Source organism: Acinetobacter sp. ANC_7634 (assembly GCF_056779875.1).
Genome location: NZ_JBWYIT010000011.1, coordinates 1 through 115343 on the forward strand (window position 1 = coordinate 1; position 115343 = coordinate 115343).

Consider the following 115343-nt stretch of genomic DNA (forward strand, 5'->3'; position numbering starts at 1 on the left):
ATTTTAATGAGGACTAAGGTTTGAGTTTGCATCGTTGCGACCGCCATCTTGTGTGGGCGGATCGTCGGGATTTCAACGAGCAAGGTTTCAATATTTTTGTACATGCAGCAATATATTCCATTAATATATGCTAAATACCTTATTTGAAATAAAGTATTGAAAATAGAGGTTAAGTAGTATATTAAAATACTAAAAAAGTATGGATTGAGGAAATTTCAATGGAATTAAGAACATTAAAGTATTTTGCTACTGTGGTCGAAGAAAAAAGTATTACAAAAGCTGCTGAAAAATTATGTATCGCACAACCACCACTTACACGACAAATCAAAAACTTAGAGTCAGAGTTAGGTGTCGTATTATTTGAAAGAGGCATGAGACCGATCAAAACAACTGAAGTTGGAGAATTTTTTTACCAATATGCTGTACAGATACTGACCTTAACAGCACATGCTAAATCGATGGTAAATCGATATAAAGTGACAGATACTACGGTACGAATTGGGTATGTTGGTTCGCTTTTTTATTGGAAATTACCTGAGATCATTGATTATTTAAGAAAGCATATTGCAAATATAAAAGTTGAATTAGTGGAATGCGGAACCAGAGACCAGGTAGAAGCTTTGAAATTGGGAAAAATTGATATTGGGTTTGGTCGATTAGGAATTAGTGATCCTTCAATAAAAAGAATAGTGATCGAAAGAGAGCAACTTTTTTTAGCAGTGCACAAAGATCATACATTAGTGACCCAAAATGTTAAGGAAGTACATTTATCACAATTGGTCAACGAACATATTTATATATATCCAAATACTCCTAAACCAAACTTCTCAACTTTTGTTCAAGGAATATTCTCTGAACTTGACTTAATTCCCCAAAATCTGATCGAGACGAGAGAAATCCATATGGCATTGGGAATGGTGTCATCTGGTGAGGGGGGGTGTATTATTCCAAAGAGTGCATGCTCTATAGGTATGAAAAATTTGAAATTTATACCAATTCTAGATAATGAGGCTGAAAGTCCAATTACAGTTGCCTATAGAAGTATCGATAATAATGAATACATCAAACAAATATTAGATTATCTAGACGAATTGAAGAGCATGAACTAATTTTTATGATTAGATTAATATAAAATATCTATTTATATGCAATATTTAATGGAAAAATAAATAGAATAATAATGTTAAAAATGATATTAATTTTATAAATCAGCATAAATTGGCATGGATTTGTCATAGGGATAGCGCTGATCTATAAAATATTTAGGATGATTTCGATGGAAAAAATTTCCGAGTTAAAGAGTAATGATGCAAAAAAAAAGGATATTTATGCTTGGTATGTTGTAATACTTTGCATGATTGCATATATATTTTCTTTTATCGATCGTCAAATTTTGGCTTTGATGATTGAACCGATAAAAGCAGATTTGAATTTAACAGACACGCAATTCAGTTTACTTCACGGACTAGCTTTTTCTTTATTTTACGCATTCATGGGTCTTCCATTGGCTTATATCGCAGATCGATTCTCAAGACCAAAATTAATTGCTGCCGGGATTGTATTTTGGAGCATTGCAACAGCTTTATGTGGTTTAAGTAAGAACTTTATCCAGTTGTTTTTGAGCAGAATGGGCGTAGGAATTGGTGAAGCTGCTTTGTCACCTGCAGCCTATTCAATGTTTAGTGATATGTTTGCAAAAGATAAATTGGGTCGAGCTGTCGCTATATATTCGATTGGATCTTTTGTTGGTGGGGGAATCGCATTCTTAGTAGGTGGTTTTGTCATTGGATTACTCAAGGACATGTCTCTTATTGCTGTACCCTTATTTGGAATGTTAAAGGCATGGCAAGTGGCGTTTATTTTAGTAGGTTTACCAGGAGTCATTATTGGCATATTGGTACTTTTAACTGTTAAAGATCCTAAGCGTAAAGGGCAAATGGTCGATGCGCAGGGGAACGTGGTAAAAGTAAAGCTTAGTGATACTTTTAAATTTTTGAAAAAGCATAAAAAAACATTTACATGTCATTATTTGGGATTTACTTTTTATGCCATGGCATTGTTTTGCTTAATTAGCTGGACACCTGCATTTTACATACGACATTACAATATGACAGCTACTGAAGTGGGTTATATGTTGGGTGCCGTGTTGCTTATTTCAAATACTTTGGGTGTATTTTCGGCTGGTTGGATGAATGATTATTTTATTCAAAAAGGCAGAAAAGATTCGCCTATGTTTGTGGGGGTGATTGGAATTGTAGGTCTGATTATTCCAATGATTTTGTTTTCACAAGTTAATGAATTATGGCTATCAGTTACATTGTTGGTTGTTGCAATGTTTTTTGCTTCTTTCCCAATGCCGATCTCAACAACAGCAATGCAAATGCTTTCGCCAAATCAATTACGTGCCCAAATCTCATCTATCTTTTTACTCATCAGTAATTTGATTGCTTTAGGTATTGGTACCACATTAGTGGCTTTAATTACGGATCGTTTTTTTGAAAATCCTTTAATGGTCGGTTCATCGATATCTATTGTTGGTGCAATATCATGCATATTTTGCTTTGTATTATTGAAAGTGGGTTGTAAAGCCTTCGAAAATAGTTTGCAAGTTGAGTCTAAATAAATCATGTCTGAATAAAATAATGAGGGTACACCTATCATGTATTTATCGAATCTGAAACTTTTAAAGAAATTCAACTTATTGTCTTCAAAAGATTATTTTCAGATTAGAGATGTGATAGGACAATACTTGTGCCCTCATCAATTTGAAGTATTGAATGATGAATCTTTAGAAGTAAAATTAAGTGGGTTTTCATTTGGTCAAGTTGCACTATTTGAATTAAGTTACAACGCTCCAGTTCAAATTAGTTTTGGTGCTGAGTGTCAAAGTTATCTGTTTAGATTTAATTTGGAAGGGGAATGTAAAGTCAAATATGATCATTCAACTTATCAACAACGTCCTGGATTACTTACAGTTTCTCATCCTCATTTTGAAAATAGAATTGAACTCAAAGCCAAATGTAGAAATATTATATTAAAAATTGATCATGAGTTGATTAACACTGTTTTATATCGCTTGTTGGGATATATCCCTCAAAAAAATCTTATTTTCGATAGTGGCATTTCCTATACGTCTGAAGAAAGAATTTCAATTTTAGAAACACTGAACTACTTATGCTTTGCATATTCAAATATTGAAAACTGGTGGCAAATTTCTGATAGCTTTAGTTCATATTTGACTGAGTTATTATTGATCAAAATTCCACATAATTTCAGTGAACGAATCGCAGATAAAAAAAATCAACTCATCCCAAGTTATATTAAAAATGCAGCTCATTTGATTGAGCAACATTATATGGAAGCAATCTCGATTGAGGAAGTTGCGAGGCTTGTAAAAGTCTCGGTAAGAACGCTTCAAAAGGGATTTAATACTTATTTGAACCAAACGCCTCTCAGTTTCATGACATCAATCAAATTGGACCGAGTTCATCAAGAACTTAAACACACTCAGGTTGATCAGCCTATAATTGATATCTTCAATGCTCATGGTGTAAGAAGTTTTGGACACTTTACTCGGCTTTATAAAAAACGTTATGGATGCACGCCTTCAGAAACCGTGAAACAAAACAAATTAATAGAAATAAATTCGTAATTCGAATAGCAGCACCGCTTTTTGACGCGAGTAAAAGGAAGAATCTTTCCTACTATCACAATACACAATAAATATGTAAGGGAAGAAAATGAAAATCACGGTTCTTGGCGGTGGACATGGATGTTATGCATCAGCAGTGGAGATGGCGGAAAAAAATCACGAAGTTAAATTATGGCGAAGAGATCGAGATTCACTAAAAGAATTAGCGAAATATGGTGAGCTTACTGTAAAAGACTTTCGTGGCACTAGAACAGTATCTGTTGGGGATGAACATCAAAAAATCCAACTTGAAACTGATTTATCCAAAGCTATTGAAAACGCTGAATTGATTATTATTCCTTTACCCGCAACAAGCCATGAAGATTTATCGATTGAAATAGCACCCTACTTAACATCTGGTCAAGTCGTATTTTTACCCCCAGGTACTTTTGGAACATACCTATTTGCTCAAGCAATGCTTAAAGTTGGAAATAAGTCTGACGTGGCTTTTGCTGAAACGGGTACTTTGCCATATTTAGTAAGAAAACATAGTCTGAATTCTATCGTGATTAGTGTATATGCGACGCGATTGCCTACTGGGGTCTATCCAGCAAAATTAAAAGATCATGCTATTAGAGTATTAAAGCAAGCTTATGACAGCATCGAGCCTATAGAGGATGCTTTGAGTGGAGCTTTAATGAATGCAGGACCCATTATTCATCCTCCATTAATTATGCTCAATGCTGCACCTTTAGAACATTTTGATGTATGGGATATTCATAATGAAGGTACTCAACCTTCAGTGAGGAGAGTAACGAGCTTATTAGATCAAGAGCGAATGAATATTCGTGAAGCATTGGGATACTCGAAACAGCATTTCCCACTCGCAGATCATTACAATAAAGAGGGTGAAGGAGATGAGTGGATGTATGGTAGGGGGGCACATGGTAAGTTGACTGACAGTGGCGATTGGCGCGAGAAAATAGATTTACATTTACATCGGTATATGCTCGAAGACACACGATTAGGCCTGTCATTTATTGTATCGGTTGGTAAGTATGTTGGAGTCAAAACGCCGATTGCTGAAGGGCTTCTGAATATCGCATCATCAATTACTGGTAGGGATTTGTATAGTGAGGGTCGCACTCTTGAAAATTTAGGGTTATTTGATTTAACACAGCAACAATTAAAACACCTGTTGAACTCCGGAGAGCAATCTGCATGATTAAAAATATTATTATTGTAGGTGCAGGTAGAATGGGTAATGCGATTGCGATCGCATTCGCATATGCAGGAATTGAGATTGCACTTGTAGACGTAAAAGATCGAAACCCAGCAGAAAAAAATGAATTTCTGCAAAAATGGAATGACAGCCTCGACCAAGAGTTGCATCTCTTAGAACATATCGGGATGTTAGTGAATGATCAATGTAAAGTATTAAAAGAAAGAATTCATTTCTATTTCAAAGATAATCAAACTATTGATTGGAAAAATTGTGAATTAATTATTGAAGGTGTACCTGAAATAATGACTCATAAACAACACTGTTTTCGGTGGTTGGAACCCTTAATTTCTAAAAACTGTATTGTGGCATCAACGACTTCGACCTTTTTGGTCACTGATATAGCAAAATTAATTTCTCATCCAGAACGTATTGTTAATGCGCATTGGCTTAATCCTGGATATTTAATGCCTTTAGTTGAGCTAAGCCGATCTGAGCATACTGCTGATATAGTAGTAGAAAAACTAAAAACATTACTTGAGGTAATTGGTAAAGTCCCTGTGATTTGTAATGCAGTTGCTGGATACATTGTTCCAAGAATTCAAGCATTGGCAATGAATGAAGCAGCGAGAATGGTTGAAGAAAACGTAGCAAGTGCTGAGGATATTGATAAAGCGATTCGTACAGGTTTTGGTTTGCGTTTTTCAGTGTTAGGTATGCTAGAGTTTATCGATTGGGGTGGAGGAGATATTTTGTATCATGCTTCTGAGTATTTGAGAGAAGAACTTGGTGAGCGTTACAAAGCCCCTGATATTATCAAAAAAAATATGAGGGAAAATAGAAATGGTATTAGAGAACTATCAGGTTTTTACAAATATGAAAGCATGGATATTTATCAATATAAACTAAATATCATATCAAAATTCGCTGAAAATTTGCGATTTAATAAGCTTATTCCACAATATGAAATTATGAAATAAGCGTTAGTAGGTAAAAAGATTTTAGTCTTTTTACCTATTTGGCATTAAATTGAATATTTTCTTTAATTGTAAATTTAGTGACTCAAGTTCTTGTTCATCAAAAGAATTTAATATACCAGCTAAAGTAACACGATTGATCTGATTAATTTCATCCACAAGACCATATCCTTTTTCAGTGAGCTTCACCATAGAAATCCTTTCATCATGAGGGGATGAGAAAACTTCAACTATCCCTTCTTCGACTAATCTATAGATTGCCTTAGTTGCAGTTGTTAATTTGATTGTTGCTAAATTTGCTATTTCAGTGATATTGGCTTCACCGAGAGCATTTGTACTCAAAATGATTTTTCTTTTTGTATTATCGAGACCTATTTTTTTTAAAGATTTATCAATCAATTGGGAATACTTACCATTAACTTGAGATATCCAAAAAAATGGAAAATTTTCCAAACTTTTGGGATCGTTATTTGGCAAATAATTTTCAAAATTTTTTAACATGAGCAGCAATTAAACTTAAAAAAATATAATTGATTATACAAGAAAAAAGACAAAGATTATTTTATTTCAAAATAACTTGACAAATACATTAATTTTTCAGATATTGATGTTGAGTATAAAAATACATGGAAAAGTGAATTGAATATTATATCTAGAAGTCTCTCTTTAGGAGATGGAAAAATTAGAGTCATGGTTAAAGACTCAATTGATATACAAAATGAAGTGACGACACTTGGAACTCAGGCTCGCGTTGAAGCATGCCCTGCAAACTCACACGCTGAAATTATAAAAAATATACTCAACAGTGATTGCAAAATTATTGGAAAAACTCATCTTCATGAACTTGCATTCGGTATAACTGGAGTAAACAAAAACTTCGGAACACCTTTAAATGTTAAGTATCCGAAGCTTATTCCTGGAGGTTCTTCCAGTGGTTCGGCTGCAGCTGTTGCGGCGGGTCTAGCAGACTTTAGTATTGGTACAGATACAGGTGGCTCAATTCGTATGCCAGCCGCTTGCTGTGGAGTGTATGGTTTAAAACCTTCATTTGGGCGTGTTAGCCGTGTTGGGGTTTGGCCAAAAGATACCACTTTAGACTGTGTTGGGCCATTCGCATCAGATATCAATAATCTGATTCTTGCTATACAAATCATTGATCCTACTTTTAAACAAATCCAAATTGATCAACAGCAGATTCAATTAGGAATATTGCGTGTCGAAGCGGAATCTGAAATTTGGCATGTCTTAGATGCTGAGTTAACAAAAATTGATTTACCTCAAAAAAATCTAGTCATAAACAATATTGATGAAGCATATCAAGCAGGTATGTCGATCATTAATTATGAAACTTGGGGTGCATATCATGATCTTACTCAAACTGGACTTCTAGCCAATGATGTTCAGCAGCGTTTATTAAAAGCATCTGAAACCACTCAAAAAGATGTTGAAAATGCTGAATTAATCAGAACTGAATTCACAAAGCAGATCAATGATTTACTCAACAACGTTGATGTCTTGATACTGCCGACACTACCTCAATTTCCACCTAAATTAGACGAAGCTGAAAATACTGTTGCTTTCCTCAATTTAACTAAGCTCGTGCGACCATTTAATTTATCGGGCCATCCAGCGCTCACGATTCCATATGAAACATCAAATGGCTTACCTGTCGGTATGCAATTAATCGCTAAGCATGGTGAAGATGAAAAATTGTGTGCTATTGCACAACACATTGTCGATATTACGAAGCATTCACAAGGAGGTGGCAAATGAGCAATTTAGCCAAAGATCAAACTGAGAGCTTGATTGATCTTGAAGAATTATGTCAAGAGATTAGACAGCGAGCGTGTTCAGGTGAATTCGACGAACAAGCATACGTGAGTCAAGACATTATTCAAAAACTGAAATCAATTGGGGTATATCGTGCTTTAGTTCCTAAACGTTTCGGTGGTGATGAGGTTTCACCGCGTACGTTTTGTGAACTTATTGAAAGGCTTTCTAAAGCAGATGGATCAGTAGGTTGGGTTGCAAGTTTTGGTATGAGCCCAGCTTATCTTGGGAGTTTACCTGAAGAGACACTTTCTGAACTTTATAAAAATGGCCCAGATATCGTTTTTGCTGGTGGAATTTTTCCACCGCAAGCTGCTCAAGTGACCGATGATGGTTTAGTTGTAAAAGGCCGTTGGAAATTCTCAAGTGGTTGTAAAGGTGCAGATATCGTTGGTGTAGGCATTGCCCCGATCAAAGATAATGAATCTCATGGCTTACCACGTATGGCTGTTTTACCAGCGCATAAAGCACAAATTGAAATGACGTGGGATACAGTAGGTTTAAAAGGCACAGGTAGTCACGATCTCATTGTCGATAATGTACTTGTACCTGAGCATTGGACTTTTGTTCGGGGTGAGCCATCTAAACTCAGCGAACCATTTTTCAAATATCCATCCCTCTCTTTGGCGACTCAAGTCCTCACCGTAGTCGGAATTGGCGTAGCCTCGGCGTCATTGGAAGAATTTAGAAAATTAGCTCCAGGTAAGTCGTCGATTACTGGAGGTGCAGAAATTGCTAATCGACCTATCACTCAGTACGAATTTGCGAAAGCTGAAGCTGAGTTCCTAGCTGCAAGAACATGGTTCTACAACACCATGGATATTGTATGGGAAGAAGTACTCAACGGGCGAAAACCTGCGCCACATTTAATTAGTGATATGCGTCTATCTTGTACACATGCTGCAAGAGTCTGTGCAAAGGTCACACGCAAAATGCAAATGTTAGCTGGCATGACTGCCATTTATACCAACCATCCATTTAGTCGCTTTGTGAATGACACGAATGTCGTGACACAGCATGCATTTATGGGTGATGCAACTTTACAAAATGCTGGTGCGATGAGCTTTGGGCTTAATCCGACACCTGGATATTTATAAATGACCGAAAAGAAGGAAATCGAAATGGAAGCTAAAAAATCATTACGCGTATTGTTCTGTATGGGGATTAACCAAAACTTCTTTGATGCAGAGCCAGCAGAAGCAAAGGCAGTATGGGCAGCATTTGGTGAAATGTGGAATGGTATCCATGATTTACCTGGCGTTCATGTATACGGCAACTTAGATGATGATCAAAGCATGGTAGGTGCAAGTACGGGTTGGCCTTGGACAACCTATTTATTGGCTGATGTACCTGATATTGAAACAGTTCATGCTGCATGTAATTTATTCCGTACGACTGTGGTCGGAGAAGGTCCATATAAACTTTGGAAGTATTGCAAAGTTGAAGCAAGAGTTGGTCGTGAATTAATTATTCAACGATAAGGATATCGATATGGTCGACTCTAATGAACTCAAAAGCATTCTTCAACGTCTTCAACAGTTGGAAGCGCAGAATCAAATTCGTAATTGCCTAAATCGCTATATGGAAATTTGTGATGAACTTAATCAAAACACAAATTTAGAAGCGCTGATGGATTTATTTGATCGTGAGTGTATTTGGGAGGGGGTAGGGAAAAAATACGCCCAGTCATTTGGTCGGCTTGAGTCTTGGCAGGCAGTATATGACATGTTTAAAACATACACGCTGAAGGACTCGCATTTTGTTATGAATGCACATTTTGTGAATTCTGAACAAATTTATATTGAGGGTGATGTGGCTGTTGGTCACTGGTTGATGTTGCAAACATCAACTTTCAAAACGGGTGCAAGCCACTTGAATGCAGCCAAACTGACAATCCGTTTTAAGCAACAAAATAATGGCATTTGGAAAATCAAACACTTCCAAACAGAAAATATTTTCAGTCGACCAGTAACGCATTGGACTAGTGATGATGAGTTACCAGTACCGCAATCAAATTAAGTCGGTTGAGTTGCATAAACAGTTATAAGGGAATACATGATGAATAGTGCAATACCAGTTCAAAATATTGAAATTGATTACAATGAATTAGTTCAAAGTGACCGAGTGCATACCTCTTTATATAAAGATGCACAAATCTTTGAAGATGAAATGGAAAAAATTTTCTACAGCACTTGGGTTTGGGTTGCTCATGCAAGTGAAATTCCAGATGCTGGTAGTTATAAAACGATTAATATTGGTAAACAACCTGTAGTTGCTGTACGAGATCGCAAGAAAAAAGTCCACGTTTTACTCAACCGCTGTCGCCATCGTGCTGCTACAGTTTGTGAGCATAAAAAAGGCAAAACAAATAGCTTTGTATGTCCATATCATGGTTGGAGTTACGCTTTGGATGGTACATTGCGTGGCGTTCCTTCACCTGAAAGTTATGGCGAATGTTTAGATAAATCTGAATTTCCACTGATCAGCTTACGTGTAGAAGAATATAACGGCATGATCTTTGCGACTTTCAAAGACGATATTGAGCCATTAGAAGACTTTTTAGGTGCTGCGAAAAAGTGGATTGATCTATTCATGAAGCAAGGCGCAGGTTATCCAGTCAAAGTATTAGGTGAACATCGTTTTACATTCCCAGGTAACTGGAAGATTCAGTTGGAAAATACAACTGACGCGTATCATTTCCCATTAGTTCATAAATCATTCTTAAGTTCTGTAGACGAAAAAACAGAAGAGCTTTTCAACTTTGAAAATCAACCAGGCTATGTTGAAGATCTAGGAAATGGTCACAGCGTGATGGTGATGATTCCAGAACTGGTAGATCTTGATGAAGAGTTGATGGAGCGACCAATCCAAGAGCGTTTTGAAGAACTTGCCCAAGCGCTGCGTGAAGAAGGTCATGAGGAACTTGAAGTTCGTCGAATTTGCCGTGCTGTCGGTGGTTCGGGCTTTAACTTAAATATTTTCCCTAACATTGCATGTTCTATGGCGTTCTTCCGTGTAATGCAACCATTAGCGGTAGATAAAACTGAAATTCACCACTCAGTGATTACGATGGATGGTGGACCACAAATTGCCAACCAATATCGCCTACGTCTACATGAACATTTCCAAGGTCCTTTCGGTTTTGGTACGCCAGATGATGCGGAAGCTTGGGAGCGTGTACAGCATGGTGCAAATGCGGGCAATGATCTTTGGATCATGTTGAACCGTGGTTTACCAGGAGAAGTCAAAACTGAAGATGGTCTGAAGAGTGACGTGAGTGCTGAAACAGGCATGCGTGGCGCTTACCAACAATGGAAAAAGTTGATGACGGCTTAAGGGGAAGAGCATGAAAATTAATTTAAATCTTTTGAACGAAGTAACAGCATTCATTTGGGCTGAAGCTGACATGTTAGATCATTCAGAGTATCAAGCATGGTTAAATTTATGGAATGAAAATGGCAAATACATCATTCCAATTGATCCATCATTGACAGATTACGAAAACCATTTGAACTATGCATATGACAATCACCACATGCGTCAATTACGTGTAGAGCGTTTACAAAATGGTGAAGCAATCTCGACAGCTCCCAAGGCCAATACTGTTCGTAGCCTGTCACGTGTGCGAATTATTGAAGAAACTGATCACAAGATAATTTTACGCTGTGCACAAAATTTAAGAGAGTTCCGCAAAGAAAATTTACGTCATTACACTGCTGATGTGATTTATGAGCTAATACGTCAAGAGAATGGCGAACTCAAAATAGACCGTAAAATTATCAATCTAGTCAATTCGACAGATACCTTGGCTGGTATCAGTTACATTCTATAGGAGGTGACCATGTCACAAGTTGTTTTGGTTACTGGTGCTGCCTCAGGTTTAGGTAATGTGATTGCTGAATATTTTGCTGAACAAGGGCATCAAGTTATTTTAACTGCAAGTACCTTAGAAAAAGCGGAAAGTGCTAAAGCTGCGAGTCAGTATCCATCGCAAATGTATCCCTTAAAACTGGATATATCAGTAGAGCAGGACTTTAGAGAAGCAGTGAGTTGGATTGAAACTCATTTCAACAAGTTGGATGTTTTAATCAATAACGCCACAGTAACTAAAGCAACTCCTGTCCTTGAAATCACTGCGAGTGATTTTGATTGGGTGACACAAGTCAACCAACGAGGAACATTTCAGTCATGCCAAATTATTGGTCAATATATGGCATCTAAAGGATTTGGTCGAATTATCAATATGGCTTCATTGGCTGGTCAGAATGGTGGTACTGCAACGGGAGCGCATTATGCAGCTTCAAAAGGGGCAATCGTAACTTTGACTAAAATTTTTGCAAAAGAATTTGCCGCTAAAGGTGTGACGGTAAATGCCGTAGCACCAGGACCAATGGAGTCTCCAATAGTACACAGCGTTGTTTCAGATGAAAAAATGGAAGCGTTTATCAATAACATTCCTGTTAAGGCTTTAGGCAGTATGAGTTTTATCGCTGAAACTTGTGCTTTGTTAGCATCCCCACAAGCAGCTTTTGTGACAGGAGCAACATGGGATATTAACGGAGGACTATTTATGCGCTAAGCATTGGCTTAGTCATAAAGGGGAAAACTATGAACGAAAAATACTCCGTAATAGTAAATAAAAGATCAGTAGAAGCGGAAAATGTTGTTGTATTAGATTTAATTTCAGCAACTGAGTCTCCATTACCTGAAATTGAAGCTGGATCACATATCGATCTATTCCTGCCTAATGGGTTAATCCGTCAGTATTCTCTATGTCAAGATCCTAGTTTAAAAGGTGTTTTTCGACTAGGGATCTTAAAAGACGAAGCATCAAGAGGGGGATCACTGTCGGCGTTTAATGACATCTCTGAAGGGATGCAACTACAAGTCAGCCATCCTAAAAATTTGTTCCCATTGTTAGATGCATCTCACAGCGTTTTAGTTGGTGGTGGTATTGGGATTACACCGTTAATTACCATGGCTTATGATTTATTGAATAAGAATAAGTCATTTGAATTGCATTATTGTGCAGCCTCTAAACAAACCGCTGCATTTGTAGATGAAATCAAGCAAGGTCCCTTAGCGAGTTATACAACTTTCCATTTTAAAGATGATGGTGCAAATCATCGTGAATTTTTTGATCACGCAATGAAAGATATTGCCAAAGATTCACATTTATATACCTGTGGTCCTAATGGATTTATGGATTGGATTATTAATCTTGCTGAGTCTAAGGGTTTTAGTTCCGATCAATTACATAAAGAATATTTTCAGGTAGATATTGATTTAGGTGGTGCTAGTTTTGAAGTTGTTGCACAACAAAGTGGTAAAACGATTCAAGTAGCTCCAGAGGAAACTATTCTGCAAGCTTTAGCGCGAGAAGGGATAAAAGTCGAGTTATCGTGCGAACAAGGCGTTTGTGGAACGTGTATGTGTGATGTGCTTGAAGGCGAACCCGATCATCGAGACGTCTACTTTACTGACGAAGAAAAAGAAAGTAATGAGCAGATTTTAGTGTGTTGTTCTCGATCAAAAACACCGAGATTAGTTTTAGATATTTAATAGTTGAATTGCCATCATGGAAGGTCATTTTGGGATTCAGGAGAAGGGAATGAATAGTTATCAAAAATCGGAAGAACAAGCTATTGATCCGATGAAATTCCGCAGAGCACTCGGTAATTTTGCAACTGGGGTTACCATTATTACAGCGCAAAATGCGCAAGGTGAAAAAGTGGGTGTAACTGCCAATAGTTTTAACTCAGTTTCATTAGACCCACCTTTAATCTTGTGGAGTATTGATAAAAAATCGACCAGTTTTGAAGTTTTTAAAAACTCTAGTCATTTTGCAGTCAATATTTTATCTGGATCTCAAATCGAGGTATCGAATAAATTTGCTAAACGCAATATTGATAAATTCGAAGGAGCAAACTACCGTTTGGGTGTAGGTAATGCTCCAGTTCTGGAAAATTGCTCTGCTGTTTTTGAATGTGAATTATTTCAAATTGTAGAAGGCGGGGATCACTGGATTATTATTGGAAAGGTCGTTAATTTTCAAGATGAAGGTCGTAGTCCATTAGTATATCACCAGGGTGCGTACTCAGCAGTAACACCACACCCAATGTTAAGAATTAAAGATTCAAATCCAGTCCAAACTGATGATTTGGGTCAACTATATCAAGGTAACTTATATAATAATGTTGCCTATCTCATGAGTCGAGCATTCAAGTTTTATCAAAATGATTACATCCCAAAGCAATTAGTCACAGGTTTTAGAACGAGTGAAGCTCGAATGCTTTTAGTGCTAGGCAGTGGTGCAAGTTCATGCAAAGATGATTTACCACGTGATATAGCAATGCCTATGCGAGAAATAGAAAGAGCAGCGGAAATCCTTAAGAAGGATGAGCTACTAGTCGAAACAGAAGAATTCTACCAATTAACGGATAAAGGTAAAAAAACCGCACATTATTTATTTGATATAGCTGATGAGCATCAAAATGAAGTATTTGCAAAATACAGTGACCAAGAAAAGAATACCTTTATCACCATTCTAAAAGATATTGCGGGTATTCATTAAATCAAATTGGGCTAAATGTTAGATCATTTGGCCTTTTTTTCAATCTATGAAGATTTAAAAGGGATTTAATTATTAATTAAGGTATATAAATATACTTAAAAGAAAATTGAATTTTCTATGGAATTGGAAAAGAATTGGGTTGAATATATGAAATTTCATATAGCTGAATAGAAAAAATTAAACAGGGTTGAGTGAGAAAATCAGTAAAAAACTAAGGGGAAGTTGAGTGAAAAAGTTACCTACATTTGCAATACTAGCAATTTGCTGTAATACAGCAGTTTATGCGGACTTGGTAAAAGATAGTCAAACGACAATAAATTTAAGAAATTTCTTTATTGATCGAAATAACACAACACAGCCTGATGTTGGTAGTTGGTCACAAGCATTAGGTCTAAAGTTTAGTTCAGGTTATACCAATACACCCATTCAGGTGGGTTTTGACGTGACTTCAAGTTACGCACTAAGATTATCAAATCATAATGCTGAAAGGTCTGATTCGATCTTACCATTTGATCCCATAAAAAATGAGCAAGAACGTAGTTATAATAAATTTGGTGCAACCTTAAAGCTGAAATATAAAGATTCTGAGCTATTAGTTGGGGAACTTTCGCCAAAAACACCTGTTGCATTTATTGATGATTCACGTCAGTTGGTGACAACATATGCTGGTGCGGCATTTGAAACCAAAGCCATTCAAGATTTAAAACTGTCTGCTGGACGAATCACGCATATTAATGCGCGTAATGATGATGAGTTTGAAAAACTAAGCTTGTTTGCACCAGGTAAAGCAAGAATAGAAAGTAATGGTTTAAGTTATGTTGGTTTAGACTATAATTTTAGCCCTAAAATTTCAGGCTCTTACTGGTTTGGTCAGCTGGAAGATATTTATAACCAACATTATTTAAATGCAGCATATAACACTCAAATTGGCGACTCTAAAATCAAATTAGATGCACGTTATTTCCATAACAGTGAAGCTGGTGACAAATACTATGGAAACATAGATAGCAAAACATTTGGCGTTCAGGCCAACATTCAAAATGGCTCACATAGTTTTGCTGCAGGTGTTCAAAAAAATTCCGGGGATACCAATTTTCCAACATTTGATGGATTCGCTCCTCAACCTTTCCTACATACTTGGTCAACTTTAGGTTTCATCAAACCTGAAGAACTTACTTATCATGCACTTTATTCTTATGACTTTAAAAATGTTGGTTTGCCGGGTTTAAGAACGACTTTGCGTTATTTATATGGTACGAACATAGAGCGTAATGGCCTACCAGATAATAAAGAAACTGAAGCTAATTTCATTGTCGGCTACACCGTTCCAGAAGGGTCTTTTAAAGGGTTGGGTATAGAATGGAGGTATATCGACACGACTACTAAATATGGTGCAGGAACAACCAATGGTAATGATTTTGTTGAAAATCGAATCATTACTACATATAGCTATAAATTCTAATTACATAAACAGTTAATGGACAAACTGGAGATTATATGATGTTTAAAAAATTATTATTATCAACAAGCTTAATCGCAATTGCCACTTATGCTCAAGCTGATATCACGATTGGAGTTGTGACATCATCATCCGGACCTGTAGCAATGGTAGGTATACCACAAAAAAATACAGTTGCTTTATTACCTAAAAAAATTGGTAATGAGAACGTTCGATATATTTCTCTTGATGATGCGAGTGATCCTACAGCATCTGTCAAAGCTGTCGAGAAACTAATTAAAGAAAACAAAGTTGATGCAATCATTGGTCCTTCTGGTTCACCAAATGCTTCTGCTGTGATTGGGACGATTGCTAAAGCGAAAGTACCTCTTCTTGCACCGGTTGGAACTTCTACGATAGTCATGCCAATGACGGATCAAAAAAAATGGGTGTTTAAGACCACTCAGAATGATGAAATCATCGCAGAAGCGCTTGTGCAAGATATGGTGAAGCGAAAAATTACAACTCTAGGATTTATCGGTACTGCTGATCCGTACGGAGAAAACTGGGGAAAAGTCTTAGCGAATTTAGCAAAGAAAAATGGGATTAAAATCGTTGCTCAAGAATCATTTCAACGTCAAGACACCTCTCTAACTGGTCAAGCGTTAAAACTCATAAGTAAAAAACCACAGGCAATTCTAGTTGCAGCACCAGGCAGTTCAGCAGTGCCTCCACAAACTGCTTTATATGATCGAGGCTATCGAGGGCAAATTTATCAAACGCATGGTGCGGCTTTAGATCAATATTTAAAAATGGGTGGCAAGAAAGTAGAAAATACGATTTTAGCTGCCAGTTTAATGCTTGTTTTAAATGAAGTATCTAATACACATCCTTCTAAGAAAATTGCTACTAAATATATCAATGATTATAAAGCAAAATATAAACAAACACCTGCAACTTTCGGGGCAAATGTGTATGACGCAGGTATTTTGCTTGAAAAAGCTGTACCGACTGCTTTGAAAAAAGCAAAGCCTGGCACCGTGCAATTCCGTGAAGCTCTACGTGATGCATTGGAATCTACAAAAGAAGTCGCAGGAACTCAAGGCGTGTATAACATGAGCCCATCTGATCATAGTGGATTTGACAAGCGTGGGCGTGAAATGATCATTGTTAAAAATGGTCAGTGGAAACTACTGAAGTAAATTTAGCTTTTCATCATAAATAAACTCAGAGCGATATGCATATATCGCTCTAGGTAAATTCATCCTCAAAAAAGGGTAGGAAGATGTTATGGATTTAAATATCGCGTTAATTTTGGGGCAGGATGGTATTACCAGTGGTGCTATTTATGCATTATTAGCGCTATGTATCATTTTAGTTTTTACTGTCACTCGGATATTACTTATTCCATTGGGTGAATTTGCTGTATTTGGTGCATTGACTTTGGCATCCATTCAAGCAGGTATTCCAAGCTTAATAGTTTGGCTGGTAGTTGCGTTTTTTATTGTCAATACAAGTCTGGATTTATACGCTAAATTTTTTAAAAATCAAATATTTAATATCAAAATTTTTATTGCGTCATTGATTTATATTTCTTTGATCGTTATCGCGATGTACACACTACCTTTAGCGACGCTTCCAATGCCAATTCAAGTTTTATTGACTTTGGCTGTGATTACACCGCTTGGTCCTCAAATGTATCGCACTTTTTTTCAACCTTTAGTCGCAGCCAAACCTTTAGTTTTATTGATCGTGTCGATAGCGGTTCATGTGGCATTAGTCGGTTTAGGACTCGTGATATTCGGTCCAAATGGTGCTCAAACACAACCATTTAGTGATAAAAGCTTTGAAATTGGGACTCTTGTTTTAAGCAGTCAAACTTTGATCATTATCGTTTCATTCTTTGTGATGATTTTAGTGCTTTGGTATTTCTTTGAAAAAACACTCTATGGTAAGGCATTGCATGCAACCGCTGTCAATCGAGTCGGTGCACAGCTCATGGGTATTTCTCCAATTTTTGCGGGCAAACTGACTTTTGTTTTAGCTACATTTATCGGAACCTTATCAGGCATTTTAATTGCACCGATCACAACCCTGTATTACGACTCAGGATTTATTTTAAGTCTGAAGGGATTTGTAGGGGCAATCATTGGAGGACTAATCAGCTTCCCAGTCGCAGCAATTGGTGCCGTGATTGTTGGTGTTATTGAGTCTTTCTCCATGTTTTGGGCAAGTGATTACAAAGAAATCATCGTCTTTACATTAATTATTCCTTTCTTACTTTGGAAATCACTCACAACTCGTCATGTTGAGGAGGATGAAGAATGAAATCAAAAACTTATTTCTTTATATTTGCGCTAATTGTATTCATCAGCCCATTTTTTTTACCGACCTATCAAGTCACTTTATTGAACTATATTGGTCTAAATGCATTAGTCGTGTTAGGTCTTGTATTGGTGACAGGCGTTGGAGGCATGACTACATTTGGTCAAGCAGCCTTAGTAGGAATTGGCGCATACGCAACTGCTTACTTAACTGTGACTGAACAATTACCAAGTTTCCTCGCATGGACAGGTGGCAATCCTTGGTTTGGACTTCTGCTCGGAATAGTCATTACAGTCGCATCTGCGATTTTGGTGGGTGGCTTAACACTAAAACTTTCAGGGCATTATCTGCCTTTAGGTACGATCGCTTGGGGCATTTCACTTTATTATTTCTTTTCGACCATTGAAACTTTAGGTGGGCATTCTGGAATTTCGAATATTCCCTCTATCTCTATCGCAGGATTTGCCTTTGATAATGGCAATAAAATGTTCTACCTCATATGGCTCATTGTATTTATTGCCATTATTTTGACAAAAAATCTTTTAAATTCTCGAGAGGGTCGAGCAATCCGCGCTTTGAAAGGCGGACAAGTAATGGCTGAGTCTATGGGAGTAAATACGTTTAGAGCAAAAATGATTATCTTTGTGATTGCTGCAATTTTTGCATCAATTTCAGGGTGGCTTTATGCACACACGCAAACTTTTATTAACCCGACACCTTTTGGACTCCAAATGGGTATCGACTACTTGTTTATGGCGTTGTTAGGCGGTGTCGGTAGTATTTGGGGTGCAATATTAGGTGCAGGCATATTCACCATGGTACGCCAATGGTTGCAAGATGCTTTGCCTATTATTTTTGGCGGACAAGGTCATTATGAAACAATCGTATTTGGATTAATCATTGTTGTATTGATGCAAAAAGCACCATCAGGGATTTGGTCATTTATTACTAAGTTGATCCCAAATAAATATAAGCCTGTAGATTTATATCCTTCAATCCACCCCATTCCTCAAATGGACAAAGTAGAAAATCAAATCAACAAGGGTGAATTGATATTAGATGCGAAGAACATCACGAAAAAATTTGGGGGCTTAGTTGCGAACAATGAAATGAATCTGAAAATTCACGCTGGAGAGGTTCTCGCTTTAATTGGTCCGAATGGTGCTGGTAAAAGTACCATGTTCAATCAAATATCAGGTGTAGATGTTCCAACAAGTGGTGAAGTTTTATTTAAAGGTAAAAAAATAAATGGCATACCATCCAGAGAAATTGCCAAATTAGGATTAAGTCGCACATTCCAACACGTAAAAATCTTGCCTGAAATGACTGTATTAGAAAATACAGCCATAGGTGCACATTTGCGCGGAGAAAAAAGTGTCATCTCATCCATGTTACTTCTTGATCGAGTTGAAGAAAATGAACTTCTCAATGAGGCTAAATATCAACTAGAACGTGTAGGGCTTGGAGAATATTTGTATGTCGAAGCTGGCAGTTTAGCACTCGGTCAGCAACGTATTTTAGAAATTGCACGTGCTTTATGTGCGAACCCAAGCTTATTACTACTTGATGAGCCCGCAGCAGGATTAAGATTTAAAGAGAAACAAGCCTTAGCTGAACTTCTATCTAAATTACGTGCTGAAGGTATGGCAATTCTCTTGGTCGAGCATGATATGGACTTTGTCATGAATCTCGCAGACCGAATTGTGGTCATGGAGTTCGGTCAAAAAATTGCTGAAGGATTACCAGAAGAAATTCAAAAAAATGAAGCTGTATTGGAAGCTTATTTAGGAGGTGCTGCATGATCACAATGCTTGGAAATCAAGAGGGCACGCCTCTGCTAGAAGTAAATAATTTGAGTGTTGCTTACGGAAAAGTCGAAGCGCTTTCAAATTTTAATATGCGTGTTAATCAAGGCCAAATTGTTTCTGTTGTTGGTCCAAATGGTGCGGGTAAAACAACTTTATTGTCTGCAATAATGGGGGTGCTGGGTTCTAAAGGAAACGTCGATTTCGATGGGCATGTGGAGCAATGTCCACAGGTTGAGCAAATGGTCATTCGTGGGCTCGGATTAGTGCCTGAAAAACGAGAGTTATTTGGAACAATGTCTATTGAAGACAATCTTATGCTTGGCGCTTTTCAACGCTATCGCCAAAGAGACAAAGAAATTTTCAGCACTTTAGATGAAGTGTATGACATTTTTCCTCGTTTGAAAGAAAGACGATCTCAGCAAGCAGGAACACTTTCTGGTGGTGAACGACAAATGCTTGCAGTGGGTCGTGCACTCATGGCTAAACCTAAATTGTTGATGCTTGATGAGCCGAGTTTGGGATTAGCGCCACTCATCACCCGAGAAATTTTTAAGGTCATTGACCAATTAAGAGGACATGGCGTGTCTATCTTGTTAGTTGAGCAGAATGCCAGAGCTGCTTTAAAACTTGCAGATTATGCTTATGTCCTTGAAATGGGAGAACTATCAATGGAAGGAAGGGGCTCTGATTTAGTTGAAGATCCAAGAATCATCGAAAGTTACTTAGGAATTAATAGTAAGCATCAAGACGTATTAGCTATATAGAACATAACTACTCATACGCTTTTCAGGGATTTGAATGCATGTCAAAAAAAATTTTGGTATATGGTGCTGGAGCCATAGGCTGTGTAGTTGCTGCTAGATTAACGCTAGCAGGACACCAAGTCACTGTTCTAGCGCGAGGGGAAAAAGTCGAAACGCTAAAGCAAAAAGGGATTCATTTAAAAGATGTACTGGGTGAATTTCAAGTACATCCATCTCGAATTGTGGATACTGAAGAATGCATTGAAAAACAGGATTTTATATTTATAGCAACCAAGTTTAACGCTTTATATGAAATTTCAACTCAGCTGAAGCGTTATATGCATAACGCGACAATCATCGTGCCGTTAATGAATGGAATACCCTTTTGGTATTTTTACGGTTTAGAGAATAACTCTGAACATTCAAGCATAAATTGTTTAGATCAACAGGGCGTTTTAAATGACCATTTTCCATTAGAACATTTAATTGGCGCTGTCGTATTTATTACAGCGCAAAGTGTCAATGGAAATGAGGTCAAATCAGACAATCCATATTTGTTGATCTTTGGTGAGCCGAGTCATCAAATGACTGAACGATTACATGCGCTTGTTGAATTGTTTGAAAATACAAGTATCGAAGCACGACCCGTAGAGAACATCCGAGATCAAATTTGGACCAAGGTTATGGCTAACTTGAGCTCCAATCCATTATCGGTTGTGGCTGATGCTCCGCTAAGTAAAATTTATTCTGATCACAATTTAACTCGAATTACGCAACAAATTTTATATGAAGTTCGAGCTGTTGCGGCTTGCTATGGCGCTCGTATCAATATCGACCCAAACACATTTTTAAAATTGGGTTCAGAGATGGGGGAAACATATACATCAATGTGGCATGACTACAAAAATCATCGCCCTTTAGAGTTAGCACCCATTGCAGAAGCTGTATTTGAATTGGCAGATGCTTATGAATGTCCGATGCCGACATCCAAACTTATATATGAATTAACGGTCTATTTAAGCGAACAAGCCAGAACAAGGAATAATGAAGATGAAAAATAATGTATTGAATGTGTCTGAAGCTGAATGGGCGCTCAGAGTTAAATTAGCGAATTGTTATCACCTTATTGATTATTTTGGTTGGACGGAAACAATTTTTAATCATGTCTCAGCGCGCTTACCAGGAGCTGAACACTATTATTTAGTAAATCCTTTCGGCTTGAACTATACGGAAATCACACCCGAAAATTTATTAAAAGTTGATTTAAACGGTAATAAAGTGATTCATTCTGAATATGATGCCAATCCTGCAGGATTTGCTTTACATAGTGCTGTTCATGGTGCTCGTGATGATATTCGATGTTTAATACATACACATACCACACCAATCAGTGCCATTGCACAAAAGAAAGATGGCTTTAAAAATGACAATTTTTATGGTGCGCAGTTATATGGTCGGGTAGGCTATCATGCCTTTGAAGGCATTACCCTATTCGAAGAAGAAAAACAAAGAATGATCAAAAGTTTAGGTGATCATCACATTCTGGTACTTAGAAATCATGGTGTAGCTGTGGGAGAGAGTACGATTGAAAAAGCTTTTTTCCTACTCTGGACAGTTCAACGAGCGGCAGAAATACAATGCCAAGCGGATTCAATGCGTGGTGACGATGTTGAATTAGATCATATCGTAAAACAGAAGTGTGCAGACTTAACTCAAATGTTAATTCAAGAAAGTGCTTTCGCAGATAAGTTTTTTAATGCGATGGTTCGAAAAATGCAGGAAAACAAACACTAGTTCAGGGATAAATTGCGATGAATACGATATTAAAAGAGAAAATCAGTCATAAGTCGGCATGGGTGGGCAAAGACCTAAAAAATCAGACAGATTGGATTTATTATTTAAGCGCAGAAATGCTTCATGAATTAAGCCAAAATTTGCAATTGATAGAACAACAAGATCTAGAAATTGATCAATTGAATAACACGCATTTAACGATTAATAATTCACAAGTTTTATCTGAATTTAAAAAATATGCCGATGAGCTTGAGAATGGATATGGTTTCTTTCTATTAAAAGGTTTGGATGTCTCTAAATTTAGTGAACGCCAATTGGCGATTATTTACTATTTAATAGGCATGTATATGGGTCAACCCGTTACCCAAAATCCTAAAGGCGATTTATTGGGTAAAGTAGAAAACGTTGGTGATCTTAACAACAAATCAACGCGAGTTTATGAAACAAACGCATATCTCCCTTACCACACTGACTTATCTGACGTAGTTGGATTGCTATCAATTAGAAAAGCAATGAGTGGAGGATTGAGTAGTCTCGTCAGTGCTGCCACAGTCTACAATAGAATTTTAGAAAATTATCCTGAATATCTAGGTTATTATTATCATCCGACTTATTGTGATCATCTTGGTGACTCAGAACCAACACTCACGCCTATATTTAGCTTTTATGACAATAAATTAAGTTGCCGATACTTAAGAGCATATATTGAACTAGGACATGAGCGAAAAGGAATACCTTTATCCAGAGTTCAAGTCGATGCGCTTGATATTTTCGATCAGTACATACAAGATCCTGATCTCAGACTAGATATGATGCTTGAACCGGGTGATATGCAGTTCTGTAATAACTATTGTGTAATGCATTCACGATCGTCATTTATAGATGATGAAGACATCTCAAAGCGAAGAAAATTATTAAGATTATGGTTAAAAATGCCTAATGCCCGATCTTTAGCCAAGGATTTCCCAGGTAGAAATGGTATTCAAAAAGTAAATCTTTCTTAAAAAATGCTCAATATTTGACTACAACCTGACTCGGACTTTTAAGTCCGAGTCTTTTTTTTGCGATTACTCAAAAGTTGTAACACTGAATCTGATTTAGAGATGAGTATAAATAATAATTACGCACTCATCTGATTGATCACCTAAATAATATTCTTTTTTTGTTAACGCGCTATATGGTTCGGCATTATATCGTCTAACAATATTCACACTTTGAATGAGTTAAGTTAAATCAGCTTCTGGAAGTGAGTTTTCCTCATTCAGCAGTCCTGAACGCATTTTAGTAAATTTGAGAGTGATTTCTATTCAAGTAGGGAGAATAATCTGCTCTTCAAACGAAAAATGTTGAAAGCCTAGACCTGACAGGGAATACTTCGTTTATCTTTATTTAATCGGGCATCGGACATGGGTATTCATCATAATGCGGCTTTGGCTTGCAACAAGTAGACTTTGATTATTTTTTTCTACCTTTGATTAGTTTAATCATTATTGATTCTCAGTTGAGAAAAAAGAACTCGAACAGATGTTCGAGTTCTTTTTCTAAAATAAACTAAATATGAGCTTAGATTTTAGAAAATGCTTTATGTAATTTTGCACAAATCACTTCTTATCTGACCATTTCATCTTTTTCTACATCTAGACTTTTCACAAAATGTTTACATCCTGTTTTAAGTAAAATAATAGTCAATAACGCTGAGAATCCACCTACGATTGAAATTGAATAACCCACCATGTTGGTATCCCCGAATACTTTATCGGTAATTAATGCGACTAAAGTTGTTCCAATACCTAAACCAATTAAGCTACTGATTAACAAGAAAATTGCAGAAATTTGAGCTCGTAATTGATTTGGAGCTAAAATTTGCATAGCTGCTGTTGAGGTTGGCATTGGGAAAGATGCAAAGAACATAGCCACTGTAAAAATAGCAACAGATAACCACAGTGAGTCTACTAATGTATAGCTAATAATCGGTAAGATAATTCCTAAACCACCTAAATAACCAGCATACATTGCAGCATCACGTCGACCTTTACTTGTCAGATAGTCAGTTAACCAGCCTGCAAAGAAAACGCCAGATGTGTTTGCGATAAGTAGAATCGTTCCTAACATATAACCTGTTTCAACAGGACTTAGACCAAAGTTACGCATATAAAATGCAGGTGACCAGCTCATGACACAAAACAATGCCATTGCATAGAATGTGAAGCCCATGTAGTGACAAGTAAATGTCTTACTATGCTTTTTTAAGAATTTAAACGAATCCGTAAATTTAACTTTTACGACATTACCTGAGGCATCGAGTTTTTGTCCTGTTCGTTGCGGATTTCTTACTGTTAAAATAAATAAAAGACCAATAAAAACGCCTGGCAATCCAACAAGAATAAAGGCAACTTGCCAAGCCTTTATCATGCCGAGTAGAGGAACATCAATAAACGTTGCATCTTTTAATAAGCTGATCACATAGCCTCCAACGAGAAAAGCCATCCCTCCACCGATAAAAGAACCAATGGAGTAAATACCAACGGCTTTACCTAATTTGTCTTTACTGAACATATCACTAAACATGGAATATGCTGCGGGTGATAATGCTGCTTCACCAATGCCAATCCCCATTCTTGAAAGAAAAAGTTGAATGAAGTTTTTACTTAGACCACAAGCCGCTGTTGCTAAGCTCCAAAAAATAATGCCAATTGCAATAATTTTTGGTCGGGAAAATCGGTCTGCTAAATAAGCGATAGGCAATCCCATAAATGCGTAAAATAGGGAAAAAGCTAAACCGTGCAATAGACTAAACTGAGTATCAGTTAAATTTAAATCTGCTTTGATCGGTTCAATCATCAAGACTAAAATTTGTCGATCAATATAAGAAAATATATAAGCCAACATACATAGTGTGACTACGTACCAAGCGTATCTCGTATTTTTTTTGACCGAAGCGGGTTCTTCAGCATTTAGAGTATTCTGCATTTTCGTATCCTATATCCTTAAGGGTTTGATTTTTATTCCATTATTTTTTTAGCTAAACTGTGACTAGGTATTCAAACTTAAGCAGCATTAGTCATATATAATGCAAAGTTAAACTCAAATACTTTTTTATCAGCATACTGATAATATTTATGATTTTATAAAAGGGCAATAGGTATGTTTAAAAAAAATACGAATTCACCTGAAATATTTGATAATGAATCGGGTTACCTTGGATTTTTATTAAGAAAGACATCCCATGTATATCGTTTAAAAATGGAGCGTGTACTTGCTGAATATTCAATCACTCCACCACAGTTCACAATTTTGAAAATTATTTTGACTTACCCAGGTTTCACAAATGCGGAAATAGCACGTTTTGCTTCATTAACACCGCAAACAGTAAATTTGATGATCTCAAAATTAGAAAAACAAAATATTCTCTATAAAACTTCTCATTCTACGAATAAGAAAATTCAATTAATTGAGATATCAGATTTAGGGAAAAAACTTATGGAAGATTGTGGTGATGCTATTGATCGTTTAGAAGATTCTCTAGTCGATGGTTTTAGTGAAAGTGAAATAAGAATCGTCAGGAATTGGATGAAAAAAATTAATGAAGAATAATTTTCTAAATTATTTGGTTTTTGAACTTGCATAATTATCAGTACGCTGATAATTTTTAAGTGCATTAAAAAAACTGAATGGATTTAGAGGAAAATAAAATGATCAAACCTTATGGTGTAGTAGGATTAGTTCCAACAATATGGGGCACAAGTTGTAGAGCAGATATTATGAAAAATATCTCTCATTTAGAGGAACTTACATCCGGTGCATTATGGTTGAGTTCTTTAGATATTCCAGTAAGACTGTTGGTTCTCCCAGAGGGGGCATTACAGGGCTTCAACGATGAAGCACTCGATGTTGATATTCAAGAATTCTTGGATGATGGTGCGATCGATATACCAGGCCCTGAAACAGATCGTTTAGGTGAGTTAGCTAAAAAACATAATGTTTTTATCATGGCGCAAGCCAAAGCTAAAAATGAGGATTGGCCAGGCATTATGTTTAATGTCGGATTTATTATAAATCCTCAAGGCGAAATTATTTTAAAACACCACAAAATGTCTGCTTTATTGCCATGCGAGCGTTCAGCATCACCTCATGATTTGTATGATGAGTGGGTAAAAAAATATGGTGAAGAGCTTCAATCATTTTGGCCAGTAGTTGATACGGAAATTGGTCGATTGGGCATCATGATGGCAATGGAAGGTAATTTTCCAGAAAATGGTCGAGGCCTAGCGATGAATGGTGCTGAAGTCGTCTATCGTGCATCTTTACCAGCTTCATTTACTGAAAATGATGTATTTGAAATCTCCAATCGTGCTCGTGCTTTAGAAAATAATATGTACGTAGTAGCACCTAATATTGGGGGGATGTATCTTGATGAAAATACATTAGCACCGATCGATTGTGGTGGTGGTCTTTCTATGATTGTGGACCATAAAGGTAAAATAGTGGGTAAACAGCATGATACCAATGGATCTACCTATGTGACTGGTGTAGTTGATATAGAGGCACTTCGTTATCATCGTACACACGCTCAGGTGACCAATTGGATGAAAGATATACGTGCAGAATGCGCACAATTAATTTATAAAAATAATATATATCCTAAAAATTTGTATTTGCAGCAAAAACAGGGACATCACGACGAATATAAAGTGGAAGTGATTGATAAGCAAATTCAGAAGCTTATTGATATGGGTGTCTGGAAAAAAAGCGCATATGATGAGTCTTAATCAATGCACTAGCTTAAAAACCCAATAATGTATTGGGTTTTTTGGGGTTTATATATTTTTTAAATGATCTTTTTTTACATAAATCAAAGCGCCAGAACCACCTGCTTTGATTTCAATACGATGTTGAATCGGAAACCTCATCCACGAACCGGCTGAATAATTTCGTTCATTCATCACCAATTTACCTTTGATAATGAAAATTTCAATACCGTTATGATGTTTTTATTCTAAAACCTGTTGGCTTTCGAGTTTTTCGAGAAAGGTGTCTTCATACTCAGATTGAAATAGTTGGCAAATCTTTCTGTTGTTAAAATAGGTCCAGTTTCGCTCGTCACGAGTATCAATTCGTGTAGCTAATTTTTCTTCTTCAGACATTTGCATGAGTTTCACCAGGATCAGACATCCAGCTAAGCTCGAGACAATATGTTTAGAAAGGTGAGGATTTCGCATATACCATCCAGATGGATAGTGCTGATGATCATCTTCAGTAAAAGTCCCTTTTAACACTAGAACTTCTTCACCGAAGGGGTGTTGATGCTCTGGGAACTGAGAATTTGAAGGGAACTCAACTAGGCTAGTTGCTCTTGCTTGTTCTAAGCCAACACGATCAAACATCATTCGTTTAACTTCGCCTCTTGGGGATTGAATCCATTGATAATCCTCTGGAGTAATCATTACAGGTTGAGAGAAGTCAGCATTTAATCTCATGCTTTTAGCCTAAAAATGCATTAAAGTGATTAATTTTATCAAAAAAAGCGTGAATTTAAGATGAAAACCTGTTCAAGTTCGAGAGTGATTGGGTGTGAGCAACTTTGACTTTGGTCGGCTAGCGTCTCTTTTCTCTTTCGAATAATTTAATCTAGGTCGACTTTATTTGAGAATCTAAGTCAATAAAAAAAGCCTCAATCTTTTGACTGAGGCTTTTAAAATTTTGGAGCGGGAAACGAGACTCGAACTCGCGACCCCAACCTTGGCAAGGTTGTGCTCTACCAACTGAGCTATTCCCGCAATATGGTGTGAATTATAGTGATTTTGCACACCCTGTCAACACTTCCAAAACTTAATTGATGAATTAATCAGCACGTCGCCATAAAGTTCCTTGACGCGTATCTTCAAGTACAATGCCTTGATCAAGAAGATTTTGGCGAATCTCATCTGCACGTGCAAAGTTTTTCTCTTTCTTGGCATCTTTGCGTTGTTGAATGAGATTTTCAATTTCATAATTACTCAAAGATAAGCTTTCTTGACCAATATCTGATTTTAGGAATTCATCAACATTATGTTGAACAAGACCTAAGATATTGGTCAGATGGCGCAAGGTGGCATAATATATGGCCGCCTGTTCAGCAAGTTCGTCTTTTACGGCACGATTTAATTCTTTATTGATTTCAAACAGTACGGCAATCGCTTCTGATGTGTTGAAATCATCCCGCATTGCTGCATTAAACTTTTCAACGAGTGCTTCATCGTATTGCGAATTAATTTCGGCACCATATATCTGTTGATATGCTTTAAATGAATGATAAAAACGACTTAATGTATTTTTAGCTTCTTTAAGTGCAGTATCAGAAAAATTCACAGGGCTACGATAGTGTGATGAAACGATAAAGTAACGAATAACTTCAGGATGGAATTTTTCCATGACATCGCGAATCGTGAAAAAATTGCCTAAAGATTTAGACATTTTTTCACCATCGACATTGATAAAGCCTACGTGCATCCAATAGTTTACATATTGTTCGCCAGTTGCAGCTTCACTTTGCGCGATTTCATTTTCGTGATGGGGGAAGGTCAAGTCAGACCCACCACCATGAATATCAAAATGATTACCAAGGCAACATGTAGACATTGCTGAACATTCAATATGCCAACCTGGACGACCATTCCCCCAAGGAGATTTCCAAGAAGGTTCATTTTCTTTTGCATGCTTCCATAGCACAAAATCGAAAGGATGTTTCTTTTCAACTTCAACATCGACTCGTTCGGAAGCACCTGCTTGCATGTCTTCGAGTTTACGACCAGATAGACGCCCGTATTTTTTAAATTTTTCAACTTCGAAGTACACATCACCGTTTGACGCAGGATATGCAGTGCCATTATTGACCAAAGTACCAATCATATTTTGCATTTGATCGATGTACTCTGTCGCACGAGGTGCTTCATCAGGTGCCAAGCATCCTAAATTAGCAGCATCTTCATTCATTGCCTGAATAAAGCGATCAGTGAGTGCTGTAATGCTTTCACCATTTTCATTTGCACGTGCAATGATTTTGTCATCAATGTCAGTAATATTGCGAATATATTTAACTTTCCAACCTTGGCTACGAAGAAAACGAATAATATAGTCAAATGCAACCATAACCCGAGCATGACCGATATGACAGTAGTCGTAAACTGTCATCCCACAGACATACATATCAATATGCCCTTCTTTGCGTGGTACAAACTCAACTTTTTTTCGTTGCTCTGAGTTATATAGAACAAATGGTTGCATAGGTCTTCAAAAAGCTAAAAAAATGGTGGTTCATCTTAACCTAAGGCTTATCTTTCACAAAGTTTTATGCGTAAAAAATCTATGCAAATGAAATTTATACATTTAAGAAAAAGATACTTGCATGCTTATGTTAATATATGAAGAATAATTTAATGATTGAAATTGTGGCTGAATCCAGCCTCAAGGTGCCCAGATTTGAATTCTGAAAATACTACATATCCAATTGATTTTCAAAAGGTTGCAAAAGAAACCTTAGAGATTGAGCGTCAAGCTTTATCGGTACTATCCAGTCAGATTGATGATCGTTTTTCCCAAGCATGTCAAATTATCCTACAGTGTCAAGGTCGTTTAGTGGTCACTGGTATGGGGAAATCTGGTCATATCGGTAGAAAAATGGCCGCAACATTTGCATCAACAGGAACGCCGTCTTTCTTCATGCATCCAGGTGAAGCTGGCCATGGTGATCTCGGGATGTTAGTGCGTGGAGATGTGCTGATCGCGATTTCGAACTCTGGTAAAAGTGATGAAATCATGATGTTAATGCCACTCATCAAACATTTGGGTGTGCCATTGATAACAATTTCAGGTGATGACCGTGGACCAATGCCACAGAACGCTGATGTTGCGCTTACACTTGGTCATATTCAAGAGGCATGCCCATTAGGTTTGGCACCAACTTCAAGCACGACAGCGACTTTAGCTTTAGGTGATGCTTTGGCTGTTGCTTTACTTGAAGCGCGTGGATTTACTGCAAATGATTTTGCCATGTCGCATCCAGCTGGTGCACTCGGTAAGCGATTACTGTTGCATGTTAAACATCTGATGCACGTGGGTGACTCTCTACCAAAAGTTTCACCAGATACACCAATGAATAAAGTTTTATACGAAATATCAAACAAACGTCTCGGATTAACCACAATTGTGGATGAAAATGATGTTCTGTTAGGTATATTTACGGATGGTGACTTGCGACGTCTCATTGATAAGCAACAAGGTTTTGATGTTAATCTTGCTGTATCAAAGGTTATGATTGAAAATCCTCTAACCATTTCACAAGAAGCAAGAGCGGTTGAAGCGCTAGAGCAAATGAATGCAAAAAAAATCAATCAATTTGTAGTAGTCAATGATGCCAAACAAGTGATTGGTGTGATTAGCATGCACGATTTAATTCAAGCTGGGGTAAATTAATTCATGGCATCTTATGTATTGTTAGAACAAGCACGACATATCGAAGCGTTGGTTTTGGATGTGGATGGTATTCTAAGTGATGGTTTTGTAACGTTGACGAACTCAGGTGATGAAATTAAGTCATTTGATATTCGTGATGGACTTGGGATGAAACTTGTTCAGCAAGCTGGAATTAAAGTTGTCATTATTACCGGTCGCCAAAGCAATATTGTGGCAAAGCGTATGAATGATCTAGGTGTAGACTTAGTTTATCAGGGGCGTGAAGACAAAGGGACTGCCTTACAGCAAGCTTGTACGCAACTGGGTTTAAAACCAGAAGATTGCTTGTATATGGGGGATGATTGGCCAGATTTATCAGCTTTTGCGATTGCGGGAATGAAAGTAACAGTGCCAAATGGTCATGTTGAAGTTCGTCGTCGTGCAGACCTTGTAACCCAAGCTTATGGTGGTCGTGGCGCTGTGCGTGAAATTTGTGACATGTTATTGTTGTCAAAAGGGGTTTACCATGAACTTCTTGAAAAATATTTGGCTGTAACGCATTAATATGCAGTTGATATGAACGCTGAATATAGTTGATGATTTATGGATACTAAAGTTTTATACATTACTGCTGTTATTGTCGCTGCTATAAGTGGTGGCTATTATTATTACAGCGGTAAAGGGAAAAAATTAGAGGGTTCATCCGCTCAATCGATGACATATTCGGCAAAGAATATTAATCTTTTGCAAACTGATGAAAAAGGCATGCTTTATGTTAAGGCTACAGTGGATGAGCTGAACCAAGATATGAAACAGAAAACATCAAGCTTGCAGAATTTAAATGCCAGCATGTTTACTGATAATGTAGAAGACGCTACGTTTTATGCTAAACAAGCGCATGGTTACAATGACAATGAGAAGATTGTGTTATCTGGAGATGTTGTTGCAACCAAGCAAGGAGAAATGGGCAAAATGGTTTTTCGAACCGATGCGCTTACAGGATATCCAAAAACAAGAAAGCTTGAAACATCTGAGCAAGTTACTGTACAAACACCAAAAGCAGATTTTGTCAGCCAAGGCTTAGAAGCAGATTTGAATGAAGGTCAGTACGATTTTAAAAATATTCGAGGAAAGTATGCACCAAACTAAACCTTCTTATTTATCAGGTTCGAAAATGCTTAAAGCAATAGCAATGGTGGCACTCAGTTCTATTTCTGTTATGGCATTTGCATTGCCCAGTGATCGTAATCAACCTATCATGCTTTTAGCTGATCGTGCGACCTATAATGACAAAACAGGTATAACGACCTATATTGGGAATGTTTCTGTTGAACAAGGTACTTTCAAGTTAAATGCAGCCTCTATAGTTGCTAATCTCAATGCCAATCGCCAAATTAGCTCAGTAAATGCGTCAGGTTCTCCTGCAAAGTTCCAACAGCAATTAGAGTCTAAACGTGGCATTGCACGTGGTGAAGCCTCTAAAATTGTATATAACGCTGATACAGGCATTATTACTTTGTCGGGTAATGCATATTTGTATCAAGATGGCGCAAGTATTCGTGGGAATACTTTGCGTTATAGTATGAATAAGGGTGATATCGAAGTTGTAGGCGGTGGCAGTAGTGAAACGGGTAGTTCAAAAGGTCGCGTACAAATTATAATTCCTCCTTCTGCCTCAAAATCATTCTCTGGAGTACGTGATTAATGAGTGTCGATGAATCACCAATCCAAACATTAAAAATTAAACATCTTGCCAAAGTTTATAGTAAACGCTGGGTGGTGAAAGATGTTTCATTTAGCATGCAGAGTGGTCAAATTGTTGGTTTGCTTGGACCGAACGGGGCCGGAAAAACGACAAGCTTTTACATGGTAGTCGGACTGGTTCGAATGGATAAAGGTGAAATTCACTTAGATAATCTTGATCTTTCGGACCTTGCAATGCATGAGCGTGCTCGTCATGGAATTGGTTATTTGCCACAAGAGGCTTCAATTTTTCGTAAATTGAGTATTTCAGATAATATTATGGCGATTCTTGAAACGCGGAAGGATCTTAATAAGCAACAACGTAAAGAGAGACTTCAAGAGTTATTAGAAGACTTTAAAATTACACATATTAAAGATTCTTTGGGGATGAGTGTGTCAGGGGGGGAACGTCGCCGTGCTGAAATCGCTCGAGCATTAGCCGCCGATCCTAAGTTTATGCTCCTTGATGAGCCTTTTGCTGGGGTAGATCCAATTTCTGTAGGTGATATCAAAGATATCATTCGCAATTTAAAAGAACGAGGAATAGGTGTGCTTATTACAGATCATAACGTTCGCGAAACGCTCGCGATTTGTGAGCATGCTTATATAGTTAGTGAAGGATCCGTCATTGCAGAAGGGACCCCAGATCAAGTACTTATGGATGAAACTGTCCGTAAAGTTTATTTAGGTGATGATTTCACAGTTTAAAAAAATAGTGTGATATCTATAAAATAATGTTGTTTTATAGATATTTAGACTGTAAATTAACTCAAACAAATCGTAAGTTTACAATTGACGCAGAAATAATATAAAAATCATTGTAGAATACGATTGATTTTATGTGACGTAGTTCACACTTTTTAATAGAGATTACAAGTGGCTAAACATCAATTAAGTCAGAAGGATATGGGGTATATCACGCTGTTTGCGATCAGTTTATGTGCGACACAAGTACATGCTGAAGATGCAATCGCTCCTCTAGCAATTGACGATACCCAACGTGCACTATCAGCAGAATTACAAAAACCCAAAATCAATTTTAGTTTGGAAAAAAAGACTGTTGAAGATATACCTGAACAGCTTGAAAAGCCACGTTTTAAATTATTCCAATCGAAATCCAAAATCTCGAAAGAGCAAGTGAAAGAACAGGTTCTTGTTCCTAAAGTTATTGAACAAGTTCCTGATTTAGACGACATAGTCGAAAATGAAATTGCTCAAGTTAACACTATACCTTTATCTAATTCGCAGTCTCAGAATGAGTCGAAGGAAAAGACTCAAAAGAAATCTTTCTTTGCATTTGTTAAGCGTGAAAAAGCGGCATCTGAACCAAAAGTATTGCTGCCAAAGGTAAAGCAGGATATTGAAGAGGCTTCAGCTCCAAATGTTCTAAAACCTACTATTTCATCTACTGTACAACCCGCTACTAAAGACACTCGTCAGGTTTTAAAACCGCTTAAACCAAAGATCCAAAATCAACTAACAGAATCTTTAATTGACGCGCAACACGCAAAATTACTAGAAAATGAAACATCGGTTTCAGAAGACAAAACAGAAAAACCAAAAAGTAAACTCTTTACATTTATTGGGAATATAGGCAAAGATAAAACTAAGTTGGATAAGGGTCATCACCAAGCTACTGGCAATGTTTCAAATACAAAAGTTTTGACACCTACTTTACAAAAATCGGTGAGTGAATCTTCATTGAAAGTGTCTAGTACACCAAAACCGAAGATTGTTAATGATCAACAAATCAACAGCCAAAACAACTTGCTACAAGCTCCACCTTCAACTGTAGCGAAAGTTGAACATCGTCAAAGTCTTGTATCTAAAGCCAAAGCTTTTTGGCCTTTTAAATCAGGTTCTCATAATAAGTTAGAAACACAGAATGTAATTGAGCGTCCAAACTTGATCGTTCAGCAACCGACTAGTGCTTTGGCTGTAAATAAACCTACAATTGTTTATTCAAAACCAATAGAGCAGAAAGCGAAAATATCTGAACAATCGCAGTCGATTAAGCCAGTTGTAAATATTAAGCCTAAAGCTGATCAAGTCGTCTCTGAACAAAAATACAATACGGTGAATGCTGAACCTCAAGCAAAGAAAAAATTCAGTTTAACTGCATTAAAATCAAATATGGATCAGTTTTTTAAACCTAAAGCTGATGATGACTTTAGACAAGTTAAGTTAAATGAACTGAGTGATTTTAGCTTTGATCCTAAACAGGTCGAACAATTGCCTGTGATAACGACACAAGCTTCGCCTAGTGCTCCAGTATCTTTGATGCCACTTGTGAATGGTACGGCTGATAAACAAACGTTAAGCTTATACGATGCGATTAAGATTGCAGTAGCTAGACATCCTGAAGTGACACAAAGTGTTTCTTCACTCGCATCACAAAATGCATTTATTGATGTTGCTAAAGCCGGTTATTACCCACAGTTGAGTGCAGGTGTTTCAACTGGAGATATGACTTCAGGAGAAAGAGGGCGTCAATTATTTAATGTCAATGCGACACAACTACTTTTTGACTTTGGTAAACAAAAATCACTAGTTAGTACAGAAGAAGCCAAGTTGCAGTTTAGCCAAGCTCAAGTTCTTGTCACAATTGACCAAATTGCTCTTGAAGTGGCTTCTGCCATCGTGAATATTAAGCGATATGAAGAAATTACACGTATTGCACGTGAGCAAATTGCTGGTATATCACGAATCCGAGAAATTGCTAATTTACGTGCAGAGGCAGGTATCAGCAGTCAGGCCGATCCAATCCAAGCGCAATCATATTATGAATCTGCACAATCAAATTTAATTCTGCAAGAAACACAGCTCAATGTATTTAAACAACGTCTTAGAACTTTGATGGGAACAGATATATCAAAATATAACTGGGAGATACCTGAGAGTTTAATTAAGGCTTCAGATATTTATTCAGAGCCAAAGTTTAACGAAATTCCGAAAATGATGGCTGCCAAAGCTGAAGTTGATGTTGCAGAATTGGAAAAAAAACAAACTCAATTGAGTCGTTATCCTACGTTAAATGTTAAAGGTACATTGAGTCAAGCAGTCAACGGACGTAATCCGAATAACAATCAAGACGATGGAACAGATAGTTCTATTATGCTTGAAGCAAATAGTACTTTCTTCCAAGGTGGTGCAATTAGTTCACGCAGTCGTGCGGCATCGTTTGCAGAAGAAGCTGCTAAAGCAAAAGTAAATGCAGTTTATTTAGAAACAATTGATGAAATTCGTCGTGCTCAAGAACAAGTTGAAAATAAACAGCGACAAATGAAAGTATTAATTGATCAACAAGCGACATCAGTCAGAACAAAAGAGTTATATCAAGAACAATATAAACTTGGCACTCGTACAGCTGTTGATCTTTTAAATGCTGAACAAGCGATTCACCGTTCAAATTCAGATATTGAAACGGCACGTTATGATATTTATGAAAACTTAGTTCAATATATTGCCGCTTCTGGTAAGAGCCGCGATGTATATCAACTTAATAATTTGACCATTCAAGGGGTAGAATTGAAACCATGAATACAAGAATAAATTATCAACCATGGTTACAAGGTGTCCTGACGGTTGCACGTCATTATCGAATTGAAACCTCTGCTGAACGTATTCGCTTAGAACTAAACTGGAATCAGAACCAGTCAGTCGATGACATCTTGGCAATTATGACACGCCAAGTAGGTTTGCATGTCCGTAAAGTGGATTTTAGCCCCGATATTTTAAATCCGTGGCGTTTACCGGTATTGGTCGGATTTAAAGATGGGCAAGTTGGGGTCATTGATCGTGCAGATGCACAAGGTAACGCAAGTGTTCAACTGAGCGGTGATGAAGGGTTAGCACAGACATTTTCAGTAGATACATTGTTAGATGTCATCGACTCAGTCTATATTTTAAGACCAGAAACCTCAGTACCTGATGCGCGTATTGACGAATACATTAAACCGTACGAAAAAAATTGGTTTTGGGAAATTGTATTACGCGATTGGAAACGCTATATCGATATTATGTTTGCATCATTGCTTGCAAACGTATTAGCACTCGCGACAATCGTATTCTCGATGAATGTGTATGACCGCGTTATTCCAGCACAATCTATTCCAACCTTGTGGGTACTGGCAGGTGGTGTATTACTTGCTGCAATCTTTGAATTCGCATTGAAATACTCACGATTAATTCTTTCAGATATGATTGGTAAGCGTGCGGATTTAAGAGTCTCAGATCGGGTCTTTGGTCATGCTTTACGTATTAAAAATAGTGAACGATCTAAATCCACGGGAACGTTTATTTCACAAATTCGTGAATTAGAAGGTGTGCGTGAGCTTGTAACATCTACAACAATTACCGCCTTTGCTGATTTACCATTCTTTTTCCTGTTTCTTGGTATTTTTTGGCTTATTGGTGGCAATCTTTTCTGGGTAATTTTGGTGGTTGTACCGCTGATGATTATTCCAGGGCTTTTGGCGCAAAAAAAATTAGCGCAATTGGCTAAAGAGGGTATGCGTGAGTCATCAATACGAAATGCGATTCTCGTTGAAGCTGTTCAAGGTATTGAAGATATTAAACTGCTACGTGCAGAGTCTCGCTTTCAAAATCAGTGGAATCACATGAATGATGTTTCAGCTTCTATCAGCATGAAACAACGTAAAATTGTAGGCGTATTGAATCTTTGGACACAAAAATTACAGGGATTGACCTTTGCAATTGTAGTATTGGTGGGTTGTTTTGCGGTAATGGATGGAGAAATGACCACCGGTGCGTTGGTGGCATGTTCGATTCTATCATCACGTATGTTAGCGCCAATTGCACAGGTTACAGGTGTTCTTGGTCGTTATCAGCAAGCTAAAACAGCGAAAGAAAGTCTTGATGAATTAATGAGTAAACAGGTTGACCATCCTGAGCGTTCACAATTGATTCAGCGATCAGTACTTGATGGTCATTATGAATTAAATGGTGTGGTCTTTAAATACGGCGAAGAAGATCCTAAACCAAGTGTCGTTATTCCTAAACTTGAAATTAAACCAGGTGAAAAAATTGCGATTCTTGGGCGTAACGGTGCAGGTAAATCGACCATTCTTCAATTACTTTCAGGTATGCAAACTGCAGTTCAAGGTAAGGTTCAATTAGATAATATTGATATTACCTTGTTAGATCCATCGGACGTTCGTCGTGACGTAGGTTTGTTGAATCAAAATGCGCACCTATTCTTTGGTACAGTCAGAGAAAATTTAACGTTAGGTGCACCCTTAGCTACCGATGATGATTTATTAAAAGCACTTGCTGTAACCGGTGCACTTAACTTCATTCAAGAAAAGAAAGAAGGATTGGATCATATTATTTTAGAAGGTGGTGTAGGCTTCTCAGGTGGACAACGTCAGGCACTTTTATTGTCAAGACTCCTCATTTGTCAGCCAAATATTCTGTTGTTAGATGAACCTACAGCTGCGATTGATGATGTATCTGAAAAACAATTAATTGATCATATGAAGAACTGGCTTGGACATCGCACATTGGTTGTGGCAACCCACCGCCGTGCAGTATTAGAGTTAGTGGATCGTATTATTGTGGTGAATGATGGTCGTATCGTTATGGATGGCCCACGTGATCAAATTTTAAATAATTCTGGCCAGCAACAAGCAAATTCAGGGGCTAAATCATGAGCGAAGAATTAAAACAACAACGTTCATTAAAAGTGTCTCAGTTAGAGCCACCATTACCGAAGGTCAGTATTACGATTTGGATTATTGGTCTGGGTTTGCTTGCACTCATTATTTGGGCAGCTATTTTCAAACTTGAAGAAGTTTCTAATGGTACAGGTAAAGTGGTTCCAACTTCTAAGGAACAAGTGATTCAATCTTTAGAGGGCGGGATTCTAACCAAACTTGAAGTTAAAGAAGGTGATATTGTTGAAAAAGGGCAAACCCTTGCTCAACTTGATCCGACACGATTTGCTTCAAATGTCGGTGAATCAGAATCGTTACTACTGTCATCGCAAGCAACAGCTGCGCGTTTACGTGCGGAAGTGAATGGTGGTCCACTGGTATTTCCAGAATCAGTTCAAAAGATTCCAAAATTGGTTGCTGAGGAAACTCAGCTTTATCGTTCTAGACGTGCCAATATGGAAGAATCCATTGCTGGCTTAACGCAAGCACTTACGTTAGTTCAGCAAGAATTGAGAATGACAGAACCGCTTGTTGCCAAAGGTGCTGCGAGTGAAGTTGAAGTTTTACGTTTAAAACGTCAAGCAAATGAATTGACCAACCAAATTAACGATATTCGTAACCAGTACTATGTTCAGGCACGTGAAGAATTATCTAAGGCGAGCACGGATGTCGAAACTCAACAACAAGTGATCAAAGGTAAATCGGATAGTCTGAATCGTACAATCTTTAAAGCACCAGTCCGCGGTGTAGTGAAAGAAATTGATGTGATGACTTTGGGTGGAGTTATTCCTCAGAATGGTAAGTTGATGACCATTGTTCCATTGGATGAACAACTTTTAATTGAGGCGCGAATTTCACCGCGTGATATTGCATTTATTCATCCTGGACAGGAAGCTTTAGTTAAAATCACTGCGTACGATTATTCAATTTACGGTGGCTTAAAAGGAGAGGTAACAGTCATTTCTCCTGATACGCTACGTGATGAAGTTAAACAAGATCAGTTTTATTATCGTGTGTATATTCGTACTGATTCAGACAAGCTTTATAACAAAGCTGGGCAAGCTTTCCCAATCACGCCGGGTATGGTATCAACGGTTGATATTAAGACAGGTCAAAAAACGATTCTTGAATACCTGTTGAAACCATTCAATAAGGCGAAGGAAGCGTTACGCGAACGATAATCTTTATTTTTCAGTCTGTTTAAAACCCAATCAATGATCTTTTGATTGGGTTTTTTAATATGATTGAATCACGCATAATGTATTTGAGTTCAATTGTTGTAATTTACCATGCCATTTACTCTTGCTCAGACTTATATCTATGAAGAAGATATTAAGAAAAGCCGTTTTCAGGCGATCACCGCACCTGTGGAAAATGAACAGGATGTAAAAGAGTTTTTAAACCAGTATTTTGATGCCTCGACGACCCATCAATGCTGGGCATGGAAAATTGGGCAGCAAGTCCGTTTTAATGATGATGGAGAACCTTCAGGAACAGCTGGAAGACCCATACTTGCAACGATTGAAGGGAATGAGCTCACTAATATTATTGTATTGGTAAACCGCTGGTATGGTGGTATCAAACTCGGAACTGGAGGCTTGGTACGAGCATACGGAGGTGTAGCAGGGCAATGCTTATTACAGGTCGAAAAAATTGAACTCATCGAAAAGAAAACTGTAAATTTTAAATGCCAATTTAATGAGTGGTCGATTTTTCAATATGAGTTAAATCAACAAAAAATTGAATATATTGAGGAATATGTTGACTCTGGGGTGTTGATTACTGCACGTATGCAAATTCATGAAATTGAGCCGTTTAAACTGAAAATCCAAGATGTGACTCGTGGACGTGAGCAATTGAATATAGAGGATGTCGAACGTGACGGAACATGATCCTTTACTCAAGTACCGAGAACAGCATAAACATCGTTTGAATTACATGCCTTGGTTATATTGGTCACTCAAGGCAAAGCATCGTGAATGGGCTGAAGCTTGGCAAAAAGATTATCAAGCCTATTTAATGGACATGGAGACTGTTGAAATTGGAGAAAATTGTTTCATTTCCCCTTTAGCCCATATTTTTGCTGAGCGTGGTCGGAAGATCATTATTGGAGATAATACTTTTATTGCCGCGGATTGTACCTTGCATGGTCCTTTAGAAATTGGGTCTGAAGTCGCCGTTAATCATCATTGTATTTTAGATGGTGGACGCGTTGGGATTAAGATTCATGACCAAGTACGGATCGCAGCTTATTGTCATCTTTATGCATTTGACCATGGCATGAGTTTAGATCAACCTATTTACCAGCAAGCAGTACGCTCAAAAGGCATTGAGATTCATCGTGATGTTTGGTTAGGGGCGCATGTGGGCATTAAAGATGGCGTGACCATACATGAACAGGTGATTGTAGGTATGAATAGTATGGTTACTAAGGATATTCAGGCAAGAGAAGTTGTTGCAGGGAATCCAGCTCAATTTATACGAATGCGTGAATAATTCGTAACGCGAAAGATTGAATTAAATTACATAAACCATGTTCATTTGCCCGAAAGCTATGATAGTTTAAAGAAAAGAACAATCAGACATCATGTCAAAGTGAGGCAATCATGAACCGTGTAATTGCGTGTATTGATTCATCCCCATGTATTCATGCCTTAGCTGAAGCAGCAGCCTGGATTGCGGATCGAACTAAACGTGAGTTAGTCCTTTTACAGGTTTTAGATTACTATCCTGCAAGTTATCATCTGGGTGAAATTAGTGGTGTGATTGGATTTGAAAGTAATGCGATGCTCTTAAAAGAACTCGCGGAATTAGAACAAAAACAAAGTGAATTAGCTTTAGATTATAGTAATAATCTTCTTTCACATATTTCAGAAGTGATCGAAGAAAAATATGGTATTACGCCGATAAAAATTCAAGAAAAAGGCGATTTCCTCGAACAGAGTTTCAATGTTTTAAATGAAAATGATATTGCGATTATTGGTCGAGTGGGTGAGCGCTCCGCAGAAAAACACAAAAGTTTAGGGAGTAATGTAGAGAATTTTATTCGTGGTGCCCGTTGTACGGTTCTAACTGTTGGTGAAACCTTTAAGCCACCAACACGTTTTATTTTTGCCTATGAAGATTCTCAGACTTGTAAAGAAATGATGCATCGTGTTGCTAAAAGTGATTTATTAAGAACACTTCAGTGTCATTTGCTTTATGTGGGTGATCATCCTGAAATTCTTGATATCCCAGCTCAGTATTTACGTGAAGCTGGATTGGATGTGGTTGTTGAATATCGTTTTGGAGATGTCGCTGAGAATATTTTAGATTATCAGCAACAACATCAAATTCAATTAATTGTGCTAGGCGCTTATAGTCGCAGTAAAGTAAAACAATTTTTCTTGGGCAGTATTACGACCAATATATTTAGAAATTCAGTCGTTCCATTGTTGGTTGCTAAATGATCAATAAATTTTGATTAATTTTACTTGATAAATATTCGGTCAACTTAACTGGTAGAAGGTGGATAAATTTTTAGAATAATAGGGTTTTATGGTTTGATTATTTTATAATCTTTTTATTAAAACGTATGAAAATCAGGTGTTTGCCATAATATTTTATTTTTATCCACAGGAATACAAACAGGAATCGGGGATAACTTTTTCAGGGCTTTAGTGCAAGAAAAAGGAGTATTCAAATTGATGAATACTCCTTTAGGTGATACTAATGACTAGTATTAAGATTTATTTGACAATCGCCAGTGCAAAACCATCATGTCCTTTACTGCCGACGGTTTGTAAGGCTGTACTCGACAGTAGTCGAGGATGATTCTGCATAAGGCGGTACATTTCACGAATACCTTCGATGCTTGGTTTGACATTTTTTTCATCCAAAATATCACCAGCGCGAATCACATTATCTAAAAAAATAATGGTACCTGAGCGTGAAAATTTAAGTGATAGTTCTAAATACTCTGGGTAACTTTGTTTATCAGCATCAATAAATATAAAGTCAAATGGCTCAAAATTTTCAGGTAAAGATTTGAGAATATCCGCAGCGCGACCGACTTTTAATTCAACCGTTTGCTTTAATTTCGCATTGTCGATATTTTCTTGACCGAGTGCTGCATGTGTATCACGACCCTCGATCGTAAGAATATATCCATCCTGAGGAAGAGCTCTTGCTAGCCACATGGTGCTATAAGCCGCAAAGGTTCCAAGCTCTAACACACGCTTACACTGATTCATTTGAATCAACATTTGTAATAACATGCCTTGGTTAGCAGCAACTGCTAGATGGTCAGGAAAACCCTTATCAGCTGTATTTTGTAGAGTCTGAGTTAAAATTGGATCTTCTGGCATCAGATGAGATTCAATATAAGCATCAATATCTGACCATTGTTGTTGCATAACTGAGTACCTGTAGGGAGTTCAGTGCATTGTAATCGTTTCGAGTGAATGTGCAAATTTCTGATGCTTTGATGCTGAAAAATCAGTCAAAAAAAAAGAGGTCAAAGACCTCTTAATTAAATGTGATCATCTAAAATTAGTAATGGCATAAAGATGTATTTCGAGTCAGATCGGGTCCCCAAGTTCGGTAACCTTGAGTATCAATATGTATTTGACCAGTCGCATACAAACCTAAGCCCATATTTAAGCTTTGACCATAATTTTGCCAAAATTGGCACAATTTAAATTTAGAATTTTCGATGAATGCATAATCTTCAGCCTGAGGAAATTCAGGACCGATTCTGAAATCAATGGCTGAGTTATACAAGTGTCGAGACGAACCTGCGCCACCAGCACACTGATTTAATGGAAGGTCACGATATACAGATGTAACCTCAAAATCAGTTAGAATCCTTGCTGCAACGAGATATTTAAATACTTTCAGTGTTGGTAACTGATTCGACCATAGCTCACGGTTTGGAACCATATATTCAGATCTACCACATTTCTGCCAAGCACGTGCTGATTTAAATAATTCAAAACTTGGGATAATATTGCCAACATTATTACGTTCTAAGTATTGTTCATATTCTCGTGCTTGAGCTTGGTTATTACCTTGCATCAGCCAAACACGATAAGAATTCGGCATGACTTTTGGTCGCGCTGGACGTTCATAGGTTATTTTTTCTTGTGGAATATATATGCGTTGACCATCATTGGTGACGATTGTTCGTCCTTTTTGAGGGGAGGACGTACATCCAATCAATATCAACGATATTGCACTGATTGAGCACAAGCCCTTCAAAATTAATTTCATTATAAATAAATTTTACTAAAGCAAATAAGTTTCTATTTTATGCTAATTGATTATCAAGAATGCGTATAAATTGCAAATAAATGTACCAATTGGGTATAAAAAAGATCAGCCGAAGCTGATCTCTCATTGGATTATTTTTCTAAATATTGCAATTTGTTTGGTTTGCCATTCCATTCTTCACGGTCAGCTGGCTGATCACCAATCTGAGTAATATTTGGCCATTTTTCTGCAAGTTCAGCATTGAGTTCGATAAAGACTTCTTGACCTTCAGGCAGTTCATCTTCCGAGAAAATGGCATTTGCAGGGCATTCAGGCTCACATAACGCGCAGTCAATACATTCATCTGGATTAATGACTAGAAAGTTTGGACCTTCATAGAAACAGTCAACTGGGCAAACTTCTACGCAGTCTTGATACTTACATTTAATACAATTTTCAGTGACAACAAAGGTCATGGCGTCAGCTACCTAAAAAATATGGTTCTAATAACGAATGCTGTATTTTAGGCAAATTGAACGAAACTAACAATTCCTTTTCTTGATATTTAATATAGGGGATGCTACTAAATCAGTAATATTTATGATGAGATCGTACTAATTTGCAAATTCTCAGGCATTCTGCCTCTGATTTCAAAAATCGTGATTAAAAAAAGCCAGCAGATCGCTGGCTTATTGATTGAGTGTGCTTGAACTAAGATTTTTGGAGTAATTGTTTGAGTTGGTAGAGTTGGTCTAAAGCCTGTCTTGGACTTAAGTCATCTACAATAATTTCTGAAAGAAGTTGTTCAACTTGAGAAGGTTGATGAATTTCAACCACATTTTCAACTTCAATAATTTTTTCTACAGGTTCACTATTTGAAAATAAATCTTGAGAGAACAGATCTTTTTGCACAGGTTGAGTTTGCAGTTGGAGTTTCTCCAGTTTTTTAAGTTTAGCTTGAGCCTCTTTAATCACGTTTTGAGGAATACCTGCTAGTTTAGCGACCTGTAAACCATGACTCTGACTTGCAGGACCTTTTTGAACCTTATGCAATAAGATGAGATGACCATTCACTTCTTGCGCAGTGACATGATAATTATCAATACACGGATCCATGCCTAATTCTGTTAATTCAAAATAGTGCGTTGCAAAAAGACATAAACATTTAATGCGATGCGTCAAATCAAGAACACACGCCCAAGCTAATGACAAACCATCATAAGTGCTTGTGCCACGACCTACTTCGTCCATCAATACCAAAGATTGTTGAGTGGCATGATGTAAAATTTGAGAAGTTTCCGTCATTTCCACCATAAATGTAGATTTGCCAGAAGAAAGATCGTCTGCTGAACCGATACGCGTAAAGATCCGATCAATAGGTCCCAATTTTGCAGATTTCGCTGGAACGAAACTACCGCAATATGCCAATAGCGTAATTAACGCCGTCTGACGCATGAATGTAGATTTACCACCCATATTTGGGCCTGTGATAATCGACATACGATGCTGCACATCTAGATAAGTATCATTTGGGGTGTAAGGCGTTTTAATCAGTGATTCAACAACGGGATGGCGTCCTGCTTGAATGTGTATTCCAATTTCAGGGCTAAATTCCGGACGATTCCAATTATATAATCTTGATAGATGTGCGAAGTTTGTAAGAACATCCAGTTGAGCAATAGCGCTCGCCATCATTTGAAGATTGGCGATATCTTGACGTAATTCATCCAATAACATTTCAAACAAAAGTTTTTCACGAGCCAATGCACGTGATTCGCTTGAAAGCACTTTATCTTCGAAAGACTTCAATTCAGGGGTGATATAACGTTCAGCATTTTTTAATGTTTGACGACGAATATAATGGGCAGGAGCTTGTTCTGCTTGCACTCTGGTTAATTCAATATAGTAGCCACTCACTCGGTTATAACCGATTTTTAGTGTGTTTATACCTGTTGTTTCTCTTTCTTTGATTTCTAAATCAATTAAAAATTGTCCTGCATGATCGCGTATTTGACGAAGTTCATCCAATTCATGATCAAAACCATTTGCAATGACATTACCATCTCTGAGTAGAACAGGTGGGTTTTCCACAATGGCTGACATGAGGCGATGATGTAAACCATTAAAGTCACCCAATTCCTCATTCAGTTGATTGATTAAAGCGGATTGCGGTGTTGAGGTCATTGGTGCTAATGCATGGCGTAAATACGGGATCTGAGCACATGCTTGACGTAGTTGCACTAAATCACGTGGTCGCGCACTTCCTAATGCCACACGGCTGAGTACGCGTTCGATATCACTGATTTCTTTTAATACCAGACGAATTGGAGCTTCATGATAGCCAGATAATATGGTTTGTATCGCATCTAGACGCTGATCCAACAACGCAGTATCACGAATCGGTTGCATTAACGTTCGACTAAGCAGTCGGCTACCCATAGCCGTTTGGCATTGGTTGGTTAAATCAAATAATGAAGTGCCATGCTCAAACAAAGGATCAATAATCTCTAGATTTCGTCGCGTCACAGGATCAAGTGCAATAAAGTCGGAGCTTTGTTCAAGTCGAATTGAACGAATATGTGGCAATGCCGTCTTTTGGGTATCTTTGGCATAATGAATTAAAGCTGCCGCAGCTGCTTTCGCCAACTCAAGATGTTCAATTCCGAAACCAGATAAAGTACTTACGGCGAATTGATCACATAAAGTTTTTTGCGCATTATTCAGATTGAAGTCTACGTTTGGGCGTTTTGTAACGGGACAATCAAGAATTTGCTTAATCTGTTCAACCACTTCTGGATGCTTGAAATCCTCATCAATCAAAAGTTCACTTGGCATAAGACGCGCAAGTTCCAGAGGAAGTTGTTCAGCTTGAAAACTTTGTTGTTGGACTTTAAAAATACCTGCACTGAGATCTAATAGGGCGATACCAATTTCATCAGATTTAATACAGATGGATACTAAATTTGAACTCTGATGGGCATTCAGCAATGCGTCGTCTGTCAATGTACCCGGTGTAATAATTCTGACTACACCACGTTCAACAGGTCCTTTACCAGTGACTTCCCCAAGTTGTTCACAAATAACAACGGTTTCACCTTTTTTAACTAAACGCGCTAAGTATCCTTCTGCTGCATGATACGGAACTCCAGCCATTGGTATCGGTTGTCCATTCGCTTTACCACGGTGGGTTAACGTAATCCCTAAAATTTTGGCGGCTTTATGCGCATCGTCAAAAAATAACTCGTAGAAATCACCCATACGATAGAACATTAACGAATGCGGGTGCTGTAATTTCACCGTCATATATTGCTGCATCATTGGCGTCAATGTTGAAAGATCGATATTGGATTGATCTAAAGTCATCTTTGAAAAAAACCTGTAGTTAAATTTTGAAACGAAGAAGTACTGCTCAAGCTTAGCATGAGAAAAAATGCGTAAATCGATTATAAGATCTATTTTTAGCAAAAGATAAATGAGTCGAACCAATATTATAACCAACGACTCAATTTCGTTCATTGAATAATTAAATTCGATATCCATTTATGCAAATTCTTTGTGTAAAGAATCAGCAGTCTCTGGATAGTCTCCGCATCTTTTGGACAGTTTGTTATCGCATTTCATTTCATGATCAGATCATATTCGATGTCTTAGGGAAGAAAAAATGACAGGTCAAACGATTGAGATCACTACCAAATCGGGGAATCGCTATTCAGGGTATTTGGCAGTCCCAGAAGCAAAGAAAGGTCCTGGGATTGTATTGTGTCATGAAATATTTGGTATCAATGCAGCGATGCGAGCAAAAGCTGACTTTCTCGCAGAGGAAGGCTATACCGTTTTAGTCCCTGATCTATTTTGGCGTACTGCACCAAACATTGATTTAGGTTATACACCTGAGGATTTTGAAAAAGCTTTTCAACTTTATCAGCAATATGATGAAGATCAGGGTGTAAATGATATTCGTGAAAGTTTAGATTTTTTAACGACTTTAGATGCGTGTGACACGACTACGGGTCAGTCAGTGGTTGGATATTGTCTTGGTGGAAAACTTGCATATTTGGCTGCATGCCGTATTGATAACTTAGCGTGTTCGGTTGCTTACTACGGTGTAGGCATTGAAAAAGCGCTCGATGAACTCTCGAATGTGAAGGGTAAGCTTGTGCTACACATGGCTGAACTTGATCAATTCTGTCCAGCTGAAGCGCGAAATCAAATTACTGAAGCATGCGCACAATTTAAACATATTCATGCTTATGTTTATGAAGGTGTTGATCACGCATTTGCACGACCGAACAGCGATCATTATCACAAACCATCGGCGCGATTTGCCCATGAACGTACCGTAACAGCATTACATGAAACGGTTGGCCCTCACTATGACTTAGTTGCATTGTGGGAAGAGCATATCAGACATGAGTTCGACACGCGCGATGTACCAGCAACCATGGCAACGATGGTCGCTCAACCATATGTGAATCACATTCCAACATTGACAGGTGGTGTGGGATATAGCCAGTTAGCGCGATTCTATCGATATCATTTTGTACATCAAAACCCTCAAGATATGAAAATCACCTCAATTTCTAGAACTGTGGGATCTACTCAGGTTGTGGATGAATTCATCATGAGTTTCACTCACGACACTGAAATTGATTGGTTATTACCAGGTGTAAAACCGACTGGAAAATATGTCGAAATTCCAATGTTGGGGGTCATTCAGTTTAGAGGTCCAAAACTTTGTCACGAACATATTTATTGGGATCAAGCTTCTGTACTTGTCCAAATCGGATTACTTAATCCAGAAGGATTGCCTGTTGCAGGTGTAGAAACAGCGAAAAAACTTTTAGATGAAGATATTCCTTCAAATGGCTTGATGCCAAGTTGGGAGTCGAGTGTTGGTAAGCCAATCGAATAATCAAAATATATGGGGCAAAAAATGGAATTAAATATTAAAGATAAAGTTGCCATTGTCAGTGGTGGATCAACGTTGATTGGACAGGCTGTGGTTCAAAGTCTCGTGAATTTAGGGGCTAAAGTTGCCATTTTAGACATTGATGACTACGGAAAAACCATAGCTGCGCAACATCCTTATGAAGTGATGTTTATACAAACTGATCTAACGTCAGACATCGCAATTAAGGAAGCGGTGAACAGCATTAGAAATCATCTAGGTGAAGTCAGTTATTTGGTGAACTTGGCATGTACCTATCTTGATGATGGTTTCAAATCACCACGATCAGATTGGTTAAAAGCATTAGATATCAATTTGGTGTCTATTGTTGAGCTAACGCGTGCCGTATATGAAGATTTGCAAAAAAATAAAGGGTCAGTGGTGAATTTCACCTCGATTTCAGCGCAATGTGCTCAAACGGGGCGTTGGTTATATCCAGTGTCTAAAGCAGCAATTTTACAACTGACCAAATCAATGGCAATGGATTTTGCGCCAGATGGTATCCGTGTCAATTCAGTTTCACCAGGTTGGACTTGGTCGAGAGTGATTTCTGAAGTGAGTGGACAAAATCGTGCGAAAGCTGATGCTGTAGCAAGTGATTATCATCTCTTGGGACGTTTGGGTAATCCGGCAGAAGTGGCAAATGTAGTGACATTCTTATTGTCGGATGCTGCAAGTTTTGTGACTGGCGCAGATTATGCGGTAGATGGTGGGTATTCAGTCATGGGGCCTGAAACGAATCAACCCGCAATACCACGTTTAGCAGAATAAATTAAATATTGGAGAATAAAGATGAGAAAAATTGCAATTGTTGGTGCAGGTCAGTCAGGACTTCAACTTGGATTAGGACTGCTTGATAAGGGATATGACATCACGATTTTGTCGAATAAAACTCCTGATGAGATTCGTCAAGGTAAAGTCATGTCTAGTCAATGTATGTTCCATACTGCGTTACAGACTGAGCGTGATTTAGGATTAAATTTTTGGGAAGAGCATTGTCCAGCGGTAGAAGGTATTAGTTTTGCTTTGGTTGATCCAGCAAGTGGTGAAAGAGCATTTAAATGGAGTGCGCGATTAGAGCGTTATGCTCAATCTGTTGATCAACGTGTCAAGATGCCTTATTGGCTTGAAGAGTTTCAGCGCCGTGGAGGCAAGTTTGTTCTCCAAGATGTCGGTCTAAATGAATTAGAACATTTGGCTGACGAGTATGAATTAGTGCTATTGGCTGCGGGTAAAGGTGAAGTTGTTAAAGAGTTTGTACGTGACGCAGAACGTAGTACTTTTGACAAACCTCAGCGTGCATTGGCTTTGACTTATGTGAATGGAATGAAGCCAATTTCACCATACTCGAGAGTGAGCTTTAATATTATTCCTGGGGTGGGTGAGTATTTTTGTTTTCCTGCGCTTACAGTAAATGGTCCATGTGACATTATGGTTTTTGAAGGAATTCCCGATGGTCCTATGGATTGCTGGGCTGAAGTTAAAACACCAGAAGAGCATTTAAATAAAAGCTTAGAAATTCTGAAAGAACATTTGCCGTGGGAGTATGAGCGTTGTCAAGACGTAACGCTTACGGATAATGGCGGATATTTAGCAGGACGTTTCCCGCCAACGGTACGTAAACCTGTCATGACATTGGCTTCTGGTAAAAAAATATTTGGTATGGCAGATGCATTGGTGGTGAATGATCCAATCACAGGTCAAGGATCAAATAATGCAGCTAAATGTAGCAAGGTTTATTTCGATGCGATTTTAGCACACGGTAATCAAGCGTTTACTCAAGATTGGATGGAGTCAACGTTTGAGAAATATTGGTCATATGCTGAAAAAGTCGTGAGCTGGACAAATAGTTTATTGGTTCCACCTCAACCTCATGTTGTTGAGCTACTAGGTGCAGCCTCTCAGAATCACAATTTAGCTTCTCAGATCGTTAATAATTTTGATGATCCACGTAACTTTTCACCGTGGTGGTTTGACGAAAACGCAGCGAAAGAATTATTAGAAACAGATCAAGTTTCTCAAGTGGCTTGATGGAACTGAGGTGTTAAAAATGGATGTATTAGATAAAATTAATCTGCAAGAGATTGACATCAGTAATCCTCGCGAGATTCGTAATCTTCTTGGTCAGTTTGCCACAGGTGTTACTGTAATCACCACACGTGGAACGGATGGCCGAAAAGTGGGTATGACAGCCAATTCATTTTCTTCGTTGTCATTAGATCCACCGCTGGTATTGTGGAGCTTGTCGAAAACAGCACCAAGTTTGCCCGATTTTGTTGCAGCTAAGCACTTTGCAATTCATATGTTAACGAAGGAGCAGCATCAGCTTTCTACCCATTTTGCCCGTGGTGCACAAGATAAGTTTGCCACAGTTGATCATGGTGAATGTGATACAGGTGTTCCATTACTGAACGAAGCACTTGCTACACTTGTCTGTAAAAATGTACAGCAATACGAAGGTGGCGATCACTTGATTTTTATCGGTGAAATTCAAAAATATCAACAAACTGCTGGTGAGCCCTTAGTGTTTCATGCTGGTCGTTACCAAATTGCAGCGAGCCATCCAGACCTTTAATCATTGCTTTAAAAACCACGATGAACAATCGTGGTTTTTTATGGGAAATACACATGAAAAATAAAATTATATTAAGTACTTTAACCTTGTTTACTACAGCAAATTCATCACATGTTTTTGCTTATGATTTACCGACTGTGAATTTGGGTATGACCAGCTTTCTAGATGGTGGACTACCAGCTGGACCTGGTTGGTATTCGCAAACGTATTTTCAACATTATGACAGTGACAAGTTGAGAGATGCGAGTGGTCAAAAGCTTCCATTGCCCAAAACAGATTTAAATTATCAAGTGATTGTCGAGCAATTAAGTTACATGTCGACCTATAAACCGACTGCTCATTCAAGTCTAGGTCTGAATTTACTTATCCCTTATTTAAGTAAAATCAGTGTTGACGATGGTTTAAATAATCAAGCTTTAAAAGCTAAAAGTGGATTTGGAGATTTGATGATTGGTCCATTTATCCAGTTTGATCCAGTCATGGGTGAACAGGGACCAAAATTTGTCCATCGAATTGAATTACAGCTAAATCTGCCGACAGGGGAATATCAGCAAAACCGTGATATTAATCCGGGTAATAATGCATTTTCCTTAAATCCATATTGGGCTGCAACGTATTGGTTTAATCCGAAATGGACAGCTTCGACACGCGCTCATTATTTGTATAATTTTAAAAACGATGATCCAACTTATGGTTTTGGTGCTGCTGATGACATCCAAGCGGGGCAAGCAGTACACATTAACCTAGCATCTGAATATGCTGTACATGATCAGATTCGGTTGGGTCTAAGTGGATACTACTTAAAACAGCTTACCGATACTAAAGTTGATGGTGTAAAAGTCGATGGTCGCAAAGAAAGTGTGTGGGCAGTTGGACCTGGACTTATGTATAGCCACTCGCCAAAAAATCATGTCATCGCAAATGCATATTTTGAGCATGATGCAAAAAATAGAACTGAAGGCGATCGATTTCAAATTCGATACATTCATCATTTCTAATCAAAAAAGCCTGTGATTTCACAGGCATTTTTATTGACAGACATAAAATCAAGAGAAGAGTGAATTTTGTGTAATCTTACGCGTTGATGATGGCAGCTCGCCATAACGACGTTTGTACTCTTGTGAAAAACGACCTAAATGAGTAAAGCCCCACTTAAATGCAACATCAGTGACCGTGGCATGTTCATTATTCATCAGTTCAAGATGAGCTTGTTCAAAACGAAGCTCACGTAAATATGCCATAGGGGTAATGCCAAAATGGTTTTTGAATCCTGCAAAGAGTGTTCGTGCACTTACACCTGATTGTTCAGCCAAGACTTCTATGTTGAGTGGTTCATGTAAGTGGTGGTGAATGTATGCTTCAGCACGTTTGATAAAGTATGGCGCTAATTTTTTCTCATGATGAGAATTTGCTTTAAAAAAAGCATTATTTGGTTGTCCATAAATAAGCGCATTAAATAGATTTGATTCAAACTGCTTAAATGCAAGTGGGTGGTGGAGAGGATGATGCTCACATTTAAGTGCATCCATCATGGTTCTCAAAAGTTGCAGAAAATAACCACCAGATTGGGTGGTAAAATCAAGTCGAGGATTAAAAATTACATTTTTTTGTTCAGATTTCACGATATGTTGCTGACAATGATGTGCAAAATCATCTTTTGAAATTTTGAGAATGAGTTGAGGGGAGTGAGCACGCCAGCGCATTCTGAGTGATTGGTCAGGTGAGATAATTGACGCTACTTCTGAGTATGAAATAAATTTATCTTGACCAAATTCAATTTCTGCATAGCCTCGAGTAGGAATCTGAATAAGATAAAACTTTTCAAGTTGATCTGGTTCGATCAATACATCTGCGCCATATTCCAAGCGGCTGATAGAAAGAGCCCCAGTTTGAACATGATGCATGCTTGCACTAAAATTTTTAGCTGATTTTAACACTTTTAGAGCATGAGGCTTAAAAATTTGCCCTACATTTTTACAAGTTTCGCTCAAATCTGCTTGATTGAAGACCAAGTTTTGACTGTTGAAAATTGATTCATTACTAAAATTTTGCCCAGTTAGCTGAGAGGAATGAAGCTGGTTCATTGTGAATCCTTTTGGCTCATTAGTAGTCCGTACCATGACAGTAGTGTTAAATTGATATCATGGAATGAGATTTACGATATAAATAAATGAAGCAATATTCAGACCAGAAATAATAATTTTAAAATTTAATAGCTATAGTGGTAATTGAAAAAATTACATTTATTTATATCAGTCCTATCCTTAGGACGTTATTTAAAAATCTATCTCTATAATCGCTGAATGTCAAATAAAACCGAATTTTTTATCATTATGATTTTAATATAAGTTAATGAAAATATTATAAAAAATAAAAATACCTATTAAGTAATATAAGATACCAAATTAGTATTTTTTAATTTACTAATCTGTGTTCAAAAATATATCTAAATATTTAGTCGAAGCAAAGAGACTTTATTTCGACATTATTATTAAAAATGTTTTATAGTATTTATCATGATTCAAAATAGCTAGGTGAACAGGATGATCACACTCAGCCAACATAAGGATCTTAGTCACGCATCGCGTGAATTGAATGTTGCTCAACGATTAATGAGCCTTATTTGTGGTTCACATCAATTAGAAACTGCTCGTAAAGATCAGCTTGATTTTCATTATTCAGGTATACGCTTGCCGAGTAAAAAAATGGCAATTGGCTGTATCAGTTATGGCACAGATGTGTCTATTCAAATTCAGCAGCTAGGTGCATACAGTATCAGTTTGCCTATTCATGGACAGCAAACATTGCGTATGAATGGAGAAACTCATTTATCACACAGTAATAATGGAATCATTGTTTCTAGTCAGGATCAGCAAGAACTCATTATTCACCGTAATTGTAAAAAATTTCAAGTGGTGATTCCTGAAGAAAGTGTCAAATCTGTACTTTCCAATTTGCTTTCTAAACCTGTTAAAGAGCGGGTGATTTTTGAGCCAGATATGCCATTTAGTGAAGATAACTTCCTAAGATTGTGGTGGAATAATATTCAACAATGTTTATCGCTCAGGCAAGATTATTCTCGTTTTGATGGTTTAAATCTGCTTTCTCAAGATTATGAAAGTTTTTTGATTAAGGCTTTGCTTTTAACCCAGCACAATAATTATTCCAATGAATTAAGATCGCTGCAAGAGTATCAGCTTCCGAAGCCAGTCATGTTGGTCAGAGAGTTTATCCATCGTTTTGCTGATCAAGAGTTGGATGCATCAGATTTAGTCATGATATCGGGAACTTCAAAATCGACTTTATACCGTGAGTTTCAACAAGCGCTGCATATGAGTCCTATGGATTATTTAAAAAACTATAGACTTGAACAGATTCATCATGCTTTGCTGCAGAACAATGCAAATATTTCCATTTCGAGATTGGCTTATGACTGGGGATTCAGACATTTAGGACGATTTTCTCAAGAATACAAAGCCAAATATGGGGTTCTCCCGAGTGAAACACTTAAAATAATGGTTTAAAAAAAAGCCCCTTGATTGGGGCTTTTTAATGACTGAGTTGAGATTACTGCGTTACCTCTGCAGTTGCAGTATTGGCTGATTCAGGTTGTTTTAGTCCTTTTAATGCGAGCGCAATAAACGAAATAAATGTCGGAATTGCTAGGACATAGAAAATACCTGCAAGAGATAATTCAAAAGTAAAAATCAGTGATCCGTAGAACGCACCTAAGATCGCACCGATACGACCAATACCATGCATCCATGAAACACCTACACCGCGGCACACTGAAGGGTAGAACAGTGCTGTTAATGGAAGTAGTGATGATTGAGCACCCACTAATAATGCGCCAATTAAGAAAATTGCAATACCGAGTAAAACAATACTTTGGCTTACGAATGCTGCAACGAAGAACAATACAAATGCTGCGAGATAAGAATATTTAATCACAGTATTTGGATTAACTTTATCCATATACCACCCCATAAAGCATGCACCTATTACACCGCCGAATGGGAAAATCGCTGCAATTAAACTAAACTGCTCTGTTGTAAATCCAGCGGTTTTAAGAATAGTTGGCATCCAGCTGGTTAACAGATAAAACACCATTAGGCTGGTAAAGCAACACAGCCAAAGCATTGCCGAACCCCAAAAGTATTTGCTAAACAAAATTTTAACAGGGCTTTGTTTAGGATCTAATACTTCTGCTTCAGGTAGAACAAATACAGTACTTTGATCAAATGTTTGACCGTGAATCTTCTCAAGAATTGGTTTTGCTTTTTCTTGACGATTTTGTTTGATGAGGTATTGAGGTGATTCAGGTAACTTGGTAATCAAAAATACCAATACAATGAGTGGGATTACACCGCCAATAATAATGACATTTGCCCACCCTTGATTCTCTAATAAGAACGCAGATAAGACACCGCCACTTGAGATCCCTAACATAAATCCGCAACCTGCTAATCCGGTCAGGAATGCTTTACGTTTTAGAGGCATGTATTCGGATACCATTGTGCTGATATTCGGCATAGCCGCACCAAGTCCGACCCCTGTAATAAAACGATAGATCATAAGTTCTTGTGTGTTAGAAGCAAATCCACACATGATGGTGAAAATTGAAAACAACAAAGTCGTCATTACGATGACACCCTTGCGTCCAAATTTATCTGATAATGGTCCTGAGATAATGGCGCCGATCGACATGCCTACTAAGGCCGCACTGAGCACAGGTGCTAGATCTGGTTTTGAAATCCCCCAATCATCTAACAATGCTGGTGCAATAAAGCCTAAGATGCCAGTGTCTAATCCATCACAGAAAAAAACCAAAAACCCCAGAAAGAAAACTGTCCATTGTAAAGGGGACATTTTTTCCCGATCAATAACGTCATTTACAATTATTTTTTGCATTTAAAATTTCCATATATTCAAACGTTAGAACAAAAAAGGACTATCGTTTGCAAAGAATATTAACGATAGTCCTTAGTGATTGTCATCAGCTCATTTAATTATCTTGAGCTATGACTTTGAATAAACTTCTCACTGTAAACACGTCCGTTGTCTATCTGGTGATCAGCTAACCAATTTTTGACAGCATCGATCATTGGTGGCGGACCACACAAATACATATCGAATGCTGATTCGCTTAATTGCGATTGATCTAAATGTTCGTGGATAAATCCTTTTTTTCCAGTCCAATCATTAGAAGGTTGTCCGATTACGGGATGATACTCAAAGTGTGGAATCTTGGCTGAGTATGCTTTTAACCTTTCTTGTTCACACAAATCTTGCTCTTTGTTTACACCATAATATAGATGTACTGGTGGAATTTGAGGTTGTTTCACAATTTGATCTAGCATTCCTAAAAATGCTGACAATCCAGTACCTCCTGCGACAAAGACTAATGGCTTTTCTTTTTCCACTTCGCGAAGATAAAAACTTCCTAAAGGTGCTTCGAGTAAAATTGTATCCCCAACTTTTGCTCGATCTCGCAGATAGTCACTCATGAGACCTTGCGGGAGTAAGCGAATTAAAAACTGTAATTGATTACCTTCATTGGGTAAATTGGCAAAGGAATAAGAACGCCAATCATTTGCACCAGGAATTTTTAATCGAGCATATTGACCCGGTAAATAATCAATTTTCTGCGTATGTTGACTGGCATCTACATGAATGATTGCCGTAGTTTCAGAGACTAATTCTACGTGAGTCACTTTGGTTTCGAGTTGAAGTGTTTCACCAGCATTACAGAAACTTGAGTCATGATCGAAATAGAATGCAGCATTCGATTGCACTCGTGTTTGACAAGCTAAAATTTTACGCTCTGCCAGATCACGTTCGGTTAATGCTTCTTCATCGACATAATCTTGAGTGTAATTGCCACTTTCACATTGCCCTTGACAGGTTGCGCAAACGCCTTCACGGCAGTCTAAAGGCAATGTGATACCTTGACGGAACGCAGCATCAAGTAAAAGCTCATCATTATTCACAGAGATAAAGAACGTTTTACCATCTGCAAAGTTGAGTGCAACAGAATGACTCATTCTTTTACTCCTTAAACGTGATAGAAGTCGAGCACAGAATCAATTTTGTCATTCAACAAAATGGTGTGCTGTTTACGAATGCGGAAAGTGTCTTCATGTTGACGAAGGATATAAGTGACATGCCCGTAAAAATAGCCTTCTAAACCTTGGCGGTTATAGAATGTCGACCAACCCGCTTTAACTTCTAATAATCCGTCTTCAAGTGTTTTTACACGGATGTTGTGAATCGCATGCATGAGACGCGGAAGGGGCGTAGCTGATGCAGCTTTACCAGTTCCTATACGGAATACGCGATCTTCAAGGCCAGCACGGTTTTCATAATAGATATATGAAAGCCCTTGGTTTGGATCAGTGACGTATTCATGGTCACTAATCCATTGTGGAATGTGGTATTCGCTGTCTTCGTCATAGAGTTCTAGATATGCGTCCCATTCATAGTTGTCACAAAGCGCAGATTTTTCATATAAAAATTGAGAAACTTGATGTACAAGAGCTTGTGTCATGATTAAGCCTCCTCAGTTGTCGCTTGTGATGCAGGGCATTCGTGTGGTTCAGAAGTATCTTCAGTGAGTTTAAGTGCTTTATTTTTTAAGCCTTTTAACATGAGATCGCGCCAAACTTGGTGTTGATTGACATATAAACCTTCTTGAGTGATTTCAGTACCCGTGATGACTGGTTTGATCCCTAATGTTTGAGCATTCGGGCTGTCGCCATAATTCCACTTGTGATAACCGCGCGAAATGTCACTCCAGCGTTCTAAACGAGCTTGGAAACCACGCTGTTGTTCACGGAATTCGACTAAATCGTCAGGTGTGCCTAAGCCCGATACGTTGAAGAAATCTTCGAATTGACGAATACGGTTACGACGTGCTTCAGCCGACTCACCTTTAACACCAATACACTGGCTAATGACTTCAGTTTTATTCCACGCAACTGGACGAATAATACGAAGTTGCGAACTGATTTGATCCATAAAGAAAAGGCTTGGGTATAAGTTCAAGTTTCTGAGACGATGCATTGCCCATTCAGCACGTTTTTGACCATATTTTTCAACCAGATATGGCATCACAGTTGCGTAACCAGGACGTACAGTTGGGTTAGGCATGTCACTAAACAAAACGTTATGACCATTTTTAAATGAGAACCAACCATCATCAGTTGTGTCATCACCAGCACCTAATTTACTGTAATCAAGTGTGTCCTTTGGTCCTGTCCCTTTTTGTGCATTCAGTTGCTGACGATATTGAACTGTAGAGACATAGTTATAGTGAACAGTACTTACGTGGTAGCCATCTACACCATTTTCATTTTGTAGCTTCCAGTTTCCAGCAAAGGTATATGCTGATTTACCCGGTAAAACTTCTAATTCACCTGTAGGTGATTGTTCAACCATAAGATCAAGGAAAACACGTGTATCACCTAAATAATCTTCTAAGGTGTCTGTAGCTGTTGTATCTAAGCTAACGAAGACAAATCCTTTATAACTTGCAATACGTGCTTTTTTTAGACCTCGTGATGATTTATCAAAGTCATCACAATACTCACCAGGAGCTTTAACTTTTACGAGGCGACCATCCGATTTGTAACACCAAGCATGGAACGGGCAGGTAAATGTGGATTGATTACCTTTAGCAACTCGGGTCAATGTAGCACCACGGTGCTCGCAGGCATTGACCATTGCATTTAAATTACCTTGACCATCACGGTTAATGATGAGCGGTTGGCGACCAATTTGAACAGTGACAAAGTCATTTGGTTTTGGAATTTCACTTTCATGACACGCGTAGATCCACACCTTTTCAAAGATCATTTCCATTTCTAGATCAAAAAGTTCTGGTTCAGTAAACATGTCACGTGCGATACGATAGACGCCATCCTCTGGTCGAAAATCGATACATCCTTCAATAAAATCATGCCATTCGATGCTGCTACGAGATCCCATGGTCTAACTCCTTATATCACTTGATTTCATTTATCTTTGAATCTATTGAACAGTGATTAACGGAGTCAGGCTATCCAGTTTGTTCTAATCGTTATCCATTTTTTCTCAAATATTTTATGGAGAAGGTAGTTAAAAATATGAGTGGGATTCAAAAGTCGTCCTTTGGGACTATAAAAACAAAAAGCCGATGCATCTTTGATACATCGGCTGATAGAAGCTAAAGGAAATCGTTATTTGGCAATTCCAAGCTCTGTCAAATGAAGTCTTAGGATTCGTCTTAATTCCAAAACAGCTTCAGGCGTTTCCTGAATTGAGTGACCACCTTTGATAATAATCTCAGATTGTGCCCCTTTAAGATGCGCACTCTGATAAGGCACGATCCCATCTGACATAACAGTAGGATCTTTACTCTCAGTCACATTCCCCATGATGGAGTGAAATTTAAATCCTTTAATTGGCGTCACAGGTGAGGTTAATTTGGTGAAAGGAGAGTTGTGACTCAGATCACTCGGACCATTTTGAATCAATCCATGACCTAAGTCTTTGACAAAATGTTTAATATTAATATCTTTATCTGAGAGCGATTCAGCAAATGCACCCAAAAATGCACCTGGCAACTTGATCACTTTACGCGCAGCTCGTGTAAACCAACGATCAGCATAATCTGTACCTCGATGAGGTGCTGCTAAGAAAATAGCACGATTGAACTGTGGCACAGGTTTGATTTGTAAACGAGCTTTAAATAAAGGTTCATTCTTAAAGCGGCTAATTTGAGAATTTTTTAATTGAGACAATGCAGGTTGTGTTAAATCAGCTTGGCTCACTAATAATCTTGAAATAATACCACCCATACTATGTCCAATCAGAACTGCATCTTTAGCTGATGCTGTAGATTGATCAAGTGAATTAAATGCTTGTTGAATGATCGCATTCACCTGAAAGCGACTTTCTAAAATTGGCATATTGGTTGAGTAAAATACTTGCCAAACTTGATAATGCTCTCTTAGAACATTATCTCCCATAATGTCATTGGTTAATGCAATCCAAGCTTCTGGACTGCTTGCAAGTCCATGCACCAAAACAATAATTTTTTTGTTTGGATTATAGGGTTCGAGCATAAAGAGATGAGGCATTGTGATTGTATTGTCACGATCAATCAAACTCAAATATGCAGCAGCACCTAAGTTATTTTCGGCAAGCCACAAACCATAAGGTGCAGAGTAATTCGCAGCTAAGGGATAAACTTTTCCACCTACTTTTAATTGATCTAATCCATAAGGATCATAAATATTCAGGGTGAAATGCGGGTCATTCAGAATATCCTCTACATTACTCTGACGCGCAGGCTCAGCGGTCATCGTGACTGAAAGATAACGTGGTGGATGAATGTTAGGATTACGACCATTTTTATAAGCGTGATTTAATGGATCTACAATATATTTACCTGAATCACTATTTCGCTCTGGCGCTGGCAGCGTTGCCACAAATTCCGCACCGAAACCATCCCGACGGTTAATCGAACGCAGGCCACTAAAATTGAGATTGTAGCTTGAAAGCAGGCTATCTAATTTTTGATTAGCAATCTGAGGGTAATGGTCATAGTTGATGGTATAAATGCTTTCACTAATTTTTATTTGTTTGGGAACTTTTTCACCCGTATAGCGCATACCATAGGTCATCACCATTTTCGCCAAGGCTTGATTGTAGAAATCTCGTATTTGAACTTGTCTATTATCGAAAATACGGTCGCTTGGTTGGCGTTTTGTCTTGAATAGATAGGCATAACTATAACGAATACTTTTATCAAGCATTGCTAACTGTTGGTCGAGACATTGACTATAGTTTTCTTGATGAAGTTTTTGCTTTTCTTCTGACTGATATTTATTAATTAAACTGGTATTACAATCAGAAGAATTACTGAGGGTTAATGCCCGTGTCAAATATGCTTCACTTGCAGTTGAATAAAGTTGTTCATCTTGAATTTGTTTTATTTTTTTTAGATCAGATACGCATTTATCTGGATCATTAGAACAACTTTCAGCCTCACTGCCTGTCATGGAGAGGACATTCAGACTCGCTTCACTCATTTTTTTACGCGTTAATATGCTATCTCGTTCATTCGCGATCGAAACATTAAGCGCTTGATTTTTTACACTGACGACTTGGCAACCTGTCATAAATAGTGGTGTTGCGAGCAGTAGGACGCCGATGTATTTATTGTTCATCATAAACATATTTTTAACTGTCAGCATGAATCATTAACGCTGAGCATACGTTATTTTTAGGGAGATAAAAATAAGTGCTAAAAAAAATAGACTGAATGATCAGTCTATTTTTTTTTTAATAAGATTATGATTTCGCTGGATTGTTTAAAATTTGCCAAACATTGTAACGACCTTGTTTCTCAATTTCTTGAATCAAGCGGTCAGCAACTTCAGTTTCTTCAGGATATTTCACTTTGTAATTTTTTAAAGTTGTGATTGCATTTTTCTTTTGGCTCAATGCGAGGTAGTTATTAACAGCTACGAGATAAGCTTCTTGAACACCCGCTTTGATGGCCTTATCGATATATGGAATAGCTTCTTTTTGACCACCACCTTCAGACAAAGAGAAACCAAACCAGAAGTTAGCTTCAGCGTCTTCTTTGTTGATCTTAAGGATTTGTTGTGCATATTTTAATGATTTAGTGGTATAAGCAGAACCAAGATCAAGGTTACGACCCAATATACTTGCTTTAAATGCACGAATTAAAATATCGAATGACGCGTTATCTTTGGCTGCTAAAGTATCTAGTTGAGCTGAAACTTCACGTAATTTAGCTTCAAAACCACGACGTTCTTGACGATCTGTAAAGCGAGGAGGATAGTGACGTGCTTTACCTTCAACCATCTGGAGGAAGTCATCAATTTCTGTAATATCGATTTCATTTTGACCCGCTAAAACCGTGTATTTCATCGCACGTTGTGAACTATTCACAGTCGGTACGATTAATTTGTTTTGGTCGAGGATCATCTTTCTGTTTGGATTATTTGGATCAGTCACCTCAAGTTTTTGAAGTGGTGCAGCAGCAGCTTTTTTTAGTTCAAGCTCGAATACTGGAGGTTGGCTATAATTAAAAGGATTTAATGCATAAAATGGCGCACTTAAATCAGGCTCAGAAAAGACGATTGGATCGTTTGTTTTAGATTGTTTTTTAACTGCTGGAGAGCTACAAGCACTCAATAATGAAACAGCGATCATGGTGGCAATAAGGGGCTTAATCGTCATATTTTCTTCCAATATTATGTTTTTAAATTCTAGTTCAGGTTGTATCTGAGTCTATGAAAAGTCGAAACAACATGCAACTCAGATTCACCTAACTTAGTCAAACTTATACATTAAGCTTTTGATTGTGCAGTTTGAGCTTCGCACTCACGACGAACTTCGTCAATGATTTTTAACTCTTCAGCACTAAATGGTTGTCCATTACTTTGAGCGTTATTAAATGTTGGATCAAGTAATGAAAGTCGCTGACATAGAGTGTTCATGCGCTTTTCATTGTGCTGTATACGATCCAATAATACTCGCATACCTTCTAACATAGGATCTGATTGATCTTGGGTTGTCGCATAAGGCTGAAAACCGATGCTTTCTGCATAATTGCGTCGTTCGGATTCTTTGTCCAAATCTTTTTGCTGATTTTTAATAATAAATCGCGCTGGGTTACCTACGGCAGTAGCACCTTCAGGGACTTCTTTAGTGACCACAGCATTCGAACCCACCTTCGCATTCTTATGCACGGTAAATGGTCCTAAAATTTTCGCACCTGCGCCAACGACTACACCATCTTCTAAAGTTGGGTGACGTTTGCCTTTATTCCAAGTGGTGCCACCTAATGTCACGCCATGATAGAGCGTCACATCATCACCAATTTCAGCTGTTTCCCCAATGACCACACCCATACCGTGATCAATAAAAAAACGTTTGCCAATTTTGGCACCTGGGTGAATTTCGATACCAGTTGCAAAACGACTAAAAGAAGACAGCATGCGGGCTGAAGTTTTACACTCTTTTTTCCAAAGCTCATGCGCAACACGATGCATAATCAGTGCGTGAATTCCTGGATAAGTGGTTAAAACTTCAAATGTGTTGCGCGCCGCAGGATCGCGGGCAAACACAGCTTGAATATCTTCTTTAAGCTGTTTAAGCATCTTTTGATTTCTCTTTAGAATCTGACTTTTTCCATGTGCCATTGTTCAATGCCTGAACACGACTGAAAATACCTCTAAGAAGATGGTACTCCATACGATCTAATTGTATACGTCCGAATAAGCGACGCAAGCGTAAAGGCAATAATCGTGGGTTTTCTGGGTCTAAAAACTCGATTTCGTGCAACATTTTTTCAAAATGAGGATAAAATTGTTCCATCTGTTGATGTGTTACCAACGGCTCATCCCAATGCATAGAATCTTCATCAGTCACTTTCATAACTGCTTGAGGATCTTCAACTTGTTCCATGAGAGCCGTGGTCGCCATTCGCATTTCATAGCAAATAATTTGAATGGCTTGAGCGACATTGAGTACCCCATAGTCTGTATTCACAGGGATGGTCACATGGTAATTCGCCAAGGCCAACTCTTCATTTGTTAATCCGCGATCTTCACGCCCAAATATTACGGCAATTTCTTGTTGTTCTTTGATCACCGCTTGCATCGATTTATCAGCAGCAGGCCGAGCATCTAATAAAGGCCATGGAATAGTTCGGCTACGAGCACTTGTACCAAAGACTAAATGACAATCTGCGATGGCTTCATCAAGCGTTTCTACAATCTGAATTTGATCAATTAAATCGGTTGCACCTGCTGCAAGTGCATCAATATCAGGATGAGGATAAGTTTTAGGTGCTACTAAAACCAATTTTGAAAGCCCCATGGTTTTCATTGCTCGAAGTGCGCTACCGATATTCGCAGGCAGGGTAGTATTCACCATGACAATACGCACATGAGACAAATGCGCTGAGACAGCAGCATTATCAATTAAATTCATAAATCTTCCAAAATTAAGAGTATTGACTGACTTCCGTCATGTATTGATCCATTGCTTCATCCATACTGATCTGGTCAGGTGGAGAGGCATGTGATGTGATGACTGGTTCTGATTTTGGTTCCACGGCGTGGGAACGTGCAGCTTTTGACTTGACATGATACTCCACATGTAAGGCCTCTTTACCAAAATAGTCGCGCAGTTTGAACAATAAGTCATCGAGTGGTGCGACATTCCATTGCGGTGGTAAATGAAAATCAGCCGTTGCATATGGAAAGTCGAGTTGTACTTGTAATGGCACATGCTGACACATATCTACATTACAAAATGGTTGAATGATCTGCGAAAGCTCTTGACCAAGATTTGGCTGAATATGCTCAGGTTGTAATTTGATGAGGATGTGATTCGCACGTTTTTGACGAATTTCATTTAATGTAAACGCTTTTGTAAGACGTCCCATCGGACGGTCGAAGCCTTCACGTTCATAAATTTCACCTTCAATCACGATCACTCTTTCATTCACAATAATGTCTTTAAAACGTTGGAAGCGTTCATGATTTGCTGAGACTTCAATTCGAGCAGTACCATCATCGAGTGTGATCATCATGCGGTTAGGGAAATTTGCGACATCCACAACCAAGCCGGCAAATACTGTAGTCACGCCACGACGTGTTGGAGTCAGCTCATTAATTTTGTTAGAAATAAATGCTTTTAACTCGGGGCGATACACATCAATCGGGTGTCCCGTTAAGTATAAACCTAAGGTGTCTTTTTCACCTTTTAAACGGACTTCATCAGACCAAGGTTTTACAGGTTTAGTAGGTTTACGTTGAACTTCTTCAACTTCACCAAATAAATCCATAATGCCAGTTTCGCGATTTGAACGAGCTTGTTCGGCAGCTTGTACAGCTTCAGGCAATTGAGCCATTAAAGTCGCGCGTTCAAGTCCGAGACAATCTAAGGCTCCTGAGCGAATCAAAGCTTCAAGTGTACGTTTATTGATTTTCTTCAGATCAATGCGATGGCAGAAATCAAATAAATCTTTATAAGGTCCAAGTTGCTTACGTGAATCAATGACGGATTGCATAGCTGCTTCACCAACACCCTTGATTGCACCTAGACCATATACAATGGTTTTTTCATCAATTGCATGGAATTGATAAATCGACATATTGACGGAAGGTGGTAACACGTCGAGACCATTGTTACGACAGTCATCAATCAAGAATACGATACTATCCGTGTTTTGCATTTCCGAAGTCAGTACAGCGGACATAAACTCAGAAGGATAGTGTGCTTTTAACCAAGCCGTCTGATAAGCCACTAATGCATAGGCTGCAGCATGTGATTTGTTGAAACCATAGCCTGCAAATTTTTCCATATAGTCGAAGATATGGTTCGCCGTTTGCTCATCGATATCTTTTTTTGCAGCACCTTCAATAAAGATTTGGCGTTGTTTAACCATCTCTTCAGGTTTCTTTTTACCCATCGCACGACGAAGTAAGTCCGCACCACCTAGACTATATCCGGCACAATACTGAGCTGCTTGCATAACCTGTTCTTGATATACCATAATCCCATAGGTAGGTTCTAAGACACCTTCTAATAGGGGATGTAAGTATTCGAACTCTCCACCATGCATACGATGAATAAAGTCTGGAATTAGATCCATTGGGCCCGGGCGGTACAATGACACGAAAGCAATAATTTCTTCAAATTTACTTGGGCGTGCTTCCTTGAGCATTTTTTTCATGCCCACGGATTCAAATTGGAATACCGCAGTGGTATTTGCTTCGGCAAATATCGAATATGCAGCTTTGTCATTTAGCGGAATATTCTCAATCTTTAGAGGTATATCAAACTTCAATCGTTGGTTAATGTGCTGAATAGCATCTTCAATTACAGTAAGATTTCGCAATCCCAAGAAGTCAAATTTAACAAGTCCTGCCGCCTCAACATCGTCTTTATCAAATTGAGCGACACGACCGGTACCATCTTCGTCACACAGTACAGCTGAGAAGTCCGTAATCTTGGTCGGTGCGATTACAACACCACCTGCGTGCTTACCAGTGTTACGCGTTATTCCTTCAAGTTTAAGCGCCATTTCCCAGATTTCTGATGCATCTTCATAATCTGGGTTGGATGGGTTGGTTACAATATCTTTAAGTTGTGGTTCGGCTTCTAAAGATTCTTCTAAACTTAAACCCAAAGGTTTAGTCGGGATCATTTTAGAAATACGATCTGCTAAGCCGTAAGACTTACCTAAAACTCGTGCAACATCTCGAATTGCACCTTTCGCTGCCATCGTACCAAAGGTTGCAATTTGAGATACAGCGTCACGCCCATAAGTTCGTGCTACATAATCAATTACACGATCACGACCTGCGATACAAAAATCCACGTCAAAGTCTGGCATCGAAACACGTTCAGGGTTTAAGAAACGTTCGAAAAGAAGTCCGTATGGTAGTGGATCTAAATCTGTAATTTTTAAACTGTATGCAACTAATGAGCCTGCACCTGAACCACGGCCCGGGCCTACAGGTACGCCATTGTTCTTGGACCACTGAATGAAGTCCATGACAATCAAGAAGTAACCTGGGAATCCCATCGAGTTAATGATCTTGATTTCGAAATCTAATCGATCGTCATATTCTTTGCGAATTTCAGGCCAGTCTTCTCCACGTTTCTCCACAGGATAAAGGTGATTAAGACGTTCTTCTAATCCTTCTTTAGACAAATGGGCAAAGAAGGTATCAATTGTATGACCTTCAGGAATTGGATAGTCAGGTAAAAAGTATTTACCTAAGCGAAGTGTCACATTACAGCGTTTAGCAATTTCAACTGTATTTTGAATAGCACTGGGGATATCAGCAAATAACTCCACCATTTGCGCTGTTGTTTTGAAATATTGCTCAGGGCTGTAAGTACGTGGACGACGATTATCACCTAAAACATAGCCATCTGCGATGCAGACGCGCGCTTCATGGGCTTCAAAGTCTTCTTCTCTAATAAAATGAACATCATTATGAGCGACAACACCGATTTGATATTTTGCGGCTAATTTAACAGCTTCAATAATAAAATCTTCTTCTTGTGGGCGATTGGTGCGCGTGAGTGCTAAATAGACACGATTGCCAAATTTTTCGATCCAAGCTTCAAGTAAGGGTTCAGCTTTTTCAGGGCTACTTGAACACAGCATTTCTCCAACATCACTTTTAATCCCTAAAAGTGCAATCATGCCCGGCGCTTGTTCTAACACCCATTCTTTTTTTACACACGGGATACTGAGTTGTTGTCCTTCAATAAAGCCGCGCGATACTACTTCAGTTAAACTACGCCAACCCTCATTATTCATCGCCAGTAAAGTCATACGATGTGATTCATCATTCAAACGAATCACACTTCCTAAAATAGGTTTAATCCCTTTTTTAAGACACGAGGTATAAAACTTCACTGCTGCATGTAAGTTCGATAAATCTGTCATCGCGAGTGCAGGCATAGAATCCTGTACAGCAGACTTCATTAGATCAGGTATACGTACGATTGATTCAGTAATAGAAAATTCTGTATGAACACCGAGATGAACAAACTGCATAGATGAGTCCTTTACAAGAGCAGAGCGTATTTTATCATGCAAAGTGATTTAGAGCTGAGAATCCACGATATTTTATATGATTCGCACAAATTATCTTCGATTTGAATAAAGGCGATTTTATATCAATCAAAAAAAGTGCCATTCGGCACTTTTTTATAACATGAAAATTGGGCTTAATATTCCCAGAACATGCGTTGTATTTCTTTTGCATCTTTGGTTTTGGTTAAAGCAAGCGCGGTTAAAATTTTAGCTTTTTGAGGGTTGAAGTCATGTGCAACTACCCAACCATATTTGTCATCTGGCTGTTCGGCATTACGGAGAACGAATCCTTGTGGCACTCGTGAAGAACGTACAATTTGTATACCACTTTGCTGAAGTTGATTCAGCGTGGGAACAATATTTTTCGCGACTGAGCCGTTTCCTGTACCTGCATGGACAATGGCTTTAACCCCAGCCTTGGCATACGCTTGATAAGCATCAGGAATCATGTTGCCAGAGCCATAGACAATTTGAACTAATGGGAGTGTATCACCCTTAATATTCTCGATATTAAATTCTGACCGCTGATTAAATCGCTTAACAGAACTTCGGAACCAATAAGGTTTAGATTCTACCAACGTCCCTAAAGCTCCCCATTGGCTTAAAAAGGCATTAGTATGAATATTAATGCCTTTAGTCACATCTCGAGCTGCAAAAATACTATCGTTCATAAGGACGAACACCCCCTTATTTTTTGCACTCGGGTCTGCTGCCAGAGCAACTGCACTATATAAATTTAGTGGGCCATCCGCAGATAAAGCCGTCGATGGGCGCATTGAGCCGACAACAACAATAGGTTTTTCCGTTTGTACGACTAGATTAAGAAAAAAAGCGGTTTCTTCTAAAGTATCTGTGCCATGTGTAATGACAACGCCATTTACATCTGACTTTTTAACCAAATCATTGACTTGGCGGGCAAGGGAAAGTAATTCTTTGTCTGTAATGCTTTCAGAAGCAACCTGCATTGCTTGTACGCCGCTCACATTGGCTAAATCTTTAATTTGAGGAACGGCATTCAGTAAGTCATCCACTGGAACTTTTGCGGCAGTGTAAGTGGCGCTGTTGGTTGAGCTTGCACCAGCACCCGCAATCGTTCCCCCAGTTGCAACGACGACAACGTTATTTTTAGCAAAGCTCGTTAGGGGTAATAACAAGCCAATCGATAGAGTCAGTGCGGTTAGCGTCTTTTTCATCTTTTTTCCTAAATGTTTTTTATAGTATTGTGCATGGATAATGCTTAATCACGATAAAGGAAAAGAAGGGTGCTTGTATATAATCAAAATGAAATTAATATCATGAAATAATCAAAATATTAAATATAAAACCCCCACATTGAAATCTGGGGGTTTTAAATACATCATTCACATAAAACGACTGAATTAACGCATTTTCGCCAAGAATCTTCCTAGACGGTTAATCGCTTCACGAAGTTCATTTTCAGCAGGCAAGAACACCACACGGAAATGATCAGGGGTAGGCCAGTTGAATCCTGTACCTTGAACCAATAACACTTTTTCTGCTTTGAGGAAGTCAAGCATAAACTGTTCATCATCCTGAATCGGATAAATTTCAGGATCAAGTTTAGGGAAACAATACATTGCACCTTCAGGTTTAACACAGCTTACACCTGGGATTTCATTCAACATTTGCCAAGCAATATTGCGTTGCTCATACAAACGACCACCTGGACGAATTAAATCGTTGATAGACTGGTAGCCACCCAATGCAGTTTGAATAGCATATTGAGCTTGATGGTTAGCACACAGGCGCATTGACGCGAGCATGTCTAGACCTTCAATATAATCTGCTGCACGTGTCTTATCCCCCGTAATTGCCATCCAGCCTGAACGGTATCCAGCAATTCGATAGGATTTAGATAATCCGTTAAATGAAATACACAGTTGATTACCCGCAAGGGCAGCGACCGATACATGTTCGATTCCATCGTAAACGATCTTATCGTAGATCTCATCAGCAAATAAAATCAGGTCATATTTTTTTGCAAGAGCGACAATTTTTTCTAAGACATGACGTGGATAAACAGCACCCGTTGGGTTGTTCGGATTGATAATCACGATCCCACGAGTATTAGGCGTAATTTTGTTTTCCATATCCTGAATATCAGGATACCAATTGTTTTCTTCATCACATTTATAATGGATTGCAGTACCACCAGAAAGATTAACGGCAGCAGTCCATAATGGATAATCTGGCATTGGCACCAGCATTTCATCGCCGTCATCTAACAGGCCTTGCATAGCCATTACAATCAGCTCAGAAACACCATTCCCAATATAAACGTCATTGACATGCATATTGAAAATACCTTTTTGTTGATAGTACTGACAAACCGCTTTGCGGGCAGGGAAAATCCCTTTTGAGTCTGTATAGCCAATTGCATTTGGTAAGTTCAACGCAACATCATTGATAATTTCTTGAGGTGCTTCAAAACCGAAGGGCGCTGGGTTGCCGATATTGAGTTTAATTATCTTATGTCCGGCTTCTTCCATTTCGTTGGCGGCGCGTAACACAGGTCCACGAATGTCATAGCATACATGCTCGAGCTTAGACGATTTCTTAATTTCGCGTGGAGTAGTGTTACCTAAAACGGACATATTCCCATCCAATTATTTTTGAGTGAATAAAAATAGATTACTAAATATCACAATCTATGTAGAAATTTAGCTAGAAATTTTTCAAGCTCTAGCGTAAATATGAAGGTACTGAAGCATGACATTGAATGTCAAAGATTTAAAGGAGTTAATCATGGGAAAACTCAATAAAACAGACCGAGAATGGCAAAGAGAGTTATCACCAGAGGAGTATCGCATTACCCGTCAAAAGGGAACTGAGCCTGCTTTCACAGGGCGATATTGGAATACCAAACAAGAAGGAACTTATGTTTGTCGTTGCTGTGGCGAACCTTTATTTACTTCAGAAACCAAATATGACAGTGGTTGTGGATGGCCTAGTTTTTATCGTCCAATCAACCAAACAGTCATTGAAGAACATGACGATCACTCACATGGCATGATTCGTACTGAGATTGTTTGTCATCATTGTGACGCACATCTAGGTCATGTTTTTGAGGATGGACCTGAACCTACAGGTCTTCGCTATTGTGTAAACTCAGCTTCATTAGAATTAAAAACCCAAGAAAAAAATGATGAGGAAACCTATCCATGACCAATATTTATCAATTTGAGGCAGAATTGCTAGAAGGGGAAAATAAGCAATTTTCGGACTATGAAGGTAAAGTGCTATTGATAGTCAACACAGCCAGCAAATGTGGATTTACGCCACAATTTGCAGGGTTGGAAGCGCTGTATGAAAAGTATAAAGATCAAGGTTTTGAGGTATTAGGATTTCCGTGTAATCAATTTGGTGGGCAAGATCCGGGTACGCACGAAGAAATTGGTAGTTTTTGCCAGAGAAATTACGGTGTATCCTTTCCGATGTTCGCTAAAGTGGATGTAAAAGGTCCTGAAGCCCATGTGATTTTTCGGTATCTCACCAACAACAGCAAAGGCATTTTAGGAAGTGGAATTAAGTGGAACTTTACCAAATTTTTGATTGGAAAAGATGGCAAAGTGCTTAATCGATATGCACCTACAACTAAACCAGAAAGCATTGAAGATGATATTCAAAAAGCGCTGGCTCAGTAAAAAAAATCAGCTCAATTGAGCTGATTTTTTTTATTCATTTAATTCAAGAAACGGTAATCGGCTAGATTTGCATTTTTGGTTTCTAGCCAATACTTCCATGTATAACTCGGCCAAAGTGAAAAATTCTTTCCGCCTTCTTGCTGATACCAACTCACACAGCCAGATTGCCAAACTGTGCCTGCAAATTTTTCTTGGATTTTACGGTTGAATTCTTCTTGGACTACATCTTTGACCACGATTGCTTTGGTTTTGGATTTTTCTACAGCTTCAATCAGTTGTAGAATGTAATTCACTTGAGATTCGATCATAAAAATTACAGAGTTATGACCTAAAACAGTATTCGGGCCTAAAAGTTGAAAGAGATTTGGAAATCCTTTGGTAGAAATTCCATAGTAGCTTTCAGCACCCTCTTTCCATGCTTCTTTCAACTCAATACCATTTTCACCATAACATTTAAAATCTTTTAAATAAATTCGTGGATCAGTAATAAAACCAGTACCGTAAATTAAGCAATCTATTTCTCGTACTTGCCCATCTTTGGTAACAATCGCATTTTCAGTAATTTCTTGGATGCTGTCCGTCACGAGCTCTACATTCTTGCGATTAAATGTTGGGAAATATCGATTTGATACCAAAATTCTTTTACACCCCATGGTGTAATCTGGTGTCAATTTTTTTGCTATTTCTTTATCTTTGACTTGGAAGCGAATAAAAGCTTCTGCAAGTTTTTGACCCAGTCGCATCATTTGAGGTTTTACAATCGGAACTACGCGTGATTCATTTGACCAATACAAGCGCGCTCGATGCAATTTTCTAAACCAGTCGTATTGGGCAAACAGTTTTTTGTCTAAAGCATTATAAGCACGTTCATCGCGCGGTATTACCCATGCAGCAGTTCTTTGAAACACGTATAACTGTTTGGTTTTTGGTGCAATCTCAGGAATATATTGAATTGCACTTCCACCTGTGCCGATACTGGCTACACGTTTACCATTCAGGTCATAAGCATGATTCCAAGATGATGAGTGGAATACTTCGCCTTTAAATTTTTCGATACCTTTAATCTTTGGAATTTGAGGAATATGCAATGGACCAGAGGCAAAAATAAGGAATTGACTGTGTAGAGCACTTTGATTCTTGATGGATATTTCCCACGCATGAGCTTGCTTATCGAAGCGTGTCGAAATGACTTCGGTATCAAATTGAATAAATTTTTTTAAATCATATTCTTGAATAAGATCTTGAATATATTGGAAAATTTCAGGTGCTTCAGCATATCGTTTTGTCCAATCAGATTTGGGGGCAAAAGATAACGAATACATATGAGACTGAACATCACATGCAGCACCCGGATATTGATTTTCGCGCCAAGTACCACCTACATCTGTAGCTTTTTCAAGAATAACAAAATCTTTGATACCGCGTTTAAGAAGTTGAATCGCTGTGGCTAATCCTCCAAATCCGGCGCCGATAATCGCAATTTTAGTATTTTTCTTGATGAATTGCGTTTCAGTCAAGTCGACTGAATTTGTATCTAGCTGATCTGATCTAACTTCCATTTTAATACTCGTTCATATTATTTGAAGCTATCATAAGCAGTCTGGATTGAAACTGACATGATTTCATTGACATTTAATATTGATATTTTCGGCAATATCCTTTCCCTTTTTTTTAGGGTAAAACATATGCAACTTTAATTTTAAAATTCTGTTTTATGAAAAGGTCGATTCTCGGTTTGTTGTATCTCATACAGGGTATGCGACAGGTCGGAATAAATGTAGACGAAAGATTGGAAGCTGTCGGTTTAAAGGCGGATGCCTTAGATCCGAGTTCAACGATTCAACCTGAATTAGAACAAATCATTCAAAGAATTATTGCTAAAGGGGTTAACCCGCTGCTTGGTTTGGATGTCGGTCAACATTATGCGCTCGCAGGCTATGGTCCGCTTCTTATGCTGTTGGTCACAAGCCCGAATGTCGGTGCGGCTCTCACAAATGGAATACGCTATCAAGCGCTTACCCATTTATCGGGTAGACTTACATTAGAGCAGACGAGTGTCTATGCGGCTTTATGTTATGAACCTCTCAATTTACAAAATGAAGTTGATGAGTTCAGGGCTCAATGTGAAATTTCAGGTACGGTTAAATTCGTGCAAGACATCTACAAAATGATAGGATTGCCTTTTCCTGAAGTGCAGATTGAATTGCCGTTTTCACGACCCAAAGAATCCATCTTTTTAAACAAGTATTTGGATTATTTCGGTGCGCAAGTTCGGTTTGAACATGATAAATTTCGACTGATTTTTGATGCAGAAATTTTAGAATTGAAGTTGCCTTCAGCTGATCAAATCACATTTAATGTCCATCAACAAAGATGTAATGCTGAAATCGAAAGATTGAATGCACAACAATTGAATCAACACCATTTGATTCAAAGAATTCACGATTATTTGGATTTACAAACGGGGCAGATTCCAACAATGGCAGAAACTGCTCAAGCATTGAATATTCCAGAGCGTACTTTGCGACATCAGCTTAACCAACTGGATACAAGCTATAAGCAAATACGGGAGCAACTCATTCGAGAGAAAGCGCTTCGATTAATTGAGTACAAAGAGTATTCAATCGAAGTAATAGCTGAAATGCTTGGATATTCAGAACCTGCAGCATTTAACCATGCTTTTAAAAGATGGTTTGGACAAAGTCCACGACAGTATGGGAAATGACCTCAGCATGTATGCTCAAATGGTATATGCCAAAGTGTTATTTATCATTTTTTTAAATATTCGTTATACTTCCGACGGCCTAAAAAAGTAATCAATATCTATGTTCCATTCTCATTCTTCGCAAAATAGTTTAAGTCACACTCCGCAATCACCTGCAGAACGTTATGCTCACGCAATTTCGTCAGGACAATTTATGCCTGATGATGCTCAAGCTCAAGCTGTACATGAACTTAATCGTGTTTGGGAAGAACTGATCTTACGATATAAAGCTTCTAAAAAAGCGTTTCGACGTTTTCGCCGTCAAACAGCCCCGAAGGGTGTTTATATGTGGGGTGGTGTTGGGCGTGGAAAAACTTGGTTGATGGACCAGTTTTATGATGCGATACCATTCCGTCGTAAGACGCGTATGCATTTCCATCATTTTATGCAATATGTGCATAAAGAGTTAAATAAAAATTCAGGACAGCAAAATCCACTCGACATCGTTGCTGATCAAATTTACAAAGATGCGGTTGTGATCTGTTTTGATGAATTCTTTGTATCAAATGTCACGGATGCGATGATTTTAAGTGATTTATTCCAAAAGCTATTTGTTCGTGGAATTACACTTGTTGCGACATCAAACATTGCACCAGATGGTTTATACAAGAACGGTATTCATCGCGACCGCTTTATTCCAACGATTGAAATGGTAAAAAAGAATTGTGTCATTTTGAATGTGGATGCAGGTGTTGACTATCGTTTGCGTGTACTGAAACAAGCGCAGTTGTTCAAATCACCTTTAAGCCATGATAATCAGGTATGGATGGCACAACGTTTTTCAGCATTAACCAGTGCTCAAAATGTGAGTGAAGAACCGATCATCATTAATGGACGTAATGTCGATACAATTGGTCATACTGAAGATGTATTATGGTGTGAGTTTTCTGAACTCTGTATGAAGCCACGAAGTCCTGCGGACTTTATCGAAATTGCGAACACTTATAACACTGTCCTAGTCAGTAATGTTCCCGATCTGAATGATTATTTATCAGAAGGAACACGCCGATTCATTTATTTAGTCGATGAGTTCTATGATCGTGGTGTTAAATTATTACTAACCTCACATGCCAGTATCATTGATATATATAGTGGCGAAAAATTAGCGTTTGAAATCGAACGCACACGTTCACGCTTACTCGAAATGCAATCAGATGACTATTTACAATCTGCGCATCGACAAATTGATATGCCTGCAGAATAAATGTGAAAATTCAAAAACGAACCCAAACAGATGATGTTTGGGTTTTTTTATTTGGAGTGGAATAAATTTGAAATCGTCGCTTAAAAGCGTAGAGAAAATAGACATATTGGTTTAAATTAAATCAGATTTGATGGAAATTGGCACTTAAGTCTAATTTCTACCTTTATAAAACTTTATACACTGTAATTAGATTGTTGAATTAAAACGACTCAATAAGTAATAGATCAAAAGTCTCATCTGATTGGTGTCTATAATAAATGATCACTATTTAGCAATGTGATATTACTATTCAGCAATTTATAAATGGGTATACTAGATTCTCTTGTATAAAAAGTAGCAATATCAGGAAAGACAATGACTGCACGTATTCAGAAAGGCAAGTTAGCGATTGCTAAAGAACTCTACGATTTCATCGAAAATGAAGCACTACCAGGTTCTGGTTTAGACAGTGAAACTTACTGGAAAAACTTTGAACAAGTCGTTGTTGATCTTAGCCCAAAAAATAAAGCACTCTTGGCTAAGCGTGATGACATTCAAGCGAAAATTGATGAATGGCACCGCAATAATAAATTTGAATTAGGAGCTTACAAAGCTTTCCTGACAGAAATTGGCTACTTATTACCAGAAGTAGAAGATTTTCAAATTACAACTGAAAATGTAGATGAAGAAATCGCACTATTGGCGGGTGCACAATTGGTTGTGCCTGTACGTAATGCACGTTACTGCTTGAACGCTGCAAATGCTCGTTGGGGCTCTTTATATGACGCATTGTATGGTTTCGATGTCATCTCGGAAGAAGGCGGTGCAGAAAAAGGTAAGGGGTATAACCCTGTTCGTGGCGAAAAAGTTATCGCTTTTGCTAAAAATTTCTTAAATGAAACTTTCCCTTTAGCAAATGGATCACATGCGGATGCTACGAAATACGCTGTTGAAGCAAAAAAATTAGTGGTAACGCTTAAAGATGGCAGCACAACGAATTTGGCTAAAGAAGCTCAATTTGTAGGTTTTAATGGTGAAGAGTCTGCGCCGACAGAAATCGTTTTATTAAATAATGGTTTGCATGTCATCATTGAAATCGATGCGACAAGCCCAATTGGTCAAACGGATGCTGCTGGCGTAAAAGATCTTGTTTTAGAATCTGCGGTAACAACGATCCAAGATTTGGAAGACTCAATTGCTGCGGTTGATGCTGAAGAAAAAGTTGAAGGCTACCGTAACTGGTTAGGTTTGATGAAGGGTACTTTGGAAGAGAAAATCGAGAAAAATGGTAAAACCATTACTCGTGCTTTAAACAAAGACCGTACCCACAAAAATCTGATCGGTGGCGAAACAACTTTACACGGTCGTTCATTGATGCTTCTTCGTAACGTTGGTCATTTGATGACGAACCCGGCGATCCTAGTGGATGGTCAAGAAATCTATGAAGGTATCATGGATGCATTGATCACACCGTTATTAACGTTTGCTGACATCAAAGGTCAAAATGAAATCAAGAACTCTCGTAAAGGTTCTATGTATATCGTTAAACCTAAGATGCATGGCCCTGAAGAAGTTGCATTTGCAGTTGAACTATTTGAGCGTGCAGAACAAGCTCTAGGTTTGCCAGCAAAAACGCTTAAAATCGGGATCATGGATGAAGAGCGCCGTACTTCTGTAAACTTGAAAAACTGTATTGCTCAAGCGAAAGATCGTACCATCTTCATTAACACAGGATTCATGGACCGTACAGGTGACGAAATCCATACCTTTATGGAAGCAGGTCCATTCGTTCGTAAGGGTGAAGTTAAATCTCAAATTTGGTTCCCTGCATATGAAAACCGTAACGTGATGGTTGGTTTACAAGCAGGCTTACGTGGCAAAGCACAAATTGGTAAAGGCATGTGGCCTAAACCAGATATGCTTTTAGATATGTATAAAACCAAAATTGAGCATCCTGAAGCTGGTGCGAGCTGTGCTTGGGTTCCATCACCATCTGGTGCTGTAATTCATGCGATTCACTATCACCAATGTAATGTTTCAGCGCGTCAACAAGAGTTGTTAAAAACTGAAGCATTACCTTTAGATGATTTATTAACTCCACCATTAGCGACTGATACGAATTGGACTGATGAAGAGAAAACCAAAGAGTTAGAAAATAACCTTCAGGGTATTCTTGGTTATGTTGTTCGTTGGGTTGATTTGGGTGTTGGTTGTTCTAAAGTTCCAGACATCAACAACGTTGGTTTGATGGAAGACCGTGCAACTTTACGTATTTCATCTCAACACGTTGCTAACTGGTTACGTCACGGTATCGTGACTAAAGAGCAAGTTGAAGAAGTAATGCAACGTATGGCTAAAATTGTAGATGAGCAAAATGCGAACGATCCAGCGTACACACCAATGGCGCCTGGGTTTGACGGTTATGCTTACCAAGCAGCATATGATTTAGTGTTTAAAGGTGCTGAACAACCATCAGGTTATACAGAACCATTACTTCATGCTTACCGCTTGAAGCTTAAAGGTTATACTGGTGACTAATTAAAATAAAAAAGCCTCTCCGGAGGCTTTTTTTACGATTGTGTAAAATAGTTGACCATTGGGTAAAAAGTGGCATGTAGAGGGACATAAAATGACGCGATATTCAAATTTAAATCAACAGTATATTAACGGTTTTTGGTTAAAAGGCTCTTCAGAGCGTGTCATACAAAATTTTAATCCATTTGATTTAAAAGAAATACACCAAATTCAAGCGGCGAATCAGTCTGATGTTGATCTCGCTTTTTCTGCAGCACAACAAGCATTTGATCTTGGCTTAATTACCTCTGCTATAGATCGCAAGAAAATCATTCAGAAGCTGCATGACATCATACAATTACGTAAAGACGAAATTATAGATTGGCTGATTACCGAGTCTGGAAGTACGCGTCTCAAGGCAAATATTGAAGTAGGTGCTGCGCTTGGTATTATCTCAGAATCATTCACTTTTCCTGATCAAATCCAAACTGTTCAGCTAGAAAGTAAAGATCCTGCGAGAAAAAGTTTTTATCAACGCAAAGCGTTGGGTGTTATTGCTGTCATTAGCCCTTGGAATTTTCCATTTCATTTGTCAATGCGATCGGTTGTTTGCGCAATCGCATGTGGAAATACAGTGGTACTAAAACCTGCGAGTGACACACCTGTTACAGGTGGAACATTATTAGGGAAATTGTTTGAAGAGGCGGGTGTGCCCGCTGGTGTACTGAATGTCATTGTGGGTAGTGGTAGTGAAATAGGGGATTATTTTGTCGAGCATCCTATCCCGAAGATGATTTCATTCACTGGCTCTACAGAAGTAGGACAAAATGTTGGTGCTAAAGCGATGGCCAGCTCTAGAATCAAACGACTTGCTTTAGAGCTTGGGGGGAATGCGCCATTATTAATTCTTAAAGATGCAGATTTAGATTTGGCAGTCGATTTGACGATCAAGGGGCGCTTCCTTCACCAAGGTCAAATCTGTATGAGCACTAATCGTGTCATCGTAGATCAATCGATTCACAATGAATATGTTGAAAAGCTTTTAAACAAAGTCAAAGATATTCCTGTGGGTGATCCTAATCTTGATGAGACGCTTATAGGACCTATTATTAATAATACACAAGTGAAACAGCATCAACGAATCATTGATCAGGCTCAAATAGAAGGTGCTAAGTTGGTCTATGCTGGGGGTATTGAGAATAATTTGGTTTCACCTCATGTGTTTATCGATGTATTGCCGACATATGCAATTGCTCAAGAGGAAAGCTTCGGACCAATTCTGCCGATCATCAGAGCAGATGATGAAGCACATGCAATAAAAATCGCCAATGACACACCGTTTGGTTTATCTGGTGCTGTATGTGCATCTGATATTGAGCGCGGAGTAGAAATCGCTTCAAAACTCGATATTGGAATGACACATATTAATGATATAAGTGTCGCGGACCATGCTAATGCACCATTCGGTGGAGAAAAGAACTCTGGATTAGGGCGCTTTAATGGGCATTGGATTATGGATGAATTCACGCGTACACACTGGATGACAGTACCAATATCATCATAATGAACTGAATTGGATCGGCTATAATAGCCTAAGTTTTTTATAGTATTGAAAATTATGCTATGTGTGCCAACTTTAAGCCAATACAAGCGCATCAAATCCAAGCATTAGAACTTCCACATATTTCATTTGAATATGTGGAAGAGGTTTATCCAAGCTACGAAACCCCGTTATTATTTAAATCTGATCATAGCTACGAGTGGAGGTTAGTTAATTTTGGTTTTATACCAAAATGGGCAACTGATACAGAAATAGCGAAGAAAACCTATAATGCACGCAATGAAACATTAAGCGAAAAAAGAAGTTTTCAAGAAGCATTTGAAAAATGTAAATTTGGTGTAATTCCAGTCACTGAGTTTTATGAAGCAAAATATATTAATGGACGACCGCAACGATGGGGTGTGAGAAGAAAAGATGGTCAGGCATTTTTTATCGCAGCGTTGTATGAAATCACGAAAATTGATCAAATTATTTATCGTTCAGCAACGATGATTACCATGGATGCTATTCATCACGAAATGATGAAGGATTTTCATGAGCCTGGAGATGTTAAACGGTCAGTAATTATTATTCCGCACCATAAATTAGATCAGTGGTTGAGTTTAAAATCCCCCGACATTCAGAACTTTGTTGAAGGCTTTCCAGTAGGGGAATTTGAATGTTTTTATTGTCCAAAACCACGGCAGAACAATACAGCCCAACTCAATATGTTTGATGATGGGCTTTAATCTAAAGTTTAGGAAAATTAATGCGCTAAATTTTTGAAAATATGCTTTAAGCTTTCCATTAGTTTTTCAATTTGAAGTGGGGTTAATCCCTCAAATGTTTGTTCAAGAACCACACTCATCAGGTCATTAATTTTTTTTGTCATTTCTAAACCTTTTGGTGTTAGTACCACACGCGTAATACGGGCATCGTTTTCACACGAGTAAGTGTCAACCATTCCTTCATCTTTTAAACGGTAAACGATTTTTGTAGTCGTCGACATTTTTGACACAATCATGTCAGAGAGTTCTGAAACACTTGCATCTGGTTTAGTAGACAATGCGACAAGCAAACGTCGACGAGAATTATCAACGCCATACTTTTTGAGCACATGGTCAACATTCAGTACATACTGAGAATGGACTTGAGTGATCCAATAGAATGGAAAATTTTCGAGTTCAAAATTTTCAGATGAAGGTAAAAATTTTGCATATTTTTTTGACATCGCTACGTCCTTGTCAGTGTAACTTAATTGTTTTTATTAATTTAAATATTACATGAAGCATAACCTATATTAAAAGAACTATGTTCAAATAATCAACTTATGTTCAAGCGCTTACCTTAAATCAGACAAAAGGTATGACACCTATTGACTTCAGTTTTATAAAACATATTTCAATGATCTGTAAATATCTTTATGTGTATCAAAACAGAAGATTCGAAAAATACAGCTATTCTGATCTTCATGATTATATCTTTATGTCAATTCCACGCTGACCAAATTCTATTGAAAAATATAGGAACTATAACTTGGCACTGATATTTTTTTTTGTGTCGAAAATGTCAAAGACTATTCAAGGATGGCAATTACGACTAAAGATATGATCTAAATTTACATAAAAAATTGTTTTGAACATAAAAAAAGTAATTACAAAATAAAATTCTTATGCATAATAGTTTCATCATTTCTGAAAAGGTAACTTTATATATGGACCCGTCGCCGTGTTGGCCTAATTTAGCTTCTTACATTATCTTAAATAATAAGAACCAGGAGATCTAATATGGAATTTTTATTGGATCCTGGCATTTGGATAGGGTTAATTACCCTTATCATTCTTGAAATCGTTTTAGGTATTGATAACTTAGTATTTATTGCGATACTTGCAGAAAAACTTCCTCCAGAACAACGTGATAAAGCCCGTGTAATCGGTTTATCCCTCGCATTATTAATGCGTCTAGGTCTACTTTTTGCGATCTCGTGGTTAGTGACTTTAACTCAACCATTGATTGAAATTTTTGGAAAAACATTCTCAGGTCGGGATTTGATATTACTGTTTGGTGGTCTATTCCTTGTGTATAAGGCTGTCAATGAACTCCATGAAAAAATGGAGGGTAAACCCGAGATTAAAACGAATAACAATGTCGTATACGCTGGTTTTGCTGCAGTTGTGGCTCAGATCGTTGTGCTTGATGCGGTATTTTCACTCGACTCAGTGATCACTGCGATTGGTATGGTGGATAATATTTACGTGATGATGGCTGCGATGATTGTGGCTATGGTTGTCATGTTAATTGCATCAAAACCGTTAACTACGTTTGTTAACCGTCATCCTACGGTAGTTATCCTTTGTTTAAGTTTCTTGTTATTGATCGGTGTAAGTCTAATCGCTGAAGGTTTTGGATTCCATATCCCTAAAGGTTATATTTATTCAGGTATTGGTGTTGCAATTCTAATTGAAGCATTCAATCAATTTTCGAATCGTAATCTTGAAAAAAATCAAGCGAAGATCCCGTTACGTCATCGAACTGCAGATTCAATTTTGAAATTGATGGGCAGTAAATTGGATGCCGATATTGCAACATCCAAAGAAGTTGAAGAAATTCAACAAGCTTTTGGTGATGAAGAGCGTTATATGGTTGGTGGTGTGCTATCACTTGCTGAACGTTCAGTTGCTTCAATTATGACACCTCGAAATCAAATTTCTTGGGTTAATATTGAGGACGATGCCGAAGCAATTCGTGAACAGGTATTAGCTGTACCTCATAGTCTTTTCCCAGTTTGTCGTGGACAATTGGATAAAGTCATCACGATTGTACGTGCAAAAGAATTGATTGATGCATTAGATGATCCAGATCAACTAAAAGATTTGATGAAACGTGTCCGTCCTATTTTCATTTATGAAAAAATGAAAGTGATTGATGCAATTAATACATTAAGAACTTCTAAAGGTTCATTGGTACTTGTTACAAATGAATATGGCAATATTCAAGGCTTAATCTCACCATTAGATGTTTTTGAAGCAATTGCTGGTGAATTCCCAGATGCTGATGAACAGCTTGAATTGGTTAAAATCGATGATACCACTTGGAAGGCGTCTGGTATGTTAGATTTATATCAATTAGAGCTGGCGCTCGATATATTAGATTTAGATCTGGTGCAAGAAGACTCAGGTTACTTTAGTGTTGCAGGACTGATTTTAGATAAAACGAGTGGGGCGGTTGAAGTTGGTATGTTGATTGAACACCAAGGGGTTAATTTCGAAATTCTAGAAATGGAAGATAATCGAATTAAAACCGTTAAAATCACGCTTTAAACTCTAATAAAAAAGCTCCTTATTGGAGCTTTTTTTTGCTTAAATTTCTATATAAGGTATGGAGTTAGCGAAGTCGTAGTATGAAATATGAGATAAGATGCTAAACATATTGCAATCTGTTTTATAGCGAAGGAATGTCAGATCATGATCGATCAAATGGAATTATCGGTAAGACTTGCTATTTTTTTTAGTGGTATTTTTTTATTGACCGGTATGCTTACTGGCGTTTGGAAGTATGTGCAAATCAGCTTATCTAAACAAGCTCGAGCACATTATTATGTTGATATTGCGCATAGGAGTAGTTTGCTATATGCACCTGCAACGTTAATTCTAGCGGTTATGGCATATTTTTCAGCGTTGAATGAATCGACAAATTTGCTCTTTATTTTGATTAATATTTTCTTTTTTGCATTTTCAATTTTAAGTTATATTTTGCATGGCTTATTGAAAGATACGACAAATCAGTTCAAAGAACCACATCAATTAGGGCGTATTGAATTACCAAAATTGCTCATGAGAGGTGCGATGGTACTATTGGTCTTAGGTGAGGTTGGGGCGACCTTAGGTTTGCTTTATGGTTTATATGTTGGGTTATTCTAATAAGTAGAGCAGAATTGAAAAACTTGTTATTTTGATAGAGTGCTTTAAATGATGACATTGACTTTAAGATGGATGCTTTGGCATCCATCTCTTAGTCTAAATGTGCTTCTTGATCAGAAAGCTTTTGAGTACGATATTTCGTGTCAATAAAGGCCCACACGTAAAATGCTAGCGTCGCAGCAAGTGCATAAGCAAAATATTCAAGCTTCAACGTGCCTTGAATTGTACCTTGCACAACAAGTGTCAGCATGAGAGCAAACATTGTGCTTAAAAAAACGACAGCATTGTTGTTCGCTTTAAGAGTATTAATGAAGACTTGCTTGTTGAAATGTAATGATAACATCTCCATCCCTCCTGATAATTCATGACAAATCTGAATGATTTAGTCGACTTTGTTTACATACTTGTACAGGGGATTGAAGAATAAAGCAAGTTTTTAACACTCTATTATGTAAATAAATTATGACATTAATATGACAAAAGTCGAAATATTTGAAATTAAGATACTACGTGAGCTAAGTGATAGAATTATTTCGATAAATCGTGATGAGATGAATAGAGTTTCTTGTAATTCTTTAATCTATTTACTTTTTAGCATCTTGCAAAACAAATAAATAGTAGCAAAAGTCATTCCAAATCTGACTGATGAGGTCAAAGTTAAGGTGGGTAAGCAATAATAGTCTGTTGGATAAACGAGACAATTATTGATTACAGAACAAATACGGCTTGGGTAAAACAATATTTATTGATAAATCACCTGAATTTACTTCTTCAGTCTATCCAGTGTGTAGACAATGACAAATACAACTAAAGAAGGAATCAACCATGCTAAATTTTGTTCAGCCAATGGTAGATTGTTCATAAATGCTGGCAAGAAATGATCTAATTCTGCAACCTTAAGTCCATCAATAATACCGAATATGAAAGCAACCGCTGTAACAGGCGCAATGACGCGTGGAGCGGAATTAAAGAACTTCCACATAAATCCCATCATGATCACCACAATCGCTGGTGGGTAGATTGCACTTAATACAGGTACAGAGAAGGCGATTAACTTGGTTAAACCTAAGTTGGAAATGACAAATGAGAAACCAACAAGAATGAAAACCCATTTTTTGTAAGTAATCTTCGTGATTTGTGAGAAATATTCTGCACATGCACAAGTCAAACCAATTGCCGTAACCATGCATGCGATAAAAATCATCGCCCCTAGAAAATATGAGCCAAAGTCACCAAAGGCGTGCTGAACATAGCCATGGAGAATAATGGCACCATTTGCAGCGTTAGGTGCAGCCTCGTGACTACTCAGTCCAAGTTTAAATAGGCTAATGTAAACCAGTGTAAGGCCAATACCTGAAATTAAACTTGCGATCACTGCATATTTGGTAATTAACTTTTGATCATTTACATCACGTGAACGTATCGCATTAATAATGACAATACCAAATACTAAAGCTCCTAAAGTGTCCATGGTTAAATAACCATTAACAAAACCTTCTGAAACAGGACTATTGATATAGTTTCCAATAGGTGCAGGGATATAATCTGCAGAAACTAAAAAGGCACTACCACCTAAAATGATCAAAGAGAGAATTTTGAGTGGAGATAAAACATAGCCGACAGTATCCAAAATTTTATTCGGATAAAGTGAGATTAACGTTACAAATGCAAAATAAATTGCACTGTAGATCAACAAGGTCGATGAAGACGTTCCAAAATAACTCGAAAAACCAATTTCAAAAGAAACTGTAGCTGTCCGAGGTGTCGCGAAAAGTGGTCCAACAGCAAGATAGCATGCTACGGTTAAGATTAAACTTGCAATCTTACCCAGTGGAGAGCTTAAAAGTTGAATAGAGCCTTCAACACGCGATAGCGCAATGATCGTGATAACAGGAAGGCCAACAGCAGTAATTAAGAAGCCAAAAGCAGCTAACCAAACATGTTCACCCGCTTGTTGAGCAACAATAGGTGGGAAGATAATATTGCCTGCACCGATAAATAGTGCAAAGGTCATAAAACCTAAGGCAATAATGTCCCGTGTACGCAAATTGGTCATAAGGGAGATCGGTTCAAGAAAAAAGAAAGCGATTTTAGAGCAAATGTCAGTAAATAGGGAGGGCGGTCATCCATCGAATGGAATAGTAAAAAAGCAAGAAGCGAATAATTTTATTGGATGGGAAATTATGAGTTAAATTAAGTCTATGTATTTATAAAACTAATAAAATAAATTTATTTATTGAATTGAAATTAAGCAGAGCTTAGATCTTGATTCGCAAAATAAAATAATGTACTGAATGGTTAAATAATAGTCGAAAATGATTAAGTTACAGATAGTCTATAGCGTTTGTGATCGACAAATGAAAGTCCTATAATGAATCCTGAATTAAAAAGGGGTTCATCATGAAGGCAACAGCTGTCACCATTAAAACTGAACAAGATATTGAAAAACTAAGAATATCGGGTCGGCTTGCGGCACAAGTGCTTGCAATGATTGGTGATTATGTGAAGCCAGGTGTGAGTACTGAGTATCTTGATGATATCTGTAATGATTACATCGTCAATACACTCAAGGTGACGCCAGCAAATGTGGGTTATTACGGATATACAAAAACAACCTGTATTTCGAAAAATGAAGTTGTATGTCATGGTATCCCTGCTTCCAATATTATCTTAGAGGATGGAGACATCATTAATATTGATGTTGCAATCATCAAGGATGGTTATTTTGGTGATACCAGTCGAATGTACTATGTAGGTACAATTAAACCTGAAGCAAAAAAATTAGTCGATACGACTTATGAAGCGATGCTTGCAGGTATTAAAACGGTTAAACCTGGCGCGACGCTAGGTGACGTGGGTCATGCTATTCAACAAGTTGCGCAACGCGAAGGTTTTACGATTGTACGTGAATATTGTGGTCACGGTATTGGAAAAACCTACCATGAGCAACCGAATGTATTGCATTACGGACAGCCTGGTCAGGGATTAGTATTAAGAAAAGGAATGGTGTTTACCATTGAGCCTATGGTGAATGCAGGCAAAGCCAAAGTTAAAGAATTAAAAGACGGATGGACAGTAGTTACAGCAGATAAATCTTGGTCTGCACAATGGGAACATATGGTTGCTGTGACTGATGAAGGATATGAATTATTGACACCTTGGCCTGAAGGTACGGGTGAATATCCTGTAATTTAATTCCCAAAAGCCTATTTTTTTAAATAGGCTTTTTAATTTGTATACGCATCAAATGATAAATAATAAATCCAATAACCAATCCCCAAAAAGCAGATCCAATGCCCAAAAACTGAACTCCAGATGCAGACATTAAAAAAGTGATTAAAGCAGCATCACGATCTAAATCTTCTTTAAATGCGATACTGATGTTATGTCCAATCGTTGCAAAAAGTGCGATCGCCGCCAAAGTGGTGATCATTTCTCTAGGGAATGACAGTAATAATCCCGTTAGTGTCGCTGCAAAAATGCCCATAAAGATATAGAACACTCCACAAGCCATACCTGCAATATAGCGTTTAGCAAGGTCTTGATGAACTTGTTCATCAAGGCTCACAGCTGCACTAATTGCTGCGATATTGGTTGAAAATGCCCCGAACGGAGCGAATATTGCTTGAGCAATTCCTGTCCAACTTACTAATTGGTTGACATGAGGTTTGTAACCATAGGATCTGATCATTGCTAAACCAGGTAAATATTGTGAAGCCATATTGATGATCAAGAGGGGAATAGCTAAACCCAGAATACTTGACCAGTGAAATTCAGGCTGAATCCATACTGGATACGTCATTCCGTAGTGAATTTTGGTTGCTGTATATTCAAAGAAAAAAGGTGTGGCGATAATGCAAGCTAACAATGTAATGACAATGGAGTGACGGGGTAATGCTTTTTTACTTATAAAATATGTACTGATCAAGATTAGAACATAGATCAATTGGTCTTGCATGACCGTAAATAATGAAATGCCAAATTTTAATAACACTCCAGCTAACATGGCGCTTGTAAGAGATTGCGGTAAAAATTCAAGAATTCTTTGAAATATTCCAAAAAAGCCCAATACAGCAGTCATAATTCCGCATATTAAAAATGCCCCTATCGCCTCATTCAAATTGTATCCTGAGCCTGTAGCGATAATCAGTGCTAGTCCTGCTGTTGACCATGATGTTGCAACTGGATATTTAAACTTCCAGCTTAAGATCAGTCCTGATAATCCTATACTCAAACCCAGTGCCCAAAACCATGAGCTAATCTGTGCTTGATTTGCACCTAATACTTGTCCAGCTTGAATAACCAGTACAGATGAAACGCTAATGCCAATTAAAAATGTAATAAAGCCAGCGAAAACAGCAGGTAGACTTAAATCTTTTTTTATTCTTGTTATCACGTCTATGAGCATTTTTATATTATTTCCCTAATGATTCTGTGAAGTTAAGATTACATTGTTGATGTCGCAAGTTTGATCCCAAACAATCCAAATAAAATACCAATAGCGGCAACAGAAGCAGCTGCTAATTTATAATGCGTGTTGAAGTAATTTGAAATTTTGATACCTGTGAAGATCAACATACTTAAGTAGGCTATACTCATTAATTGTAAAATTACAGCAAGCATTAAAAAGCTTTGGGCTGGATAAGGATAAGCTGGATCTACAAATTGAACAAAAAACGATAAATAGAACAGTATTGCCTTTGGGTTAATCAGACTAATGAGTAATGCGGTACGAAAAGGATGAAATTTTTCTTGTTTTTGTACAATAGAAACATTAGCTTGATCTTTACTTGGACGTTTCCAAGTTAAATAGGCTGCATATATTAAACGGATACCTAAATAACTAAGATATAAAGCACCAATAATTTTTAGGGCGAAAAAAATCCAGGGAAATTGATGCAATAATGTTGCGGCACCTAAGACAGTTAGCAAAATAAGGATGCTATCTCCACACAAAATACCGAAAGCACCTTGATAGCCCACTTTTATGCCAAAGCGAGTCGCAATAGACATGACATAGAGCGAGTTAGGTCCAGGTAATAAAATAATAAGTAATGTACCTATTAAATAGGTTGGAAGATCAGTTATACCAAACACTCATTTATCTCTTAAAAAATAATCGAGCTCCTAAGAGCTCGATTGAAAGAATGATGGATAGGTGCAATTAAGCTTTTATATCAGCATCTATGCCAAATGATTGTTTTAACAGAGAGCTGAGTTGATCTCTTGCCTTAATAAAGCCATCTATACCGCCTTGCAATAATTGCGATGCCATAAGATCTTTCTGAATTTGCGCTTTAAAATCTATTTCAGTGATTGGACTAAGTGATTCGATATTTGAGCTGTGTGCATTTGCATTTAACTGAACTTCAACTTGGCGATGATCTTGAGCCAATTCGTCAAGTAAATTCGGTGATACAGTTAAGAGGTCGCATCCAGCAAGTCCGAGAACCTGTTCTATGCTACGAAAGCTTGCGCCCATAACTTCAGTTTTCACCTGATTTTGTTTGTAGAACTCGTAAATTTGTTTAACGGATTGCACACCAGGATCTTGTTCAATTGGATAGTGATCCACATTTTCAGCTTTTTTATACCAATCGAGAATACGACCTACAAATGGTGAAATTAATGTGACCTGAGCATCCGCACATGCTTTTGCTTGATGTAAGCCAAACAACAAAGTTAAGTTGCAATGAATGCCTTCTGCTTCAAGAACCTTAGCAGCTTGAATACCTTCCCATGTTGAGGCGATTTTAATTAAAATTCGGTTTTGATCAACACCATAAGTCGCATAGAGAGCGAGTAATTCTTTAGCTTTAGCAATTGTCGCGGCTGTATCGTATGAAAGTGCTGCATCAACTTCTGTTGATACTCGACCTTCAACTACTTTTAGAATTTCCACACCTAATTTGACAGTCAGGATATCAATTGTTCTATCGATTAACTCATCTGACTGATAACCCTCTGACTTTGCTTGATCAAATGCAGCTTCAATCAGTTCTTTGTTTTCAGGGAATGAAGCTGCTGCCGTGATGAGTGAAGGGTTAGTGGTAGCATCCAATGGCTTAAATTTTTTTATAGCGTTTAAGTCACCTGTGTCTGCAACAATTGTAGTGAAGTTTTTTAATTGAGATAAAGCTGTTTCAGTCATTGCGATCTAATTCTTTGTTTCATTACTTATACCATCTTTATAACACATGATTATTTTGAAACATGCTACAAAAGTTTTAAATCAAGTTATTTTCCTACATTTTTCTTTTATTTCTGATGTGATGAATTAAAAATTGAGCAGCTTTGCCCAATGGTTGCTCTTTACTCCAAACCAGATCGATAAAATAATCAAATTTTGGGGTGAAATCTGAAAATCGTAGAACTTTAAGTTTTTTCTTTAATGTTGGTTGTTCGATAAGCATTTCAGTGGGTAATACTCCCCATCCAAGTCCTTGTGAAATTAGTCTACATGCAGAATGGTGATTGTCTGTACGCCATGCATCTTTGGAGAAGAGTAATTCAGGCTTAATGTTCCGATCGCGACTAGCGACTACAATCTGACGACTTTGAAAAATTTCTTCATAGCTCACTTTTTGATTTTGGCACAGCGGATGATGAACAGATGCAACTGGAATTAAACTTTCTTTCATTAATTCCACAAATTGTTCATTCGCCTCAATATGTTCACGCTCAAACATCAACGCTAAATGTGCTTTACCCGTTAAAATCATTTGTTGAGCATCTTCTTGTGGTGCGCTGAATATATTGATTTGTAGTTGAGGAAATTGTTGTACTAATAAAACAATATAATCAGTCCATCTACTATGCAGTAACTCAGATACCACCACAATATTTAATTCGGTTTCGATACCGCTACTCAAACCAAATGCATGTTGTTTCCATTGATTCATTTCAATCAATAAATGATTAGTACGTTCATACAAAACTTTGGCTTGAAGTGTTGGCTGTGGTTCACGTCCTACTCTTTCAAACAGTTGAAGATTCAGATCAATCTCTAAATTGGAAATCGCCATACTGACAGCAGAGGGGACCTTGCCTAACTGACGTGCGGCTGCGGAAAAAGAACCTGTTTCCATCACCGTTTTAAAAACGACCAATTGTTCTTGATTAATATTCATGTTTATTATTTCAAAAATTATGATAGATTCTAACTCGATCATTCAATATTATGAAAATAAAATGCGCTCATGAATAACAATGTTGATGAGTGAACGCATGTTTTTTTCAAAGAGAAGAATTATTCACGCAATAAGCTATGAAATCATTCTATTGGTGATCATCGCAATTTCTTTGAGTTTTATTTTTGAAGTTCCACTGGAAATTGCAGGTTCATTAGGTGTGATTATGGCTGTACTTTCAGTGATCTGGAATATGATTTTCAATCATTATTTCGAAAAAATTGAAGCGCGCAATCAGTGGAAGCGTACTGTAAAAGTTCGTATATTGCATGCGCTAGGATTTGAAGGTGGCTTGATGTTAGTGACCATTCCAATTGTTGCATATATGATGGATATGACGCTCATACAAGCTTTTATCGTCGACTTAGCTTTGACGCTTAGTATTCTGGTGTACACCTTTATATTTCAATGGTTCTATGATGGGATCGAAGCTAAACTGGGTTATGCACCTGAGGCTTTAAATCACTAAAACTCAAAATAAAAAAGCATCTCTATTGAGATGCTTTTTTGTTGTTATAGAAATTATTTTTCAATAATTGCCGTTACACCTTGACCACCTGCAGCACAGATCGACACAAGTACACGACCTGAACCTTTTTCATTTAAAATTTTTGCAGCAGTTGCGATAATACGACCACCCGTTGCGGCAAATGGGTGACCCGCAGCCAACGAAGAGCCTTTAACGTTTAACTTCGCACGATCAATTGAACCTAAAGGCGCATCTAAGCCTAGACGTTCTTTACAGAATTTAGGATCTTCCCAAGCTTTTAATGTAGAAAGAACTTGAGATGCAAATGCTTCATGAATTTCATAGTAGTCAAAATCTTGAAGTTTTAAATTAGCACGCTCGAGCATACGTGGAACTGCGTAAGCAGGAGCCATTAACAAACCTTCTTTTTTACCAATGAAATCTACAGCAGCAGTTTCAGAGAAACTTAAATACGCTAAAATTTCGTGACCATTTGCTTTAGCCCATTCTTCTGATGCTAATAATACACAAGAAGCACCATCGGTAAGTGGAGTAGAGTTACCAGCAGTCATTGTACGAGCATCACCTTTACCAAACGCTGGCTTAAGTTTTGCAAGCTTTTCTACAGTTGAATCAGGACGTAAGTTGTTGTCGCGCTCAAGGCCAAGGAATGGCGTCATTAAATCGTCAAAGAATCCTGCTTCATAAGCTGCAGCCATTTTCTGATGAGACGATGCAGCAAGTTCATCTTGAGCTTCACGAGAAATGCCCCACTCAAGTGTTGTGATCGCTTGGTGATCGCCCATAGATAAGCCAGTACGAGGTTCACCATTTTTAGGAGCATCTAGCAAATCTTTTACGTTAATTTTAGTTAACGCTTTAAGACGATCTTTACCTGTTTTTGCAACGTTGAGTTCTAAGAGGGCTTTACGTAATCCATCACCAAATGCGATAGGAGCATCTGAAGTGGTATCCACACCACCTGCAATACCCACCTCAATTTGACCAAGTGCAATTTTGTTCGCTACGAGGAAAGCGGCTTGAAGCCCAGTACCACAAGCTTGTTGGATATCGTAAGCTGGAGTTTCAGGTGCAAGCTCTGTGCTTAACACACATTCACGCGTCATATTGAAATCACGGCTGTGCTTCAGTACAGCACCAGCAACAACTTCACCCAGACGTTGACCTTGAAGATTAAAACGCTCAACTAGACCATTCAATGCTGCTGTAAGCATATCCGTATTTGTAGCTGTGAAATAAGCACCATTAGAACGTGCGAAAGGAATACGATTACCACCGATAATTGCAACACGGCGTACAGTATTTTGAGTCATAGTTTTTTCCTGTTCAGCGGAAGATTGAGTCGTAGTTGCTGAAGTTTGATTTTCAGCTTTAGTTTTATTTGTTGCTGCTGTTTTTTTGCGAGTCGTCGACGTACGAGGGCGAGTCGCTTTTGGAGTATTTGCGTTGTTGGCACTGTTTGCATTACCACTACTCGTATTTGAACGAGCTTTTGATGTATTTGACACAGTCGCTTTCGCAGAATTCTCAGTTGTTGGATTTTCTTGAGTTGTTTTGCTCATAAGGCTTTTCCAAGCATATTTGGGATATTCTTGAGTGCTACATTAGCATAATCGCTAAGAGGTCGTATTGACTAAAATGACATTTAGCAATGCTTTCAGGTCAAGACATACATAGAGTAACTCAAGTATTATTTAACTGAAACGCAGGGATCGATTAATTTACTAAGTATCAGAGTTTGAACTGAACTTCATCTACACCATAGATCCTTCAAAAAATTATTCTATCGAGAGATCATATTCATGACTGACCAATATCAAGCTTTTGCAAAATCTCCAATTGGTAAATTTGTCATCAAAAATTTAGGTTTACCATCTCCAATTCACTTAGATCGCTTTGAATCAGCAACGCCTGTTGTTCAAGGCGCTGTTTTATTCGGTTCTGCGTCTAAAAGTCTTTTTAATGGTGAAATTGCGCAAGTTCTGAGTAATATTCATGCCAACAGCTATGCGGGAAACAATGCTGAGTTACAACAAGCTGCAGCTAAAGTAGGGTTGAACTTAGGTGCGTTTAATGAAGGCGATAAAGAGTCGAAATTCAAAGCAGTTGTGTTTGATGCTTCGGGTATTCAGGACTCTGAACAGTTAATTGAATTGTATAAATTCTTTAATCCAATTGCTCGCCAAATTCAAACTTCAGGTCGTGTAGTCGTCGTTGGCTTGACACCAGAATCAGCACCTACAGTGAAACAAGCGATTGCTCAACGTGCATTAGAAGGATTCGTGAAATCTGTAGGTAAAGAATTTAAGAAAGGTATTGCTGCACAATTGGTTTATGTAGATCAAGATGCTGCTTTAAATCTTGAATCTACACTTCGTTTTGTACTTTCTCCGCGCTCAGCGTATGTATCAGGTCAAGTCATTCGTGTTTCAAAAGCAAATGTTGTTGATGTTGATTGGACTAAACCACTTGCGGGCAAAACTGCAGTGGTCACAGGTGCAAGTCGTGGTATTGGTGAAGCGATTGCGCATGTTTTGTCGCGTGATGGTGCTCATGTCATTTGCTTAGATGTACCACAACAACAAGCAGATCTTGATCGTGTTGCGAGTGAAATTGGTGGATCGACTTTAGCGATTGATATCACTGCACCAGATGCTGGAGAAAAAATCAAAGCTGCAGCGGCTGCTCAAGGCGGGCTAGATGTGATTGTCCATAATGCCGGTATTACACGTGATAAAACGCTTGCTAATATGAAGCCAGAGCTTTGGGATCTTGTGATTAACATTAACTTATCTGCGATTGAGCGTGTGAATGACTATTTGTTGTCTAATGAAGGCATCAATGAAAATGGTCGCATCGTTTGCGTATCTTCGATTTCAGGTATTGCGGGTAACCTCGGTCAAACGAACTACGCAGCTTCTAAAGCTGGTGTGATTGGTTTAGTGAAATTTACAGCACCAATTTTGAAAAATGGTGTAACGATTAATGCTGTTGCTCCTGGATTTATTGAAACTCAAATGACAGCAGCGATTCCATTCGCAATTCGTGAAGCGGGTCGCCGTATGAATTCGATGAGTCAAGGTGGTCAACCAGTTGATGTGGCTGAAACAATCGCATTATTTGCTTCATCTGCTTCAACGGGGCTGAATGGAAACATTGTACGTGTGTGCGGTCAAAGTTTATTAGGTGCTTAAGCTTTAGTGGTCATAGATTGTTAAATGAAAGAGAGTAATGTTCAGGCATTGCTCTCTTTATTGCTCGTATGATTTGTTATGATCGTTTTGTTGAGCTGCAAACTTTAAATTTTTTATAAAGATAAATGGGAATTTTTAACATGAAAACACGTCACTTTAGTCAATTGCCAAAAGCTTATTTAGCTTATCCTAAAGTCATTAAAGGTTTAATTTTTAAAAAACCGAAAGGCGAAAAGACACTGCCACAAGTGGATTACATCGTTGATGAATATCGTGTTGATCATGACCATTTAAAATCTTATAACGAAATTTGTGGTTATAAGAATAATGGATATGTACCATCGACTTACTTGGCAGTCATTTCTCAAAGTTTGCAGATGCAAATGATGACACAAGAACCTTTCCCATTTGCTTTGCTGGGTTTAGTTCATATTCGTAATCAAGTTAAGCAGTATCGCAAAATTGGAGTGAATGAAACCATCACGCTATCATGCAAATTTGGTGAGTTAAAACCACATGACAAAGGTTTGCAATTTGACTTCATTACCACTGCGAAAGTAGGTAATGATGTGGTGATGGAGGGTTTAACAACCTATCTTTCTCGTGAAAAAACAAATACTTCATCCTCTTCAAAGGCGAAAGAAGATCAGTTGCCTGAATTTAAATCACAGGGTAATTGGAAAGTCGCTGAAAACACGGGTCGTCGCTATGCGCTCGTTTCAGGTGATTTTAACCTCATTCATATTCATGCAGTTACAGCAAAAGCATTTGGTTTTAAACAAGCGATTGCGCATGGCATGTGGAGTAAAGCTAAAGCATTAGCAAGTATTAGTTTACCGGATGCTTATGATGCTGATGTTTATTTTAAGTTGCCTATGTTTTTACCATCTGAGGTTGAATTTTTAACGGGTGAGCGAGATCAAGCGACATATTTGTTAGTTCGTAATGCAAAATCACAAAAACCTCATGTTTCTGGTGTTGTGAAACCACTTTAATAGATGCTCTAGGCCTAACATGTTTGTTAGGCTTTTTTATAACTATAAATCAAGGATAGAAGATGAAAATTCTAAAAGATTTAATTTACGCTGACACACATAATTATAAGGGTATCGTTCACCATCAGTTTGCAGATTTGGCACATTTATTTAGTCGTTTACAAGACTCTCGTACTGAACAAGGTGGTGCATCATTGGCTGTATATTATGGTCAAGAAAAAGTGGTTGATATTTATGTTGGAAAAAAGTCTTCGAGTGAAGAGTGGTCAGAAGACACGATGGCGATGTGCTATTCCACCGGAAAGGGGATCTTAGCGACTTTGTCGCATATTCTAGTGAGTGAAGGGAAATTAGACTATCGTCAACCCATAGCTGATTATTGGCCAGAATTTGCTGAACATGGAAAATCTAAGATTACTTTGGCTGACGTATTAAGTCACCGTAGTGGTTTATATGATGTTAGAAATGTCATTGCTCAAGCATCTGAAATGGCAGACTGGGATCACATGCTCAATGTGATGGCTAGCGCGACACCACGTTTTAAACCCAATTCAAATTATGCATATCAAGCACTTACGTATGGCTGGTTATTAGGAGGGCTGATTGAAAAAGCGACTCAGCAAAATCTTTCTGAGCTGATGAATCAATATTTAGTAGAACCACTTCAATTAGATGGTGCCTATTTTGGTGTCCCTCAGGATCAACTTTCAAGAATAGCCAAACCTCTAGAAAAAACAAATATTGAAAAAAAGTCATCAACTACTCAAGTTGCACAACAAAAGAAGAAAAAACAGAAATTTTCATTTTCGGATCGTATCATTCAATATTCTGGTCAAAATCCTGATGATTTTATAGATGCAATGATTCCAAAGGGAATGAAGGGGTTTAGCTTTTTTGATGATCGTGTTCTGACTCAACCCATTCCTGCTGCTAATGGTGTCTTTACAGCCAGAAGTTTAGCGAAAATCTATGCCATGATGGCGCACTATGGTCAGTTCGAATCAAGACAATTTATCAAGCCACTTGTATTCAAACAACTTTCGCAAATTCAAAGCTATGATCGAGACAAGGTGATGCCAATACCTATGCATTGGCGTTTGGGTTATCACAGAGTTATCACGCTGGGTAAAAGTGCAAAAAATGGATTTGGTCATATGGGCTACAACGGATCAGGGGCTTGGTGTGATCCTGAAAGAAAATTAAGCTTTGCCTATACCCATAATTATCCTGTTGGGTCAATTACAGGGGATTATCGTTTGTGGAGTTTATCGCAAGAGGCATTAAGGTGTGTGGATCACATTAATAATGGTAAAAAGGGATGGTTTTAACATTTACAAAGGAGAATTTGTATTTATAATGTATACTAACTTTAACTAAAATAAACAAATAGTGACATGATGAATAAAAAAATTACCTTTTTACTAATGGGTTGTTTGATGAGTGGTGTTGTGGCAAGTACAGTACTTACACCAAACCAAAATCAGCAAAGCGGGCAGATTCCGAGCGGTTATGCTGAATTAGAATTTAAATTGCGTGATGGAAATTGGACGAAACAAATCTATCTGCCAAACAATCCAAAAAATAATGACAAGATTAGAATTTCCTCATCGGCGGGATATGCTGCATATCTAGATACTTCCAATATTGATATTCCCCTTGAATCAATCCAAATCAATAAAGGAAACACATTCGACTTTATTTATTGTGAATCTTTAAAAAAATGGCGAATCAACAGTACACCCAGTGTCATTTTAGATAATTCAAGTGTACAAAATATTATATCTAATCAACAAACAATACAGCGAGTTCATCTAAAAGATGGCGCTTGGACAAAGAAAATAGTATTGCCGAGCGATGTTGCTAACAATACGGTAATGTTGATTGAATCTGATGCAGGCAGGGATTCATCAATTGATACAACAAATCTTCTTTTTTCGAGTAATTTTAATTTAAAAAAAGGAGATCGCTATTGGTTTGTATTTAATCAAAATCTAAAAAAATGGGTGCCTGAATATATCAAGCCGAGACAACTAAATGTTAGTTCAGTGGGTACTCAGTTAAATAAAACCGATAGCCCTTTAACTGAAATTATTTTTGGTGATGGAAACTGGGTGTCACAATTCACATTACCAAGTTCAGCATATGACCGTGATCGTGTGATCGTGAAGTCGACTGCAACATGGGAAGCTACTATTTCAAATCAGAATATCAATACCTCAGCAACTTTAAAACTAAATAGAGGTGAACGATATGAATTTATGTTTGTAAAAGAATTAGCGAAGTGGATTTTAGTTTCTGCACCAGAACGTGTGATACAAGCGAAAGATTTAAATAATCAAAAAGTTCCTGATCCTAAACAACCAGTGACACGTGTTAAGTTGGCAAATGGAAATTGGCAATCAGTAATTAATTTACCTGATCGCGCTCAAATCAATGACAAGATAATCATAAGTTCTGGAGCGGCGTGGAGCAGCACAATTCAGGCATCCAATAATTTACGACAAACGATTCAAACTGGTGAAACGCAACGTTTTGTCTATACATCTCAAGGATGGCAAGCTGATAGTGCAACCATTGACATGCTTTTGGTGAGTAGTACTGCTGTTGCAGAGAAATTAGGTGCAAATGCAGCGAAAATGAGGTTGATTGAAGGCTTTGATCTAACCAATGTGTCTGCAGAGAATTCAAATGCCAAGTTTTATCTGCGCAACGTTGGTTATCTGCAATATAAAACACCAGGTTCTAAAACATTAAACAATGTCCTTGATATTGGTCGTGTGGACAAAGTTATTCAGAATGAGCGTAATCGCTTAAAAGCTGATGCTGTATATTATGAAGGTGATGAAGAAGGCTGTGGTTTAGCTTACTTGCTTGAAAACCCTAACTCTAATTATATGATCGGTAGTGGAAGTATTAACTGTGGAATCACGGTTTTACGTCATGAATTCGGTCATAATATGGGGGTGAATCATGATGATACCGCTGGACCAGCACGTGGTTTGGAGCATCCATTGGGTGGTACGATTATGGGAGGTAATAGTATCTCTTATTTCTCAAGCCCAGATTTATTCCATCCAAAGTATGGATACCAATTAGGGGGTACGAATGATCGTGATGCTGTCACTATGATTAATAAAAATGCTAAAGCAGTGTCGCTATTCAAATAACGTATGAAAGTAATTTATATTTTATTGGGTGTAGCAGTTTTTGTGACTGCTACATTTACGTTATATCTAAAACCCGAAAAAGACAAATCATCTGCAAGCTTACAGCAGCATCAAGTTGAAAATGAACTGGGTCAAAATGTTAATGCTCATGACGAACGGCTTGAAAATAAGAATGAATCATCGAGTTCTCATCTGATGCCTGAGCTTATGCCTGTACTAGAACAAAATGTTGAACGGCATATGATTCTTCCAGAAAGTTTTCAGCATCGGGCTGACTCGGGTTATGTATTTAAGTTTAGTCCTGATCAAGTGGCGAGCATGAAAGAGGGCAGTAAATTTCCCTTGAAACTTTTGCAATTTGGTATCAACCGTGTGGCTGAAATTACTGAGATTGAACAAGTTGAGGATGGAATTGTGCGATACAAGGGGCAATTTGAGGATTATCCTGCTGATCTAAACTATTTTACGATTACTCAAAGTATTGAAGATCAATATGCAATTATTAAAGTTTATACAGATAAAGGGTCATATTTTGCTGAAGTAATTAAAGGGATTGGACTCGCTTACCCTGATCAAGTTTTACATGATGATGGGGTTCACGTGCACCAACATACGCATTGATTCATTTGCAGACTTGAGATATGGTAATTTTCACAAAATTGTTAAAATTGATTTGTGATTATGCGCCGTAGTACTGTCATCCCATTCGTTTTGATCTCGTCGATTCATATGGCTTCTTGCGATCAGTCCACGCAATCAAATCAACTCTTGAAACAGAATGATTCAATAAAAAATCAAGTAACACCTCAATATATTGGTTTGTATCAAGGTACTACGCCATGTATGGGGTGTTTTTCGCGTTGTGAGGATTGTCCTGGTATGGCTGTTGATTTACAACTTAACGCAGACCAAACGTATGTGTTGTCACGATTAAGTCTAAGCGGTCATAACCAAGCAGAAGAAATCAAAGGTCAGTTCAAATTCATTAATACTGAAAAGTCTTTGATTCAATTAAACGGTGTCCCAACCAGAAATATCATTCTTGTCGATTTGGTCAACAAAATGCTCGAAATTCGTATCGATGGGACTGGTGAGGAATACGAAAATTTCGATGATTTTAGTTTGAATTTAACAGGTTAAATTTTCCCAAGAAAAAAGAGTTGGATTTAAATTGCTTTTTGAATGTATGAATGATCTGTAACGCATTCACTCTTGCCAAAAAAAACAGTATGCTTAGTCCTGTAATTAGGGAGCATTCATGTATCAGGTTCTTGCGCGTAAATATCGTCCACGTAATTTTTTAGAATTGGTTGGTCAAAACCATGTGTCGCGTGCATTAACCAGTGCTTTAGAGCGTGGTCGACTGCATCATGCTTATCTTTTTACGGGGACGCGTGGCGTTGGTAAAACAACGATTGCAAGGATTCTTGCTAAATGTCTGAACTGTGAAACAGGTGTAACATCTACACCGTGTGAAGTATGCCCAACGTGTACCGCAGTCAATGAAGGTCGATTTATAGACTTAATTGAAATTGACGCAGCATCCCGAACCAAAGTTGAGGATACACGAGAATTATTGGATAACGTACCTTATGCACCAACGCAAGGTCGTTTTAAAGTGTATCTCATTGATGAAGTACACATGCTGTCCACACATTCTTTCAATGCTTTACTCAAGACACTTGAAGAACCGCCTGAACATGTCAAATTTTTATTTGCGACGACAGATCCTCAAAAACTTCCAATTACGGTTATTTCACGTTGTTTGCAATTTACTTTACGCCCATTGGCGGTTGATGAAATCACTTCACATCTCACACAAATTTTAACTAAAGAATCAATTAATGCGGAAGCTGATGCGATTTGGCAGATCGCTGAGTCAGCACAAGGTTCTTTACGTGATGCACTGTCGCTAACAGATCAAGCAATTGCATATGGGCAAGGTGCGATTCACCACCAAGATGTGAAAGAAATGCTGGGTTTGATTGATCGCACGATTATTTTCGACCTTATTTTGGCGATACATCAAAATCAACGTGCTAAAGTCAGTGCTTTATTACTCCAATTCCGTCAACAAGCACTTGATGTTTCTTTGGTGTTGGATCAACTCATTTCAACTTTACATGAGTTGGCTTTACTCCAATACTTACCAGACTTGAGTTTAAAATATAGTGCTGAGATTAATCAGAAAATTATGCAGCTTTCGAGCATGATTTCTGCTCAAGATCTACAATTGTATTATCAAATTGCATGTAAAGGTCGTGCTGAATTACAAATTGCAGTGACTCAAGAGCAAGGCTTTGAAATGTGTGTGCTCAGGTTGTTGGCATTCCGCCCGATGGCGAATAATGAGCAGCTGACCACTCAAGCACCTCCAGAACAATCAAATGTCTTAAAAGAAGCTGAAAATTTCAATCAGATTTCGACAGAGAATTCAGAATCTATATCGGCTGATCATCAAGAGGCAGGATCGAAAATCAGTTCGCCTGAGAATAATACGAGTTCGATTCAGCGTAGTCGTGATGTAAATGATGAGGAAAATACGGATCTAATCTTATTTCAACAGATGATGGCATCAGATGATGAGGCTGTTCCTACGGAGTCAGTTCATCCTGAAAAATCTGAATCTGAAAGCTTGCATTCAACAGAATTAAATCATGCGGATGATGTCGATCAGTCTGTATCTGTTGAAGTGAAACAAGAGAATTTAACCAACTCTGTGGTAGGCAGTGGGGAGATTGAGCTGACTTCATTTGGAGCAAGCTTTAATTCAGAGCCTGTTGAATCTTCAATTGTTGATCAAGACAATATTTTCTTTTTAGAGCCTAAACCAAATGAACTTTCTGCTGAAAGTGCTGAATTGTCAGTTCAAGAAGAAGGAACATCGAATGGCTCTCATTTCCCAAGTCTAGATCTACCCGATGAGAATAAAATTGTTGTCACAGATGTTGGCTTAAAAGGTTTAATGCCTCAAGATATTTTAAGGCTTGAGCCTGTCGAATTGGTAGGTGAATGGGATACTCAAAAGTGGGAATATTGGTTCAGAAATAGTCCATTAACACCTGCGGTACAAGAATTAGCACAACAAGGTCTTATGCAAGGTCAAATTGATGGGACATGTGAATTCTATATCCCTGCAAAATACGAAGCTTTATTGCACTCACTCATTCCGAGTTTAGAAGCAGCACTCAAGCAATCATTTTCAAAATCTCAATTAATCGTAAAATACAACGAACCAAACGGTGAGACGCCTTTCGATCTGCAGGAAAAGCGTAAGCAAAAGGCATATCGACGTGCTGAAGAATTGATTCATCAAGAACCCGTCGTGGAAGACTTGTTAAAAACTTTCGGCGGTGAGCTACATAATATTCAGCTTAAGTCTTAAGTTGATTTCGTCATAAACGTAGTTAAGGCTTCGCGTATTGAGTTTGGTAATTCAATACTTTTACGAGAGTCACGGTCGACAAATACATGCACAAAATAACCTTGAGCAGCAGGCTCTGATTGATTTTTCTTAAATATTGAAATGCTATACGTCACTGAAGATCGTCCAATCTTTTCGATAGCGACAGCAACATCAATTACTTCGGGGTAGGATAGTTCAGAAAAATATGTACATTTTGATTCAACAACGAGTCCAATGATAGGCGAAGTTTTAAAGTCAAATAGTGCGTGTTGAATAAGTAGCGCATTTGCGGCGGTGTCAAAGTAGCTGTAATAAGTGACGTTATTGACATGCCCATACACGTCATTATCAGCCCAACGGGTTTGGATGGGAAAAAAGAATTTATAGTCTGCTCTAGTTTTTTTTGAAATAGTTGTCATATTTTATTCAGAAAGTTGATTAAAGATTTCGAGTCATTTAATGATAAATTGCTTGGTAGATGCTTAAAGCATCAGCATAGCTTAGAGCTCTAGGATTGTTTTGTAAGAGGCGCGTTTGTTGCATCGCATCATTAGCTAACATCTCTAAATCTGATTCTTGTACACCTAGCTCATTGAGTTTTAAGCTCAACCCACTCTGGCTAACAAGCCTTTCCATATGATCTATAAATAAATCACATAAGCCATCAGTATTGCCTTTGCTATATGGGTCAATCCATTGCATCAGTTCAGCATAGTATTTCTTCGCTTGAGGTGCATTGAATTTCAGTGTTTCAACAAGCACGATTGCATTGGTATGACCATGCGATAAGTGATAATGCCCGCCCAAAGGATAGGCAAGCGCATGAACCGCTCCAACAGGAGCATTTGCAAATGCTTGTCCAGCCAACATAGAACCTAAGAGCATTTTTTGGCGCGCTTCTAGGTTTTGGGGTTGCTCTAGAACAAGTTTTAAATTTTGATTCAATAAATCCAATGCTTGTTTAGCGAGTAAATCAGAATAGAAATTTTTCTTTAGTTTTGAGGTGTAGGCTTCAATTGCATGCACCATTGCATCAATTCCTGTTGCTGCAGTGATGTGAGCCGGAAGACCTTGAGTAAAAGTTGCATCTAAAATGGCAGTATCCGCATACAGAACGGGTGAAACAATTCCTGTTTTTGTTGTTTTGCCTGTAGTGACAATAGAGATTGGTGTAACTTCAGAACCCGTACCTGCAGTTGTAGGGACTAAGATGAGTGGTAATCGTGGCGATTGAGCTTGATTGACGCCATATAACTCAGAAATCGTTTGGGTTTGATTGGGGTGTGAAAGTACGGCAATAATTTTTGCCACGTCTAAGGAGCTACCACCGCCAAAACCAATGACTGCATCAATCTGTAAACGTTTTGCTTCATCTACTGCATTTAAGATGACATCTTCTGGAGGGTCTGCAACGACATCGGAAAAAATACTGAATTCAGTCCCAGTAGCGTTGAAAATGTGAAGAATAGGTTGGTGGAGGTGGTGATCAATCATCCCTTGATCTGTGACGAGAAGAACTTTATTAAATCGATGTTGTTTTAAAATTGAGCCAAGCTGTTGAATACTCCCTAAACCAGAAATAATATTCCCGACAGTTTGAAATTGAAATTGGCTCATCACACATCCTTTTTGCGCTTTAAATAAGATTATTGTTTTACAGTTCTATAGGATTCACACCTTAAATAACTTAACATATGCACTGCGAAAGTATATGTATTTTTGAGGCGAAGATGACGACGAAAATGCCATACAAAATTTTATGTGTATGTTTAGGAAATATTTGTCGTTCCCCAACAGCAGAAGTGGTAATGAAACACTTTGCGGATTTAGAAAAATTAAATATTCAAGTTGATTCAGCTGGAACCAGTAATTATCACCCAAACAAAGCGCCTGATTATAGAAGTCAAAAGCACGCATTGAAACGAGGATATGATTTATCTTCATTACGTGCGAGACAGATTCGTATTGAAGACTTTAAGGAATTTGATTTAATCTTGGCGATGGATCATGAAAATCTAGTCAATATTCAGAAACTGCAAGTTGAAGCAGCGCAAATATTTCAAAACCATGAACTGCGAGCAAAAATAGAGCTCATGAGTGCCAAAGATCCTTCATATTTAAATCAACCAGTACCTGATCCTTACTATGGTGGAGATGATGGCTTTGAGTTGGTCTTAGATCAATGTGAGTCGAACAGTAAAGCATGGATTAGTTACTTAAAACCAATGTTGCAGCAGTCAAACGTTGAGTAAGATAAAAATATGATTGATATTCAAACTAATATACAACTCCAGTCTTTCAATACGTTGAATTTAAATGCTGTTGCATCTCATTATTGTATTGTTCGATCTCTTCACGATTTGCGTGAAGCAATTGAATTTGCTGAGCAAGCTCAATTAAACATGATGATACTTTCAGGGGGGAGTAATATGCTGCTCCCTGAGCATCTAGATGCTTTAGTTGTTCAATTACATTTAGATGATCTTGTCCTGGTTGCTGAAGATGATACCAATGTAACAATTCGAGTAGGTGCTGGACGTCACTGGCATGAGTTCGTGCTATGGACAACAGAGCAAGGTTTCTATGGATTGCAAAATCTCGCATTGATTCCAGGGTGGGTGGGTGCTGCACCTGTTCAGAACATTGGTGCCTATGGCGTTGAAGTCGGTGAATTTATTGAATTTGTAGAGGCTTTTGATCGTACTAAAAATGAAATCGTTCAAATCCAAGCGAGTGATTGTCATTTTTCATATCGACACAGCATTTTTAAAGATCAGCCTGAGCGGTTTGTTATTACTGCGGTCATCTTTAAATTACTTAAACAGCCACAACTCAAAATGAATTATGGAGATTTAAAAGCTGCGATGGGCGATGACATTACGCCATATAATTTACAGCAACAAGTGATCAAAATTCGTCAAAGTAAACTCCCAGATCCTGCAGAATATCCAAATGCAGGGAGCTTTTTTAAAAATCCGATTTTAATTAAAACGAAATTTGAGGAAGTTTTACAGCTTCATCCCACGATTCCACACTATCCTCAAGCAGATGGTTCTGTAAAAGTTGCAGCTGGTTGGTTGATTGACCAAGCAGGCTGGAAAGGAAAAAAATTAGGAAAAGTGGGAATGTTTGATCGACAGGCTTTAGTTTTAGTCAATTACGCCGATGCATCTCTCACAGATGTGCAGGCAACCTATCGCTCTGTGCAGCAAGATGTGTTAAATAAGTTTGGTATTTTATTAGAACCTGAGCCTGTTTTGTTCGATCAAAAAGGTTCTATTCAATCTCATTTGGTTCAAAAAGGACAGTATGTCTAGAAAACATTGGATGGTGGCAACGGTGCGTATGATGGCGATCATATTCGCACTTTTGGGCTGTCTCATGGTTTTCTGGTATACACCATTTTATTCAGCACTTGTTGTGAAATCACTTCACGCATTTGTCCCTATCAAAGTTGACGAAATTGCGGCCAAGAGCCAGCAAATGGCAGCGTTAACTGATAAGGAGGATTTGGAGCCTGGTTCAAGGCTGTGGATTGCAAGACAAGCTTATCTCAAACTTATTGAAGAACAATTGAATGATCAAGGGGCTGAACAGCTTGCTGAAATTCAAACTCGCTATGTGTTATTAAAACAAAAAATTAAAGATGAATTGCTTACAGATATAAATACAAAGAATGAAACTAAAGAGGATGTTGTCTTCGCAATTGATCAGCCTGATTTTGCCAGTGATGTTGCCATAAGCCAAACTGATTCAACAAATTCATCCATCAATGAAGAAAAAAATCAGCGCTTGGCTTTAATGGAAAAATATGAATTTTTCCTTAGAAATCATCCCTTAGAAGAAGATGAGGTTCAAACATTAGATCCGCAAATCTATAAAGATATCGCGTTGATTCAAAATGAAAATAAAACTTTATCAAATCAGAAAGATAAACCTTATGCGATAGTTGTGTTGGGTGGTGGGTTGACGCTAGGAGATAATAAAATTGATATTGTAGTTAATGATTACACACGCTCTAGACTAGAAAAAACACTTGAGATTGAGAAGCAAACGGATTTACCTATTGTGTTGAGTGGTGTTGAAGCACCGTACATGCAAGCGTGGTTAGCATCGCGTGGGGTAGAAGCGAATCTATTAGAGCAACGCAGCATGAATACCTGTGAGAATACACGCTTTAGTTCATTATTATTACAAAAAAAAGGAGGAGCGCCGACAGTGATTTTGATTACCGATCGTTATCATATGACACGTACACGACGTCTTTTTGCTTTGAACGGTATCAAAACAATTCCTGTTGAAGCGCCCATGCCTACAATGCTGACAACATGGCGTCCTAGCCAATTAAATTACGATCACAGTCGTCGTGCAAATTATGAATTACTTGCCACGATCAGAGATGTAATGTTTGGCTCTAGCGGTTGTCGGGAGGTGCCATAATGTCTGATATTCCGTTTCTGAATCCAAATGTGTTGAAACAACTCGATTTACCCATTCCGAATCGAGAACAAACACCATTAAGATTAGAACCATTAAATTTAAATCGACCTTATTCTCCTTCGAAAGAGATTCAAGCTTATCGTCATCTTTACGCACTTGATCGTCTTGAAGCGAATTATTGGCAGGGTTATATCAAAATGCCTTTGTTCAAACTTCATGTGCAGGTGTATCAACCTCGCATAGAGCAGGTGAAAGGTACTGTATTCTTATTGCATGGCTATTTGGAACACAGTGGAATTTACCAACCAATTATTGGTGAATTGCTGGATCAAGGGTTTAGTGTTTTAACTTATGACTTGCCTGGACATGGGTTAAGTGATGGCAATGCTGCCAGCATTCAGAACTTTGATCATTATCAGCAAGTACTCCATGCGGTTCACCAATATGTAAAACAAGCTGATCAATTGCCTAAACCATGGCTAGGTATCGGACAGAGTACTGGTGGTGCAATTTGGATGCATCATTTGTTGGAGTTTGCTGAACAACGTAAAAATCCAATTGTAGAACGCGTATTGCTCTTGTCGCCGTTAGTCAGACCTGCAAAAACAGCATGGTGGCATAATCCAGTAGGCTTGGGCATCATTCGCCGTATCAAACGTGAAGTTCCAAGACATTTTAAGCGCAATAATCACAACCCTGAATTTTTAAGATTTGTACGTCTAAAAGATCCACTACAACCGCGTATGATGGGGATGGATTGGATATTAGCAATGTCAAAGTGGATGTTGGAAATGGAAAATCGACCTGCATGCCGAATTCCAGTTTGGCTCGCTCAAGGTGCCCAAGATCAAACCGTAGACTGGCGTTATAATATCGAATTTATTCGCAGAAAGTTTCGCCTTCAGACCTTGCTCATGTTAGAGGAGGGATCTCATCAGTTGATCAATGAGCGTGCGGATATACGGGCAGCATTAACGGGTTTAATCCCAGCATTCTTACATGCGCAAAGTCATAAAGGATACTTTTAAAATAAAGGTGCTGATTTAAGCACCTTTTTGATGAAACTAGAATTTGCTGGCATCTGCCAAATTCCACATTCTGAAATAGAAATTTTCTTCGTCTTTATCTTTACAGTTCAATAGTTGACCCGATTCTAACCAAAAATGTAATTGAGCATAATTTTTGATTTCACGATCATTTATACGTTGCGCAAGATGATGAGCTTTAATTTCACTCGGATGATTTAAACCTGCAGCTGCTATCATTTCTGCTAGTGCATGTAATGTATTTTTGTGGAAATTATAAACACGTTCTGCTTTCGTTGGGACATGGACTGCTTTTTGGCGCTCAGCATCTTGTGTTGCTACCCCAACAGGACACTGATTGGTATGGCAACTTTGAGCTTGGATACAACCGACAGCAAACATAAATCCACGAGCTGAATTCACCCAATCTGCACCTAAGGCAAAGGTACTTGCAATATCAAAAGCACTGATGATTTTACCACTTGCACCAATTTTTACTTTATCTCTTAATCCAGCACCTACTAAGGTATTGTGTGCAAACAAGAGCGCTTCACGCAGTGGTGTTCCGATATTATCGCTAAATTCAATCGGTGCAGCACCGGTTCCACCTTCTGATCCATCTACGACGATAAAATCAGGAACAATATTGGTTTCAAGCATCGCTTTGACAATACTCATAAATTGCCAAGGCTGTCCGATACATAATTTGAATCCAACAGGTTTACCACCTGATAGTTCACGTAACTTTTGAATAAAATGCATCATTTCAATCGGTGTATTAAAGCTAGGGTGGCTTGGCGGGGAAATACAATCGCGATCACGAGGAACACCACGAATCTTCGAAATTTCTTCTGTAATTTTATGTTTGGGTAAAATACCGCCGTGACCTGGTTTTGCACCTTGAGACAGTTTTAGCTCAATCATTTTGATATTGGGATGTTTGGCTTGAGCTTTAAATTTTTCAGGATCAAATAGACCATCTTCAGTTCGACAACCAAAATATCCACTGGCAATTTGCCAAACAATATCTCCATTATTTTCAAGATGGTAGGGGCTTAGGCTTCCTTCGCCAGTATCATGATAGAACTGACCCATGTGGGCACCGAGATTAAGTGCGCGTATTGCATTAGCACTTAAACTCCCAAAACTCATTGCTGAGATATTCATGATTGATGCACTATAAGGTTGAGCGCACTGATCATTACCCACTTTAATACGGAAGGTGCTGGTATCAGCTGGGAGTTTCGGTGCAAGAGAGTGAGTAATGAAACGATAGTCATCTTGATATACATCAATAATTGAACCAAAAGGCTTATCAGCATTTTCATTCTTTGCACGCTGATAAACTAAGCTACGTTGCATTCTTGAAAAGGGTAAAGCGTCTTGGTCTGATTCAATAAAATATTGACGAATTTCGGGTCTGAAATCTTCAAATAAGAAGCGAAAATGCCCCATGATTGGGTAGTTCTTTAAAATCGAATGTTTATTTTGAAGTACATCATATAGGCCTAAGACACTGAGTAAACTGGTCAGTAGCCAAATAATATTAATGACACTGTCGGATAGAAAATAATAAATATAATGGGGGCTGTAAAATAGCCTAAGCCATGTAATACTCAGGGCGATGATAATACATGCGAACCATACAGAATGCCTTGAAAAAAAAGTGTTCAGTAATTTATGTCTTATTGCTTGAGCAGGACTTGCCATTTTTATTTTCCATCGTTCTTTACTGCAATTACCATACGAACTTCTATGGAATCAGACAAGTAGTGAATTGTTAGCTTACAGATGTAAGCTAACAATTTATATTTATGGGTTTAGTTTTCTTCCGAAGGAAGCAACATAATGATCGAATTATTCAAGAGTTCCGCGAGATCTTCAAGAATGTGTTGATCAAATAAATTTTCATCCAAAGCGATCATTTCACCATCAGCGATACGTTTTAAATGGGGTTTAAATTCTTCGGAGATGCATAAGCGTTCTCCATTTGCCCAAAAGTTAAGTTCATCATTGAAGTTGCTATAAAGCAAACGTGAAGCAGGTTCGATTTTTAATAAATAACCTTCTTCAAGTGCTTCTTCTAAATCACCTGTTCCAATTTCGTCATTTTCTGGAATATTGTTAGGATAACCAGGTTGCGAAGCGAGACACATGATGGCTTCATTTAGCATCTCAGGATTTTGCAGTTGAGCTAAAAGTTGTTCGCGCAAATAGCTAAGCTCATGATCTGAAATTTCGCCGACAGCAGTGCTGACAGAGCGTGTGATATCTAATAATGGTTTTTTCAGTTGCTCTTGTTCTGAAAAAGAATCACCAAGACTATCCATCATGTCTGAGATATTTGGCATGCGGAAACCGAAAGAATAGGTTAAACACTCATCTTCAGCTACGCCATAATGAGAAAGACCAGGTGGGACGTATAGTAAATCGCCCGGCGCCAAAACTTCATCAAAATGAACTTCCATTTCTTGCAAAAGTTTTAAAGGCTGACCTGCAACGAGTGCTGTCTGTTCATCACACATTTGCCCTAATTGCCAACGGCGATGTCCGTAACCTTGAACTAAAAATACATCATAAAAATCGAAGTGTTTGCCGACAGAACCACCTTGTGGTGCGTAAGACACCATAATGTCTTCACGACGCCATTGAGGAATAAAAGGAAATTTTTTCCATAATTCAGCAAGATCAAACGAATAGTGATCGACCGCTTGAACGAGTAGTGTCCATAATTTTGGCATTTTTTGGAAGTCTGCTTTGAGCAGTGGCGATGACTTCACATTCCATTGATTAGGGTCACGATCTTTTTGTTTGATCAAACGTGCAGTCACGTTTTCATCGAGTGCAAGCTCCATAACATCATTGGGTTCAAGTAAACCCACAATTTCAGGAACTGCATTACGAACGAGGAGAGGTTTTTTTTGCCAATATTCCGTAAGGAATTGCTCAGCGCTAATACCGCCGAGAACGTCTAAAGTTTGGGACATAATAAGGACTACAATTTAGTTTGGCTTATTGTCCCTTGAACGATGCAAGTTCTGCAAGTGACACGGCTTTAAAAGCGCATGTTTTCTTGCTTATGGATGATACAAATGAATATGAAAAAAATGAATATAGCTATTTTAAAGAAATAATTAATTTACACTTTGAGGGGAATTTCATATCGTATAACAGCCATTATGTTAAATGAGGCAGATTTATTGAATCAAATATTAACTAAACTAATCATCATCAAAAGGGCTTTCAGCACCAAAACTATTTATACAAGCTTTGGATGTATATAGAAGCCCACCTCCTGAAGAATGAATGCTGACCAAGAAGTCTTTTGTTTCGAAAATTTCAGGAGGGGGTATAAGGTATATTTTTTCTTGAACTACAAATCTGTAGACTATAAGTTAAGTAAAAAAAGTGCGCTAGCTGAGTCTAATAGATTTTTTAAGTTCGCGAGATTTCTATTAATCTCACGATCATGCTTAATTTTATTATGGTGATTCCACCATAAAATTGTTTCATCGCTATCTATCTTATCAAATGGAGTGAATTTTAAAGATGTATATTTAATTTTTACGTCAGACTTTAAGAGAGATAGACTTTGTAGTTGTGTTTCATCTTTATAGTATTCACGAAAATCTCTAAAGTTGAATGAATTACCAATATTAGATGTACAAGCTTTAAAAATAGCTTCAATTTCTGAACAAATTGTAAGATACAAATTCATTATTTCTATAGAAAAAGTTTCATTGTTTCTAATGTCAAAATCTACGTGAGTACTAAATTCTTTTAGTTTTTTTTCTATATGCAGAAATCTATTCCAGTAGTTATCATGCATATGTATCCCCCTAAAGATATTATCCAAAATTGAAAAAAACTTTAACAATGATAACTTAAACTAAGATAATGGATGTTATACAAAGTTTCTTAACTTGTTCATGTAATTCATATTCTTAACTTGAAATGAACAACCCAAATATGATCATTTGAACTTTTTTACAATTTCTATGTTTTGAGATCGCTTATCGATCAATTTTCCACAGCTTTGTGTAGATAAATTAATTTAGCTCAGTTGTAATTATTTGAGCTAAAAATAGGGTATTTATTTCATTCATCAGTTGCTAGTAACAAATAATTCCAAAAAAACCGAGTTATTGAACTCGGTCTTATTTATTAATAAGCAACGTATCAAGGCACTAGAATTTTCAATTCACGTAAAATCTTACACAATTGGATCATCGGCATACCCATTAAAGTTGTTTGATCCTGACCGATCATTTCTTCAAATAAGCTGATGCCCAAACTTTCACATTTGAAACTTCCAGCACATTGTAAAGGTTGTTCAAGTGCGACATAACGCTGAATTTCTTCAAGATTCAAATGCCTAAATTTGACCTTATAATGTTCAACAATGGTTTCTTCAAACCCAGATGAAGCGTGTTGAACACTCAAAGCTGTACTGAAATAAACAATTTTTCCTGAATTTGCTTGAAGTTGTTTGATTGCTTTTTCAGGAGATAAAGGTTTTCCAATAAATATATCAGGTGCGCCTTCACGCCAAGCTACCTGATCAGAACCAATTACGATCGCATCTGGATCTTTCTCAGCAAAATATTTTGCTTTTTCATATGCAAGTCGATAGGCAAGATCATCGGCATGGCTTTCCCCACGCGGAGTCTCATCGATATCGGGTGATAGTTGTTCAAAATCGATATGTAATCGATTAAGTAGTTCCTTACGTGTCTGACTGCCAGAAGCTAAAATAATTCTTGCTGACGTTGAAGCAACATGATGATTCATTACACTGAGAATTCCATTAAAATGTCGATCGGGACATAAGCAAGTACTGATTGATGACAAGCCTGAAGTTTTAAATTCGGTGCCATATCATTCTGATAAGCTTCAACCCAGCGCGTCACACAAATACACCAGAAATCACCAGGCTTTAAACCGGGAAAACCAACTTCGGGTAGTGGTGTTGTCAAATCATTCCCAATTCGTTGCGAGAAACTTAAGAATTCTGACGTCATTTCGGCACAGACTGTATGTTGACCTAAATCAGAGGGTGCAGTGTGGCAAAAACCATTTCTGAAATATCCTGTGATAGGATCAAAACAACAACTGGCGAGCGGTTCGCCGAAAACATTTAAACGATTAATACTTGGATCTGGATGGATAGACATAGCAACACTTTGTGGTTCGAATCAATCTATCATAATCAAATCTAAAGATTTCTACAGCTTTTCTGAAATTTTACTCACCTTTTTTAGCATAATCATTTAGAATCTATGCGGTTTTGATATCTATAAAGTGAGCTATACATGAACTTTCAGCGTATGACTGACCTCGATTTAGCAGGTAAACGTGTTCTGATCCGTGAAGACTTAAACGTTCCTGTTAAAAATGGTGTGATTACGAGTGATGCACGTTTACGCGCTGCATTACCAACAATTAAAGCCGCTCTTGAAAAAGGCGCAGCAGTAATGGTTTATTCTCACCTTGGTCGTCCAGTTGAAGGTGAGCCTAAAGCTGAACAATCACTTGCACCTGTTGCTGCCTACTTAACTGAAGCATTGGGTCAAGAAGTTAAATTACTCACTGAATATTTGGATGGTGTTGAAGTTGCACCAGGCCAAGTTGTGTTACTCGAAAACTGTCGCTTTAACACAGGCGAAAAGAAAAATAATCCAGAGTTGGCAGCAAAATATGCAGCACTTTGTGATGTGTTTGTGATGGATGCATTTGGTACTGCACATCGTGCAGAAGCATCAACAGAAGGTGTGGCTCGTCTTGCTAAAGTTGCAGCAGCAGGTCCATTACTTGCCGCTGAATTAGATGCACTTGGTCGTGCGCTTCAGACGCCTGAAAAACCAATGGTTGCTATCGTAGCTGGTTCAAAAGTATCGACTAAACTTGATGTTTTAACATCGTTATCAGATATTTGTGATCAGCTCATTGTCGGTGGCGGTATTGCGAATACATTCTTAGCGGCTGCGGGCTATAACGTTGGTAAATCACTTTGTGAAAATGATTTAATCGATACAGCTAAAGCAATTGCTGCGAAAGTATCGGTTCCATTGCCAACAGATGTTGTTGTTGCTGACGCATCAGAAATTAACTTTGATGACTTCCTTGGCTCATTAGCGGCAGCAAAAGCCGTAGTGAAAAAAGTTGAAGATGTTGCTGACAATGACATGATTCTTGATGTTGGTCCAGAAACAGCTCAAGTGTTTGCTGAAATTTTAAAAACTTCAAAAACAATTCTTTGGAATGGTCCAGTAGGCGTGTTTGAGGTTGATCAATTTGGTGAAGGCACGAAAGCGCTATCTTTAGCGATTGCAGAATCTGAAGGTTTCTCTATCGCAGGTGGTGGTGATACTTTAGCTGCGATTGATAAGTATGAAGTGGCTGACAAAATTGGTTATATCTCGACGGGTGGTGGTGCTTTCCTTGAATTTGTAGAAGGCAAGACATTACCAGCAGTCGCTGTTCTACTTGAACGCGCTTAATTGGATTTAAGAAAAAAGACCTTCTAAAAAGGTCTTTTTTTATGACTAATTTTCGTCATGAAAATGAAATAATTTTGAAATATTATGATCATAATCTGATTTATCATGCGGAATAACATCATGAAATTACAATTAAGCGTAATTGCGCTATTGGCTGCTACTCTTGCAATGACGGCTTGTTCTAAACAAGAAAGTGCACCAGCTGCAGATCAAACATCAACATCAGAAGTTGCTGTTGAAGCATCAGATATTAGTGCTGAACAACAAGCGGCTATCGATGCTATTGATCAGCCATTACAAGATGAAAATAATACTGATGTTCCTGAAGAAGTTGCAAATGCACCTGCTGATCAAGCAACGGCGGAGTGATTTTGTACATCAATAAGTACTAAATCGAAAATCTCCCTGCAATTGCAGGGATTTTTTATGAAATACTGTCAATTGTTGCTGAATTGAAACACAGGTCAGGTTAGAATATGGAGCATTACCTGGGAGGAAATTATGGCTCTTATTTCAATGCGCCAGCTCTTGGATCACGCCGCAGAACATAGTTACGGCGTACCAGCGTTTAACGTAAACAACTTAGAACAAATGCGCGCGATTATGTTAGCCGCAGATGAAACAAATTCACCTGTTATTGTTCAAGCATCTGCTGGTGCTCGTAAATATGCTGGTGCTCCATTCTTACGCCATCTTATTTTGGCTGCAATCGAAGAATGGCCACACATTCCAGTTGTGATGCACCAAGACCATGGTACTGATCCTGACGTTTGCCAACGTTCAATCCAATTGGGCTTTTCATCAGTAATGATGGATGGTTCATTAGGTGCAGATGGTAAAACACCAACAACTTATGATTACAACGTAGATGTAACTCGTCGTGTTGTTCAAATGGCACATGCGTGTGGTGTATCTGTAGAAGGTGAGATTGGTTGCCTAGGTAGCCTTGAAACTGGTTTGGCTGGTGAAGAGGATGGTGTTGGCGCTGAAGGCGTTCTAGATCATTCACAACTCCTTACTTCGGTTGAGGAAGCGACTCAATTTGTCGCTGATACTAACGTTGATGCGTTAGCAATTGCGGTTGGTACTTCACACGGCGCTTATAAATTTACGCGTCCACCTACAGGTGATATTTTAGCGATTGATCGTATTAAAGAGATCCACGCTGCACTTCCAAATACTCATCTTGTAATGCATGGTTCAAGTTCAGTTCCACAAGAATGGTTAGCGATTATTAACCAATACGGTGGTGACATCAAAGAAACTTACGGTGTTCCTGTTGAGCAGTTGGTTGAAGCAATTAAACACGGTGTACGTAAAATCAATATCGACACTGACTTACGTTTAGCTTCAACAGGTGCTATGCGTCGTATGATGGCTGAAAAACCAAGTGAATTTGATCCACGAAAATTCTTTGCTCAAACTGTTGAAGCAATGAAGCAAATCTGTGTAGATCGTTATACTGCATTTGGTACAGCAGGTCATGCTGACAAGATTCGCCCAATTTCTTTAGAGAAAATGGTAGATCGTTATAAATAATTAATAAAATTATTTATAATTTTAAAAAGCCCACAGTGATTGTGGGCTTTTTCTTGAATAAAAAAACAAGAGCAAATTATGGAACTTATTTTTTCAGCAGCTTTGTGCAGCGTACTAGTATCGATTATATTGAAGTTTAGTAAGTCTCGTGGATTTAATGTCATGCAAATGATTGCGTGGAATTATGCCATCGCCACGATACTCTGTTTTTTTTGGTTTAAGCCAGA

At 38.0% G+C, this 115343-nt stretch carries 102 protein-coding genes, 1 tRNA gene and 1 pseudogene (1 of these 104 running past the window's edge); 67 read left to right on the forward strand and 37 right to left on the reverse strand.

From position 1 onward, the window contains the following. Positions 1 to 218: 218 nt before the first annotated feature. From AC1M9A_RS11360 to AC1M9A_RS11380, 5 genes are all read left to right on the forward strand, one after another. The gene (locus AC1M9A_RS11360) at positions 219 to 1109 is read left to right on the forward strand and encodes a LysR family transcriptional regulator (RefSeq protein WP_035266330.1); all 891 of its coding nucleotides are present in this window, start codon (positions 219 to 221) and stop codon (positions 1107 to 1109) included. A gap of 167 nt (positions 1110 to 1276) precedes the next feature. Beyond that, the gene (locus AC1M9A_RS11365) at positions 1277 to 2623 is read left to right on the forward strand and encodes a spinster family MFS transporter (RefSeq protein ID WP_481610250.1); all 1347 of its coding nucleotides are present in this window, start codon (positions 1277 to 1279) and stop codon (positions 2621 to 2623) included. A gap of 36 nt (positions 2624 to 2659) precedes the next feature. After that, positions 2660 to 3652, forward strand: coding sequence for a helix-turn-helix transcriptional regulator (locus AC1M9A_RS11370; protein WP_481593650.1), 993 nt, complete (start codon positions 2660 to 2662; stop codon positions 3650 to 3652). Between the two features lie 88 nt (positions 3653 to 3740). Next, on the forward strand, positions 3741 to 4856 hold the full coding sequence (locus AC1M9A_RS11375) for an NAD/NADP octopine/nopaline dehydrogenase family protein (RefSeq protein ID WP_481610251.1): 1116 nt from the start codon (positions 3741 to 3743) through the stop codon (positions 4854 to 4856). Next, on the forward strand, positions 4847 to 5833 hold the full coding sequence (locus AC1M9A_RS11380; protein ID WP_481610289.1) for a 3-hydroxybutyryl-CoA dehydrogenase: 987 nt from the start codon (positions 4847 to 4849) through the stop codon (positions 5831 to 5833). The genes AC1M9A_RS11375 and AC1M9A_RS11380 overlap by 10 nt, the downstream gene beginning before the upstream one ends. A 30-nt stretch (positions 5834 to 5863) precedes the next feature. On the opposite strand, the gene AC1M9A_RS11385 is transcribed toward AC1M9A_RS11380, so the two are convergent. Further along, positions 5864 to 6331 (reverse strand): MarR family winged helix-turn-helix transcriptional regulator, encoded by a 468-nt coding sequence (locus AC1M9A_RS11385; protein WP_092767678.1) that lies wholly within the window; start codon positions 6329 to 6331, stop codon positions 5864 to 5866. Positions 6332 to 6469: 138 nt separating this feature from the next. On the opposite strand from AC1M9A_RS11385, the gene AC1M9A_RS11390 reads away from it, so the two are divergent. From AC1M9A_RS11390 to AC1M9A_RS11470, 17 genes are all read left to right on the forward strand, one after another. Continuing rightward, positions 6470 to 7603: an amidase gene (locus tag AC1M9A_RS11390; protein WP_481610252.1), complete on the forward strand. Its 1134-nt coding sequence runs from the start codon at positions 6470 to 6472 to the stop codon at positions 7601 to 7603. Next, on the forward strand, positions 7600 to 8757 hold the full coding sequence (locus AC1M9A_RS11395) for an acyl-CoA dehydrogenase family protein (protein ID WP_481592079.1): 1158 nt from the start codon (positions 7600 to 7602) through the stop codon (positions 8755 to 8757). The genes AC1M9A_RS11390 and AC1M9A_RS11395 overlap by 4 nt, the downstream gene beginning before the upstream one ends. 24 nt (positions 8758 to 8781) lie before the next feature. Then, entirely contained in the window at positions 8782 to 9141 is a 360-nt protein-coding gene (locus tag AC1M9A_RS11400) for a hypothetical protein (RefSeq protein ID WP_035266405.1), read from the forward strand. 10 nt (positions 9142 to 9151) lie between these two features. After that, positions 9152 to 9679, forward strand: a complete 528-nt coding sequence (locus AC1M9A_RS11405; protein ID WP_092767685.1) for a nuclear transport factor 2 family protein — start codon at positions 9152 to 9154, stop codon at positions 9677 to 9679. Between the two features lie 39 nt (positions 9680 to 9718). Next, on the forward strand, positions 9719 to 10996 hold the full coding sequence (locus AC1M9A_RS11410; protein ID WP_035266339.1) for an aromatic ring-hydroxylating oxygenase subunit alpha: 1278 nt from the start codon (positions 9719 to 9721) through the stop codon (positions 10994 to 10996). A 10-nt stretch (positions 10997 to 11006) separates the two neighbouring features. Continuing rightward, on the forward strand, positions 11007 to 11492 hold the full coding sequence (locus AC1M9A_RS11415; RefSeq protein ID WP_481610253.1) for an aromatic-ring-hydroxylating dioxygenase subunit beta: 486 nt from the start codon (positions 11007 to 11009) through the stop codon (positions 11490 to 11492). Between the two features lie 9 nt (positions 11493 to 11501). Beyond that, on the forward strand, positions 11502 to 12239 hold the full coding sequence (locus AC1M9A_RS11420; protein ID WP_092767689.1) for an SDR family NAD(P)-dependent oxidoreductase: 738 nt from the start codon (positions 11502 to 11504) through the stop codon (positions 12237 to 12239). A gap of 29 nt (positions 12240 to 12268) precedes the next feature. Beyond that, the gene (locus tag AC1M9A_RS11425) at positions 12269 to 13222 is read left to right on the forward strand and encodes a PDR/VanB family oxidoreductase (RefSeq protein WP_481592082.1); all 954 of its coding nucleotides are present in this window, start codon (positions 12269 to 12271) and stop codon (positions 13220 to 13222) included. 49 nt (positions 13223 to 13271) lie between these two features. Then, positions 13272 to 14234 carry a p-hydroxyphenylacetate 3-hydroxylase reductase component gene (locus AC1M9A_RS11430; RefSeq protein ID WP_180028234.1) on the forward strand — a complete coding sequence of 321 codons (963 nt, stop codon included), beginning with the start codon at positions 13272 to 13274 and terminating at the stop codon, positions 14232 to 14234. A 226-nt stretch (positions 14235 to 14460) separates the two neighbouring features. Next, entirely contained in the window at positions 14461 to 15696 is a 1236-nt protein-coding gene (locus AC1M9A_RS11435; protein ID WP_481587681.1) for an OprD family outer membrane porin, read from the forward strand. A 35-nt stretch (positions 15697 to 15731) separates the two neighbouring features. Continuing rightward, a complete protein-coding gene (locus AC1M9A_RS11440) occupies positions 15732 to 16874 on the forward strand; it encodes an ABC transporter substrate-binding protein (protein ID WP_180028233.1) in 1143 nt (380 codons plus the stop codon). An 88-nt stretch (positions 16875 to 16962) separates the two neighbouring features. Then, on the forward strand, positions 16963 to 18000 hold the full coding sequence (locus AC1M9A_RS11445; RefSeq protein WP_035266350.1) for a branched-chain amino acid ABC transporter permease: 1038 nt from the start codon (positions 16963 to 16965) through the stop codon (positions 17998 to 18000). After that, positions 17997 to 19799, forward strand: a complete 1803-nt coding sequence (locus AC1M9A_RS11450; RefSeq protein ID WP_092767697.1) for a branched-chain amino acid ABC transporter ATP-binding protein/permease — start codon at positions 17997 to 17999, stop codon at positions 19797 to 19799. Before AC1M9A_RS11445 ends, AC1M9A_RS11450 begins: the two co-directional genes overlap by 4 nt. Then, positions 19796 to 20569 (forward strand): ABC transporter ATP-binding protein, encoded by a 774-nt coding sequence (locus AC1M9A_RS11455; RefSeq protein ID WP_035266352.1) that lies wholly within the window; start codon positions 19796 to 19798, stop codon positions 20567 to 20569. Before AC1M9A_RS11450 ends, AC1M9A_RS11455 begins: the two co-directional genes overlap by 4 nt. Positions 20570 to 20607: 38 nt before the next feature. Continuing rightward, a complete protein-coding gene (locus AC1M9A_RS11460) occupies positions 20608 to 21609 on the forward strand; it encodes a ketopantoate reductase family protein (RefSeq protein WP_481610254.1) in 1002 nt (333 codons plus the stop codon). Continuing rightward, on the forward strand, positions 21599 to 22342 hold the full coding sequence (locus AC1M9A_RS11465) for a class II aldolase/adducin family protein (protein ID WP_228143120.1): 744 nt from the start codon (positions 21599 to 21601) through the stop codon (positions 22340 to 22342). Before AC1M9A_RS11460 ends, AC1M9A_RS11465 begins: the two co-directional genes overlap by 11 nt. Positions 22343 to 22359: 17 nt before the next feature. After that, a complete protein-coding gene (locus AC1M9A_RS11470; RefSeq protein WP_481587677.1) occupies positions 22360 to 23346 on the forward strand; it encodes a TauD/TfdA family dioxygenase in 987 nt (328 codons plus the stop codon). Between the two features lie 604 nt (positions 23347 to 23950). Here AC1M9A_RS11470 and AC1M9A_RS11475 read toward each other — a convergent pair. Beyond that, positions 23951 to 25312: a spinster family MFS transporter gene (locus AC1M9A_RS11475; protein WP_481609106.1), complete on the reverse strand. Its 1362-nt coding sequence runs from the start codon at positions 25310 to 25312 to the stop codon at positions 23951 to 23953. 174 nt (positions 25313 to 25486) lie between these two features. Between AC1M9A_RS11475 and AC1M9A_RS11480 the strand changes: the two genes are divergently transcribed. Together AC1M9A_RS11480 and AC1M9A_RS11485 are read left to right on the forward strand one after the other, a co-directional pair. Next, positions 25487 to 25936 carry a MarR family winged helix-turn-helix transcriptional regulator gene (locus AC1M9A_RS11480; RefSeq protein ID WP_092767707.1) on the forward strand — a complete coding sequence of 150 codons (450 nt, stop codon included), beginning with the start codon at positions 25487 to 25489 and terminating at the stop codon, positions 25934 to 25936. Positions 25937 to 26034: 98 nt separating this feature from the next. Continuing rightward, a complete protein-coding gene (locus AC1M9A_RS11485) occupies positions 26035 to 27111 on the forward strand; it encodes a nitrilase-related carbon-nitrogen hydrolase (RefSeq protein ID WP_481610255.1) in 1077 nt (358 codons plus the stop codon). A 48-nt stretch (positions 27112 to 27159) separates the two neighbouring features. On the opposite strand, the pseudogene AC1M9A_RS11490 reads toward AC1M9A_RS11485, so the two are convergent. The 3 genes and pseudogenes from AC1M9A_RS11490 to cysS form a co-directional block, all read right to left on the reverse strand. Continuing rightward, positions 27160 to 27819: pseudogene (locus AC1M9A_RS11490) on the reverse strand (cupin domain-containing protein). Positions 27820 to 28043: 224 nt separating this feature from the next. After that, positions 28044 to 28119: transfer RNA gene (locus tag AC1M9A_RS11495), tRNA-Gly, on the reverse strand. Positions 28120 to 28183: 64 nt separating this feature from the next. Next, the gene (cysS, locus tag AC1M9A_RS11500; protein WP_481610256.1) at positions 28184 to 29605 is read right to left on the reverse strand and encodes a cysteine--tRNA ligase; all 1422 of its coding nucleotides are present in this window, start codon (positions 29603 to 29605) and stop codon (positions 28184 to 28186) included. A 195-nt stretch (positions 29606 to 29800) separates the two neighbouring features. On the opposite strand from cysS, the gene AC1M9A_RS11505 reads away from it, so the two are divergent. The 11 genes from AC1M9A_RS11505 to AC1M9A_RS11555 all read left to right on the forward strand — a co-directional run bounded on the left by AC1M9A_RS11505 (position 29801) and on the right by AC1M9A_RS11555 (position 41639). Continuing rightward, entirely contained in the window at positions 29801 to 30793 is a 993-nt protein-coding gene (locus AC1M9A_RS11505; protein WP_481587673.1) for a KpsF/GutQ family sugar-phosphate isomerase, read from the forward strand. A gap of 3 nt (positions 30794 to 30796) precedes the next feature. Beyond that, on the forward strand, positions 30797 to 31336 hold the full coding sequence (locus tag AC1M9A_RS11510; protein ID WP_481587672.1) for a KdsC family phosphatase: 540 nt from the start codon (positions 30797 to 30799) through the stop codon (positions 31334 to 31336). Positions 31337 to 31375: 39 nt separating this feature from the next. Further along, positions 31376 to 31921 (forward strand): LPS export ABC transporter periplasmic protein LptC, encoded by a 546-nt coding sequence (lptC, locus tag AC1M9A_RS11515; RefSeq protein WP_481587671.1) that lies wholly within the window; start codon positions 31376 to 31378, stop codon positions 31919 to 31921. 25 nt (positions 31922 to 31946) lie between these two features. Then, on the forward strand, positions 31947 to 32477 hold the full coding sequence (lptA, locus tag AC1M9A_RS11520; protein ID WP_481587694.1) for a lipopolysaccharide transport periplasmic protein LptA: 531 nt from the start codon (positions 31947 to 31949) through the stop codon (positions 32475 to 32477). Beyond that, on the forward strand, positions 32477 to 33223 hold the full coding sequence (lptB, locus tag AC1M9A_RS11525) for an LPS export ABC transporter ATP-binding protein (protein ID WP_481587670.1): 747 nt from the start codon (positions 32477 to 32479) through the stop codon (positions 33221 to 33223). Before lptA ends, lptB begins: the two co-directional genes overlap by 1 nt. A gap of 1425 nt (positions 33224 to 34648) precedes the next feature. Then, entirely contained in the window at positions 34649 to 36055 is a 1407-nt protein-coding gene (locus AC1M9A_RS11530) for a TolC family outer membrane protein (protein WP_481587693.1), read from the forward strand. Then, positions 36052 to 38187, forward strand: a complete 2136-nt coding sequence (locus AC1M9A_RS11535) for a type I secretion system permease/ATPase (RefSeq protein WP_481587669.1) — start codon at positions 36052 to 36054, stop codon at positions 38185 to 38187. The genes AC1M9A_RS11530 and AC1M9A_RS11535 overlap by 4 nt, the downstream gene beginning before the upstream one ends. After that, positions 38184 to 39371, forward strand: coding sequence for an HlyD family type I secretion periplasmic adaptor subunit (locus tag AC1M9A_RS11540; protein WP_035266373.1), 1188 nt, complete (start codon positions 38184 to 38186; stop codon positions 39369 to 39371). The genes AC1M9A_RS11535 and AC1M9A_RS11540 overlap by 4 nt, the downstream gene beginning before the upstream one ends. A gap of 108 nt (positions 39372 to 39479) precedes the next feature. After that, positions 39480 to 40082, forward strand: coding sequence for an IMPACT family protein (locus tag AC1M9A_RS11545; protein WP_481587668.1), 603 nt, complete (start codon positions 39480 to 39482; stop codon positions 40080 to 40082). Next, complete coding sequence (locus AC1M9A_RS11550) at positions 40069 to 40686, forward strand: DapH/DapD/GlmU-related protein (RefSeq protein WP_092767727.1); 618 nt, start codon at positions 40069 to 40071, stop codon at positions 40684 to 40686. Before AC1M9A_RS11545 ends, AC1M9A_RS11550 begins: the two co-directional genes overlap by 14 nt. Positions 40687 to 40796: 110 nt before the next feature. Continuing rightward, complete coding sequence (locus AC1M9A_RS11555; RefSeq protein WP_035266378.1) at positions 40797 to 41639, forward strand: universal stress protein; 843 nt, start codon at positions 40797 to 40799, stop codon at positions 41637 to 41639. Between the two features lie 279 nt (positions 41640 to 41918). Here AC1M9A_RS11555 and AC1M9A_RS11560 read toward each other — a convergent pair whose 3' ends face one another. The 4 genes from AC1M9A_RS11560 to mutS all read right to left on the reverse strand — a co-directional run bounded on the left by AC1M9A_RS11560 (position 41919) and on the right by mutS (position 46782). Next, positions 41919 to 42584: an O-methyltransferase gene (locus tag AC1M9A_RS11560; protein WP_481610257.1), complete on the reverse strand. Its 666-nt coding sequence runs from the start codon at positions 42582 to 42584 to the stop codon at positions 41919 to 41921. Between the two features lie 136 nt (positions 42585 to 42720). Then, on the reverse strand, positions 42721 to 43440 hold the full coding sequence (locus AC1M9A_RS11565) for a peptidase M15 (protein WP_481610258.1): 720 nt from the start codon (positions 43438 to 43440) through the stop codon (positions 42721 to 42723). A gap of 131 nt (positions 43441 to 43571) precedes the next feature. Continuing rightward, on the reverse strand, positions 43572 to 43895 hold the full coding sequence (fdxA, locus tag AC1M9A_RS11570) for a ferredoxin FdxA (protein ID WP_035266386.1): 324 nt from the start codon (positions 43893 to 43895) through the stop codon (positions 43572 to 43574). 235 nt (positions 43896 to 44130) lie between these two features. Then, positions 44131 to 46782 carry a DNA mismatch repair protein MutS gene (gene mutS, locus AC1M9A_RS11575; protein ID WP_481610259.1) on the reverse strand — a complete coding sequence of 884 codons (2652 nt, stop codon included), beginning with the start codon at positions 46780 to 46782 and terminating at the stop codon, positions 44131 to 44133. Positions 46783 to 47080: 298 nt separating this feature from the next. On the opposite strand from mutS, the gene AC1M9A_RS11580 reads away from it, so the two are divergent. The 5 genes from AC1M9A_RS11580 to AC1M9A_RS11600 are packed head-to-tail and all read left to right on the forward strand — an operon-like array spanning position 47081 to position 51940. Then, positions 47081 to 48331, forward strand: coding sequence for a dienelactone hydrolase family protein (locus AC1M9A_RS11580; protein WP_481610260.1), 1251 nt, complete (start codon positions 47081 to 47083; stop codon positions 48329 to 48331). Between the two features lie 21 nt (positions 48332 to 48352). Next, positions 48353 to 49138: an SDR family oxidoreductase gene (locus tag AC1M9A_RS11585; protein ID WP_126038024.1), complete on the forward strand. Its 786-nt coding sequence runs from the start codon at positions 48353 to 48355 to the stop codon at positions 49136 to 49138. Positions 49139 to 49159: 21 nt separating this feature from the next. Then, positions 49160 to 50398 carry a styrene monooxygenase/indole monooxygenase family protein gene (locus AC1M9A_RS11590; RefSeq protein ID WP_481610261.1) on the forward strand — a complete coding sequence of 413 codons (1239 nt, stop codon included), beginning with the start codon at positions 49160 to 49162 and terminating at the stop codon, positions 50396 to 50398. A 19-nt stretch (positions 50399 to 50417) separates the two neighbouring features. Then, positions 50418 to 50942 carry a flavin reductase family protein gene (locus tag AC1M9A_RS11595; protein ID WP_481610262.1) on the forward strand — a complete coding sequence of 175 codons (525 nt, stop codon included), beginning with the start codon at positions 50418 to 50420 and terminating at the stop codon, positions 50940 to 50942. A 53-nt stretch (positions 50943 to 50995) separates the two neighbouring features. Next, entirely contained in the window at positions 50996 to 51940 is a 945-nt protein-coding gene (locus tag AC1M9A_RS11600) for a SphA family protein (RefSeq protein ID WP_481610263.1), read from the forward strand. A gap of 48 nt (positions 51941 to 51988) precedes the next feature. On the opposite strand, the gene AC1M9A_RS11605 is transcribed toward AC1M9A_RS11600, so the two are convergent. After that, the gene (locus AC1M9A_RS11605) at positions 51989 to 53026 is read right to left on the reverse strand and encodes an AraC family transcriptional regulator (RefSeq protein WP_092767742.1); all 1038 of its coding nucleotides are present in this window, start codon (positions 53024 to 53026) and stop codon (positions 51989 to 51991) included. Between the two features lie 459 nt (positions 53027 to 53485). Here AC1M9A_RS11605 and AC1M9A_RS11610 point away from each other — a divergent pair, with 459 nt between their 5' ends. Then, positions 53486 to 54466, forward strand: coding sequence for an AraC family transcriptional regulator (locus tag AC1M9A_RS11610; protein WP_092767745.1), 981 nt, complete (start codon positions 53486 to 53488; stop codon positions 54464 to 54466). 43 nt (positions 54467 to 54509) lie between these two features. Here AC1M9A_RS11610 and AC1M9A_RS11615 read toward each other — a convergent pair whose 3' ends face one another. From AC1M9A_RS11615 to AC1M9A_RS11665, 11 genes are all read right to left on the reverse strand, one after another. Next, on the reverse strand, positions 54510 to 55853 hold the full coding sequence (locus AC1M9A_RS11615; protein WP_092767747.1) for an MFS transporter: 1344 nt from the start codon (positions 55851 to 55853) through the stop codon (positions 54510 to 54512). 98 nt (positions 55854 to 55951) lie between these two features. Further along, on the reverse strand, positions 55952 to 56986 hold the full coding sequence (gene antC, locus AC1M9A_RS11620) for an anthranilate 1,2-dioxygenase electron transfer component AntC (protein WP_180028207.1): 1035 nt from the start codon (positions 56984 to 56986) through the stop codon (positions 55952 to 55954). An 11-nt stretch (positions 56987 to 56997) separates the two neighbouring features. Then, positions 56998 to 57489, reverse strand: coding sequence for an anthranilate 1,2-dioxygenase small subunit (gene antB / locus AC1M9A_RS11625; protein WP_035266119.1), 492 nt, complete (start codon positions 57487 to 57489; stop codon positions 56998 to 57000). 2 nt (positions 57490 to 57491) lie between these two features. Next, entirely contained in the window at positions 57492 to 58928 is a 1437-nt protein-coding gene (antA, locus tag AC1M9A_RS11630; RefSeq protein ID WP_035266117.1) for an anthranilate 1,2-dioxygenase large subunit, read from the reverse strand. A 230-nt stretch (positions 58929 to 59158) separates the two neighbouring features. Beyond that, positions 59159 to 61162, reverse strand: a complete 2004-nt coding sequence (locus AC1M9A_RS11635) for an esterase/lipase family protein (RefSeq protein WP_481610290.1) — start codon at positions 61160 to 61162, stop codon at positions 59159 to 59161. A gap of 115 nt (positions 61163 to 61277) precedes the next feature. Further along, positions 61278 to 62195, reverse strand: a complete 918-nt coding sequence (locus AC1M9A_RS11640) for an ABUW_2363 family tetratricopeptide repeat lipoprotein (protein WP_092767751.1) — start codon at positions 62193 to 62195, stop codon at positions 61278 to 61280. 110 nt (positions 62196 to 62305) lie between these two features. Beyond that, positions 62306 to 63118 (reverse strand): serine O-acetyltransferase, encoded by an 813-nt coding sequence (gene cysE / locus AC1M9A_RS11645; protein ID WP_035266113.1) that lies wholly within the window; start codon positions 63116 to 63118, stop codon positions 62306 to 62308. Further along, on the reverse strand, positions 63111 to 63953 hold the full coding sequence (locus AC1M9A_RS11650) for an RNA methyltransferase (RefSeq protein ID WP_481610264.1): 843 nt from the start codon (positions 63951 to 63953) through the stop codon (positions 63111 to 63113). Before AC1M9A_RS11650 ends, cysE begins: the two co-directional genes overlap by 8 nt. A 13-nt stretch (positions 63954 to 63966) precedes the next feature. Further along, entirely contained in the window at positions 63967 to 67545 is a 3579-nt protein-coding gene (dnaE, locus tag AC1M9A_RS11655) for a DNA polymerase III subunit alpha (RefSeq protein ID WP_481610265.1), read from the reverse strand. A gap of 173 nt (positions 67546 to 67718) precedes the next feature. Next, positions 67719 to 68777, reverse strand: coding sequence for a type II asparaginase (locus AC1M9A_RS11660; protein ID WP_481610266.1), 1059 nt, complete (start codon positions 68775 to 68777; stop codon positions 67719 to 67721). 186 nt (positions 68778 to 68963) lie between these two features. Beyond that, positions 68964 to 70199: a pyridoxal phosphate-dependent aminotransferase gene (locus AC1M9A_RS11665; protein ID WP_481587655.1), complete on the reverse strand. Its 1236-nt coding sequence runs from the start codon at positions 70197 to 70199 to the stop codon at positions 68964 to 68966. 151 nt (positions 70200 to 70350) lie between these two features. Between AC1M9A_RS11665 and msrB the strand changes: the two genes are divergently transcribed. Both msrB and AC1M9A_RS11675 read left to right on the forward strand, forming a co-directional pair. Further along, complete coding sequence (msrB, locus tag AC1M9A_RS11670; RefSeq protein WP_035266138.1) at positions 70351 to 70770, forward strand: peptide-methionine (R)-S-oxide reductase MsrB; 420 nt, start codon at positions 70351 to 70353, stop codon at positions 70768 to 70770. Continuing rightward, positions 70767 to 71249 carry a glutathione peroxidase gene (locus AC1M9A_RS11675; RefSeq protein ID WP_035266096.1) on the forward strand — a complete coding sequence of 161 codons (483 nt, stop codon included), beginning with the start codon at positions 70767 to 70769 and terminating at the stop codon, positions 71247 to 71249. The genes msrB and AC1M9A_RS11675 overlap by 4 nt, the downstream gene beginning before the upstream one ends. Positions 71250 to 71287: 38 nt before the next feature. On the opposite strand, the gene AC1M9A_RS11680 is transcribed toward AC1M9A_RS11675, so the two are convergent. After that, on the reverse strand, positions 71288 to 72808 hold the full coding sequence (locus AC1M9A_RS11680) for a flavin-containing monooxygenase (protein WP_481610267.1): 1521 nt from the start codon (positions 72806 to 72808) through the stop codon (positions 71288 to 71290). A gap of 155 nt (positions 72809 to 72963) precedes the next feature. Here AC1M9A_RS11680 and AC1M9A_RS11685 point away from each other — a divergent pair, with 155 nt between their 5' ends. From AC1M9A_RS11685 to AC1M9A_RS11705, 5 genes are all read left to right on the forward strand, one after another. Continuing rightward, entirely contained in the window at positions 72964 to 73974 is a 1011-nt protein-coding gene (locus AC1M9A_RS11685) for an AraC family transcriptional regulator (RefSeq protein ID WP_481610268.1), read from the forward strand. 100 nt (positions 73975 to 74074) lie between these two features. Continuing rightward, entirely contained in the window at positions 74075 to 75217 is a 1143-nt protein-coding gene (zapE, locus tag AC1M9A_RS11690) for a cell division protein ZapE (RefSeq protein ID WP_481587652.1), read from the forward strand. Between the two features lie 354 nt (positions 75218 to 75571). Continuing rightward, on the forward strand, positions 75572 to 77734 hold the full coding sequence (locus AC1M9A_RS11695) for a malate synthase G (protein ID WP_092767767.1): 2163 nt from the start codon (positions 75572 to 75574) through the stop codon (positions 77732 to 77734). A 91-nt stretch (positions 77735 to 77825) separates the two neighbouring features. Next, positions 77826 to 79274, forward strand: coding sequence for an aldehyde dehydrogenase family protein (locus AC1M9A_RS11700; protein WP_481610269.1), 1449 nt, complete (start codon positions 77826 to 77828; stop codon positions 79272 to 79274). 59 nt (positions 79275 to 79333) lie between these two features. Further along, a complete protein-coding gene (locus AC1M9A_RS11705) occupies positions 79334 to 79999 on the forward strand; it encodes an SOS response-associated peptidase (protein ID WP_481592103.1) in 666 nt (221 codons plus the stop codon). Between the two features lie 17 nt (positions 80000 to 80016). Here the strand turns inward: AC1M9A_RS11705 and AC1M9A_RS11710 are convergent, their stop codons facing one another. After that, positions 80017 to 80481, reverse strand: coding sequence for a MarR family winged helix-turn-helix transcriptional regulator (locus AC1M9A_RS11710; RefSeq protein WP_035266085.1), 465 nt, complete (start codon positions 80479 to 80481; stop codon positions 80017 to 80019). 556 nt (positions 80482 to 81037) lie between these two features. Between AC1M9A_RS11710 and AC1M9A_RS11715 the strand changes: the two genes are divergently transcribed. Continuing rightward, the gene (locus AC1M9A_RS11715; RefSeq protein ID WP_092767773.1) at positions 81038 to 82570 is read left to right on the forward strand and encodes a TerC family protein; all 1533 of its coding nucleotides are present in this window, start codon (positions 81038 to 81040) and stop codon (positions 82568 to 82570) included. Between the two features lie 144 nt (positions 82571 to 82714). Beyond that, a complete protein-coding gene (locus AC1M9A_RS11720) occupies positions 82715 to 83170 on the forward strand; it encodes a hypothetical protein (RefSeq protein WP_481592104.1) in 456 nt (151 codons plus the stop codon). A gap of 91 nt (positions 83171 to 83261) precedes the next feature. Here the strand turns inward: AC1M9A_RS11720 and AC1M9A_RS11725 are convergent, their stop codons facing one another. Together AC1M9A_RS11725 and brnQ are read right to left on the reverse strand one after the other, a co-directional pair. Beyond that, complete coding sequence (locus AC1M9A_RS11725; RefSeq protein WP_035266079.1) at positions 83262 to 83513, reverse strand: hypothetical protein; 252 nt, start codon at positions 83511 to 83513, stop codon at positions 83262 to 83264. A 420-nt stretch (positions 83514 to 83933) separates the two neighbouring features. Further along, positions 83934 to 85226, reverse strand: coding sequence for a branched-chain amino acid transport system II carrier protein (gene brnQ, locus AC1M9A_RS11730; protein ID WP_481610270.1), 1293 nt, complete (start codon positions 85224 to 85226; stop codon positions 83934 to 83936). Between the two features lie 344 nt (positions 85227 to 85570). On the opposite strand from brnQ, the gene map reads away from it, so the two are divergent. Next, the gene (gene map / locus AC1M9A_RS11735; RefSeq protein WP_481592105.1) at positions 85571 to 86365 is read left to right on the forward strand and encodes a type I methionyl aminopeptidase; all 795 of its coding nucleotides are present in this window, start codon (positions 85571 to 85573) and stop codon (positions 86363 to 86365) included. A gap of 19 nt (positions 86366 to 86384) precedes the next feature. On the opposite strand, the gene AC1M9A_RS11740 is transcribed toward map, so the two are convergent. The 4 genes from AC1M9A_RS11740 to aceR all read right to left on the reverse strand — a co-directional run bounded on the left by AC1M9A_RS11740 (position 86385) and on the right by aceR (position 90300). Further along, positions 86385 to 87563, reverse strand: coding sequence for a benzoate/H(+) symporter BenE family transporter (locus AC1M9A_RS11740; protein WP_481610291.1), 1179 nt, complete (start codon positions 87561 to 87563; stop codon positions 86385 to 86387). A gap of 53 nt (positions 87564 to 87616) precedes the next feature. Beyond that, entirely contained in the window at positions 87617 to 88267 is a 651-nt protein-coding gene (gene leuE, locus AC1M9A_RS11745) for a leucine efflux protein LeuE (RefSeq protein WP_481610271.1), read from the reverse strand. Between the two features lie 67 nt (positions 88268 to 88334). Then, positions 88335 to 89321 (reverse strand): transaldolase, encoded by a 987-nt coding sequence (gene tal / locus AC1M9A_RS11750; protein WP_481587645.1) that lies wholly within the window; start codon positions 89319 to 89321, stop codon positions 88335 to 88337. Between the two features lie 94 nt (positions 89322 to 89415). After that, complete coding sequence (gene aceR, locus AC1M9A_RS11755; protein ID WP_481610272.1) at positions 89416 to 90300, reverse strand: HTH-type transcriptional regulator AceR; 885 nt, start codon at positions 90298 to 90300, stop codon at positions 89416 to 89418. A gap of 97 nt (positions 90301 to 90397) precedes the next feature. On the opposite strand from aceR, the gene aceI reads away from it, so the two are divergent. Continuing rightward, on the forward strand, positions 90398 to 90829 hold the full coding sequence (gene aceI, locus AC1M9A_RS11760) for a chlorhexidine efflux PACE transporter AceI (RefSeq protein WP_092767850.1): 432 nt from the start codon (positions 90398 to 90400) through the stop codon (positions 90827 to 90829). A 53-nt stretch (positions 90830 to 90882) separates the two neighbouring features. Here aceI and AC1M9A_RS11765 read toward each other — a convergent pair whose 3' ends face one another. Next, positions 90883 to 92412: an acetyl-CoA C-acetyltransferase gene (locus AC1M9A_RS11765; RefSeq protein ID WP_481596372.1), complete on the reverse strand. Its 1530-nt coding sequence runs from the start codon at positions 92410 to 92412 to the stop codon at positions 90883 to 90885. Positions 92413 to 92652: 240 nt separating this feature from the next. On the opposite strand from AC1M9A_RS11765, the gene AC1M9A_RS11770 reads away from it, so the two are divergent. The 7 genes from AC1M9A_RS11770 to dnaX all read left to right on the forward strand — a co-directional run bounded on the left by AC1M9A_RS11770 (position 92653) and on the right by dnaX (position 101591). After that, positions 92653 to 94044 (forward strand): 3-oxoacyl-ACP reductase, encoded by a 1392-nt coding sequence (locus tag AC1M9A_RS11770; protein ID WP_035266061.1) that lies wholly within the window; start codon positions 92653 to 92655, stop codon positions 94042 to 94044. A 140-nt stretch (positions 94045 to 94184) separates the two neighbouring features. Further along, positions 94185 to 95039, forward strand: a complete 855-nt coding sequence (locus AC1M9A_RS11775; protein WP_481597806.1) for a MaoC family dehydratase — start codon at positions 94185 to 94187, stop codon at positions 95037 to 95039. 68 nt (positions 95040 to 95107) lie between these two features. Then, positions 95108 to 96367 carry a serine hydrolase domain-containing protein gene (locus AC1M9A_RS11780; RefSeq protein WP_481610292.1) on the forward strand — a complete coding sequence of 420 codons (1260 nt, stop codon included), beginning with the start codon at positions 95108 to 95110 and terminating at the stop codon, positions 96365 to 96367. Positions 96368 to 96475: 108 nt separating this feature from the next. After that, positions 96476 to 98206, forward strand: a complete 1731-nt coding sequence (cpaA, locus tag AC1M9A_RS11785) for a metalloendopeptidase CpaA (protein ID WP_481610273.1) — start codon at positions 96476 to 96478, stop codon at positions 98204 to 98206. A 3-nt stretch (positions 98207 to 98209) separates the two neighbouring features. Then, a complete protein-coding gene (gene cpaB, locus AC1M9A_RS11790) occupies positions 98210 to 98827 on the forward strand; it encodes a metalloprotease secretion chaperone CpaB (protein WP_481592110.1) in 618 nt (205 codons plus the stop codon). A gap of 60 nt (positions 98828 to 98887) precedes the next feature. After that, positions 98888 to 99346: a copper resistance protein NlpE N-terminal domain-containing protein gene (locus AC1M9A_RS11795; protein WP_481592111.1), complete on the forward strand. Its 459-nt coding sequence runs from the start codon at positions 98888 to 98890 to the stop codon at positions 99344 to 99346. A 118-nt stretch (positions 99347 to 99464) separates the two neighbouring features. Next, positions 99465 to 101591: a DNA polymerase III subunit gamma/tau gene (dnaX, locus tag AC1M9A_RS11800; RefSeq protein WP_481610274.1), complete on the forward strand. Its 2127-nt coding sequence runs from the start codon at positions 99465 to 99467 to the stop codon at positions 101589 to 101591. Here the strand turns inward: dnaX and AC1M9A_RS11805 are convergent. Both AC1M9A_RS11805 and AC1M9A_RS11810 read right to left on the reverse strand, forming a co-directional pair. Next, positions 101588 to 102031, reverse strand: a complete 444-nt coding sequence (locus AC1M9A_RS11805) for an acyl-CoA thioesterase (RefSeq protein WP_481610275.1) — start codon at positions 102029 to 102031, stop codon at positions 101588 to 101590. The two genes, dnaX and AC1M9A_RS11805, sit on opposite strands and share 4 nt — an antisense overlap. 37 nt (positions 102032 to 102068) lie before the next feature. Beyond that, complete coding sequence (locus AC1M9A_RS11810) at positions 102069 to 103229, reverse strand: iron-containing alcohol dehydrogenase (protein ID WP_481592114.1); 1161 nt, start codon at positions 103227 to 103229, stop codon at positions 102069 to 102071. Positions 103230 to 103342: 113 nt separating this feature from the next. Here AC1M9A_RS11810 and AC1M9A_RS11815 point away from each other — a divergent pair, with 113 nt between their 5' ends. From AC1M9A_RS11815 to AC1M9A_RS11830, 4 genes are read left to right on the forward strand one after another with little or no spacing between them, the layout of a single operon-like run. Next, positions 103343 to 103864, forward strand: coding sequence for a low molecular weight protein-tyrosine-phosphatase (locus tag AC1M9A_RS11815; RefSeq protein WP_481592115.1), 522 nt, complete (start codon positions 103343 to 103345; stop codon positions 103862 to 103864). A 12-nt stretch (positions 103865 to 103876) separates the two neighbouring features. Continuing rightward, positions 103877 to 104929, forward strand: a complete 1053-nt coding sequence (gene murB, locus AC1M9A_RS11820) for a UDP-N-acetylmuramate dehydrogenase (RefSeq protein ID WP_481610293.1) — start codon at positions 103877 to 103879, stop codon at positions 104927 to 104929. After that, entirely contained in the window at positions 104922 to 106052 is a 1131-nt protein-coding gene (locus AC1M9A_RS11825; RefSeq protein WP_481610276.1) for a YdcF family protein, read from the forward strand. Before murB ends, AC1M9A_RS11825 begins: the two co-directional genes overlap by 8 nt. Then, positions 106052 to 107080, forward strand: a complete 1029-nt coding sequence (locus tag AC1M9A_RS11830) for an alpha/beta hydrolase (protein WP_035266046.1) — start codon at positions 106052 to 106054, stop codon at positions 107078 to 107080. Before AC1M9A_RS11825 ends, AC1M9A_RS11830 begins: the two co-directional genes overlap by 1 nt. Before the next feature lie 36 nt (positions 107081 to 107116). On the opposite strand, the gene AC1M9A_RS11835 is transcribed toward AC1M9A_RS11830, so the two are convergent. From AC1M9A_RS11835 to AC1M9A_RS11855, 5 genes are all read right to left on the reverse strand, one after another. After that, on the reverse strand, positions 107117 to 108787 hold the full coding sequence (locus AC1M9A_RS11835; protein ID WP_481608072.1) for an FMN-binding glutamate synthase family protein: 1671 nt from the start codon (positions 108785 to 108787) through the stop codon (positions 107117 to 107119). A gap of 110 nt (positions 108788 to 108897) precedes the next feature. Next, on the reverse strand, positions 108898 to 110064 hold the full coding sequence (locus AC1M9A_RS11840; RefSeq protein ID WP_481610277.1) for a ribosomal protein uL16 3-hydroxylase: 1167 nt from the start codon (positions 110062 to 110064) through the stop codon (positions 108898 to 108900). A gap of 401 nt (positions 110065 to 110465) precedes the next feature. Beyond that, complete coding sequence (locus AC1M9A_RS11845) at positions 110466 to 110906, reverse strand: hypothetical protein (protein WP_481610278.1); 441 nt, start codon at positions 110904 to 110906, stop codon at positions 110466 to 110468. A 350-nt stretch (positions 110907 to 111256) separates the two neighbouring features. Beyond that, positions 111257 to 111868, reverse strand: coding sequence for a Maf family protein (locus tag AC1M9A_RS11850; protein ID WP_481610279.1), 612 nt, complete (start codon positions 111866 to 111868; stop codon positions 111257 to 111259). After that, the gene (locus AC1M9A_RS11855) at positions 111868 to 112251 is read right to left on the reverse strand and encodes a DUF2237 family protein (protein WP_035269188.1); all 384 of its coding nucleotides are present in this window, start codon (positions 112249 to 112251) and stop codon (positions 111868 to 111870) included. Before AC1M9A_RS11855 ends, AC1M9A_RS11850 begins: the two co-directional genes overlap by 1 nt. A gap of 138 nt (positions 112252 to 112389) precedes the next feature. On the opposite strand from AC1M9A_RS11855, the gene AC1M9A_RS11860 reads away from it, so the two are divergent. The 4 genes from AC1M9A_RS11860 to AC1M9A_RS11875 all read left to right on the forward strand — a co-directional run. Next, positions 112390 to 113577 carry a phosphoglycerate kinase gene (locus AC1M9A_RS11860; protein WP_481610280.1) on the forward strand — a complete coding sequence of 396 codons (1188 nt, stop codon included), beginning with the start codon at positions 112390 to 112392 and terminating at the stop codon, positions 113575 to 113577. Between the two features lie 120 nt (positions 113578 to 113697). Beyond that, positions 113698 to 113946 carry a hypothetical protein gene (locus AC1M9A_RS11865; protein ID WP_481610281.1) on the forward strand — a complete coding sequence of 83 codons (249 nt, stop codon included), beginning with the start codon at positions 113698 to 113700 and terminating at the stop codon, positions 113944 to 113946. Between the two features lie 132 nt (positions 113947 to 114078). Then, positions 114079 to 115116, forward strand: a complete 1038-nt coding sequence (gene fba / locus AC1M9A_RS11870; protein ID WP_035269168.1) for a class II fructose-bisphosphate aldolase — start codon at positions 114079 to 114081, stop codon at positions 115114 to 115116. Between the two features lie 78 nt (positions 115117 to 115194). Next, on the forward strand, positions 115195 to 115343 hold the beginning of the coding sequence (locus AC1M9A_RS11875) for an EamA family transporter (protein WP_481610282.1). The gene runs 700 nt beyond the window's last position; 149 of the gene's 849 nt are visible here — the first part of the coding sequence; it begins with the start codon at positions 115195 to 115197; its stop codon lies beyond the right edge, outside the window.

What these genes read in the sequence shown, in the direction of transcription:
- AC1M9A_RS11415 (WP_481610253.1), top strand. Translation starts at nt 11,007, where the DNA reads ATGAAAATTAATTTAAATCTTTTGAACGAAGTAACAGCATTCATTTGG.
- AC1M9A_RS11360 (WP_035266330.1), top strand. Translation starts at nt 219, where the DNA reads ATGGAATTAAGAACATTAAAGTATTTTGCTACTGTGGTCGAAGAAAAA.
- AC1M9A_RS11705 (WP_481592103.1), top strand. Translation starts at nt 79,334, where the DNA reads ATGTGTGCCAACTTTAAGCCAATACAAGCGCATCAAATCCAAGCATTA.
- dnaX (WP_481610274.1), top strand. Translation starts at nt 99,465, where the DNA reads ATGTATCAGGTTCTTGCGCGTAAATATCGTCCACGTAATTTTTTAGAA.
- AC1M9A_RS11450 (WP_092767697.1), top strand. Translation starts at nt 17,997, where the DNA reads ATGAAATCAAAAACTTATTTCTTTATATTTGCGCTAATTGTATTCATC.
- fba (WP_035269168.1), top strand. Translation starts at nt 114,079, where the DNA reads ATGGCTCTTATTTCAATGCGCCAGCTCTTGGATCACGCCGCAGAACAT.
- AC1M9A_RS11485 (WP_481610255.1), top strand. Translation starts at nt 26,035, where the DNA reads ATGATCAAACCTTATGGTGTAGTAGGATTAGTTCCAACAATATGGGGC.
- AC1M9A_RS11770 (WP_035266061.1), top strand. Translation starts at nt 92,653, where the DNA reads ATGACTGACCAATATCAAGCTTTTGCAAAATCTCCAATTGGTAAATTT.
- AC1M9A_RS11715 (WP_092767773.1), top strand. Translation starts at nt 81,038, where the DNA reads ATGGAATTTTTATTGGATCCTGGCATTTGGATAGGGTTAATTACCCTT.
- AC1M9A_RS11465 (WP_228143120.1), top strand. Translation starts at nt 21,599, where the DNA reads ATGAAAAATAATGTATTGAATGTGTCTGAAGCTGAATGGGCGCTCAGA.
- AC1M9A_RS11815 (WP_481592115.1), top strand. Translation starts at nt 103,343, where the DNA reads ATGACGACGAAAATGCCATACAAAATTTTATGTGTATGTTTAGGAAAT.
- AC1M9A_RS11425 (WP_481592082.1), top strand. Translation starts at nt 12,269, where the DNA reads ATGAACGAAAAATACTCCGTAATAGTAAATAAAAGATCAGTAGAAGCG.
- AC1M9A_RS11775 (WP_481597806.1), top strand. Translation starts at nt 94,185, where the DNA reads ATGAAAACACGTCACTTTAGTCAATTGCCAAAAGCTTATTTAGCTTAT.
- AC1M9A_RS11405 (WP_092767685.1), top strand. Translation starts at nt 9,152, where the DNA reads ATGGTCGACTCTAATGAACTCAAAAGCATTCTTCAACGTCTTCAACAG.
- tal (WP_481587645.1), bottom strand. Translation starts at nt 89,321, where the DNA reads ATGACTGAAACAGCTTTATCTCAATTAAAAAACTTCACTACAATTGTT.
- AC1M9A_RS11370 (WP_481593650.1), top strand. Translation starts at nt 2,660, where the DNA reads ATGTATTTATCGAATCTGAAACTTTTAAAGAAATTCAACTTATTGTCT.
- AC1M9A_RS11635 (WP_481610290.1), bottom strand. Translation starts at nt 61,162, where the DNA reads ATGTTTATGATGAACAATAAATACATCGGCGTCCTACTGCTCGCAACA.
- map (WP_481592105.1), top strand. Translation starts at nt 85,571, where the DNA reads ATGAAGGCAACAGCTGTCACCATTAAAACTGAACAAGATATTGAAAAA.
- lptB (WP_481587670.1), top strand. Translation starts at nt 32,477, where the DNA reads ATGAGTGTCGATGAATCACCAATCCAAACATTAAAAATTAAACATCTT.
- AC1M9A_RS11850 (WP_481610279.1), bottom strand. Translation starts at nt 111,868, where the DNA reads ATGAATCATCATGTTGCTTCAACGTCAGCAAGAATTATTTTAGCTTCT.
- AC1M9A_RS11595 (WP_481610262.1), top strand. Translation starts at nt 50,418, where the DNA reads ATGGATGTATTAGATAAAATTAATCTGCAAGAGATTGACATCAGTAAT.
- AC1M9A_RS11605 (WP_092767742.1), bottom strand. Translation starts at nt 53,026, where the DNA reads ATGAACCAGCTTCATTCCTCTCAGCTAACTGGGCAAAATTTTAGTAAT.
- lptC (WP_481587671.1), top strand. Translation starts at nt 31,376, where the DNA reads ATGGATACTAAAGTTTTATACATTACTGCTGTTATTGTCGCTGCTATA.
- AC1M9A_RS11430 (WP_180028234.1), top strand. Translation starts at nt 13,272, where the DNA reads ATGAATAGTTATCAAAAATCGGAAGAACAAGCTATTGATCCGATGAAA.
- fdxA (WP_035266386.1), bottom strand. Translation starts at nt 43,895, where the DNA reads ATGACCTTTGTTGTCACTGAAAATTGTATTAAATGTAAGTATCAAGAC.
- AC1M9A_RS11510 (WP_481587672.1), top strand. Translation starts at nt 30,797, where the DNA reads ATGGCATCTTATGTATTGTTAGAACAAGCACGACATATCGAAGCGTTG.
- AC1M9A_RS11720 (WP_481592104.1), top strand. Translation starts at nt 82,715, where the DNA reads ATGATCGATCAAATGGAATTATCGGTAAGACTTGCTATTTTTTTTAGT.
- brnQ (WP_481610270.1), bottom strand. Translation starts at nt 85,226, where the DNA reads ATGACCAATTTGCGTACACGGGACATTATTGCCTTAGGTTTTATGACC.
- AC1M9A_RS11860 (WP_481610280.1), top strand. Translation starts at nt 112,390, where the DNA reads ATGAACTTTCAGCGTATGACTGACCTCGATTTAGCAGGTAAACGTGTT.
- AC1M9A_RS11805 (WP_481610275.1), bottom strand. Translation starts at nt 102,031, where the DNA reads ATGACAACTATTTCAAAAAAAACTAGAGCAGACTATAAATTCTTTTTT.
- AC1M9A_RS11855 (WP_035269188.1), bottom strand. Translation starts at nt 112,251, where the DNA reads ATGTCTATCCATCCAGATCCAAGTATTAATCGTTTAAATGTTTTCGGC.
- AC1M9A_RS11835 (WP_481608072.1), bottom strand. Translation starts at nt 108,787, where the DNA reads ATGGCAAGTCCTGCTCAAGCAATAAGACATAAATTACTGAACACTTTT.
- AC1M9A_RS11680 (WP_481610267.1), bottom strand. Translation starts at nt 72,808, where the DNA reads ATGGAAGTTAGATCAGATCAGCTAGATACAAATTCAGTCGACTTGACT.
- msrB (WP_035266138.1), top strand. Translation starts at nt 70,351, where the DNA reads ATGGGAAAACTCAATAAAACAGACCGAGAATGGCAAAGAGAGTTATCA.
- AC1M9A_RS11865 (WP_481610281.1), top strand. Translation starts at nt 113,698, where the DNA reads ATGAAATTACAATTAAGCGTAATTGCGCTATTGGCTGCTACTCTTGCA.
- AC1M9A_RS11810 (WP_481592114.1), bottom strand. Translation starts at nt 103,229, where the DNA reads ATGAGCCAATTTCAATTTCAAACTGTCGGGAATATTATTTCTGGTTTA.
- AC1M9A_RS11580 (WP_481610260.1), top strand. Translation starts at nt 47,081, where the DNA reads ATGACAGGTCAAACGATTGAGATCACTACCAAATCGGGGAATCGCTAT.
- AC1M9A_RS11480 (WP_092767707.1), top strand. Translation starts at nt 25,487, where the DNA reads ATGTTTAAAAAAAATACGAATTCACCTGAAATATTTGATAATGAATCG.
- zapE (WP_481587652.1), top strand. Translation starts at nt 74,075, where the DNA reads ATGTTCCATTCTCATTCTTCGCAAAATAGTTTAAGTCACACTCCGCAA.
- AC1M9A_RS11475 (WP_481609106.1), bottom strand. Translation starts at nt 25,312, where the DNA reads ATGCAGAATACTCTAAATGCTGAAGAACCCGCTTCGGTCAAAAAAAAT.
- AC1M9A_RS11535 (WP_481587669.1), top strand. Translation starts at nt 36,052, where the DNA reads ATGAATACAAGAATAAATTATCAACCATGGTTACAAGGTGTCCTGACG.
- AC1M9A_RS11700 (WP_481610269.1), top strand. Translation starts at nt 77,826, where the DNA reads ATGACGCGATATTCAAATTTAAATCAACAGTATATTAACGGTTTTTGG.
- AC1M9A_RS11685 (WP_481610268.1), top strand. Translation starts at nt 72,964, where the DNA reads ATGAAAAGGTCGATTCTCGGTTTGTTGTATCTCATACAGGGTATGCGA.
- AC1M9A_RS11545 (WP_481587668.1), top strand. Translation starts at nt 39,480, where the DNA reads ATGCCATTTACTCTTGCTCAGACTTATATCTATGAAGAAGATATTAAG.
- AC1M9A_RS11610 (WP_092767745.1), top strand. Translation starts at nt 53,486, where the DNA reads ATGATCACACTCAGCCAACATAAGGATCTTAGTCACGCATCGCGTGAA.
- AC1M9A_RS11455 (WP_035266352.1), top strand. Translation starts at nt 19,796, where the DNA reads ATGATCACAATGCTTGGAAATCAAGAGGGCACGCCTCTGCTAGAAGTA.
- AC1M9A_RS11640 (WP_092767751.1), bottom strand. Translation starts at nt 62,195, where the DNA reads ATGACGATTAAGCCCCTTATTGCCACCATGATCGCTGTTTCATTATTG.
- AC1M9A_RS11440 (WP_180028233.1), top strand. Translation starts at nt 15,732, where the DNA reads ATGATGTTTAAAAAATTATTATTATCAACAAGCTTAATCGCAATTGCC.
- cysE (WP_035266113.1), bottom strand. Translation starts at nt 63,118, where the DNA reads ATGCTTAAACAGCTTAAAGAAGATATTCAAGCTGTGTTTGCCCGCGAT.
- mutS (WP_481610259.1), bottom strand. Translation starts at nt 46,782, where the DNA reads ATGACTTTAGATCAATCCAATATCGATCTTTCAACATTGACGCCAATG.
- AC1M9A_RS11560 (WP_481610257.1), bottom strand. Translation starts at nt 42,584, where the DNA reads ATGCAACAACAATGGTCAGATATTGATGCTTATATTGAATCTCATCTG.
- AC1M9A_RS11365 (WP_481610250.1), top strand. Translation starts at nt 1,277, where the DNA reads ATGGAAAAAATTTCCGAGTTAAAGAGTAATGATGCAAAAAAAAAGGAT.
- AC1M9A_RS11540 (WP_035266373.1), top strand. Translation starts at nt 38,184, where the DNA reads ATGAGCGAAGAATTAAAACAACAACGTTCATTAAAAGTGTCTCAGTTA.
- AC1M9A_RS11445 (WP_035266350.1), top strand. Translation starts at nt 16,963, where the DNA reads ATGGATTTAAATATCGCGTTAATTTTGGGGCAGGATGGTATTACCAGT.
- AC1M9A_RS11420 (WP_092767689.1), top strand. Translation starts at nt 11,502, where the DNA reads ATGTCACAAGTTGTTTTGGTTACTGGTGCTGCCTCAGGTTTAGGTAAT.
- AC1M9A_RS11585 (WP_126038024.1), top strand. Translation starts at nt 48,353, where the DNA reads ATGGAATTAAATATTAAAGATAAAGTTGCCATTGTCAGTGGTGGATCA.
- cysS (WP_481610256.1), bottom strand. Translation starts at nt 29,605, where the DNA reads ATGCAACCATTTGTTCTATATAACTCAGAGCAACGAAAAAAAGTTGAG.
- lptA (WP_481587694.1), top strand. Translation starts at nt 31,947, where the DNA reads ATGCTTAAAGCAATAGCAATGGTGGCACTCAGTTCTATTTCTGTTATG.
- AC1M9A_RS11410 (WP_035266339.1), top strand. Translation starts at nt 9,719, where the DNA reads ATGAATAGTGCAATACCAGTTCAAAATATTGAAATTGATTACAATGAA.
- antA (WP_035266117.1), bottom strand. Translation starts at nt 58,928, where the DNA reads ATGGGATCTCGTAGCAGCATCGAATGGCATGATTTTATTGAAGGATGT.
- AC1M9A_RS11695 (WP_092767767.1), top strand. Translation starts at nt 75,572, where the DNA reads ATGACTGCACGTATTCAGAAAGGCAAGTTAGCGATTGCTAAAGAACTC.
- aceR (WP_481610272.1), bottom strand. Translation starts at nt 90,300, where the DNA reads ATGAATATTAATCAAGAACAATTGGTCGTTTTTAAAACGGTGATGGAA.
- AC1M9A_RS11765 (WP_481596372.1), bottom strand. Translation starts at nt 92,412, where the DNA reads ATGAGCAAAACAACTCAAGAAAATCCAACAACTGAGAATTCTGCGAAA.
- AC1M9A_RS11555 (WP_035266378.1), top strand. Translation starts at nt 40,797, where the DNA reads ATGAACCGTGTAATTGCGTGTATTGATTCATCCCCATGTATTCATGCC.
- AC1M9A_RS11830 (WP_035266046.1), top strand. Translation starts at nt 106,052, where the DNA reads ATGTCTGATATTCCGTTTCTGAATCCAAATGTGTTGAAACAACTCGAT.
- AC1M9A_RS11600 (WP_481610263.1), top strand. Translation starts at nt 50,996, where the DNA reads ATGAAAAATAAAATTATATTAAGTACTTTAACCTTGTTTACTACAGCA.
- AC1M9A_RS11530 (WP_481587693.1), top strand. Translation starts at nt 34,649, where the DNA reads ATGGATCAGTTTTTTAAACCTAAAGCTGATGATGACTTTAGACAAGTT.
- AC1M9A_RS11840 (WP_481610277.1), bottom strand. Translation starts at nt 110,064, where the DNA reads ATGTCCCAAACTTTAGACGTTCTCGGCGGTATTAGCGCTGAGCAATTC.
- AC1M9A_RS11825 (WP_481610276.1), top strand. Translation starts at nt 104,922, where the DNA reads ATGTCTAGAAAACATTGGATGGTGGCAACGGTGCGTATGATGGCGATC.
- AC1M9A_RS11660 (WP_481610266.1), bottom strand. Translation starts at nt 68,777, where the DNA reads ATGAAAAAGACGCTAACCGCACTGACTCTATCGATTGGCTTGTTATTA.
- antB (WP_035266119.1), bottom strand. Translation starts at nt 57,489, where the DNA reads ATGACACAAGCTCTTGTACATCAAGTTTCTCAATTTTTATATGAAAAA.
- AC1M9A_RS11590 (WP_481610261.1), top strand. Translation starts at nt 49,160, where the DNA reads ATGAGAAAAATTGCAATTGTTGGTGCAGGTCAGTCAGGACTTCAACTT.
- AC1M9A_RS11675 (WP_035266096.1), top strand. Translation starts at nt 70,767, where the DNA reads ATGACCAATATTTATCAATTTGAGGCAGAATTGCTAGAAGGGGAAAAT.
- AC1M9A_RS11615 (WP_092767747.1), bottom strand. Translation starts at nt 55,853, where the DNA reads ATGCAAAAAATAATTGTAAATGACGTTATTGATCGGGAAAAAATGTCC.
- cpaB (WP_481592110.1), top strand. Translation starts at nt 98,210, where the DNA reads ATGAAAGTAATTTATATTTTATTGGGTGTAGCAGTTTTTGTGACTGCT.
- aceI (WP_092767850.1), top strand. Translation starts at nt 90,398, where the DNA reads ATGTTTTTTTCAAAGAGAAGAATTATTCACGCAATAAGCTATGAAATC.
- AC1M9A_RS11470 (WP_481587677.1), top strand. Translation starts at nt 22,360, where the DNA reads ATGAATACGATATTAAAAGAGAAAATCAGTCATAAGTCGGCATGGGTG.
- AC1M9A_RS11650 (WP_481610264.1), bottom strand. Translation starts at nt 63,953, where the DNA reads ATGAATTTAATTGATAATGCTGCTGTCTCAGCGCATTTGTCTCATGTG.
- AC1M9A_RS11460 (WP_481610254.1), top strand. Translation starts at nt 20,608, where the DNA reads ATGTCAAAAAAAATTTTGGTATATGGTGCTGGAGCCATAGGCTGTGTA.
- AC1M9A_RS11710 (WP_035266085.1), bottom strand. Translation starts at nt 80,481, where the DNA reads ATGTCAAAAAAATATGCAAAATTTTTACCTTCATCTGAAAATTTTGAA.
- AC1M9A_RS11395 (WP_481592079.1), top strand. Translation starts at nt 7,600, where the DNA reads ATGAGCAATTTAGCCAAAGATCAAACTGAGAGCTTGATTGATCTTGAA.
- AC1M9A_RS11385 (WP_092767678.1), bottom strand. Translation starts at nt 6,331, where the DNA reads ATGTTAAAAAATTTTGAAAATTATTTGCCAAATAACGATCCCAAAAGT.
- antC (WP_180028207.1), bottom strand. Translation starts at nt 56,986, where the DNA reads ATGAGTCATTCTGTTGCACTCAACTTTGCAGATGGTAAAACGTTCTTT.
- AC1M9A_RS11795 (WP_481592111.1), top strand. Translation starts at nt 98,888, where the DNA reads ATGCGCCGTAGTACTGTCATCCCATTCGTTTTGATCTCGTCGATTCAT.
- AC1M9A_RS11665 (WP_481587655.1), bottom strand. Translation starts at nt 70,199, where the DNA reads ATGTCCGTTTTAGGTAACACTACTCCACGCGAAATTAAGAAATCGTCT.
- AC1M9A_RS11845 (WP_481610278.1), bottom strand. Translation starts at nt 110,906, where the DNA reads ATGCATGATAACTACTGGAATAGATTTCTGCATATAGAAAAAAAACTA.
- AC1M9A_RS11400 (WP_035266405.1), top strand. Translation starts at nt 8,782, where the DNA reads ATGGAAGCTAAAAAATCATTACGCGTATTGTTCTGTATGGGGATTAAC.
- dnaE (WP_481610265.1), bottom strand. Translation starts at nt 67,545, where the DNA reads ATGCAGTTTGTTCATCTCGGTGTTCATACAGAATTTTCTATTACTGAA.
- AC1M9A_RS11565 (WP_481610258.1), bottom strand. Translation starts at nt 43,440, where the DNA reads ATGAAATTAATTTTGAAGGGCTTGTGCTCAATCAGTGCAATATCGTTG.
- AC1M9A_RS11725 (WP_035266079.1), bottom strand. Translation starts at nt 83,513, where the DNA reads ATGTTATCATTACATTTCAACAAGCAAGTCTTCATTAATACTCTTAAA.
- AC1M9A_RS11375 (WP_481610251.1), top strand. Translation starts at nt 3,741, where the DNA reads ATGAAAATCACGGTTCTTGGCGGTGGACATGGATGTTATGCATCAGCA.
- cpaA (WP_481610273.1), top strand. Translation starts at nt 96,476, where the DNA reads ATGAGTGGTGTTGTGGCAAGTACAGTACTTACACCAAACCAAAATCAG.